Consider the following 115,343-nt stretch of genomic DNA (forward strand, 5'->3'; position numbering starts at 1 on the left):
CGCTGCTGGCCATTGTAGGTTTGCTGCTGGCTGGTGCCGGTGGCGCCGGTTTGTTTGGTCATTCGCCGGCACTCGGCGAACTGAATGCCAGCCCGGGCGGCTCGGCAATTTTGTTGGTGATCGGCCTGTTGGTGCTCTGGCTGGGCGTCTGGTTATGGCGTCGCAGCCGTCGGCGGATGCGCCAGCCGTTGTCGCTGAACATCGCCTCACACCTGATGAAAAAGCACGACTGATGGCGCTTGGATAGCGTTTCCTGCGCCCCGGCCGCCGCGATTTAGGTAAACTGCCCGCCCTTCGCGGAGGCTGACATGCAAGACGACGATTTTTCCCTGTTCAAAAACGAGCTGCGCGGCGTCAAGCCGATCAAGCACGACCGCGCCGACACCGGCAAACCCAAGACCGACCGGGCGCAGATCGCCACGCTGCGCCAGGCCGCGACCGTGCGCACCGATGCCACCACCGTGGATGGCCTGTCGGACCAGTTCGTAATCGACGTAGGCCCCGAAGACGAGTTGATGTGGGCCCGCGACGGCGTGCAGGAAAGCCAGATGCGCAAGCTCAAGATCGGCCAGATCCCGTTCGAGGGCAGCCTTGACCTGCACGGCATGAACGTCGAAAAAGCCCGCGAAACCCTCTGGGCCTTCCTGGCCGAAGCGACCAAATTCGAAATCCGCTGCGTGCGCGTCACCCACGGCAAGGCCGTGCGGTTGGATGGCAAGCGGCCGATGATCAAGAGCCACGTCAACACGTGGCTGCGCCAGCATGCCCAAGTGCTCGGTTTTACCTCTTGCCAGGCCCGCCACGGCGGCGCGGGCGCGGTGTATGTGATGCTCAAGCGCACCATGATGGAGGGGCGCGACGAGTAACAAGTGCCATCGTCAGGCTTGCAGCGATGTGTCCGCCACCGTAACCTTGCGCTTTGCGAAAATCCCACAGGTAGTTTCATGTCCCTGGAACAGAATTACACCGCGATCCTCGGCCAACTCGGCGAGGACGTTTCCCGCGAGGGCCTGCTCGACACGCCAAAGCGTGCCGCCAAGGCGATGCAGTACCTTTGCCGCGGCTATGAACAGACACTCGAAGAAGTCACCAACGGTGCCTTGTTCAGCTCCGACAACAGCGAAATGGTGCTGGTCAAGGACATCGAGCTGTACTCGCTGTGCGAACACCACCTGCTGCCGTTTATCGGTAAGGCTCACGTCGCGTATATCCCGAGCGGCAAAGTGCTGGGCCTGTCGAAAGTGGCGCGGATTGTCGACATGTATGCGCGCCGCCTGCAGATCCAGGAAAACCTCAGCCGCCAGATCGCCGATGCCGTGATGCAAGTCACCGGCGCGCTGGGCGTGGCCGTGGTGATCGAAGCCAAGCACATGTGCATGATGATGCGCGGTGTAGAGAAACAGAATTCTTCGATGATCACCTCGGTGATGCTGGGTGAGTTCCGCGAAAACGCGGCCACGCGCAGCGAGTTTCTCAGCCTGATCAAGTAACAGGCTGTGCAGGAAAAAACCGGCGTTCATCGCCGGTTTTTTTTCGCCTGCAAATTTCAGGTAAGCTGCGGCCCCTTCTTCATGGGCAAGAGGTTTTCAGCCATGTTCGTCAAAGCACTTCGAGTGGGCCTCGGCCACGTCATCATCGCGGGCGACTTCATTACCCGCCCACGCAAAAAGCAGCGCCCCGCCGAACAACAGGCGCAGGTGAACGCTGCGGCCAAGGACCTGAGCCTGTATCAGTTCCACGCCTGCCCGTTCTGCGTGAAGACCCGTCGTACGTTGCACCGTCTGAATGTGCCGGTGGCGTTGAAGGACGCCAAGAACAATGCGCAAGATCGCCAGACCCTGCTGGAGCAAGGCGGCAAGATCAAAGTGCCGTGCCTGCGCATTGAAGAAAATGGCCAGACCACTTGGATGTATGACTCCAAGGTGATCATTGATTACCTCGACAAGCGGTTCGCCGCAGTCTGATGAACACCGCGATCAGTGTGGGAGCTGGCTTGCCTGCGATGCAGACACCTCGATTTATCAGTGACACCGAGGTGACGCTATCGCAGGCAAGCCAGCTCCCACATTAGTTCGGCGTTGCCAATTCGATATCCAACAAGGCCGAGCCCAGGCAGTTGCCGGAGTCGGCGGCGGCATGGGTTTGAGCCCGGCGGCGCAGCGCTGTTTTGAATTGCTGAAGGATCAACTGTCTGCCACAACAGACAGCTAAAGGTGGGAGCGGGCTTGCTCGCGAAAGCGGTGGATCAGTCGAATCATCAGTGACTGCGCACCCTTGGCGAGCAAGCCCGCTCCCACGTTTGGACCTGTGTTCAGTCCAGCATCGCCACATGTTTGGGGTGGCTGGCCACACGTTTGAGCCACGCCTGCACCGCCGGGTACGGCGTCAGGTCAAAACCCCCTTCATGGGCCACGTGGGTGTAGGCATACAGCGCGATATCGGCAATCGAATATTGCTCGCCTACCAGGTAGGGCGTGGCTTGCAACTGACGCTCCATCACCCTCAAGGCCTTGTAGCCGCCCTTATGGGTGTTTTTGTACTCCTCCAGTCGGTCTTGCGGCATGTTCAGGTAGAACTGGATAAACCGCGCCACTGCGATATACGGCTCATGGCTGTATTGCTCGAAAAACTGCCATTGCAGCACTTGGGTACGCAGGCGTGGCTCAGCCGGCAGAAACTCGCTGCCGTCCGCCAGGAAGTTCAGGATCGCGTTGGACTCCCACAGGCAGGTGCCATCTTCCAGTTCCAGCACCGGGATCTTGCCGTTGGGGTTCTTGGCCAGGAATTCGGCGGTCTGGGTGTCGCCCTTGAGAATATCGACATCGATCCATTGGTACTCGATGCCCAACAGATTGAGCATCAATTTGACCTTGTAGCAGTTGCCCGACTTGTAATCGCCATAAACCTTGTACATGGGGCTCCCCTTATGCCGCTTGCGCGTGCTGTGCTTGACGGACCACCGCGGCCAGGCGCTTGAGACCTTCGTCCAGACGGGCCGGGTCGATATGGCTGAAATTGAGGCGCAACGAGCCGAGGTGTTGATCGGGCTCGGAAAAGAACGGTTCACCGGGCATGAACGCGACGTCCTGATCCAATGCTTGCGCCAACAAGGTGCGGGTGTCGAGCGGTTGTTTCAAGGTCAGCCAGAAGAATAATCCGCCCTCAGGCGTCTGCCAGTCAGCCAGATCGCCAAAATGACGCTCCAGCGCGGCCTGAAATGCATCGCGACGCTCGCGGTAAAAGCGGCGCAGTTGCGCCAGGTGCTGCTGGTATTTCTGGGTGCCGATCCACTGCATGGCCTGCCACTGGCCGACGCGGTTGGTGTGCAGGTCCGCCGATTGCTTGAGCTTGAGCAAATGCGGGAACAGATCCGGGCTGGCGATCAGGTAGCCGATGCGCAGGCCCGGTAGCAGGGTCTTGGAGACGGTGCCGGTGTAGATCCAGCTGGCTTTTTTCAGGCGGCCGGCGATGGGCTGCGCACTGGCGCCGTCGAAGCTCAGTTCGCGGTAGGGTTCGTCTTCGATCAGGGTGATGCCGAACTCATCGAGCAAAGCGGCGACGGCCGCGCGCTTGGCCTCGCTGTAGCGTACGGCCGAAGGGTTCTGGAACGTCGGGATCAGGTAGATGAACGCCGGACGATGGTGTTCAAGGAGGCTGCGCAAGGTGGCGAGGTTCGGACCGTCGGCCTCCAGTTGCACGGTCAGGCAATCGGCGCCGAACAGTTGGAAGATCTGCAACGCCGCCAGGTAAGTCGGGCCTTCCAGCAGAACCTTGGTGCCCTTGTCGATATGCAGTTTGGCGGCCAGGTCCAGGGTTTGCTGGGACCCGCTGACCACCAGCACCTGGCTCGCCTGGCACGGTATGCCCAACGCGCGGGCCTGGGCGGCGAGCAGTTCGCGCAACTGCGGTTCGCCTTCGCTCATGCCATATTGGCCGAGGGTGAGCGGCATGCCGTCCCAGTTCAGTGCCGGCAGCATGGCTTCGGCCGGCAGGCCGCCGGCGAACGACATCACTTCCGGGCGCTGGGCCGCGGCAAGGATTTCACGGATCAAGGAGCTTTTGAGGCGCGTAACACGTTCAGAGAAGGCCATAAGGTCACCGGTGGCAAAGCGCATGGAAAATACGTCAAACTGCTTGACCGAAATTACGCCGACTTGAGTAGATACGTCAATATGCTTGACCTTAAAACCCAGAGCAGCCAGCAACAAGCCATGGAAGCGTTCTTTTTCGGCTACCAGGCCTTTACCGCCAAGGCCGACGAGATGCTCGAACGCCGAGGCCTGAGCCGTGTGCACCAGCGCATCGTGTTTTTTATCGCGCGCTACCCCGCCTTGAGCGTAAAGCAACTGCTGGAGTTGCTCGGCGTGAGCAAGCAGGCGTTGAACATACCGTTGCGACAGCTGCAGGAAATGCACTTGGTAAACAGCGTGGCGTCCGAAACCGACAAGCGTAAACGCCTGTTGGAATTGAGCGACGAGGGCCAGCGTTTCGAGCAGTCCCTGCGCCGCGAACAGGTGAAGCTGCTGCAGCGCGCCTTCAGCGAAGCCGGCGAAGACGCGGTGGCGGGATGGCTGGCGGTGAATCAGGCGCTGAGTGCCGTGAATTAGCCTTTCATCTTGTTTCGAACACATAATCGAAAACATTATTTGCTTTATTTGTATACAAAAGCATAATTCGCTTCGTGCGAGTTCCTGACCTATTGGTCAACAAAAACCCGCCAGTACCTCAAAGCGCTGTTGCCCACACCTGTGACCGGCGCTGGAAATAACAATAAAACTCTTGAGGAGTACTCGCTGTGGAAAGCCGCAAATCCGAAGCCCCAACGCTGGACCTCTCCGCGCCGCAAGGCGGTTGGCTGGAACGCCTGTTCAAACTGCGTTTGCATGGCACCACAGTGAAGACCGAACTGATCGCCGGCCTCACCACGTTCATCACCATGGCCTACATCATCTTCGTCAACCCGAACATCATGGCCGATGCCGGCATCGACCACGGTGCGGCGTTTGTCGCCACGTGCATCGCCGCTGCGCTCGGTTGCCTGCTGATGGGCCTTTACGCCAACTGGCCCGTGGGCCTGGCGCCCGGCATGGGCCTGAACGCGTTTTTCACCTATACCGTGGTCGGCACCATGGGCTATCACTGGGAAACGGCGCTGGGCGCGGTGTTTGTTTCCGGGGTGTTGTTCATGGGCCTGACCCTGTCCCGCGTACGTGAATGGCTGCTCAACAGTATTCCCGTCAGCCTGCGCCACGCCATGGGCGCCGGTGTCGGCCTGTTTCTGGGGGTGATCGGCCTGAAAACCGCCGGCATCATCGTCGACAGCCCGGCCACGCTGATCAAGCTGGGGTCGCTGCACGAGCCTGCGCCACTGCTGGCGGCGGTGTGCTTTTTGCTGATCGCGATCCTCAGCTACCACCGGGTGTTCGGCGCAATCCTCATCAGCATCATCGCGGTCACCCTGGCCGGTTGGAGCCTGGACCTGGTGCACTACAACGGCATTCTCTCCACCCCACCCAGCCTGGCGCCGACCTGGATGGCCATGGACGTGAAGGGTGTATTCAATGTCAGCATGATCAGCGTTGTATTTGCGTTTCTTTTTGTACACATGTTCGACACTGCCGGTACACTGATGGGCGTTGCGCAACGCGCCGGGCTGGTGGGCGCCGATGGCAAGATTCATAACCTGTCCCGCGCGCTGAAAGCCGACAGTGCCTCCAGCGTGTTTGGCGCCATGGTCGGTGTGCCGCCGGTGACCAGTTATGTAGAAAGTGCCGCCGGTGTCGCCGCGGGCGGTCGCACCGGGTTGACCGCCGTGACCGTGGGCGTGCTGTTTGTGGCAGCAATGTTTTTCGCGCCCTTGGCGGGCATGATTCCTGCCTATGCCACCGCCGGTGCGCTGATTTACGTAGCGATGCTGATGATGGCGAGCATGGCCCATATCAATTGGGATGAAGCCACCGACAGCATCCCGGCCATCGTGACCGCGATCATGATGCCGCTGACGTTCTCGGTTGCCGACGGTATCGCCCTGGGCTTCATCACATATGTGGCGCTCAAGGCCGGCACCGGCAAGTACCGCGAGATTTCCATCAGCCTGTGGGTGCTGTGCGCGATTTTCATCGCGAAGTTCATCTTCCTGTAGTTCGCAGGAAACGGCCGAAAACCGCCTCACCTTCGGGTGGGGCTTTTGTACGAATGGAGGACTGTAAATGACCCTGGAAACCTGGCTGCTGTTCAGTGGCGCTGCATTGATCGTGATCCTGATCCCCGGCCCGCTGTCGCTGTTGATGATCAGCAACAGCCTGAACTACGGCCTGCGCCGTTCCTACCCGGCGTTTCTGGGCGGCGTGTTCGCCTCGATCTGCCTGTTGAGTGCCTCGGCATTGGGGCTGGGTGCATTGCTGCTGGCCTCGGAGCAGTTGTTCAGCGCCCTGAAGGTCGTCGGTGCGCTGTACCTGTTTTACCTCGCCTGGCAGAGCTGGCAGCAATCGCGCCAACCGGCCCAGGGTGCCGTGGTGCCCCAGGCCGTGGCCACACCGCGTTTTCGCGCCTTGTTCGGTCGCGCGTTTGTGCTGGGCGCCAGCAACCCCAAGGACATCCTGTTCTTTGCCGCCTTCTTGCCGCAGTTTCTCAGCAGCGAGCACGCGTTCCTGCCGCAATTGCTGATCATGATTGCTACTTGGACCGTACTCGACTTGCTGTGCAAGCTGGCCTACGGCCTGGGTGCCCATGGGGCTGCGCGCTACCTGCGCAGCGGCAGTGGCCAGAGCTGGTTCAATCGCGTCAGCGCCGCACTGTTCGGCGCCGCGGGCATGGTGTCGCTGATCAAGGCGAGGACGGGCTCACTTTGACAAAGTAGACGCTCGGGCGGGCCGCCTGCGTCGTAGGCCATTGAATGCCGGCAACGATCCGAGCCAGGCGATTTTCGTTGATGGCGCTCTTGACGCCCATCAACGCAACCGACCGCGGATGCGTATTGATTGCGGCGTCAAACCACCGGTCCGTCAGCCGGGTTTCCAGCCTCACCGTGCCTCTCTCGATCCAATGGATGGACACGTAGTACAGCGTGTTTGAAGGGGAAGAAGGATGGGTCGCGATCAACTCATGCGTGGGCTTGCGTCCGTGCCTGAGCTGCAGTTCCTGCACGTTGAACCCTTGCTGCTCCAGCGCGCGCTTGACTGCGGCGCGCAGCGCGATGATCCGCTGAGGCTTGACCTCACCACCGCCGGATTGCAACGCAGGGTCTAACCCGACGGCCCGGAAGTCGACACGCGTGAAGCCGGGGGCCTTGCCCTCGTAACCGATGTGCAGCGCCCTGCCCGCCCTTTGAATGGGCCGTAACATTCTCAGCAAATCATCCGTCTGACCCGGCCCGTTGGGAGTCGACATCAGCCAGTTGTCCAGCGTCGAACGAATATTGAGCAGGTGCGTGGCCGTCGCCGAGCGCGAAGAATCGGCCAGTTCAATCAGCCTTGCGGCTGCCAATGCCTGGCTGCGGCGGGTCATGCTGGGGAACGCCTGCCCCACGGACTGCTCCAGCGGCCGGTCAAACAACGGGGCATGCACCTGCCACTCACCCGACACGCCGCGTGATATCGCAATGGGCTGTTCACCCATCGCAGTGCTCGTCCAACGTTCAATATCAACACGGGCAAGCGAGACCAGCGGCTCATTGCGGGTGATAAACGCGATGCCATTCCAGGGCGCATTGTCGCCCTGATGAAGCACTCTGTAATAACCTGCCCCCGAAGCGGCGAGGCTGTCATACCGGGGCCCGATGTAGACGGCATCGTAGGGAAATCCCGGCGGCTCCATGTGCACATGAAACGTGCCGAACGCCGAGAGGCCGGACACCTGCCCCGTCGCATCCGGAACACGCCATTCGAACCAATAGGGGTCCGGCGCCGGTGACCGATAGATGCGGTTGTGCGTGGCGGCGCGCACCGTCGGTGGCTGCCAGTCCGGGGGTGCCTGCACTGGCGCACGCCACGGGCTGAGCAGCGTCGAACTCGTCCCCGCCACCGGCTGAGGCGCATCCGCGCCCAGTAACCATTCCCCGGGCTGGTGCACGTTCACTATCAGTTCGTCTTGCCCAGGCGCCTGCCGGTTTTTCAGGCGCAACGCGTGTTCGTTGCCGCGCCGATAAAGCGGGTAATGGTGTGAGTCATCCGCCACGAACAGCTCGCCATCTTTGACATACACGCCTTTTTCACCAACACCTTTCAACGCCACAGCCCCTTGAGGCACCCCCTTGATTCTGAAACGCTCCAGGTCCTTGAGTTGAGCCACCGGTGGCGGCGCGAGGCGGTCAAGCCCGCTGGCCCTCATGCGCAGACGATGGATACGCCCCAGCACAGCCCGCGCGGCGGGCCGCGCCATACGAGCCGCCGCAACCGGCACCCTGGCGGGGCCGGGAATAAAGTTAAGTAACAAATCGATTGCCAGAAACGCGCTCATAAAGCCCACATCGACCGCCGTGTGAGCGTCGCCAAAGCGGTGATAACGCCGCGCCATAAGCAGCAGTTCACGGAATTGATTAAAAATCCCGTACATCGGGCAGAAAAACCCCACCAGCGCCCGCGTACGTGTCTCGCTTTGCTCACCAAGGCGGCGCGCGCGGTAGGCCTGCAGCGCCTTGCCAGAATGGCTGGCGGCTTGAGTGCGGCGCTGCAGCTCAAGCACGCTGGCGTGGTAGAGCAATGCCCTGGCGTCGCTGTGAGAGGTGGCGACAATTGCCAGCCAGCCCTGCGGATCACTGGCAATCTGCTCAAGGGTGTGGGCCTGGATCTCATCCAGCAACGCCGTCGGCTCCAGGTGCTTGATGTTAAAGGAGCGAATAAAGCCAAGCCCCCGCCAAATCCCCTTCACCATAAAAAATGCAGGCGGCAGATCAAGCGTGCTGAACAGGTGACCTGGGCTATCGGCGCGGTCCGGATGGTGGGTAATTGCCTCAAATGCCCAGCCAGGTGCGACCTGTCGCGCGAGCGCTCTGGCGTTATCGGCCGATGCGCCGATACGGTTCAATGCAGCAAGGGCCTGTTGCAGGTCGCTGTACTCGGTGAGAACCCAGGCTTGCGGGGCATCGGGCCAGTAGACCACGCAACACCCGGAGCGCTTGTCGTGCACCACCACAATGCCTGCGACATAGCGGTCGTGCTGCATCGTATGGCCCACCAGGTGCACCACGTGCAGTTGCAACTCGTGCTGGTTGTTCAGCAAGTCTGGCGGCATGCGGGCCGCCATGGCGGTGCTAAACACACTTTGCGCGTTCGCCGACAGCCCGCTTTGCCGCGCCAGGAACAGGTGGTGGTCAACGCCTGCGTGCAACGCGCGATTCAATAAGGGCGGGATGCGTCCTTCGCTGAGGGCGCGATCGGTGCCGGCAGGCGGATAAAAAGCGCGGTTGATCAATGCTTCGTACTGCCCGCCGATATCCAACGAAGCGACCATCTGGATCAAATACCCGGCATTGAGCCGGTGTCGCCATTCAGGTTGTAGAAAGCGGGCGCGGTTCAATCGCCATTGCGTCCAGGGCGCCAGCGGGTCGAGGTTGTGCAGCGCCAGTTGCAGCAGACTGAAGGAGGTACGCGTAGCGGTCGGGGTGAGGACGATGGTGCGATCACCGACAGTGCAGCCGCTCGCCCACCCACAAAACTGGCCATGAACATCATCAGGCATTTCAATAAAGGGCTGGTCGATCAGCCACGACGCAGGGACGCCGTCCTGCTGCAAACGGGCCGTCAAGGCACGGCGGGCAAACGTGTCCAAATCGGGCAGGTGCTGCTCAAGCCGCGCCTGGAAGGCGAAGGCGCTGCTGAGGTAAAAACGCTGCGAACGTTTGAAGCGTTTACGCTGGGCACGCGTGGCGCCCACCCAGCCCGCCGGCAATTTTTGCGCTTCAGACGCGGCCTTGCGCAGTAACTCGATGTTCGCCTGAGCCTGGCTCAGGGCACTATTGGCCGGAACCTTGAGCTGTTGCGCCAGCCCCGCCAGCAACAACGCGCGACTGAGCCCGACCTGCGTCACTTCGCTGAATATACGCGTGATGTCTTCAGTGCTTTTGTGCAGGCGATCGTAGCAACCGAGCAATTTTTTCAACGCGGCCAATGCAGGCTTGCCGTCGATGGGGACGTAGCGCACGGCCAAGGTTTCACGCAGCGCATGTGCGCGCAAATCGCTGCGCTTGTCATGCTCGATACCGCCCCACAGCACCGAGCCGTCCCGGCTGCCGAGGCTCGCCTTGACGCTTCGGGTCAAGGCATCCAGCCCGGCAAAACCCAGCACCCCGCCCTCTTCCCCAAAGGCGTAGAGCACCACCGGAAGCTGGCGGGCCGGCACCCTCAGCGCGGCCGCGGTGGTCACCAGCCACACATTATGCAGGGGATAAAAAGCATCGGGCTCACTGCCCACGGCGATTGAAAGCACCTGGGTTTGGCTGCCCGGGCGTGCCGCGGGCGAAGGCGGGTCCAGCACGTCGATAATCAGGTCGCGGTGGGCCGTGCCCAGCAGTTTGAGACGATGTTGCAGCTGAACCTCGCAGCGCAGTGCCTCGGCTTGGGCATGCATGAACAACGAAGTACGCCTGGGCGTTTGCGCGCCACCGGGGCGCTCGGTCCAGAATTTCAGATCGAGCAGCCGGTGCTCTGCACCCTGCAGCAACGAACTCAGCGCCTGGGCATGGGCCGCGAGCTGCGCCTTCAGCGCTATGAATTGCTGATAAGCGAGGGTCTCGATGCCGGGCTCATACGGATCCAGCAAGGCCAGCAGACCTTTTTCGTAACGCTTGACCTGCTGCTGCGCAGTGCGCAAGGCCAAGCCGGGTGAGGTACTGGCAAAGATTATTTCTGCGCTGCGTCGTTGCTGGTCCCATTTGAGTAACGGGTCAGCAAGAGCGCCAAGCCGAGCGCTGCCGACCCACTGCTTTCGCGCCCCTTCCACCTGCGCGAGTAACGCGGCGACAGCCACCGGCCGAGGCGGTTGTGCAGCAACAAAGGGAGGATCGACCCTCACGGCACACGCCAATTCGGTGTTCCATTGCCCGCGCAACAACGCTTGCGCGCTCAGCGCCAACGCGTCGTCGAGCACCTCCAGGCCGCGCACAAAACCGCCCGCCGCAGACAACTGCGCGGGCTGGCATAACCCAGTGCGACGACTTGCCACCAACCCCTGCCAGAGCATGTCCAGCTGCGCTCGGTCCAGCGGCAGCAGGCCTTCCTGCAGGGCGGCAAAAGACGGGTACTCGTAGAACGTGCGGGCCACACCCGGCACGTACACCACCTGCGGCGCCTGCGCGGGATCACCCTCACGATAAAAGTGCAATACGCCTGGCATCGCCACCGCGGGTGTTCCGGGCCACATCAGCAGGCCCACCCGTACGCTGGCCCAATCCCCGCCTGCACGTTGGCGTGCCGTCGCGGTCGGGGCATCGATCACGGCCTGCACCAGGCTCATGCCCGCCGGTGATAGCTCATCCAGTTGCCGTGCCATGCAGGCCCGGTCAGCGAACAGTTCAGTGTGCAGCTCGACCCAGCGCTCGCGGCGTGTGAGCCATGAGCCCCGCGCCAAGGTGTCCCAATAGTGGTCTGCCGCCTGCACCAGCCGCTCAAAAAGTCGCATCGCAATGACGCGCTGCAAGGCTTGCAAAGGGGTATAGGGCAACCGACGGCTTGGCTGCCCTTTTATGCTGAGCGTGGTGAATTGATTGACATTGATAGGCACCGAGGGCCGTGCCAGCAGCGACAGGGCCCGCTCGGTCAAGCTGTTGATGATCTGCGGTGCGCCTGGGCGCTTGGTCTCGGTAAACAGCAGAGTGTCCGGTTCCATCTCAAATGCTTTGCGCAGTTGAGCACGGATCACTCGCAGGATTTTGGGCGAGCGCCCTATCAGCTGTGCCAGTGCGCGTACCGATTCGCCGCAGCGCCAATCGGCAAGAGCGAGCTGATTGATCAGGCGGCTGGGATGGGTAAACCGGTTGATCCGCCGGGTCAGTTGATCTCGAATGGCCTGCAAATCGGCTTGGGCAGCGACGACAGCATCAACGTCTTCGGGCAGGGAACTGAAAGAGGGCAAAACGCCTGGGTGATCTGGGGACGAGGCCATTGGTGTTTTCTTCTGAGGAAAACACCCAGCCTAGGCATCACCGACACTCAAGAGGTGCTAGATAGTTGAATGCACTACAGGCAAAAAAAAGCCCGCAGTGTGGGCGGGCGAAAAACCAACGAAGAGCTTTGGGGGTGTGAAGCGAGGTGACGCTCAGCTACCGCGATAGGTGGAGTAGCTGTAAGGCGAAATCAGCAGGGGCACATGGTAATGGTCCTGTTCGGCGCTGATGCCAAAACGCAGCACCACCACATCCAGGAAAGCCGGCTCGGGAAGCTGCACACCGCGGGCCCGGTAATAATCGCCGGCACTGAATTGCACCTGGTACACACCGCTGCGGTAATCGTCACCTTGCAGCAACGGCGCGTCGCAACGGCCGTCGCTGTTGGTCACGGCGGTAGCGACCAGCTCCAGTTGCGCGCCTTCGACGCGGTACAGTTCAACCTTGATCGCGCTGCCGGGGCAGCCATGTGCGGCGTCCAAAACGTGTGTGGTCAAGCGTCCCATGGCGTCTTTGCGCCTCCCGTAAACAGTAGAAAAGTGATCCGCACTCTTTCAGGGCAGTGAAAAAGCCGGCGATGGCTGATTAAGACACTTTCTAAAAAAATTGTACACAATAAATTCAACAAATATCCCGCACCTCGCAGCCACCGGTTCGCCGACCACCGCGGTGCCCCTGATAAAACCCACTGAGGCGATCGCCGGCCAGCCAGCGCCTACCGCTGGACATCCGCGAAAAACTTTTTAGCGTTTAGCTGACCAGTCAGGCAGGTTTCTTGCAGTAGCTTGAGTGCGCGCCGTTGAGAAAAAATGCAGAAATGCGGGCTTACAAAGTCGGCGATAAGTTGTATACAATCACTCATCGCTACTACGACGAACAAGAAGGAAGACTGCAGTGAGCGCTGACTACCCACGCGACCTGATCGGTTACGGCAGTAACCCTCCTCACCCCCACTGGCCGGGCAAGGCACGCATCGCGCTGTCTTTCGTACTCAACTACGAAGAAGGCGGCGAGCGCAACATATTGCACGGCGACAAAGAGTCCGAGGCATTCCTTTCGGAGATGGTCTCGGCCCAGCCGCTGCAAGGCGAGCGCAACATGAGCATGGAGTCGCTGTATGAATACGGCAGCCGTGCCGGCGTGTGGCGCATCCTCAAATTGTTCAAAGAATTCGATATCCCGCTGACCATCTTCGCCGTGGCGATGGCCGCCCAGCGCCACCCGGATGTGATCCGCGCAATGGTCGCCGCCGGCCATGAGATCTGCAGCCACGGCTATCGCTGGATCGACTACCAGTACATGGACGAGGCCCAGGAGCGCGAGCACATGCTCGAAGCCATTCGCATCCTCACCGAACTGACCGGCGAGCGCCCGTTGGGCTGGTACACCGGTCGCACCGGCCCCAACACCCGGCGGCTGGTGATGGAGGAAGGCGGCTTTCTGTACGACTGCGACACCTATGACGACGACCTGCCCTACTGGGAACCCAACAACCCCACCGGCAAGCCGCACCTGGTGATCCCCTACACCCTGGACACCAACGACATGCGCTTTACCCAGGTGCAGGGTTTCAACAAGGGCGATGACTTTTTCGAGTACCTCAAGGATGCCTTCGACGTGCTGTATGCCGAAGGCGCTGACGCACCGAAGATGCTTTCCATCGGCCTGCATTGCCGCCTGATCGGCCGCCCGGCGCGCCTCGCCGCCCTCAAGCGTTTTATCGAATACGCCAAGGGCCATGAACACGTCTGGTTCACCCGCCGCGTCGACATTGCCCGCCACTGGCACGAAACCCACCCGTACACGGGAGCGGCGAAATGACTGCGTTCCAAACCTTGAAACCGTCGAGCCTGAGCCGCGATGCATTCGTGACAGCCTTCGCCGACATCTACGAACATTCGCCATGGGTGGCCGAAAAGGCCTTCGACCTGGGCCAGGATTCTTCAATCGACCAGATCGAAACCCTGCACCAGCGCATGAGCGACATCCTGTTGAGCGCCGATCATGCCAGCCAGCTGGCCCTGATCAACGCTCACCCGGACCTGGCGGGCAAAGCTGCCGTCCAGGGCCAGTTGACCGAAGCCAGCACGAATGAACAGGCTGGCGCCGGTATTCACCAATGCTCGAGCGAGGAGTTTTCTCGCTTCACCGAGCTGAACGATGCCTACAAGGCCAAGTTCAAGTTTCCCTTCATCATGGCGGTAAAAGGCAGCAACCGGCACCAAATCCTCGCCGCGTTCGAAACGCGTATTCACAATTCGGTGGAAGCCGAGTTCAAATGCGCCCTGGCCGAGATCAACAAAATCGCGTTGTTCCGATTACTGACCCTTTAGCAGACCTGGCCCGAGCGCTCATGACGCCCAGGGCCTGGCGAGCATCCCAAGCCACTTTATTTAAGGCAGACAAGAAGAATGAAAGCTTACGCCGTACCTTTCGAGAAGTTCGTCAACTTGGCCGACGCCCGTCTGGGCACCAAGATCCTTTCGGTGACCGATGACTGGTTCGCTGACGCCAACCGCCTGTTCCAGCCGACCCCGGCCGTGTGGAAGGAGGGCGTTTTCGATGACAACGGCAAGTGGATGGACGGCTGGGAGTCGCGCCGCAAGCGCTTCGAAGGCTACGACAGCGCGGTGATCCGCCTGGGCGTGCCCGGCTCGATCAAAGGCGTGGACATCGACACTTCATTCTTCACCGGCAACTTCCCGCCGTCGGCGTCCCTGGAGGCGTGCTTCCTGGCCTCGGGCGATCCTGATGAAAACACCCAGTGGGTGGAAGTGCTGTCGGCCGTCGAGCTGCAAGGCAACAGCCACCACTACCACGAGATCAGCAACGACCAGGCGTTCAGCCACCTGCGTTTCAACATCTACCCGGATGGCGGCGTAGCCCGTCTGCGCGTGTATGGCGTGCCGTTCCGCGACTGGTCGTCGGTGGGCGACAACGAACAAGTCGACCTGGCCGCCGCCTTGAACGGTGGTCGCGCGCTGGCCTGCTCCGATGAACACTTCGGCCGCATGAGCAACATCCTCAACCCGGGCCGTGGCATCAACATGGGCGACGGCTGGGAAACCGCACGTCGTCGTACGCCAGGCAATGACTGGGTGATCGTCGCGCTGGGTCACCCGGGCGAGATCGAGAAAATCATCGTCGACACCCTGCACTTCAAGGGCAACTACCCGGACACGTGCTCCATCCAGGGCGCGTTCGTGAAGGGCGGCACCGACAGCCAGATCGAAACCCAATCGCTGTTCTGGCGCGAACTGCTGCCGGCGCAGAAGCTGGAAATGCACGCCGAACACACCTTCGCCGAGCAGATCAAGGCGCTGGGCCCGATCACTCACATCCGCCTGAATGTGTTCCCCGATGGTGGCGTGAGCCGCCTGCGGGTCTTGGGCAAAGTAGCTAAATAAGCGGTGAGCCCATCGCAGGCAAGCCAGCTCCCACATTTGAATGTATTCGCAAATCAAAATGTGGGAGCCGGGCTTGCCCGCGATAGCGATAGAACAAACAACACAGACCTCGGATAAGAGACAGCCATGCGCACACTAGTGATCGAACCCCTGACCAAAGAAGCCTTCGCCCCTTTCGGAGACGTTATCGAAACCGACGGCAGCGATCACTTCATGATCAACAACGGGTCGACCATGCGCTTTCACAAGCTGGCAACGGTAGAAACCGCGCAGCCTGAAGACAACGCGATCATCAGCATCTTCCGCGCCGACGCGCAGGACATGCCGCTGACCGTGTGCATGCTGGAGAGACACCCGCTGGGCAGCCAGGCTTTCATACCGCTGCTCGGCAACCCCTTTCTGATCGTGGTCGCGCCACTTGGCGATGCACCTGTATCGGGCTTGGTCCGCGCCTTCGTCACCAACGGCAGGCAGGGCATTAATTACCATCGCGGCGTCTGGCACCACCCGGTGCTGACGATCGAAAAGCGGGATGACTTCCTGGTGGTTGATCGCAGTGGCACCGGCAATAACTGCGATGAGCATTTTTTCAAAGAGGATGAGCGGTTGATCCTCGCCCCCCACCAATAAGAGAAGGTCTGATCACTCGACAACAGAGTGACAGGCGAGAGGTAAAGACTGTGGAAGCACATTTGATGGAATGGCTGAACCTTAGCGTGCGCTGGGTTCACATGATCACCGGCGTCGCCTGGATCGGCGCTTCGTTCTACTTCGTCTGGCTGGAAAACAACCTCAATCGCGTCAACCCCAAGGACGGCCTGGCCGGTGACTTGTGGGCGATTCACGGTGGCGGTATCTACCACCTGGAAAAATACAAACTGGCCCCGCCGACCATGCCGGACAACCTGCACTGGTTCAAATGGGAAGCCTATTTCACCTGGATGTCCGGCATCGCGCTGCTGTGCGTGGTGTTCTACGCCAACCCGACCTTGTACCTGCTGGCCCCGGGCAGCAGCCTCAGTGGTCCGGAAGGTGTCTTGCTGGGCCTCGGTTCGCTGCTGGCGGGCTGGTTCATCTACTCCTTTCTGTGCGACTCGGCCCTGGGCAAACGCCCTGCCCTGCTCGGCCTGATCCTGTTCGTGCTGTTGATTGCTGCCGCTTACGGCTTCAGCAAAGTGTTCAGCGGGCGTGGTGCCTACCTGCACGTGGGTGCGGTGATCGGCACCATCATGGTCGGCAACGTGTTCCGCATCATCATGCCCGCCCAGCGTGCGCTGGTGGCGGCCATTGCCGAGAACCGCACGCCGGACCCGGCGCTGCCCGCCAAAGGCTTGCTGCGCTCACGGCACAACAACTACTTCACCCTGCCGGTGCTGTTCATCATGATCAGCAACCACTTCCCGAGCACCTACGGCAGCCAATACAACTGGCTGATCCTGGCCGGTATTGCGGTGGCAGCCGTGTTGGTACGGCACTACTTCAACACCCGTCATAACAGCCAGAAGTACGCGTGGACCTTGCCGGTTGGCGCACTGGCGATGATTTGCCTGGCGTACGTGACCGGTCCGAAACCGGTGTCGACGGCTCCAGATGTGGCCAAGGCTCCGGCTGCCATCGAGTACCAACCGCTGCCGGAAACGGCACTGGGTGGCGGGCTCAAACCGGCTGCGCCAGCGGCACCCGCACCGGCCCCCGCCGAAGCAGCACCGGCGCAGGCATCGATTGATTTTGACAAGGTGCATGGGGTGATTCAGGAACGCTGCGCCGTGTGCCATTCGGCCAAGCCGACCAGCCCCCTGTTCAGTACCGCGCCGGCGGGCGTGATGTTTGATACGCCGCAGCAGATCCAGCAATTGGCCCCGCGCATTCAGGCGCAAGCCGTGGCCAGCCAGATCATGCCGCTGGGCAACATCACCCAGATGACTCAGCAGGAGCGCGACCTGATCGGCACCTGGATCAACCAAGGAGCCCGCACAAACTGACAGCCTGATACAGATCCAAATGTGGGAGCGGGCTTGCTCGCGAATGCGATCGTTCAGTCACTGATGAGTTGAATGACACACCGCTTTCGCGAGCAAGCCCGCTCCCACAGGGGATTTGCGCCGGTTTACCGATCGCGTTTCAAATGGCAATTGAATGCCAAACAACACAAAAATAAAAAGATTCGAGGTGTTGCATGTCCCAGTTAGAACCGCAGACTCCTGCCGCGCCCGCCATGGTGCGGCTGCCCCTCTTGCAACTGATTCTGGTAGGCCTGCAACACGTCTTGCTGATGTACGGCGGCGCCGTCGCCGTGCCCCTGATCATTGGCCAAGCCGCCGGTTTGAGCCGTGAAGAAATCGCCTTTCTGATCAACGCCGACCTGCTGGTAGCCGGTATCGCCACCATGGTGCAGTCGTTCGGCATCGGCCCGGTGGGCATTCGCATGCCGGTGATGATGGGCGCCAGTTTTGCCGCCGTCGGCAGCATGGTGGCGATGGCCGGCATGCCCGGTATCGGCTTGCAGGGGATCTTCGGCGCAACCATTGCCGCCGGGTTCTTCGGCCTGCTGATCGCGCCGTTCATGTCCAAGGTGGTGCGTTTTTTCCCGCCGTTGGTGACCGGCACCGTGATCACCGCCATCGGCCTGTCGCTGTTTCCGGTGGCCGTGAACTGGGCCGGTGGAGGCAGCGCCGCCGCCACGTTCGGCTCGCCGGTCTACCTGGCGATTGCCGCACTGGTACTGGGCACTATCCTGCTGATTAACCGCTTCATGCGCGGCTTCTGGGTGAACATCTCGGTGCTGATCGGCATGGCGCTCGGCTATGGCCTGTGCGGCATGCTCGGCATGGTTGACCTCAGCGGCCTGGCGCAGGCGCCGTGGGTACAGGTGGTGACGCCGCTGCATTTCGGCATGCCCAGGTTCGAGTTGGCGCCGATCCTGTCGATGTGCCTGGTGGTGGTCATCATCTTTGTCGAGTCCACAGGCATGTTCCTCGCCCTGGGCAAAATCACCGGCCAGGATGTCACCCCAAAAATGCTGCGCCGTGGCCTGCTGTGTGATGCCGGCGCATCGTTTTTTGCCGGCTTCTTCAATACGTTTACCCATTCCTCGTTCGCGCAGAACATTGGCCTGGTGCAGATGACGGGCGTGCGTTGCCGCTCGGTGACGATCATGGCCGGCGCGTTTTTGATTGTGCTCAGCCTGTTGCCCAAAGCCGCCTTTCTGGTGGCCTCGATTCCACCGGCGGTACTCGGCGGCGCGGCAATTGCCATGTTCGGCATGGTCGCGGCGACCGGGATCAAGATCCTGCAGGAAGCCGATATCGCCGACCGGCGTAACCAGTTGCTGGTGGCGGTGAGCATCGGCATGGGCCTGATCCCGGTGGTGCGTCCGGAGTTCTTCGCGCAATTGCCCTTATGGATGAGCCCGATTACCCACAGCGGAATTGCCATGGCCACCCTCAGCGCGTTGTCGCTGAATGTACTGTTCAACATTCTGGGAGGTGCTGAACGCCCCGTTGTCGCCCACACGCATTGATTCCACCTGTTTTTAAAAACAACAAAAATAATAAACAACAGGAAACACGCACATGCACGCCATCCACCTAGGGCCGGCCACCCGCCGCGCCCTATTCTTGCCCCTCGCGCTCTCTAACAGCGCACTTGAGCCAAGGCCTGGGAGCCAGTATTCTCCGCGCCCGCTCGAATCGACTCAAAAAAAAACAGCGAATGTAAAAGCTGACTGCAGGGCCAACTTATCCCGGCCCCGCAGTGGCTGCCAAAGTGCGCAAAAGCCCCCTGAATTCGACTGCAGTTTGTGCAGCCGACGGGGATTTTTTGGCTTTTTGAACACCTTGGCGCAGCTCTTGCTAAAAGCATTAAAGCTGACCATACAGACGATTTTTTCAGCGAACCAAAAGGCGCCACACCAGAGCGCCTGCGTAGAAAAACAACCATAAAACTTTGACTCGGGAGCAACCGAATGAAACCTATGTTGAAAGGCCTGATGCTGGCAGGATCCCTGCTGGCCGGTGGCCAAGCCGTGGCGGGCGATCTGTTGCAGTGGCAAAACAACAGCCTGACGTATCTATGGGGCAAGAACTTCACCGTCAACCCGCAGATTCAGCAGACCGTCACGTTTGAACATGCCGATGCCTGGAAGTACGGCGACAACTTCTTTTTCGTCGACCGCATCTTTTACAACGGCAAGGAAGACGGCAACGTCGGCCCAAGTACCTACTACGGCGAGTTCAGCCCGCGTTTGTCGTTCGGCAAGATTTTCGACAAAGACTTGTCATTCGGCCCGATCAAAGATGTATTGCTGGCCTTCACTTACGAGTTCGGCGAAGGCGATAACGAGTCGTACCTGTTGGGCCCGGGTTTTGACTTGAACATCCCGGGTTTCGACTACTTCCAGCTGAACTTCTATCAGCGCCAGACCGAAGGCAATCGGCCGGGTGACGGCGTATGGCAAATCACCCCGGTCTGGTCTTACACCATCCCCGTGGGCAACTCCAACGTGTTGATCGACGGTTTCATGGACTGGGTCGTGGACAACGACAAGAACGCCCGTGGCACTTACCACGCCAACCTGCACTTCAACCCGCAGGTTAAATATGACCTGGGCAAGGCGCTGCACTGGGGCGAGAAGCAGCTGTATGTAGGTTTTGAATACGACTACTGGAAGAACAAGTACGGGATTGAAGATTCCGGCGCGTTCAAGACCAACCAGGACACGGCGAGCTTCCTGGTCAAGTACCATTTCTAAATAACACTGCAAAACAAATGTGGGAGCGGGCTTGCTCGCGAAGGCGGTGTGTCAGTCACTGAATCTGCTGACTGATCCACCGCCTTCGCGAGCAAGCCCGCTCCCACATTTAGTTAACCGTCAGCCCAAGGAATTTGGACAATTCCTCGCGCTTGGCCAACGCATCCTTCCTGCCCAGTTCAATCAACTCGCTGCAATACCCCGCCTCGAACAGCAAGTAACTCAGCACCCCTGCCCCGCTGGTTTTGGTCGCGCCCGGCCCGCGCAAGAATAGGCGTAACGCCGCCGGCAACTCCTGGCGATGCCGCGCGGCGATTTCATCAATCGGCTGGCTCGGCGCGATCACCAACACCTCCACCGGGGCCAGGCCCTGGATCGCCGCATCCGCCGGCAACACGTGGCTGAACTGGTTCAGACGCTCGAGCAATTCGATATCGCTCTCCAGGCTGTCGATGAACGTGCTGTTGAGCATGTGCCCGCCGATCTGCGCCAGGGTGGGTTTCTGGCCGGTGTAGGTGCGTTGTGTGGAAGGCTCATTGCCGCGCGGATTGCCACTCACGCCCACCACCAGCACCCGACTGGCGCCCAGGTGCAAGGCCGGGCTGATCGGCGCGGATTGGCGCACCGCGCCATCGCCGAAATACTCCTGGCCAAGTTTGACCGGAGCAAACAGCAAGGGGATCGCCGAACTGGCCAGCAAGTGTTCAACCGTCAGTTGGGTGGGCATGCCAATACGCCGATGGCGCAGCCACGCATCGATAGTGCCGCCGCCCTGATAAAACGTCACTGCCTGCCCGGACTCATAGCCGAAAGCCGTGACCGCGACCGCGTGCAGGTGGTTGTTACGGATGGCCGCATCGATGCCGTCCAGGTGCAGCTTGTCTTTGAGCAATGCGCGCAACGGTGTGCTGTCGAGCAACGCGACCGGCACCTGAGCCCCCAGGCCGAGCAAGCTGTGGATCAAGAAACGACTGGCCTGGCGGATAACTCCAGGCCAGTCGCTGCGCAGCACCCGATGGCTGCGAAAGCCCTGCCAGAACGCCGTGAGGCGCTCGATGGCAGCAGTGAAATCAGTCGCGCCGCTGGCAAGACTCACCGCATTGATCGCCCCTGCTGACGTGCCGACGATCACCGGAAAGGGATTGGGCGCCCCTGGCGGCAGCAATTCGGCAATCGCTGCCAAGACCCCCACCTGATACGCCGCTCGCGCCCCGCCGCCGGAAAGAATCAAGCCTGTGACCGGTTCAGTTGGGCGCATTGCATCACTCCATGTGGGGCAGAAAGCGTTATCGACGGCGTTTTTCGTACAGCTTGGGCTCACCCGGTGGCCGGCTCTTGAAACGCCGATGGGTCCACAGGTATTGCTCCGGGCATTCGCGAACCGACGCCTCGACCCACTGGTTGATGCGCAGGCAGTCGATCTCATCGGTTTCGCCCGGGAAGTCGGTCAACGGCGGGTGGATCACCAGGCGGTAACCACTGCCATCGGCCAGGCGTTCCTGGGTGAACGGCACCACCAGCGCCTTGCCCAGGCGGGCAAATTTGCTGGTGGCGGTGACGGTGGCGGCCTGAATGCCGAACAGCGGCACAAAGATACTTTGCTTGGCGCCGTAGTCCTGGTCCGGTGCGTACCAGATGGCGCGGCCGGCGCGCAGCAACTTGAGCATGCCGCGCACGTCTTCGCGCTCTACCGCCAGGGAATCGAGGTTATGCCGCTCGCGGCCACGGCGCTGAACGAAGTCGAACAGCGGGTTGCCGTGCTCGCGGTACATGCCATCGATGGTGTGTTTCTGGCCGAGCAGCGCCGCGCCGATTTCCAACGTGGTGAAGTGCAGGGCCATAAGAATCACACCCTTGCCATCGAGCTGCGCCTGCTTGAGGTGCTCCAGCCCTTCGACATGGGCCAGGCGTGCTAGGCGCTGACGCGACCACCACCAGCTCATGGCCATCTCGAAAAACGCGATGCCGGTGGAAGCGAAATTTTCCTTGAGCAGCTTCTTGCGCTCTTTGGCGGATTTTTCCGGGAAGCACAGTTCCAGGTTGCGCGCGGCGATGCGGCGGCGCTCGCCAGCCACGCGGTACATGCCCGCGCCTAATAAACGACCAATGGTCAACAACGCGCGGTATGGCAACTGGGTGATCAGCCACAGCAGGCCGAGTCCCAGCCATAGCAGCCAAAAACGCGGGTGAAAAAATACAGCTCGAAAACGCGGGCGATCCATTACAGATTCCGGTAAAGACAGGGCCGCGCATTCTACAACGTTCGACTCGGCTTGCGGCCCGTGGATGTTCTCGTTATAAGTCTCGACACTTTTCGTGACAAGCCGCTTTTGCCGACCATGAGCCAAACCGAACCGCTAGACCAAGATCCCGTGTTCCAGCTGAAAGGCAGCATGCTCGCCATCACCGTGCTGGAACTGGCCCGCAATGACCTCGATGCCCTGGACCGCCAACTGGCCGCCAAGGTCGCCCTGGCGCCGAACTTCTTCAACAATGCCCCGCTGGTGTTGGCCCTGGACAAACTCCCGGCCGGCCAGGGCGCGATTGATTTGCCCGGGCTGATGCGCGTTTGCCGCTCGCATGGTTTGCGCACTCTGGCGATTCGCGCCAGCCGTATTGAAGACATCGCTGCGGCAATCGCTATTGAACTGCCAGTACTGCCGCCGTCGGGTGCCCGCGAGCGACCGCTGGACCCGAGCGAAGGTGAAGTGAAGAAAAAACCGGAGAAACCGCCGGAGCCCACCGTCAAGCCTACAAAGATCATCACCTCTCCCGTACGCGGCGGGCAGCAGATTTACGCCCAGGGCGGCGACCTGGTGGTGATCGCTCCCGTCAGTCCGGGTGCGGAACTTCTTGCCGATGGCAACATCCATGTATACGGCCCGATGCGCGGACGTGCCCTCGCCGGCATCAAGGGTGATACCAAGGCCCGTATTTTTTGCCAGCAGTTGACCGCTGAGCTAGTGTCCATCGCAGGCCAGTACAAGGTTTCAGAAGATTTGCGCCGTGATCCGCTGTGGGGGGCCGGGGTACAAGTCAGCCTGTCGGGCGATGTGTTGAACATCATCCGTCTTTAACGGATACTGCCGCATTTTCCAAGCATCTCTAGACTCTGATAGCACAGCGAAACCGGCAAGATTTGCGTAGGAATATTCGAAGTTGGCGTTTCCCTTGGGAAACCACATCTTTTCCTACAAAGGCTGTCCGCCTGCAGCGAGTTCCAAGAGATGTTTTTCAGGGGCTGAAAAGTCCTTTTTCCTTAGGGGTGAAACACCTTGGCCAAGATTCTCGTGGTTACATCCGGCAAGGGTGGTGTGGGTAAGACCACCACCAGCGCCGCTATCGGTACCGGCCTCGCTTTGCGCGGCCACAAGACAGTCATCGTCGACTTCGACGTCGGTTTGCGTAACCTCGACCTGATCATGGGCTGCGAGCGCCGCGTGGTGTACGACTTCGTCAACGTGGTGAACGGCGAAGCCAACCTGCAGCAGGCCCTGATCAAGGACAAGCGCCTTGAGAACCTGTACGTACTGGCCGCCAGCCAGACCCGCGACAAAGACGCGCTGACCAAAGAAGGCGTAGGCAAAGTCCTCGCCGAACTGAAAGAAACCTTCGAATACGTGGTGTGTGACTCGCCGGCCGGTATCGAAACCGGTGCTCACCTGGCAATGTACTTCGCCGATGAAGCCATCGTGGTGACCAACCCGGAAGTCTCCTCGGTACGTGACTCGGACCGCATGCTGGGCCTGTTGGCCAGCAAGTCCAAGCGCGCCGAAGAAGGCCAGGACCCGATCAAGGAGCACTTGCTGCTCACCCGCTACAACCCTGAGCGCGTCAGTAACGGCGAAATGCTTGGCGTTGAAGACGTGAAGGAAATCCTCGCAGTGACCCTGCTGGGCGTGATCCCGGAATCCCAGGCCGTCCTGAAGGCTTCCAACCAGGGCGTACCAGTGATTCTTGACGACCAGAGCGACGCCGGCCAGGCGTACAGCGATGCCGTTGATCGCTTGCTGGGCAAGACCGTGGAACATCGCTTCCTCGATGTTAAGAAGAAGGGATTCTTCGAGCGTATCTTTGGAGGCAACTAAACAATGAAATTTCTCGACTTCTTTCGCGCCAACAAAAAGCCAAGTACCGCGTCGGTAGCGAAAGAGCGTCTACAGATCATCGTGGCGCACGAACGCGGCCAACGCAGTACCCCGGACTACCTGCCAGCCTTGCAGAAGGAACTGGTCGAGGTGATCCGCAAGTACGTCAATATCGGCAACGATGACGTGCATGTCGCCCTGGAAAACGACGGCAGCTGCTCGATTCTGGAACTCAATATCACCCTGCCTGATCGTTAATCGAAAAGGCGGCCGCCACGGCGGCTCGGTCACCTTGATCCCTGTTGGGGAACCGGGTGGGCGAGCCGCCGTTGGCGTTTGTTACGAGGCTGTTTAATGCCGCTGTCCACTATCCATATCCTGCACCAGGACGACGCTGTCCTGGTGGTGAACAAGCCGACCCTGCTGCTCTCGGTGCCCGGCCGCGCCGATGACAACAAGGACTGCCTGATCACCCGCCTGCAGGAAAACGGCTACCCCGAAGCCCGCATTGTCCATCGCCTGGACTGGGAAACCTCAGGGATCATCCTGCTTGCGCGGGACGCCGATAGCCACCGCGAGCTGTCGCGCCAGTTTCACGACCGCGAAACCGAAAAAGCCTACACCGCCCTGGCGTGGGGCCAGCCGGCACTGGACAGCGGCAGCATCGACCTGCCCCTGCGCTACGACCCGCCGACCAAGCCACGCCACGTGGTCGACCACGAGTTCGGCAAACACGCGCTGACCTTCTGGAAGGTATTGGAGCGTTGCGGCGACTGGTGTCGCGTCGAGCTGACGCCGATCACCGGGCGTTCGCATCAGTTGCGCGTGCACATGCTGTCGATCGGGCATCCACTGTTGGGTGACGGCCTGTACGCCCATGAACAAGCCCTGGCCGCCTGGCCACGCCTGTGCCTGCACGCGAGCATGCTGAGCTTCACCCACCCGCAAAGCGGCGAGCGGCTGCGCTTCGAGTGCCCTGCGCCGTTCTGAGTGGGCAATGAGGTCAAAAATGTGGGAGCGGGCTTGCTCGCGAATGCGGTGTGCCAGTCATAGATAGGCTGGCTGATCCACCGCATTCGCGAGCAAGCCCGCTCCCACATTTGTTCTGTGCACTTCTTGCCGTCGAACGGTAAACTCCGCGCATTGCTGTCTGGAGCTATTTATGCGCGAAGCGTTGAATCAAGGCCTGATCGACTTCCTCAAGGCCTCCCCTACTCCTTTTCATGCCACTGCCGCCCTCGCCCAGCGCCTGGAAGCGGCCGGTTACCAGCGTCTCGACGAGCGCGAAACCTGGACCACCGAGGCCAACGGTCGTTACTACGTGACCCGTAACGATTCGTCGATCATCGCCTTCAAGCTCGGTCGCCACTCGCCGCTGCAAGGCGGGATTCGCCTGGTCGGCGCCCACACCGACAGCCCGTGCCTGCGCGTCAAGCCCCAGCCGGAGCTGCAACGCCAGGGCTTCTGGCAGTTGGGCGTGGAAGTCTACGGCGGCGCGCTGCTGGCGCCGTGGTTCGACCGCGACCTGTCGCTGGCCGGCCGCGTGACCTTCCGCCGTGACGGCAAAGTCGAAAGCCAACTGATCGACTTCAAGCTGCCCATCGCGATCATCCCCAACCTGGCCATTCACCTGAACCGTGAAGCCAACCAGGGCTGGGCGATCAATGCGCAGACCGAGCTGCCGCCGATCCTCGCGCAATTTGCCGGTGACGAACGCGTGGACTTTCGCGCCGTGCTCACCGAGCAACTGGCGCGCGAACATGGTTTGAACGCCGACGTGGTGCTCGACTACGAGCTGAGCTTCTACGACACCCAAAGCGCCGCGGTGATTGGCCTCAATGGTGACTTCATCGCCGGTGCGCGCCTGGACAACCTGCTGTCGTGCTACGCCGGCCTGCAAGCCTTGCTCACCAGCGAAACCGACGAAACCTGTGTGCTGGTGTGCAACGACCACGAAGAAGTCGGCTCCTGCTCGGCGTGCGGCGCCGATGGCCCGATGCTGGAACAGACATTGCGCCGCCTGTTGCCTGAGGGTGATGAATTCGTACGCACCATTCAGAAATCACTCTTGGTGTCGGCGGACAATGCTCACGGCGTGCACCCCAACTATGCCGAGAAACACGACGCCAACCACGGCCCGAAACTCAACGCGGGCCCGGTGATCAAGGTCAACAGCAACCAGCGCTACGCCACCAACAGCGAAACCGCCGGCTTCTTCCGCCACCTGTGCATGGCCCAGGAAGTGCCGGTGCAGAGCTTCGTGGTGCGCAGCGACATGGGCTGCGGCTCGACCATCGGCCCGATCACCGCCAGCCACCTGGGCGTGCGCACGGTGGACATCGGCCTGCCGACGTTTGCCATGCACTCGATCCGTGAGCTGTGCGGCAGCCATGACCTGGCGCACCTGGTGAAGGTACTCGGTGCGTTTTACGCGAGCCACGATCTGCCCTGATGTCAGGGCGCGACCATCGCAGGCAACCCGCGCCCCCACTTGATCTGTAAATACAGTCAAATGTGGGAGCGGGCTTGCCCGCGAAGGCGGTCCATCAGTGGGCAGATTCAGTCCCTGACACCGCATATTCGGGGGCAAGCCCCCTCCCACAGTCAGTTGTGGGTACACATGACCTGCATCATCTGCACTTTCCATAATCCGACCTAGACTTGTCAGTATTCCCACTCTGACAAGGCCGTCGCCCCATGATCTCCATGTCCTCCTTCCACGCCATGCTCATCCCGATCCTCATCGGCATGATCCTGCTGGCCGTCGGCTTCAACTTTCGCGACAAGCCGGTCAGCGTGTTTGGCATGTGGATTGGTATGCTGCTGATCCTCGGCACCGTGGTTTACAAGATCCTCGCCAAACTGGCGGAATGACAAATGCACTCGCATTGGGCATAACGGCCTCGTACACTCGGTCAATTCGTCGTTTTCAAGGTTGACCGCCTCGTGCTCTCGCGTCTTTTTGCTCTGCCCTGCTACTGCCTGATTGCCCTGCTGATGTTGCTGCCGATAGCGCCTGCCCAAGCCGTGAGCTTGCCCGGCCTGCTCGGCAGCGCCAACAAGACTCAACCCCAGGCCGATGTGCCGCTGGGGCAGTCGCTGGACGAGGTGATCAAGACCCTCGAAAACGACCAGCAGCGCACCCAGCTGTTGAGCGACCTGAAGAAACTGCGCGAAGCCACGCAAAAAGCCCAACCCGCCGCTGAACAAGGCGTGCTCGGGTTGATCGGCAGCACGCTGTCCGACCTCGAACAGCAGTTCTCCGGCGCCGACAGCCCGGTGCAACGCTGGTCCAACGAGGTCGAACTGGCCAAGGATGAACTGGGCGCCCTGATGCTGCCCGCCAGTGAATGGCTGCCGATCATCTTCGGTTTTGCCGTGATCCTGGCCGTGTGGAGCCTGCTGGCCGCCGCGCTGATCTGGCTCAGCCACCGTCTACGCGAACGCTTCGGGCTGCCCGAAGAACTGCCGCAACACCCGCGCACCTGGGACATGCTGCGCTTCGCCCTGCGCAAGTTGGGGCCGTGGCTGATCGCCTTGGTGATCACCGTTTACCTGAGCTACGCCCTGCCTTCGTCCCTGGGTAAATCCCTGGCGATGGTGCTGGCTTACGCGCTGGTGGTCGGCACCTGTTTCTCGGCGATCTGCGTGATTGCCTTCTCCGTACTCGACGGCCCGCACCGCCACCGGGCGCTGTATATCCTGCGTCACCAAGCCTTCCGTCCATTGTGGTGGATCGGCAGTTTCGCCGCCTTTGGCGAAGCCCTGAGCGACCCACGGCTGGTAACGGCCCTGGGCCAGCATCTGGCCCACACGGCGGCGACGGTCGCCAATGTGATGGCGGCGCTGTCCACCGGCGTGTTTATCCTGCGTTTTCGCCGGCCGATCGCGCACCTGATCCGCAACCAGCCGCTGTCGCGGCGCCTTACGCGCCGTGCCCTCACCGATACCCTGTCGATCATCGGCACCTTCTGGTACTTGCCGGCATTGTTGCTGGTGGGCATTTCATTGTTCGCCACCTTCCTGTCCGCCGGCGACACCAGCACCGCCTTGCGCCAGTCATTGTTGTGCACGGTGTTGCTGGTGTTGTGCATGGTCATCAACGGCCTGGTGCGCCGCCATGCGCTCAAGCCACAACGCGGGCACAAGCGCCACGCGCTGTACTCCGATCGCCTGAAAAGCTTCGTGTATACCCTGGCTCACTTAGTGGTGTGGCTGGTGTTTATCGAACTCGGCCTGCGCGTATGGGGCCTGTCGATGATTCGCTTTACCGAAGGCGACGGCCATGAAATCAGCGTCAAGCTGTTTGGCCTTGGCGGCACGCTGTTGTTTGCCTGGCTGATCTGGATCCTCAGCGACACCGCCATCCACCACGCCCTGACCCGCTCGCGCAAAGGCCTCGCGAACGCGCGTGCGCAGACGATGATGCCGTTGATCCGCAACGTGCTGTTTGTGACCATTTTCATCATCGCCGCCATCGTGGCGCTGGCGAACATGGGCATGAACGTTACGCCGCTGCTGGCCGGTGCCGGTGTGATCGGTATTGCCATCGGTTTTGGTGCACAGTCGCTGGTGGCGGACTTGATCACCGGCCTGTTCATCATCATCGAAGACTCGCTGGCCATCGACGACTACGTGGATGTCGGCGGCCACCTTGGCACCGTCGAAGGCCTGACCATCCGTACGGTGCGCCTGCGCGACATCGACGGCATCGTGCACACCATTCCGTTCAGCGAAATCAAGAGCATCAAAAACTACTCGCGGGAATTTGGCTACGCGATCTTCCGCGTGGCGATCCCCTACAACATGGAAATCGATGACGCGATCAAACTGATGCGCGATGTCGGCCAGAAAATGCGCAACGACCCACTGCAACGCCGCAACATCTGGTCGCCGCTGGAGATTCAGGGCGTGGAAAGCTTTGAGTCCGGCAGTGCGATCCTGCGGGCGCGGTTCAAGACCGCGCCGATCAAGCAGTGGGAAGTGTCGCGGGCGTTCAACCTGGCGCTCAAGCGTCAGCTGGATGAAGCCGGGCTCGACCTGGCGACGCCGCGCTTGAGTGTGCAGGTGGTCACTGCCGGCACCGTGCAGGAGAAAGAACCACAACAATAAAGAGGGAGAGGTACTTATGCGTTTGAACGGTCTGACACACCCATGGGTTTTCGGAATGCTCTGCGGGCTAACCAGCAGTGCAGTGATTGCCGCCAGCAGCGGCCAGGAGAGCGCCCGGGAGGAAATCGCCGCGCAGGCAAAAATCCTTGAACCGGCGTTACTGGAAACCCGCCGCGATATCCACGCCCACCCCGAACTGGGCAACACCGAAACGCGTACGGCCCAATTGGTTGCCAGGCAACTGCGCGACTTGGGCCTTGAGGTGAAAACCGGCGTGGCCCGCACCGGCGTCGTCGCCGTCCTCAAAGGTGCACTGCCCGGCCCAACCGTGGCCCTGCGCGCGGACATGGACGCGCTGCCGGTCAAGGAAGTCGCCGACCTGCCCTTCGCCTCCAAAGCCAAGGGCACCTACCTGGGCAAGGAAGTCGACGTGATGCACGCCTGCGGCCACGACGCCCACACCGCGATCCTGCTGAGCACGGCGAAGATTCTCACCGGCATGCGCGACCGTCTGCCAGGCACGGTGGTGTTTTACTTCCAGCCGGCCGAAGAAGGCCCAAGCGACTTTATCCCCGATGGCAAAAACACCTGGGGCGCGAAGATGATGGTGCAGGAAGGCGTGATGCAAGCGCCCAAGCCCGACGCCGTATTCGGCCTGCATGTGTGGGCCGGCGTGCCTGCCGGGCAAATCGCCTACCGCCCGGGCCCGACCCTGGCCAGCTCCGATGACCTGCGCATCAAGATCCTTGGCAAACAGACCCACGCCGGCCGCCCTTGGGACGGTATCGACCCGATCACCGTCGGCGCGCAGACCATTGTCGGCCTGCAAACCGTGGTCAGCCGTCGCACCGACATCTCGTCATTTCCATCGGTGGTGAGCATTGGCACCATCAACGGCGGCACGCGCTACAACATCATTCCCGAGTCGGTGGACATGAGCGGCACCATTCGCTCCTACGACTACGGCATTCGTCAGAAGCTGCACGCCGACGTGCGCCAGACGGTAGAGAAAATCGCCGAGAGTGGCGGCGCCAAGGCCGAAGTCACGATCATCGAGAAGTACGACCCGACCATCAATAACCCGGCGCTGACCGAGAGCATGCTGCCAAGCCTGCGCTGGGCGGCCAAGGATGATGTGGTGCAGGCCCCATTGGTGGGCGGCGCGGAGGACTTTTCGTTCTATGCCAAGCAAGCGCCGGGGCTGTTTGTGTTTCTGGGGGTGACGCCAAGGGATCAGGACATGAGCAAAGCGGCGCCGAATCATAATCCGGGCTTCTTTGTGGATGAGTCGGCGCTGGTGGTGGGGGTACGGACGTTGGCTTCGTTGGCGACGGATTACCTGTACACCAACCCACCGCAATAACGCTTTATGTGGGAGCGGGCTTGCTCGCGAGTGCGGTATGCCAGTCACTGAATGGGCTAGCTGATACACCGCATTCGCGAGCAAGCCCGCTCCCACATTGGATTGCAGCGTGTCAGCCCGCCAGCGCAGCGCCATCCATCTTCTGGCGCAGGCTCAGCGGGCGCATGTCGGTCCAGACTTCCTCGATGTAAGCCAGGCACTCTTTTTTCATGCCGCTCTTGCCCACGGTGCGCCAGCCTTCCGGCACGGCCTTGTAGTCGGGCCAGATGGAATACTGCTCTTCGTGGTTGACCACTACCTGAAACAGGATGTCGTCGCGGTCAAATACTGAGGTCATTGCTGTTCTCCATCGCTCATAGAACTGGCTGCGCACCACGCGCAGCGCCGATATCTGTAGAAACGTACCAAGCGTGCGAAAAATTAGAGGTTGGCGACCGCTGCCGCCAGGGCGCGGCCAAAGATCTCGGCAACGCGGTCGATTTCGGCGGCGGTGATCACCAGCGGCGGCAGGAAGCGCACCACACTGCCGTGCCGGCCGCCCAGCTCCAGAATCAGCCCACGCTTGAGGCATTCGCGCTGCACCAGCGGCGCCAGTTGGCGATGCACAGGCGGATGGCCCTGGATATCGACTGCGCCGCTCGGGTCGACCAGTTCCACGCCGAGCATCAGCCCACGTCCACGAATATCCCCCAACTGCGGGAAGTCGCGCTGCAGAATGCGCAGGTGCTCGCCAAGGCGTTCGCCCATGGCGGCGGCGTGGCCGGCCAGGTCGTGTTGCTTGAGGTAGCGCATCACCGCCGAGCCCGCCGCCATCGCCATCTGGTTGCCACGGAATGTTCCGGCATGTGCGCCCGGCAACCAAGTGTCGAGCCAGTCGCGATACACCACCACCGCCAGCGGCAAGCTGCCGCCGATGGCTTTGGACATCACCACCACGTCCGGGATGATGCCGGCGTGCTCGAAGGCAAACATCTTGCCGGTGCGCCCGAAGCCGCTCTGGATCTCATCGACGATCAGCGCCACACCGGCTTGCTCGGTGATGCGGCGCAGGCCGCGCAGCCAGTCGAGATCGGCCGGGATCACGCCACCTTCGCCCTGCACCACTTCGACAATCACTGCCGCCGGCAACAACACGCCGGCTTCCGGGTCATTGAGCAGGTTTTCCAGGTAATGCAGGTTGACCCGCACGCCTTCGGCGCCGCCCAGGCCGAAGGGGCAACGGTAGTCGTAAGGGTAAGGCAGAAATTGCACGCCATTGCCGAGCAAAGCGCCCAAGGGCTTTTTCGGCCCCAGGCTGCCCATCAGGCTCAGCGCGCCTTGGCTCATGCCATGATAACCGCCCTGGAAAGACAACACGGTGCTGCGCCCGGTGGCGGTGCGCACCAGCTTCAGTGCGGCTTCGACGGCATCGGTGCCGGTGGGGCCGCAGAACTGAATTTTCGCTTCACGTGCCAGGTCGGTCGGCAGCAGGCCGAACAGGTCCTGCACGAACTGGTCTTTCACCGGAGTGGTCAGGTCGAGGGTGTGCAGCGGCAGTTCGTCGCTCAGAACCTGCTGAATGGCTTCGATCACCACCGGGTGGTTGTGGCCCAACGCCAGGGTGCCAGCGCCGGCCAGGCAGTCGATGAAACGACGGCCTTCAACGTCTTCCACATAGATGCCCTTGGCACGCTTGAGCGCCAGGGGGATACGCCGAGGGTAGCTGCGGGCGTTGGACTCCTGCTGGCGTTGGCGGGCCAGTATCGGGGTTTCTTCGAATTGGTAGAGTGTTTCTGCGCACGCCGGGCTGGCGTGCACCGGGGCGTCTCCGATACGGCTGGTAGCGACTGACATCTCTCGATCCCTCAATACGCGGGTGGGGTGACCAAACTGGCGATCCGCGCGCGCGCGGATTTCATGTTCTGGAGACGCACCAGGCGGTGGGGGATTTAGGCTTGTTGTGGTTTTTTGAGGTGGGGCATATCCGGTTTTTTGGTGATGGCGGGCGGGGGTTTCGCCCGTACGGCGGCCTAGTGGTTAGATCAAAAGCGAAAGCGAGGCGGCCTGACAGTTGACCTGATTCTTGAAGGCAGAACTCAATTCAATGTGGGAGCTGGCTTGCCTGCGATGGCATCAACCCGGTGTACCTGATGGACCGAGGTGCCTGCATCGCAGGCAAGCCAGCTCCCACAGAAAAGCAAAGCAGTGCGGTGCTGGCGGTCTGTACTCGGTCGACTTGTGGGAGCGGGCTTGCTCGCGAAGGTGGTGGGTCAGTTACACATGAGCTGACTGACCCACCGCATTCGCGGGCAAGCCCGCTCCCACATTTGGATCTCTGTGCATCAGATAGAGGTGTGTTGCTGTGCTTTTGCTTCTACCACTCAGGTCGGCTTTCGGGCCGCCGTGCTTTTGATCTTGCTTGTGATCTGACAGGCCCCGTCAACCACGCTGGCCGAACGCAGGCTTGAATCCGTGGGTAACCCGGCAGGACGCCGGGTTAGCCGTGTTGGGCCATGGATGGCCCGTCGCGGCGGCCCACGGATTCAAGCCTGCGTTCGGGCATGCCGAGCCTAAGCGAGGCACCGAGTGGTGGGGCAAAGACCTTTTGGTTACTTTTGGCTGGGCCGGCATTCCGGGCGTTTGCCAAAAGTGACCCGCTGTAAGAGCGGAACCGCCAGCCGCCGTTACCGCAGCAACGGATATGCCCCCCAAATAAAGCGCTCAAATCCCCCGATACCGATCATTCAACGCATACAAAATCGCACACGTCTCCCCATCCAAAACCCCACCATAATCCCGACTCCGAAAGTGCATCTGAAACGCCCGCGTCCGCAGCTCAAACGCCCGGCGATTCTGGGCCGGCTTATACCCATACCGCTGAAACGCCCGCTCTACCTCAACCTCCGGCGGCAACCCAAGACAAAACCGCCGCTGATACATGCCCCGCGTCGTCTCATCAAACCAGGCCCCGACCCCAGCCTCGAACAAGCACCGCCAAGGCAACCGAGGCCCCGGATCGCTCTTGCGCCAATAGGCAACATCCGAATGCCCAAGCACATCGGCAGGCCCAATCTGCGGATAGCGCCCAAGCACATCGCGAACCAACGCAATCAACACATCAACCTGTTCTTCGCCATACGCTGGAAACGTAAACACGCCCCCCTCATCCCGCGCCAAATTAACAATCTCGACACCAATCGACCGGCTATTGAGATCATCCCGCCCACCCCAATAACTGACCCCGGCATGCCACGCACGCTTATCCTCGTCCACCAGCCGAAACACGCGCAATTCGTCATGGCCGGTGGCGCGGTAGCCAGGGTCATCCGGATCGGGCAGCAAGTAGTGAGCGCTGACACCCTCTTGTGTGAGCGTACGCAGGGATGAAGCAAAAGGCGCCGCGGTGTAATGCAAAACCACCTGCTGCACGGGCTCAGCGTTACGCTCATTGAAACCCCTGGCGGGGAAACTGCTATCGACCACCAACATAAGAACCGTCCTTTTCAGTACAGGCCGAGTCATTCAGCCCGCTCAAGCGCAAAAAAATTACCGCCATCCTGAAGGGAAGAATGTCAGGCGGGCGGTAACTATTTGGTGCTTGAAGAAAAGTGCTCAGCGCCGCAACGGCATCCCCAGATCGACCCGTAAACCATCTGCCTGACTGTCGAATTTCAGCGAGCAGGAGCAGCGCTGCACGATCGCCTGCACGATCGCCAGACCCAGCCCACAGCCCTCGCTGCTGCCATTGCGCCAGAAACGTTGGGTCAGGTATTGCAGGTCCTCACTGGAAATCTGCTTGCCATGATCACGCACGCGGAACACCACCGTGTCGGCAGTGGTGAACACACTCAGCTCCACCCGGGTATCACCCGGCGTATGGCGCAGCGCGTTATCCAGCAGGTTGCGCAAGGCCGCGACCGCCAGGGCCACTGGCATTTCCACCGGGGTATCGGTGAGGTTGGCCGACAGGATCAGGTCGATACGCCGGTTGTCGCCGGCGTTGGCATCCTGGATCGCCAGCCGCGCGACCTGTTCGGCGCTCGATTGCAGGCCGTCATCGAACGACAGGCTGCCTTCCACCCGCGCCAGCAGCAGCAATTGCTCAAGGGTGCGATGCAGGCGGTCAGCGCCCTCCTCGGCGTGGGCCAGGGACTGATCACGCGCCGCGCCGTCGGTCATGCGCGCCACTTGCAGGTGGGTCTTGATCGCCGTCAGCGGGCTGCGCAACTCATGCGCGGCATCACCGGTGAGGCGGCGCTCACGCTCGATGGTCTTGGCGATGCGTTGCAACAGTTGGTTCTGGGTGTCGAGCAGCGGTTTTAGCTCGCTGGGCAGAGGGTGAATCTGCAAGGGTTCGAGCGAATCGGCGCTGCGGCGCATCAACGCGTCACGCATGCGGTTGAGCGGCAGCAGGCTCTGGCCGATGCCCAGCCACAGCAGGCACAGGCAACCCAGCAAGGCCACGCCGACCGGCACCGAAGCCGCCAGCAGGATCGACAGGTTCAGCGCCTCGCGCTCCACCTGACGGTCGGCCGTGGTGATCAACAAGTCACCCCGGGACAGGGTGAAACTGCGCCAGCCGACGCCGTCGATGACTTGATCGCGAAAGCCACTCTTGCGCGACTCCAGGCCTTCATCCGGGGTCATGTGGCTGCGCGCCAGAATTTCCCCACGCAGGGAGCTGACCTGGCAAGCCATGCCACCCGGCACATTCAGTTGCTCGGTGCGCAGGTGCGTACCGCCGCTCACACTGGCCAGGCCCGGCATCTGCTCGGTCAGCCCCGCGACCATGCGCGCGGACGCCACCAGACGCTGGTCGAGGGAGAACATCATCTGGTTGCGCAGATCGTTGAGCATCCAGGCCGCCGCCAGCAGCCAGATCAGCACGAAAGCAGCGCCCAGCTTGAATGTCAGGCGCAGGCGCAGGCTCATCACGAGGCGTGTTCTCCATCATCGGCCACGCCACCATCGGCCGTGCCCAGGCGATAACCGAGGCCGCGTACGGTCTCGACGATGCCGTTGCCCAATTTGCGCCGCAGGTGATGGATATGCACGTTGAGGGCGTTACTTTCCAGTTCGTCGTTAAAACCGTAGACGCTGTCCTTGAGCTGTTCGCTGGACAGCACCCGGCCTTTGTTATGCAACAAGGCCTGCAACAACGCTTGTTCGCGACGGGAAAGATCCACCGGCTCGCCGCCCAGGAAGGTTTCGCGGCTGCTGGGGTCGTAGGCGAGGCGGCCGTGTTCGATCAGGTTGACCCGGCGCCCCGCCACCCGCCGCAGCAGGGTTTGCAGGCGGGCGGCAAGCTCGCGCAGGTCGAAGGGCTTGAGCAGGTAATCGTCGGCACCGGCTTGCAGGCCGTCGACACGGTTGGTCACAGAATCGCGCGCCGTCAGAATCAGCACCGGAATCTCCAGCCCCTGGCTGCGCTGTTGTTGCAGCAGCTTGAGGCCGTCTTCGTCGGGCAAACCGAGGTCGAGCACCATGATGTCGAACGTGGCCGCCTTGAGCATCGCCCGTACAGCCGCGGCCGTGGCCACGCGTTCGACGGTAAAGCCCTGAGCGCCGAGGCCGGCCACGATGCCGCTGGCGATCAGTTCGTCGTCTTCACAGACCAGTACGTGCATGGTGAACCCTTCATGAAAGATGGGGAGAATTAAAGGTGCAACGGATTAAGCGCCGATTATGCCGTGAAAAGAGGCGCGCTCAGACACGCCCTTCACTTTAGAATAGCCCCCGGTTAATCATCGGTTAATCAACGCCACACATTGTGTCCCTAACTTGCACCAAACTAAGGCTTGACCATGCGGCATCTGTTTACCTTTCTACTGGTAATGTTCGCGGGATTCGCCCAGGCCGCGCCGGGCAACCCTTTTGAAAGCAAACCCGATTTCCTCCCGGTGGGCAAAGCCTTCACCTTTACCTCCGAACGCCTGGAGTCTGGCGAGACCCAGCTGTATTGGCAGATTGCCGACGGTTACTACCTGTACCAGCAACGCATGAAGTTCGACGGCCTGGCCGACAAACCGGCGTTACCGCAGGGCGAAGCCCACAGCGATGAGTTCTTCGGTGAGCAGCAAGTGTATCGCCAGGGCCTGGAAGTGAAGATTCCGGCCGGCGCCACCGGCCAGGTCAAGCTCGGCTGGCAGGGCTGTGCCGATGCGGGCCTGTGCTACCCGCCGCAGTCGATCACCGTGGACCTGGGCGGCAACCCCGCCGTCGCCGCCACCGCACAAGCCCAGGACCAGAGCCTGGCCAGCGGCCTGCAACAGCGCAGCCTGGGCTGGAGCCTGCTGGTGTTCTTTGGTCTGGGCCTGCTGCTGGCATTTGCCCCGTGTTCGCTGCCGATGCTGCCGATTCTCGCAGGCCTGGTGGTCGGCAGTGGCGCGAGCCCGCGTCGTGGTTTTGCCCTGGCCAGCAGCTACGTGATATGCATGGCGCTGGTATATGCAGCGCTGGGCGTACTGGCCGCGCTGCTCGGCGGCAACCTCGCTGCATGGCTGCAAACGCCGTGGATTCTTGGCAGTTTCGCCGCGCTGTTTGTGATCCTCGCGCTGCCAATGTTTGGTTTCTTTGAACTGCAATTGCCGGCCTTCCTGCGTGATCGCCTGGACAACGTCAGCCGTCAGCAAAGCGGCGGCAGCCTGGTAGGCGCCGGCGTGCTCGGTGCGCTCTCCGGCTTGCTGGTGGGGCCGTGCATGACTGCGCCACTGGCCGGCGCGCTGCTGTATATCGCCCAGAGCGGCAATGCGCTGCACGGTGGCCTGATTCTCTTCGCCATGGGCATCGGCATCGGCATCCCGCTGTTGCTGCTGGTGACGGTGGGCAACCGCTTCCTGCCGAAACCGGGCACTTGGATGAACGTGCTCAAGGGCGTCTTCGGCTTCCTGTTCCTGGGCACCGCAGTGCTGATGATTCGCCCGGTGGTCGGCGAAAGCCTGTGGCTCGGCCTGTGGGGCGTATTGGCCCTGGTGATGGCTTACTGCGGCTGGGGCCTGGCGCGCGAATACGGGCTGGCGGCCAAAGTGTTTGGCGCAGGCTCCCTGGTGCTGGGCCTGTGGGGCGCAGTGCTGGTGGTGGGCGCGGCCGGTGGCAGCGACGACCTCTGGCAACCGCTGAAAGTCTACGGTGGCTCGCGGGTTGCCGCCGCACCGAGCGCCCATGACGCGTTCATGACCATCAATGACCCGGCCGTGCTGCAAACCCAGCTCGACAGTGCCAAGGCCCAGGGCCAATGGGTGCTGGTGGATTACTATGCCGACTGGTGCGTGTCGTGCAAGATCATGGAAAAACAGGTATTCGGCAAACCGGAGGTGATGGACGCCCTTAAAGATGTGCGCCTGCTGCGCCTCGACGTCACCGCCGACAACGCTGCCAGCCGTGAGCTGCTGGGTCGCTACAAGGTGCCGGGGCCACCGAGCTTTGTGTGGATCGGCCCCAACGGTGAAGAACGTCGCGCCCAACGCATCACCGGCGAAGTGGATGCCGCCGCCTTCCTGCAACGCTGGACGCAAACCCGAGACGCACGCTGATGCTGACCCTGACCATCGGCACCTTTGCCATCGCCCTGAATCACATCCTGCTGATCAGCGCGTTGATTCTCGCCACCCTGGTGGGCTGGCGGGTGGCCAAGCGTGGCGGCGAAAACCCCGAATCGGTGCTGTTCACCCTGTTCCTGCTGGGCATGCTGGCCGCGCGCGTCAGCTTTGTCGTGATGTACTGGAGCGATTACAGCCGCGATCCTCTGCAGATGGTCGACCTGCGCGACGGCGGTTTCCTCGCCTGGCCCGGCGTGATTGCACTGGTACTCGGCGCACTGTTGTACGGCTGGCGCCGCCCTGCCCTGCGCAAACCGTTGAGCGCCGGGGTGGTCACGGGCTTGGTGTTCTGGGGCCTGACCAGTTTATCGCTGAGCCTGTACGACAAAGGCGCGCAACTGCCGGACATCACCTTGCGCAACGCCAATGGCGACGTGGTGCAACTGGCCGACTACAAAGGCGGCCCGCTGGTGATCAACCTCTGGGCCACCTGGTGCCCACCGTGCCGCCGGGAAATGCCGGTACTGGAGCGCGCCCAGCACCAGCGCCCCGACGTGACCTTCCTGTTCGTCAACCAGGCCGAAAGCATGCAAAGCGTCAGCACCTTCCTCGCGACCCAAGGCCTGACCCTCGATAACGTATTGTTTGACGCCAGCGGCCGACTCGGCCAGGCCGTGGGCTCCATGGCCTTGCCGACCACGCTGTTCTACCAAGCCGATGGGCGCCTGATCAACAGCCACCTCGGTGAGCTGTCCCAAGCCAGCCTGGCCCGTGCCATGGAACCCTTCGACACCGCCCCTGAAAGGAAACCGACATGCCAAGCCTCCGCCACCTGCTGACCCTGCTGCCGCTGACGCTCGCGGCCACCCTGGCCCAGGCCGAAGACTGGCCGGCACCGATCAAACAGATCGAAGCCAAAGGCGCCAAGATCCTCGGCAAGTTCGATGCGCCCAGCGGCCTCACCGGCTACGCCGCGCAGTACCAGAACCGTGGCATGGCGCTGTACCTGACCGCCGACGGCAAAAGTGTGATTGCCGGCAACCTGTACGACGCCGAAGGTAAAGACCTGAGCAGCGCGCCCCTGGAAAAACTGGTGTATGCGCCGATGGCCAAGGAAGTCTGGGCCAAGATGGAACACAGCAACTGGATTCAGGACGGCGATAAAAACGCGCCACGTATCGTCTACCTGTTCAGCGACCCCAACTGCCCTTACTGCAACATGTTCTGGGAACAGGCACGGCCGTGGGTAAAAGCCGGCAAGGTGCAGTTGCGCCATATCATGGTGGGCATTATCCGCGAGGACAGCCCAGGCAAGTCGGCTGCGCTGTTCGCCGCCAAAGACCCGCAAAAAGCCCTGGAAGAACACGAAGCCGCCGGCAAAGGCAGCAAATTGCAGGCGTTGGACAAGATCCCGGCGGACATCGAAGCCAAGCTCGATGCCAACATGAAGTTGATGGAAGAGCTGGAATTGTCGGCGACGCCGGCGATTTTCTATCTGGATGACAAGGGCGGGTTGCAGCAACAGCAAGGCGCGCCGTCGCCGGACAAGCTGGCGAAGATTCTGGGACCCAAGTAATCGACGTTTCCCTAAGACTGTTTCGGGCTTGCGCAACAGAAAACGAGCAAAGCAAGTTCATAAAAACCGGATGAAAACTTGAGCCTGACGCAGAAAATCCGATGCCCAAAGAGGGCATCGGATTCTATTTGATAAAGCCAACGATCAGCTCATAAACATAGCTGTTTGAGATCAGGCACGTCTGCCCGATGTCTCTTTGCGCTACTGCCGATTGGCGACTTCGAGATCCGCCTCATCCTCACCGAGGCCAGACAGATGAGTGCCTGTGATCAACGGCCCATAACGGCGGCTGAATTCCCAGTTGTAGGGCACGTGGTCTTTGCTGATCCCGTTGTCCCAATTCACCGACCATGTCATCAGGCCCTTGATCGACAGCCCTTTGGCGTCCAAACGCTTGAATGCATTGGTCACGGCTGCGGGGTTGATCACATAACCGGTGGCGGCTGCGTCGACGTTGGCCGGCAGACCAATGACGAACTTGTCCGCCGGGATTTTGGTAAACCCTCGCGTTCCGCTCACCAGACTTTCGGTCAGGTAAAACAGGAAATCCTCTTTCATCGCGTCGTTGTTCTGGGCAATCCAGGCACCGTTGCCGTTGTTGGCCTCCTGCACCCAGATCCCGTCGCCCCCCTGGTTGTAATACTGCGGGGCAATGAAGTCGTAATAGCCTTCCAGCGCCTGGATGTAACCGACGTATTTGCCGGCGGTGGTCAGGTAAGGAAACTCCGGCGCCATGCTGATAATGAAGTGTTTGCCTTCACCGGCGTAATGGTCCTTGACCAGTTTCAACGCGGCGGGCAGGACAGTCTTGTTGTCGGCGAAATCAATCGCGCTCTGCTCAAGATCGATGTCCAGGCCATCAAAGCCATAGGTTTCCACCAGGCGGATAATCTCGTTGGCCAGTGGCTGTTCGTTGCCTTTATGCAGCTCGATGTGCGCATCGGCGCCGCCAAGGGAAATCAGCACCGCCCTGCCCTGGCTGTTTAGCACGCCCACCTGACGGCGGAACTCGGCGTCGGAAAGGTTGTACGGCTTGAACGTTGGGATACCGTTGCCTTTCATGAAGGCCACGGCCACCACGTTGTAATCCTTCGGCACGTCCGCCAGGTTCATATTGGCGAATTGGCCACGCTGGTAACCGTCGCTCGCGCCGGCAGGCCAGTTGTGCCAGAAGCCCATGAGGATCTTTTTGCCGGCAATGCTCGGCATCAGCGAAGCGACATCGTTCAGCGGCGATTTCAGTGAGGTGAAGTCAATATTTGTCATGTTCTAATCCTTCAGAACGTATGGGTTTAACGGCGCGGGCTTATTTGAAGTCCACGTCGAAGGCTTGATAGAAGGCGTTGCCGGTGTTGGCGACGATCCACATCAATACGATCACATGCTTGCCCTTTTTGTTGGCCGGCAGTTTCACTTCGTGATTGACCTTGGCCTTCAGTTCACCTGCATGGCTGAAGTACGGCACCTGGGTATAGAAGTCTTCGGCGAACGGCTGGGTTTCCAGTTGTGCACGGGTGATGCGCTGTTTCGGATCCCAGCCATCCTTGGTGATCAGCCAACGATAGCCACGGGTGGTGTGCGGCGCGGTGTATTCCCAGGTGACCTTGAAGGTCTGACCCGGGTCGACATTGAGCAGCGGCCAGGTGAAAGCACGGTTGAGTTTCTTGGCCATTTCCTCGTTGGTGAAGTTGATGCAGTCACGGGCATCGGTCTTGCCGCCGCTGAGGATGAAGCCGTCGGCGGGTGGGGTGACGCTGTCACTGTCGGTTTGATAAGGCGCCGGGAACGGGCCGGCAATCAGTGCCGGAAAGTTCTTGCCGCCTTCCATTTCATTGACCTGCCAGGTAGCCAGCAAGCCGAGATCCACGGCGACTGCGCCACGGCTGGAAGGGGACGTGACACGACCATGGCGAAGAGGTGTCTGGGTTTGTGGTTTATTCATGTGTGACTCCATTGATAGTGATTAAGAACTCTCCCTTCCTGAAGGAGAGAACCTCAACCTAACGGAGTTGCCTTTTTTTGCCACAGGCCCGATTTTCGCTCATTTTCTTCTCATGAGCCGACGGCCCCAAAAACACTGTATATAAAAACAGTATTATGGAAATCACCTACGCCACCAGCGGTCAATCTCCTACAGCTCAAGGCGTAAATAGACACCGGTTCTCTCGTAAGTCGCCTTATCCCGTCCGTCAGTGATGAGGCATTGGCCTGGCGGCGGAACAATCTGTCCCCGCGCCAGGGCACTCTCACCGATACCACGATGTCGTTTCGACCAACAGCACGCTCACCGCCAGTTGTTAGAGGTTGCCTTAAAGCCCCTCCAACTCCGCCATCAAATCACTCAACCGATCCACCTTCTCGGCGCTGATCTCATTCGCCGCCAAGCCCTCGATATACTCAGCCAACTCCGCCACCGTGCTGCACTCAAACATCGCCCGCAGCGGTACATCGCGTTGCAGGGTTTTCTGCACGCGGGAGGCAATCTGCGTGGCCAGCAACGAGTGCCCGCCGAGCTCGAAGAAGTTGTCCTGCACACCCACCTTGTCGACTTTCAGCACCTCGGCCCAGATGGCAGCCAAGGTGGTTTCCAGCTCGTTGCGCGGCGCCAAGTAATCCTGGCTGTGCAACTGGCCGATCTCCAACGCCGGCAGGGCCTTGCGGTCGAGTTTGCCGTTGGCGTTCAGCGGCAGGCGCTCAAGCCATAACCAGTGCAGTGGCACCATGTATTCCGGCAGCTCTGCGCGCAGGCGTTGCTTGATGCGGTCCAGGCGCTCGCTCGGGTTGAGGCTTTCATCCGCCGCCACCAGGTAACCCACCAAGTGCTTGCCGTTGACGCCCTCTTGTACACCCACCGCGGCGTCACGCACCTCCAACTGTTCATGCAGGCGCGCTTCGATTTCACCCAGTTCGATGCGGTAGCCGCGAATCTTCACCTGGTGGTCGATACGCCCCACATATTCCAACACGCCATCGCTGCGCCGACGTGCCAGGTCGCCGGTGCGGTAGAGACGCTCGCCGGGTGCGCCAAACGGGTTGGGCACGAACACCTGCGCCGTGCGCAACGGATCGCTGACGTAACCACGGCCCACACCAGTCCCCGCCACACACAGCTCGCCAACCGCGCCCTGGGGCACCAACGCCAGTGCGCCATCGAGCACGTACAACCGGTTGTTGTCAGTCGGGGTGCCAATCGGCAAATAAGTGCTTTGGGTTGACGCCAGATCGACGCGGAAGAACGCCACGTCATCCGAACATTCCGCCGGGCCATAAGCGTTGACCAGGCCAATGTCTGGATAACGCAGCAGCCATTGGTGCGCCAGCTCCGGCGGCATCGCTTCGCCCGTCGGCAGCATCCAGCGCAGGCCGTCCAGGCTCATGCGTTCCTGGGCGAGCATGCCCTGGATCAGCGACGGCACGCTTTCCAGCACAGTAATGCCCTGGGCCTGCACATGGGCCAGCAAGCCTTGCGGGTCATGGGCAAGGGTGTTCGGCACAATATCCACCCGCGCGCCAAACAGCGGCGCAGCGAGGAATTGCCACACGGAAATATCGAAACTTTGCGACGCAGTTTGGGCGATTACATCCGCCGGGCTCAGGTCCAGATAAGGCACCTTGCTCAACTGGTTATTCAGCATGCCGCGCTGTTCGACCATCACGCCTTTGGGCAGGCCGGTGGAGCCCGAGGTGTAGATCACGTAGGCGAGGTTGTCCGGGCCGCTGTAGACACCTGGATTTTCCCCACGGCCCGGCACTTCCTCCCACACCAACAGTTGGCAGTCGGTACCTTCCAGCAGCTCAATTGCCTGCTCGCGACACGCCTCGGTGCACACCAGCAACGGCGTACGGCTCAAGTCGATAATCCGGCTCAGGCGCTGGCTTGGCAGGCCTGGGTCCAGCGGCAGATAACCGGCGCCGGCCTTGAAGCTGCCGATGATCATGCCCAGCAAGTCGAGGTTGCGCTCGGCCAGCAGTGCCACCGGCTGGTCCAGGCCAACGCCTGCTGCGATCAGCGCGTGACCCAAACCGTTGCTGCGCCGATTCAATTCGTCGTAACTCCACTGTTGGTCGAGGCAGCTGGCGGCGATGCGCTGTGGATGCTCGGCCACCTGCGCCTCGAACAGCTCGACATAGCTGCGCTCCAATGGGTAGACGTGCTCACTCTGGTTGCAGCCGTCGAGCAGGAATTCACGTTCCTGCGCGCCAATCAACGGCAGGTCGGCCATGTCGCCATGGAAGCCTTGCACCAGCGCCAGCAGCAGGCGTTTGAACTCGCCGAGCATGCCCTGCACGGTGCTTTCGTCGAAGTAACGCTGGTCGTAGGACAGGTGCAAACCTAGGTCATCGCCCGGGTAGCACACCGCGGTCAGCGGGAAGTTGGTGTGGGTGCGGCCGGAATCCGAGGTGGCATTCAGGCTTTGCGCGCGGTCCAGCACCGAGACCTCCACCGGCGCGTTCTCGAACACGAACAGGCTGTCGAACAACGGTTGGCCCTTGGGCAATTCGCTGTGTTCCTGAATGGTCACCAGCGGCAGGTACTCGTACTCGCGCAGCTGCATGTTGCTGTCAAGCAAGCCGCTCAACCACTGGCGCACGCTGCAGCGCTGACCGTCTTCAGGCAGTTTCACCCGCAGCGCGATGCTGTTGATGAACAGGCCGACAGTGCGTTGCATCTCGGGCATGTCCACCGGGCGCCCGGCCACGGTAACGCCGAACAACACGTCACGCTCGCCGCTCAAGCGACGCAGCACCAACGCCCATGCCGCCTGGGCGAAGGTGTTGACGGTCAGTTGATGGGCCTGCGCCAGTTCACGCAGTTGCGCACCGTCGCGTGCCTCCAGGCGGGTGTAGCAGTCGCCCACCACCATACCGCCGCTATGGCCCGCATGTTCACGCAGGAACGGCCGGTCGCTCGGGATCGGTGTGGTGCGCTCGAAACCTTGCAGGTTGTGCTGCCACCACTGGCGTGCTTCAGCGAGGTTCTGGCGTTGCAGCCAGGCAATGTAATCGCGGTAGCGCGGCGGGGTGGCCAACTGTGCTTCGCGGCCTTCGCCCAGGGCCATGTAGATCTCAAAGAAGTCATTCATCAACAGCGAACGGCACCAGGCATCGATGAGGATGTGGTGGTTGCTCATCATGAACCAGTAGCGCGCTTCACCGACGCGGATCAGGCGCAGGTGAAACGGCGCCTGGTTAAGCAGATCGAAACCGGCTTCCCGCTCGGCCTTGAGCAAGGCTTGCAGACGGGGTTCCTGTTCACTTTCCGGATCGGCGCTCCAGTCCAGGTACTCGATCGGCGTGCTGCCCGGCTTGTGAATCACTTGCAGCATGTCTTCGCCGACGTTCCAGCAGAACGACGCGCGCAAGGCTTCGTGACGCGCGATCACCGCCTGCCAGGCTTGGGCAAACCGCTGCGGGTCGAGCGCGCTGTTGATGCGGTAGCGGTCCTGCATGTAGTAGAGGCCCGTGCCCGGTTCCAGCAAAGTGTGCAGCAGCAGGCCTTCCTGCATCGGCGTCAGCGGGTACACGTCTTCGATAGCGCTGGCCGGCACCGGCAGGCTGTCGAGTTGTGGCTGGGTTAGGTGCGCCAGCGGGAAGTCCGACGGCGTGAGGCCGCCGGCAGCGTCGCTCAGGCAATGCGCGATCAGGCTTTGCAGTTCGCCCAGGTAGGCCTCGGCCAGTTCGCGAATGGTCTGTTGATCGTGGCGCTCGCGGCTGAAGGTCCAGCGCAGCACCAGTTCGCCGCCGTACACCTGGCTGTCGACGCTCAACTCATTAGGCAACGGCGCCTGCGGGTCATGCGCCAGGCCGGCTGGCTCATCCAGCGGGTGGAACAGCGCATCGGCGCCAAAGCTCTGGTCGAACTGGCCGAGGTAGTTGAAGGTGATGTCGGCGCTTGGCAGTGCGGCCATGGTCTGCTTGCACAGATCGTCCGCCAGGTAACGCAGCACGCCATAGCCCAAACCTTTGTGCGGCACGCCGCGCAGTTGCTCCTTGATCGCCTTGATCGATGCGCCCTGCTCTGCTTGCGGGGTCAGGCGCAATGGGTAAGCACTGGTAAACCAGCCGACGCTGCGGGTCAGGTCGATGTCATCAAACAAGGTTTCACGGCCATGGCCTTCCAGCTGGATCAACGCTGAATCGTGACCACTCCAGCGGCACAGCACACGGGCCAACGCCGTCAGCAGCAGGTCGTTGACCTGAGTGCGATAGGCGCTTGGCGCCTGTTGCAGCAACTGGCGGGTGTGTTGCGCGTCCAGGCGCACGCTGACCGTGTCGGCATCCCGAGTGAGCAGCGAACCGTGTGGGCGATCCACCGGCAATACCGCCGCAGGACCGGCCAACCGGTCTTGCCAAAGGCTCAACTCTTCACGCAGGGATTCACTGCTCGCATAGGCCTGCAAACGCGCAGCCCAATCGCGCAAGGCGCTGGTCTTGGCCGGCAGGCTGACCGATTGGCCGTCGCTCAGTTGGCGGTAGACGGTTTGCAGGTCTTCAAGCAATACGCGCCACGACACGCCATCCACCACCAAGTGATGAATCGCGATCAGCAGGCGTTGCTGACCCTGCGGGCCATCCACCAGCAAGGCGCGCAGCAGCGGACCGTGTTCGAGGTCGAGGCTGCGTTGGGTGTCGGTGAACAGCGCGGTGCACTGCGCCATATCGCGCACTTGCGCCTGCATCAGCACGCCGCCGCGCGGCACGGCCAAGTGCTCGGCGTGCCATTGGGCATCGCGCGGCGTAAAGCTCAGGCGCAGGGCGTCGTGGTGTTCCAGCACCGCCAACAGCGCTTGCTCCAGGCGATGAGGGTCGAGCAGTTGCAGCGGTTTGAGCAGCAACGCCTGGTTCCAGTGCTGACGATTCGGAATCGCCGTATCGAAGAACCAATGCTGGATCGGCGTCAGGCCCGAGCTGCCCGTCAGCACCCCTTGTTCGGCGCTGACCCGCTCGGACCGCGTGGCCACGGCTGCGAGGGTTTGCACGGTCTGGTGCTGGAACAGGTCGCGCGGGCTGAAGTGAATCCCGGCCTGCCGCGCACGGCTGACCACCTGGATCGACAGGATCGAGTCGCCGCCCAGTTCAAAGAAATTATCGTCCATGCCGACCTGCTGCACGTTCAACACGGCGCACCAGATCGCGGCCAGGGTGTGCTCCAGTTCGTTGCGTGGCGCCACGTAGTCTTGGCGGTTCGCCTCCGGGTCCGGTTGCGGCAAGGCGCGGCGGTCGAGCTTGCCGTTGGCGGTCAGCGGCATGCTGTCCAGCACGATCAGGTGCGCAGGCACCATGTAGTCCGGCAGTTGCGTCTTCAGGTGTGCCTTGAGCGCGTCGCGCAGTGTGCCGTGGTCGGCGTCGCTGACCAGGTAAGCCACCAGCTGTTTGCCGCTCGGCGAATCCAGCGCCAGCACCACCGCTTCGCGCACCGCGTGGTGTTCCAGCAGGCGGGTTTCGATTTCGCCCAGTTCAATGCGGAAACCGCGAATTTTCACCTGATGGTCGATACGGCCCAGGTACTCCACCAGGCCATCGGCGCGTTGGCGCACCAGGTCGCCGGTGCGGTACAAACGCCCGCCATTGGTAGCAAACGGGTCGGCGACAAAACGCTCTGCGGTCATGCCCGGGCGTTGGTGGTAACCCTGGGCCAGACCGGCCCCGCCGACATACAACTCGCCGGTCGCACCTTGCGGCACCAGCGCCAGGTCGGCGTCGAGAATGTAGGCCACGCGGTCGCCAATGATGCTGCCGATCGGCACGCTGCCAGCGCCCTCCTCCACGTGCTCGGGCGCCAGACTGGCCAGCGGCATGACCACGGTTTCAGTCGGGCCGTAGGCGTTGAAAAACACCTCGGGCTGAAACGCTGCGCGGATACGCTGCAAGTGTTCGCCGGTCAGCGCCTCACCGCCGGTGATGCACATGCGCACCGGCAAGGTTTGCTGCTGAGTCGCCAGCCACTGCGCCAACTGGCTGCCATAGCTTGGGGTGAAGCCGAGGATATTGATGCGATGGGTGCGAATCAGCGCGCAGATTTCTTCGGCATCCCACTGGCCCTGGGCGCGCAACACCACCTGCGCGCCGCTGAGCAGCGGCACCAGCAAACGCTCGGTGGCGGCGTCGAAATTGATCGAATAAAAGTGCAGTTCGCAATCGTCCGCACGCATGCCAAAGCGCTTGATCACCGCCTGGCAATGCATGGCGATTTCACCGTGGGACACCACCACGCCTTTGGGCTTGCCGGTGGAACCTGAGGTGTAGATCAAGTACGCCTGATGTTGCGGCAAGCTGATAAAGGGCAGCTCGTCGGCCGAGTAATTGGCGAGCACCGGCAGGTCATCTTCCAGGCACCAGCACGCCACCGTCGCCGGCAGTTCACCAAGGGCTTCGAACAGTGCCGCGTCACTGAGCAGCAGGCCGATGCCGCTGTCTTCGATCATGTAGTGCAAGCGGTCCAGCGGGTATTCCGGGTCGAGCGGCACATAGGCGCCACCGGCCTTGAGAATCGCCAACAAGCCAATCACCATTTCCAGGGAACGCGGCAACGCCAGGCCGACGCGCACCTGTGGGCCGACGCCGCGCTCGCGCAGCATCCACGCCAGGCGATTGGCGCGGGCGTCCAGTTCGCGGTAGGTAAGGGTTTCACCGGCAAAGGTCAGTGCCGGCGCATCGGCACGCTTGCTCGCCTGCTGACTGAACAACTGGTGAATGCACTGATCGAGGCGATGCTCGCCCGCTTCCATACCGAGGCTGTCCTGCAACGCGCGCTGCTCGGCGGCGGTCAGCAACGGCAATTCGCTGAGGCGCTGCTGCGGGTTGGCGATCAGTGCCTCCAGCAAGTTGCGCCAATGCTCGGCCATGCGCGCAATGCGCGGTTCGTCGAACAGGTCGGTGCTGTAGGTCAGGCAGCAACCCAGGCGATGGTCGAGGTCGGTGACTTCCAGGTTGAGGTCAAACTTGGTCGCGCGCGCATCGTTGGCCAGGTACTCGACGGTCATGCCGGCCAGTTGGCGGCTCTGCTGGAATTCCCAGCGCTGCACGTTGCACATCACTTGGAACAGCGGGTTGTAGGCCGCGCTGCGTGGGGGTTGCAGGGCTTCCACCAAATGATCGAACGGCAGGTCCTGATGGGACTGGCCTTCAATCACGGTGTGGCGCACCTGCTCGAACAACTCGCCCACCTTCATCTGCCCATTGAGCTGGCAACGCAGCACCTGGGTGTTGAGGAATGCGCCGATCAGGCCCTCGCTTTCCGGACGAATGCGGTTGGCCACCGGCGCGCCGATGCGCAGGTCGGTCTGGCCGCTGTAGCGGTAGAGCAACACGGCCAGGGTGGCGGTCATGGTCATGAACAGGGTCAGGCCGCGTTCGGCATTGAAGGCGCGCACACGGGCGGCCAGTTCATCGCTCAGGTCAAAGCGGTACAGCTCGCCCTGGTGGCTTTGCACCGGCGGACGCGGGCGGTCGCCGGGCAGTTCGAGCAGTGGATGCTCATGCCCAAGCTGCCCGATCCAGTAGTCGAGTTGGCGCTGACGCTCGCCGGACTCCAGCCATTGGCGCTGCCACACGCTGTAGTCGAGGTACTGCACCGGCAACGGCGCCAGCGGCGAATCGCGCTCGTCGATAAAGGCCTCGTACAGCGCGCTGAGTTCACGCGCGAAGATGTCCATCGCCCAGCCTTCGGTGACGATGTGGTGCAGGGTCAGCACCAGGTAGTGTTCCTGCTCGCCGGCCTTGACCAGGCACGCGCGCAGCAATGGCCCGGTTTCCAGGTTGAAAGGCGTATGGGCTTCGTGGTCGGCCAGTTGTTGCAGGCGCAGCTGACGCTCGGCTTCAGTGAGCGCCGAGAAATCCTGCCAGTCCATGCGCAGGCCGGTTTGCGGCGCGACCTTTTGCTGGGCCACGCCGTCGAGGCTCGGGAAGGTGGTGCGCAGGGTTTCGTGACGCATGATCAAGGCTTGCAACGCCGCCTCGAAACGCCCCACGTCCAGCACGCCACGCAGGCGCGCCATGCCACCGACGTTGTAGGCCGGGCTGTCCGGCTCCATCTGCCAGAGGAACCACATGCGCTGTTGGGAATAGGACAGCGGCACCGGCGCGCTGCGGTCGACCTTGGCGATAGCGGTTTGCTGGTTGCGCTGGCCCGAAGCCTGGATCAGCCCGACTTGCTCGGCAAACGCGCCCAGCTCGCTGGCTTCGAACAAGGTGCGCAGCGGCAGCTCGACGTCGCAGGCTTGGCGGGTGCGCGAGATGATTTGCGTGGCCAGCAACGAGTGACCACCGAGGGCGAAGAAGTCGTCGCCCAGGCCAATGCGAGGCAGGCCGAGGACTTCGCGCCAGATCGCCGCAATCTGCTGCTGCAACGGGGTTTGGGGTTCGATGTGTTCACGGGTTTGCCACAACGGCGCCGGCAAGGCACGGCGGTCCAGTTTGCCGCTGGGGCTCAGCGGCATCGCCTCCAGACGCAGCAGTTGCGCGGGCACCATGTATTCCGGCAACTCGGCGGCCAGGGCAGTTCTTACCTGTTGAGCGTCCAGCGCGGTGCTGGCGGTGTAGTAGCCGATCAGTTGCTGGTCACGCACCAGCACCACGGCTTGGGCGATGCCGTCCATGGCCAACAGGCGTGCTTCGATTTCTTCCGGTTCCACGCGAAAGCCACGCAGTTTGACCTGCTGATCGAGCCGGCCGAGGTAGTCGAGTACGCCGTCAGCGCTCCAGCGCACGCGGTCACCGGTGCGGTACAGGCGTGTGCCCGCCTCGCCCAAGGGGTCGGCGACGAAACGTTCTGCGGTCAGCCCGGCGCGGCCGAGGTAACCGCGCGCCAGGCCGATGCCGCCGATGCACAATTCGCCCGGCACACCGGCCGGCAATGGGTTGAGGTGTTCGTCCAGCACGCGACAGATCACATTGCCCAGCGGCCGGCCAATCGGCGAGCGCTCGCCGTCTTCGGCCTGGCACTGCCAGTGGGTGACGTTGATCGCGGTTTCCGTCGGGCCATAACGGTTGTGCAATTGCACCGCCGGCAACTGTGCCAAGACGCGGTTGCGCAGTTCGGCGGGCAAGGCTTCACCGCCGGAGAACAGGCGGCGCAGGCTGGTGCATTCGGCCACCCGCGGCTCATCGATAAACAGCTGCAACAGCGGCGGCACAAAGTGCAGGGTGGTTACGCCGTGTTCCTGCACCAACTGCGCAATGCGGTGCGGGTCGCGATGCTCGCCGGGACCGGCCAGCACCAGGCGGCAACCGGTGATCAATGGCCAGAAGCACTCCCACACCGACACGTCGAAACTGATCGGTGCTTTTTGCATCAGCACATCGGTGTCGTTGAGTTGATACGTGGCTTGCATCCACTGCAAACGCTCGGCCAGCGCCGCATGGGTATTGCCCACGCCCTTGGGCTGGCCGGTGGAGCCGGAGGTGTAAATCACGTAGGCGAGGTTGTCGCCATGCAGGTGCAAACCCGGTGCCTGGGTCGACCAGCTGTCGAGGTGCAGGCTGTCCATGGCGATCACGCACACGCCTTCGGGTGCCGGTAACAGCTCGAGCAGTGAGGTTTGGGTCAACAGCAGGTGCACGCCGCTGTCCTGGAGCATGTAGGCCAGGCGATCGGCGGGGTAATCCGGGTCGAGCGGCACATAGGCGCCACCGGCCTTGATGATCGCCAGCAAGCCGATCAACAGTTGCGGCGAGCGTTCGGCGGCGATGGCCACGCACACATCCGGGCCAACGCCCTTGTCACGCAGGTAATGGGCCAGGCGGTTGGCCTGGGTGTGCAGTTGGGCGAAGGTCAGGTTGCCGTCTTGCCAGACCAACGCGGTGTTGTCCGCGGTGTGTTGGCTGAGCAGTTCTGGCAGCCACTGCTGCGCCGGCGTGCACGGCGCTTCACTCCACGGCTGTTGTTCGTCGGCGTGCATCAACGGCAAGTCGCCGATGGCCTGTTGCGGTTGCTCGCACACGGCGTGTAGCAAGTTGATGAAGTGCTCGGCGAGACGCTGAATGGTTGCGCTGTCGAACAGCTCATCGGCGTAGTCGAACGACAGGCTCAGGCGCCCGTTGCGGTCTTCTTCGCTGTGCAGTTGCAGGTCGAACTTGGCCTCGCGGCTGTGCCAGGGCAACTCATCGGCGAGCATGCCCGGCAGGCGGCGCAAGGCACTCAGGTCGCGTTGCTGGTGGTTGAACATGACCTGGAACAGGCCCTGTTCGCGGGCGTGCGGGAAGGCTTCCAGCAGTTGCTCGAACGGCAGGTCCTGATGCGCCTGGGCGCCCAACGCAGCCTGACGGGTGGCCGCCAACAATTGATCGAACGGCAGACGGCCATCCAGCTCGGCGCGCAGCACCAGGGTGTTGATGAAGAAGCCGATCAGGCCTTGGGTTTCCTGGCGCGGGCGGTTGGCATTCGGCACGCCGATGCGGATATCGCGCTGGCCGCTGTAGCGGTAGAGCAGGCTTTGGAACGCCGCCAGCAGCAGCATGAACGGGGTGGCTTGGTTGTCTTGGGCGGTCTGGCGAATCGCTACACTGAGGCCGGCCTCCAGGCGCACGCTATGGCGCGACGCGCTGTGGCGTTGTTGCGACGAGCGCGGATGGTCGGTGGCCAGGCTCAGGCTCGGATGTTCCTCGCCCAACTGGGTTTTCCAGTACGCCAGTTGCCGCTGGCCTTCGCCTTCGGCCAGCCATTGGCGCTGCCAGCTGCCATAGTCGGCGTATTGCAGGGCCAGTGGCGGTAACGCCAGGGGCTGGCCTTGCGTTGCGGCGGCATACAGGCGCGAGAATTCGTCGATGAGGATATTCAGCGACCAACCGTCGGCAATGATGTGGTGCAGCGTCACCAGCAATTGGTGATCTTCATCGTCCAGGCGCACCAGGGTCACCCATAGCAGCGGGCCCTTTTCCAGGTCGAACTGGGTGCGCGCTTCGTCTTCGCGGATCTGCTGCGCGCGTGCCTCACGCTCGGCGCCCGGCAGGTCGCTGAGGTCGATAATTTGCAGGTCGAATTCGGCGCTTGCCTGCACACGCTGGAAGGCCTGGCCGTCGCGCTCGTAGAAGCGCGTACGCAGGGCTTCGTGACGCTCGATCAGGTGCTGGAAGCTGGCGCGCACGGCGTCTTCGTCCAACTCGCCGCGCAAACGCAAGGCGCCGGGGATGGTGTAGGCGCTGCTCTGCGGGTCAAGTTGCCAGGTGATCCACAGGCGGTTTTGCGCCAGCGATTGCGGCAGGTCGTCCTGGCGCGACAAGGCATGAATCGCGCCTTGAGCAACGCCGCCGTCCTGCTGCAATTGCGCAACGCTTGCGGCAAAGCTCGCCAGGGTCGGCGCTTCGAACAGCATGCGCAGGTTCAGCTCCAGCCCCAGGGTTTCGCGCAGGCGGGCGACCACTTGGGTGGCGGTGATGGAGTTACCGCCGAGCAGGAAAAAGTGGTCATCGGCCGCAACGGTTGCGACCTGCAACTGCTCGCACCAGATGGCGGCGATCTGGTTTTGCAGATCGGATTCCAACGCCGCATCGCTCGCTTGCGCTTGCAGGTCGGGGAACTGCGCGTAGCTGTCGAGGCTGCCATCGGCGTGGCGAAGGGCACAGGCCGAGCGCTGCACTTTGCCGCTGGAGGTCTTCGGCAAGGCGCCGGGGTTGAGCAGCACCACCACGCTCGGGGCTTCTTGATACGCCTCGGCCACGGCCTGGCGGATGGCTTTGATCAGCGCCTCGGGCGGCAGGATTTTCTGCACGCTGCGGCTGATTTCGGCGGCGATGCCGATGCCTTCCAGGCCTTGGTCATTCACTGCAAAAGCGGCAACGCGGCCCTTGCGCACCACTTCCACTTCGCGCTCGATGGTTTGTTCGATGTCCTGGGGATACAGGTTATGACCGCGCACGATCAGCAGGTCTTTCAGGCGTCCGGTGATGTACACCTGGCCCTCGCGGATAAAACCCAGGTCGCCGGTGCGCAGCCAGGTGCGGCCGGCGTGCTGTACAAACGTCTTGGCCGACGCTTGCGGATTGCGCCAGTAGCCGTGGGCGATGCTCGGGCCGCTGGCCCACAGTTCGCCGACGTGGTTATCTGGCAGTTCGCTCAGCGTGTGCGGGTCGGCGATCAACACCGCGTGCTCCGGCTGGCTGGTGCCGCAACTCATGATCGCGTTGCCCTGCCCCGGTTCGGCGCGGTTGGCGGCCAACGCCTGTTCATCCAGGCGCAAGGCCGGGATGCCGTGGCCGCGGGTGCCGCCAGCGACGAACAGGGTCGCCTCGGCCAGGCCGTAGGAGGCGAAGAAATTGTTCGGGGTGAAGCCACACGTCGCGAACTTCTCGGCGAAGCGCTCCAGGGTGTCGAGGCGGATCGGTTCAGAGCCCGAATAGGCCACGCGCCAGGTGCTCAAGTCGAGGCGCTCCAGGGCTAATTCGCTGACCCGCTCGCTGCACAGGCGGTAGGCGAAGTCCGGGCCACCGCTGATGGTGCCGCGGTATTCACTGATCGCCTCCAGCCAACGCAGCGGCCGGCCAAGGAAGTACGCCGGCGACATCAACACGCACGGCACGCCACTGAAGATCGGTTGCAGCAGGCCGCCGATCAGGCCCATGTCGTGGTACAGCGGCAGCCAGCTGACGATCACGTCATCCGGGTTGAGGTCGATGCCAAAACCACGGCGGATCAGCACTTCGTTGGCCACCAGATTGCCGTGGCTGACTTGCACGCCTTTGGGCAATGCGGTGGAGCCGGAGGTATATTGCAGAAAGGCGATGTCGTCGGCGTGCAGTTCGGGTTCGACCCAGCGCTCGGCGAGCTGTGCATCCAGGGTGTCGACGCTCAGCACCGGCGGCGCGTTGTCGATTTGCGCCAGGCCGTCGCCGAGGCTGGCAATGGTCAGCAGCACGCGCGGTTCAGCGTCACTGATGATCGACAGCAGGCGCTCCTGATGATGCCGGCGCGTGGACTCTGGCGGATACGCCGGCACTGCGATGACCCCGGCGTACAGGCAGCCAAAGAACGCCGCGACGTAGTCCGGGCCGCTGGGGAACAACAGCACCGCACGCTCGCCCAACGCCACATTGGCCTGCAAGGCGGCGGCGATGGCGCGGGCGCGCCGGTCCAGGTCACGGTAGCTGAGCACAACGTTTTGCTCGGCAGAGTCGGCGAGGAAGCGCAGGGCCACCTGGTCCGGGGTCTGTGCGGCGCGACGTTGAAGGGACTGGACCAGAGTGCGGGGAAGTTCGAAGGCGTCCATCATGGGGTTCCTGCCTGAAATCGGCTTACGGGAAAATCGAGAAATAGAGAGCGTTCAGACGGCGGCCAGCTGCCGCGCCGCGTCACTGCGCCAGCGTGCGAGGTGCTCGTCGGCGTAGCGCCGCAGGCAACGCAGCACGGCGCTTTCGTGCTGCACGAGAAAGAAGTGGTGGCCGTCGAACATGTCCAGGGAAAAGCCGCTGGCGGCGTCGGCCTGCCAGTCAAGCAACTGGTCGGCGCGCACGCTGTCTTGCTTGCCGCCAAACACGTGGATCGGCATGCCCAGCGGTTCGCGCTGGCCGTAGGTGAAGCTGCCGCAGAGCAGGAAGTCGGCGCGCAGGATCGGCAGCATCAACTGCATCAATTCGGGGTTGGCCAGGGCCTCTTCGGCGGTGCCCTGCAATTCGCGCAGGCGGGCGATCAGTTGTTGGTCAGTCTTTTCAATGGCGTAGTCGCTCACATCACGGCGCGCCGGGCCGGCGGTGCCAGAGGCAAACAACGCCAGCGGCTCAGGCGCACCGCGCTCGCGCAGGGCGTGGGCCAATTCGAAGGCGAGCAGGCCGCCGAGGCTGTGGCCGAACAGGGCATACGGGCCGTTCAGGTCGCGGCTGATTTCATCCGCCAACTGCGCTGCCAAGGCCTTGATGTCGCGCTGCAACGGCTCATCCATGCGCATGCCGCGCCCCGGCAACTCCAGTGGGCACACTTGCAACCAATCCGGCAGAGCCCGACGCCAACGCGCATAGACCATGGCGCTGGCCCCCGAATAGGGCAGGCAAAACAGGCGCAGTCGCGTGGCGGCACTCATCGGCTGAGCGCTCTCATCAGGCTGAGGGCGCCCGATAGGCTAAAGGCTCCAAACTGAAACACGCTGTATGCACCGTACAAACCCATGTCGTCCTCCTGCGGGCGCTGATCCTTGGCCGTTTGTTAACGGACCTGTCACCCATGAGAACGGACGGTGCCGGCAAATAATTAGTCTGCGGGCAAGCGCGAGACCTGGTTCACACCTTTCAGGAAGGCATAAGATTAGTTCGTCTTCTCATTTGACAATCATTATCATTAAGCATAATTTGTTGCCCGATGTGTAGGAGGCCTCAGCACGGACGCCCTCCCCTAACCTCTTTTGCGACAAGGTGATTTCCATGACGGAACAAGTATTCACAGGCAGGTGCGACTCACCGCTTCTCCAGGCATTCGTCGACAATCGTTTGATTCTGGTGAAGATCGCGGCACGCATTACCGGCTGCCGCTCGCGCGCCGAAGACGTGGTGCAGGACGCCTACTTCCGGCTGCAATCGGCGCCGACGATCACCTCATCGTTCAAGGCCCAACTGAGTTATCTGTTCCAGATCGTGCGCAACCTGGCGATCGATCACTACCGCAAGCAGGCCCTGGAACTCAAATACTCCGGGACCGAAGAGGAAGGCTTGAATGTGGTCATTCACGGCGCTTCACCGGAAACCTCGCACATCAACTTCAACACCCTGGAAAACATCGCCGACGCCCTGACGCAATTGCCTCAACGCACCCGTTACGCGTTCGAGATGTATCGCCTGCACGGCGTGCCGCAAAAGGACATCGCCAAGGAACTCGGCGTCTCGCCGACCCTGGTGAATTTCATGATTCGTGATGCGCTGGTGCATTGCCGCAAGGTGTCGGGCAGCCACAGCGATACGTTTGCACGGCGAGTCTGAGTGTGGGGAAAGGGCTTGTTGTGCTGAGCAGGCTTGTTGTGGCGAGCGGGCTTGCCCCGCGTCGGGCTGCGCAGCAGCCCTGAAAACAGACACTGCGGTCTGACTGAAAACCTGCGGTGGCTTTATTGGGGCCGCTTCGCAGCCCAACGCAGGGCAAGCCTGCTCGCCACAGCAAGCCTGCCCACCACAGCAAGCCTGATCCGCGCTCAGTGCACCGCTGTCACATCAATGCGATACGGCTCGAAGATCTTCAACAGCTGCCCGTTATCGCGCAGGCGCTTGAGCATCTCGGCAAACGCCGCCCCGGTAATCGGTGCCTTTGGCCGCAGCAACGCGTAGTGGTGGTACACCTGGTCAATCCGCTCCGAGACCAGGAACTGCCCGGCCATGTCCGCGTTGCGCACCATGAAATCACTCAAGTACGAACGCGTGACCAGTGCGATGTCCGCACGCCCGCGCGCCACCATCAGCAAGTTGCTGTCATGGGAATAGGTCAACGTGGCGTTGAAATGCTCGGTCATGTACTTGGGGTCGGGGTTGAAGTTGGCAAAGGCGTAGTGATAACCGCTGAACACGGCCAGACGCTTGCCGTTGAGGTCGGCGAAATAGCGCTGATCGCGACCGGGCTCACGTTGGGCGACGAAAATTTCCGCGTCCTCAAGCCCCATGTCCACGGCAGTGTGGTCAATGTTCTGCCAGCCCCAGTCGGGGTTTTCGAAGATCGCCATGTCGACCCGGCCTTGCTCGAAATCGCGAAAACGCCGTGGGATAGACGTCGGCACCAGTACAAACTGGTAGTCGGTTTGCGAGGCGTTCAGCGCCTCGACCAGTTGCGGCAGTAAACCGGTGTCGGCGCCTTGCTCGGGGCGTACGGTGTAGGGCGGAAAATGCGCGGCGCCGATCCTCACCAATTGCGCAGCCGAAGCCGGCATCCACCCCGCGGTGCCCAGTGCCCATAAAGTTAGTCCTGCAGCCAGCCGCCATGGCGAAAACATTGAGGCACACACCGTTTAATACTCTGATGGCGATAAGCTAGGCGTTTTTGTCAGGTGAGACAACTTTCCATCGGCAAATTAATGGCTTGCGCCTCAATCGGCCTTCAGCACCATCAGCAGGGCTTCTTCGGCCAATTGCTCCAGGGTCATGCTGCCTTGGGCGCGGAACCACGTGGTGGTCCAGGACAACGCGCCGGTGAGGAAACGCCGGGTGATAAATACATCGCCCCTGATGTAACCGGCGGCCTTGGCCTCGCCCAGCACCTGCAACCAGATGTCTTCGTACACATCCCGCAGCGCCAGCACTTGGGCCTGGCCATCGGCCGACAGCGAACGCCATTCGTAGACCAGCACCGCCATGGCTTCGCCGCTGCCGCCCATGATCGACTGCAACTCACAGCGAATCAGCGCCAACACGCGTTCACGCACGCTGTTCGCTTCCTCGAGTGAGGCGCGCATCATCGCGGTGTTGTAGTGGATGGTTTCCTCCATCACCGCGCGCAGGATCTCGTCCTTGCTCTTGAAGTGATGAAAGATGCTGCCGGACTGAATGCCCACCGCGCTGGCCAAGTCACGCACGGTGGTGCGCTCAAAGCCCTTGTTGCGAAACAGGTGAGCTGCGGTTTGCAGCAATTTGCCCCGGGCACTGTCGGGGTCGGTCAATTGGCCGGCATCGACCATGGTGCGCATCACCCTCAGGGCTTTTTGCTCATCCATGCCTCTCTCCTTCACGTGTGCTGACGTCGTGGGCGGCAATTTAGGCCGTGGCCGCCACCCAAGCAAGCGCTTGGGCAAAACTTGTGTACAGAGTTTACAAACCAAGCGCTTGCTTGGTAGTCTCGACGCCAGCCATTCGAGGACGGATTTCTCATGAGCAAGACGGTACGTATCGGCTGCGCCAGCGCCTTCTGGGGAGACACCTGCACCGCCGCCGCCCAGTTGGTACACGGCGGCGCGCTGGATTACCTGGTGTTCGACTATTTGGCGGAAGTCACCCTGTCGATCCTTGCCGGCGCACGGATGAAAGACCCTCAGGCCGGCTACGCCACGGATTTCGTCGAAGTGCTCACGCCGCTGCTGGGCGACATCCAGCGCCAGGGCATCCGCGTGATCAGCAATGCCGGCGGCATCAACCCGCAAGCGTGCGCCGCCGCCCTGCAAGCGGCCTGCGACAAGGCGCAAATCCCGCTGAAAATCGCCGTGCTGCTGGGCGATGACCTGCAACCGCAGCTCAAGCACCTGCACGGCGTCAGCGATATGTTCAACGGCGCGCCGCTGCCGCCGATGTGCGTGTCGGCCAACGCCTACCTCGGCGCGCCGGGCATTGCCCAGGCACTTGCGCTGGGCGCCGACATCGTGATCACCGGCCGCGTGGTCGACAGCGCCGTGGTCAGCGCCGCATTGGTGCACGAATTCAACTGGTCATGGCAGGACTATGACCGCCTCGCCCAAGCTGCCCTCGCCGGGCACATCATCGAATGCGGCGCGCAATGCACGGGCGGCAACTTCACCGATTGGCGTGACGTGCCGGACTACGAGCACATTGGTTTTCCCATCGTCGAGGTCAGCGCCGACGGCCAGTTCACCGTCAATAAAGTCGACGGTACGGGCGGGCTGATCAGCGAACTCAGCGTGGCCGAACAGCTGCTGTATGAAATCGGCGACCCGCGCGCCTACCTGCTGCCCGATGTGATCTGCGATTTCAGCCAGGTCAAACTGCAGCAGCAAGGCAAAAACCAAGTGCGCCTGCACGGCGCCAAAGGTTTGCCGCCCACCGATCAGTACAAAGTCAGCGCCACCTACCCGGACGGTTTTCGTTGCACCGCCAGCTGCCTGATCGCCGGGATCGACGCGGTGGCCAAGGCCGAGCGTGTCAGCCAGGCGCTCATCAACAAGACTTCGGAACTGTTCAGCCAGCGTGGCTGGGCGCCTTACACCGAGGTCAACATCGAACTGCTCGGCAGCGAAGCCACCTACGGCGCCCACGCCCAGCGTCAGGATTGCCGCGAAGTGGTGGTGAAACTGGCGGTGCGGCACCCGAGCAAACAGGCGCTGGTGCTGTTCGCCCGCGAGATCGCCCAGGCAGCCACCGGTATGGCGCCGGGGTTAACCGGAATTGTTGGCGGCCGCCCGACGGTGTACCCATTGATTCGGCTGTTTTCGTTCCTGATCGATAAATCATCCTGTGAGCTGGTGATCGACTTCCAAGGCCTGCGCCACACCATTGAACTGCCCGCCTCTGCGCCACTGGTCACCCCGGCTGAGCCGATTGACCCGCCCAAGCCCCAGGGCCGCGCCGACGCCAGCGTGCCCCTGGTAAAGCTGGCCGTCGCGCGCTCCGGCGACAAAGGCAACCACAGCAATATCGGCGTGATCGCCCGCCATCCCGACTACTTGCCGTGGATCGCCGAAGTGCTGACCCCGCAAGTGATCGTCGACTGGATGAGCCACGTGCTCGACCCCTTCCACGGCCGCGTCGAACGCTGGTACTTGCCCGGCAGCCACAGCCTGAATTTCCTGCTGGAAAACGCCTTGGGCGGCGGCGGTATCGCCAGCCTGCGCATCGACCCGCAGGGCAAAGCCTTCGCCCAGCAACTGCTGGAAATTCCCATCGCCGTGCCGCAACACATCGCCGATCAACTCAAATAAAAGGAGCGTTGCCGTGGCCTTCGACTCAATCTTCAAAGCCGACCTGTTCCACGGGCAAACCGTGATCGTCACCGGTGGCGGCAGTGGCATTGGCCGCTGCACCGCGCATGAACTCGCGGCCCTCGGCGCTCAAGTGATTCTGGTGGGGCGCAAACCGGAAAAACTGCAAACGGTGGCCGCGGAAATTGCCGAAGACGGCGGCACGGCCCATTGGCAGGCTTGCGATATTCGCGATGAAGACGCGGTGAAGGCGCTGGTTACGCAGATTATCCACGCACACGGCCCGATTCACGGGCTGGTGAATAACGCCGGCGGCCAATACCCGTCGCCCCTGGCCTCGATCAATCAAAAGGGCTTTGAAACCGTGCTGCGCACCAACCTGGTCGGCGGCTTCCTGATGGCGCGGGAAGTGTTCAATCAATCCATGAGCAAGCACGGCGGCGCCGTCGTCAACATGCTCGCCGACATGTGGGGCGGCATGCCCGGCATGGGCCACTCGGGCGCAGCCAGGTCGGGCATGGACAACTTCACCAAAACCGCTGCGTTCGAATGGGGCTACGCCGGGGTGCGCGTCAACGCCGTGGCGCCGGGCTGGATTGCCTCCAGCGGCATGGACACCTACGAAGGCGCCTTCAAGGCGGTGATCCCGACCCTGCGCGAGCACGTGCCGCTCAAGCGGATCGGCACCGAATCGGAGGTCAGCGCGGCCATCGTGTTCCTGCTCAGCCCCGCCGCCGCGTTCATCAGCGGCAGCACCTTGCGCATCGACGGCGCCGCCAGCCTGGGCAGCCGCGCCTGGCCGCTGCCCAAGGCGCAACCGCCGAGCGAGCCGTTCAATGGTTTCCACCGTGCCTACCTGCCCGATGTGCTCAAGGCGGAGCACTAAACCATGCCGGTGATTGAAAGCTTGATCGACGCCCACAGCCCGCAGTTCGCGCAAAACCGCGAGGCGATGCTGGCCGCCATCGCGCAGCTGCGCCAGCTGGAGCACGCCCTGCTCAGCAAGGCACAGGAAGCCAAAGCCAAGTTCGACACGCGCGGCCAACTGCTGCCCCGCGAGCGCCTCAACCTGCTGCTGGACCCCGGCGCGCCGTTCCTGGAACTGGCCAGCCTGGCCGGCTACAAACTCCACGACGACAAAGACGGCAGCGCAGCCGGCGGCGGTTTGATCGCCGGCATCGGCTACGTCAGTGGCGTGCGCATGTTGGTGGTGGCCAACAACAGCGCGATCAAGGGCGGCACCATTTCCCCCACGGGGCTGAAAAAATCCCTGCGCCTGCAACAGATCGCCATGGAAAACAAACTGCCGGTGGTGACGCTCGCCGAAAGCGGTGGTGCCAACCTCAACTACGCTGCCGAGATTTTCGTCGAGGGTGCCCGCAGCTTTGCCAACCAGGCGCGCATGTCGGCCATGGGCCTGCCGCAGATCACCGTGGTGCACGGCTCGGCCACGGCCGGCGGTGCGTATCAGCCGGGGCTGTCGGATTACGTGGTGGTGGTGCGCGGCAAGGCCAAGCTGTTTCTCGCCGGACCGCCGCTGCTCAAGGCCGCCACCGGCGAAGTGGCCACCGATGAGGAACTGGGCGGCGCCCAGATGCACGCGCAAACCGCCGGCACCGCCGAATACCTGGCCGAAAACGATGCCGACGGCGTGCGCATCGTGCGCGAGATCGTCAGCCTGTTGCCTTGGGATGAGCACCTGCCGCGTGCGCCGACACGCAGTTACACAGAACCGCTGTACCCCATCGAAGAGCTGCTGGGGCTGATCCCCGACGACCCGAAAAAACCCTACGACGTGCGCGAAATTCTCGCGCGCCTGGCCGACGGTTCCAACTTCCTCGAATTCAAGGGCGAGTTCGACGCCCACACCGTCTGCGGCCATTTGCACATCCAAGGCCGCGCCGTCGGCGCGATCGGCAATAACGGCCCGATCACGCCCAAAGGCGCGAGCAAGGCCGCGCAATTTATCCAGTTGTGCGACCAGAGCCGCACGCCGCTGCTGTTCCTGCACAACACCACAGGTTTCATGGTGGGCACCGAGTCAGAGCAACACGGCGTGATCAAGCACGGCGCGAAGATGATTCAGGCAGTGGCCAATGCGCGGGTGCCTAAACTCACGGTGGTGGTCGGCGGCTCCTACGGCGCCGGCAACTACGCCATGTGCGGCCGCGGCCTGGACCCGCGCTTTATCTTCGCCTGGCCCAACAGCCGCACGGCGGTGATGGGCGGCGCGCAGGCGGGCAAAGTGCTGCGCATCGTCACCGAGGCCAAGCAATTGAAGGAGGGTTTGGTGCCCGACCCCAAGGTGCTGGACATGCTCGAACAGGTCACCGCGCAGAAGCTCGACAGCCAGTCCACCGCGCTCTATGGCAGCGCGAATCTGTGGGACGACGGGCTGATCGACCCACGCGATACCCGCACGCTGCTGGGTTACCTGCTGGATATTTGCCATGAGGCCCAGAGGCGGCAGTTGCAGCCCAACAGTTTCGGTGTGGCGCGTTTCTAAAGGAGAACAACAACAATGATTTTTACCCAGGAACATCAGGAACTGCGCCGCACCGTGCGCGCCTTCGTCGATCACGAGATCAACCCGCATGTGGACGAATGGGAAAAAGCCGGGCGCTTCCCCATTCACGAGATCTTTCGCAAGGCCGGTGACCTCGGCCTGCTGGGCATTTCCAAGCCGGAGTCATTCGGCGGCATGGGCCTGGATTACAGTTATTCCATTGTTGCGGCCGAAGAATTCGGCACCATCCGCTGCGGCGGCATCCCCATGTCCATCGGCGTGCAGACCGACATGTGCACCCCCGCCCTCGCCCGCTTCGGCAGCGATGAACTGCGCGACGAGTTCCTGCGCCCGGCCATCAGCGGCGAGCAGGTCGGCTGCATCGGCGTCTCGGAAACCGGCGCCGGCTCCGACGTCGCCGGGCTGAAAACCCATGCACGCAAAGACGGCGACGACTACGTGATCAACGGCAGCAAAATGTGGATCACCAACTCGCCCAGCGCCGACTTCATTTGCCTGCTGGCCAACACCTCCGACGACAAGCCGCACATCAACAAGTCGCTGATCATGGTGCCGATGAACACGCCGGGCATCAGCGTCAGCCCACCGCTGGAAAAACTCGGCATGCACAGCTCCGAGACTGCCCAGGTGTTCTTCGACGGTGTGCGCGTGCCGCAACGCAATCGCATCGGCCACGAAGGGGCGGGCTTCATGATGCAAATGCTGCAGTTCCAGGAAGAACGCCTGTTTGGCGCGGCCAACATGATCAAGGGCCTGGAATACTGCATCGACAGCACCATTGAGTACTGCAAAGAACGCCAGACCTTCGGCAAAGCGCTGATCGACAACCAGGTCATTCACTTTCGCCTGGCCGAACTGGCCACTGAAATCGAATGCCTGCGCGCGCTGGTCTACCAGGCCACCGAGCAATACATCAAAGGCCAGGACGTGACCCGCCTGGCGTCCATGGCCAAGCTCAAGGCCGGGCGCCTGGGCCGTGAGGTCAGCGACAGCTGCCTGCAATACTGGGGCGGCATGGGTTTTATGTGGGACAACCCGGTGGCCCGCGCCTACCGCGACGTGCGGCTGGTGTCGATTGGCGGCGGCGCCGACGAAATCATGCTGGGCATCATCTGCAAATTGATGGGCACGCTGCCTGGGAAAAAATCATGAATACCCTGCTGCTCGAACCGCATAACGGCGTGCTGCACATCACCCTCAATCGCCCGGCGCATCGCAATGCCATGAGCCTGGAGATGGTCAACGAACTGCGGGCGGTGTTGGCGCAGCTCGACAGCCAGGTGCGCGCGCTGGTGATCAGCGGCGCGGGCGGGCATTTCTGCGCGGGGGCGGATGTGAAAGACATGGTCACCGCCGGCGGCACGGCGCGGTTGCAGGCGCTGAACCGCGCGTTTGGCACCTTGCTGCAAGAAGTTGAGGCGGTGCCGCAAGTGGTGATCGTGGTGCTGCAAGGCGCCGTGCTGGGGGGCGGGTTTGGGCTGGCGTGTGTGAGTGACATTGCGATCGCCGATCACCAGGCGCGATTCGGCTTGCCGGAAACCAGCTTAGGCTTGTTGCCAGCGCAGATTGCGCCGTTTGTGGTCAAGCGGATTGGCCTGACCCAGGCGCGCCGGCTGGCGCTGACGGCGGCGCGGTTTGATGGGCTTGAGGCGCAGCGCTTGGGCGTGGTGCATTTTGCCGAGAGCGATGCGCAGGCATTGGCGCAGCGCCTGGATGAAGTGTTGGGACACGTGCTGCAGTGTGCGCCGGGCGCGAATGCGCGGACTAAAGCGCTGTTGCTGGCCAGTGCCGACGAGCCGCTTGAGGCGGTGCTGGATCGCGGGGCGCAGTGGTTTGCCGAGGCGGTGACGGGCGTGGAAGGAATAGAGGGGACGCAGGCTTTTGTGCAGAAGCGTAAGCCAGGTTGGTGCAAATGACGCCATCGCAGGCAAGCCAGCTCCCACCGTTGAAACGCCTTTCAAGGTGGGAGCTGGCTTGCCTGCGATGGGGCCAGAACAAACACCCGATTACCCAGGGATAAACCAATGCCCCCATTCAGCAAAATCCTGATCGCCAACCGCGGCGAAATTGCCTGTCGCATCCAGCGCACCGCCCAGGCTCTGGGCTACCGCACTGTGGCCGTCTACAGCGATGCCGACGCCCAGGCCCTGCACGTGCAGATGGCCGACGAAGCCGTCAACATCGGCCCGGCGCCCGTCCAGCAGTCGTACCTCAACATCGCCGCCATTCTCAACGCAGCCAACATCACTGGCGCCGACGCCATCCACCCCGGCTATGGCTTTCTCTCCGAAAACGCCGACTTCGCCCGCGCCTGCCAACACGCGAACATCACCTTCATCGGCCCAAGCGTTGAGGCCATCGAACTGATGGGCAGCAAGCGCCTGTCCAAGCTGGCCATGCTCGAGGCTGGCGTGCCGTGCATACCCGGTTACCAAGGCAACCGCCAAGACGACGCCAGCCTGCAAGAGCAAGCCAAGTGCATTGGCTACCCCCTGATGATCAAGGCCAGCGCCGGCGGCGGCGGACGCGGCATGCGCCTGGTGCACGACGCCAGCCAACTGCTCGACGCACTGCGCACCGCCCGCTCGGAAGCGATGAACGCCTTTGGCAGCGACGAACTGATCCTCGAGCGCGCGCTGATCGACCCGCGCCATGTCGAAATTCAACTGTTCGGCGACAGCCACGGCCAGCTCATCTACCTGGGCGAACGCGATTGCTCGATCCAGCGCCGCCACCAGAAAGTCATCGAGGAAGCCCCTGCCCCGTGATGACCCCGCAACTGCGCCACGCCATGGGCGAAGCTGCCCTGAAGGCCGGGCGGGCGGTCAGTTACGTGGGCGCCGGCACCGTGGAATTCCTGCTCGACCGCGACGGCCAATTCTATTTCCTGGAAATGAACACGCGCCTGCAAGTGGAGCACCCGGTCACCGAGCTGATCACCGGCCTCGACCTGGTGGCCTGGCAACTGCAAATCGCCGCCGGTGAACCGCTGCCACTCACACAGGCCGACGTGACCCTCAGCGGTCACGCCCTGGAAGTGCGCCTGTACGCCGAAGACCCGGCCCAGGGCTTTGTGCCGCAAACCGGTGACGTGCTGCGTTGGGAGCCTGCCGTCGGCGTGCGGATCGACCACGGCGTGCTCGAAGGCCAGCGCATCAGCCCGTTCTACGACGCCATGCTCGGCAAGATCATCGCGCACGGCGCCACCCGTGAAGAAGCCCGGCGCAAACTGCTGCGAGCAGTCCAAGACACGGTATTGCTGGGCGTAACGACCAACCAGCGATTGCTCGCCGATCTGCTTGAACACCCGGACTTTATTGCCGGCGATTTCAGCACCGGATTCATCGCCGCGCACTTCAGTGACATTCCCCGCCAGGCAGCCACGGATGAACAGATCGCCCTGGCCGCCGCGCTGTTTTATCAACACAGCGCCGGTACCCACCCCCGAGGTTTAACGGGCTGGCGCAACAACGCCAGCGTGCCTTGGACTTATCGGCTGGATATTAACGACGCACCCCACGCGGTCGCCGTGAGCGTTTTGCACGCCAACCACCTGCAGGCCAACGGCATCGACATTCGCAACCTCAGTACCGATGGCCGTCGGGCCACGCTGGAGATCAACGGCGTGCGCCGCCGCGTCGCCTATCACCTCGACGATACCCAGCTCTGGCTGCCCGGCGTGCGGGTGATCAACCTTACCCAGCAGGTCGCCAGCCGCCAGGCCGATGCCGGCAGCGGCACCGTCAAGGCGCCGATGGACGGTGCCATTGTCGATATTCGGGTCAGCGCCGGTCAGCGTGTCAGCCAGGGCCAGCTGCTGCTGGTGCTCGAAGCGATGAAGATGGAGCATCCGCTGACGGCCGGCATCGACGGCGTGATCAAAAGCGTGCAGGTGATTGCAGGCGCTCAGGTGCGCAACCGCCAGGTTTTGCTGGAGATCGAAAAGCCCTAGGCGGAACTACAAGGCCCGGCTACGCTCTATCCCCATCAGGAAGGGACGAGTACGGGAACCTGCGCGATGCCTCATTGGCTGATTATTGACCTTGAAGCCACAACGGATGAAGGCGGCTGGCCCGTGACGGAGATGGAAGTCATCGAGATCGGCGCGAGCCTGGTGAACCGCCAAGGCCGTGAACTGGATCACTTCCAGCGCTTTGTGCGGCCGCTGCGTCGGCCGTTGCTGACGCCGTTCTGCCGACAGCTCACCCACATCACCCAGGCCAACATCGACGCCGCGGCACCGATGACCGATGTGTGGCCACTCTTCGAACGCTGGCTGGGCCAACATCACACGCGCCTGGAAGGCTGGGCCAGCTGGGGCGACTACGATCGCAAGCAGCTTGAACTCGAATGGCAACGCCATGGCCTGGCCAGCGCGCTCGCACAAACGCCGCATGTGAACCTCAAGCAGCGCTTTGCCAAGGCCCGGCGCCTGGATAAGCCGCTGGGTCTCAACGGCGCGCTGCAATTGGCGGGGATGCAGTTTCAGGGTCAGCAACACCGGGCGCTGGAAGATGCACGCAACACCGCGCGCCTGCTGCCATTGATTTTGCCGGTCTAGGCAGCGCGCAAAGGCTTGGGCATACTGGCCGGCCTTTTCCAATATCCTGCTGTTCTGTAGGAGCCGGCGTGCCGGTGATGGCGTGCGCCTGAGCGAAGCCAGGCACGTCCATACAGAGCAGCAAGCCTTAATCCACTTTTCGAGGATTCACCCATGTTTAAAGTCAACGAATACTTCGACGGCACCGTCAAGTCGATCGCTTTCGGCACCGCAGAAGGTCCGGCGACCATCGGCGTAATGGCACCGGGTGAATACGAATTCGGCACCGCCCAGCGTGAAATCATGCACGTGGTGTCCGGCGCCCTGACCGTGAAACTGCCCGACGCCGACTGGGAAACCTTCGCCGCCGGCAGCCAGTTCAACGTACCGGCCAACAGCAAGTTCCAGCTGAAGGTCGCGGTAGACACTGCTTACCTGTGCGAATACCGCGGCTAAGGGTTGCACCGGTCAAAAAAATGCCCGTCTCGCAGGAGACGGGCATTTTTTATGCGCGAACGTGTTACTCGATGATGGTCACCGGCATGCCCACTTCCAGACGGCCGAGGTCATCGTTGACCAGGTTCTGGCCGAACAGGGCGCCGTGTTCCGTCTTGCGATAGGCATCGAGCGTGGCGAAGGGTTCGCGATCGGCACTGCGTTCGCCGGTCGCCGGGTCGATCGTGGTGAGGATGCAACGTGCGCAGGGCTTGACCACTCGGAACTCAACGTCGCCGATACGCAGGCGCTTCCAGCCGTCTTCGGCGTACGCTTGACTGCCTTCGATCACCAGATTGGGACGAAAACGCAGCATTTCCATGGGCCGGCCGACCTGCCGGGAAAGGTCGTCCACGGACGCCTGACCGATCAACAACAGCGGGTAGCCGTCGGCAAACGCCACCTGGTCGTTATCTTTGCCGAAACCGGCCTCGGTGCTGCGTGCACGGGCCAGTGGCATCTGCACCAGCCGCGTGGCTTTGCCGATAAAGTCACTGACCCAGGCCGCCGCCGCATCGCCGGCATCCGGCACACGCAGGGTATCGCGCCAGATCGTCACCCCGCGCAGTTCGGCGTCGCTGCCAGGCAAGGCCACCTCCAGCGGCGCCATGCCAGGCGTGCTCAGGGTCAGGCCACCGGCGCTGTTCCACAACGCCGACAACTGGCTCATCTTCGCCACCGCCCGCTGCGTCAGAAATCGCCCGCTGGCTGCGTCCACCAACATCCAGCGTCGATCCCCGTCCAGCCCGAGTTGATCCAGACCGACCTGCTTCAAGGCTTCGGCCTTGCCGGACTTCAAGGGATAACGGTACAACGCGCTGAGACGAAGCATGAGCCTGCGTTCCTGAGGGGACAAAGCGCCACCCTATAGCAGGCAGCCCCCGGAATCAAAGGACGACGCCCCCACAGCCAACAAGCAGGTGCAACGCGCAGACTCAGCGTGGCAGCAGAAGTATTACGGCGAGCGGGCTTACTGTGGCGAGCGGGCTTGCCCCGCGTTGGGCTGCGAAGCAGCCCCACAACCAGACACCGCAGTTCTACTGAGACACCGCAGCGTCCTCATGGGGCCGCTGCGCAGCCCAACGCAGGGCAAGCCTGCTCGCCACAAAGAGCCAACTCACCCAACTACAGCTTCCCCTTAAAGAGAATCAGGCCGGCACTTCATCCAGCATCAGGCGTTGGCGCACCACATCCACCAGCTTGTCGGGCTGGAATTTGGACAGGAAGTTATCGCAACCGACCTTTTTCACCATCGAGTCGTTGAAACTGCCCGACAGCGAGGTGTGCAGCACCACGTAAAGCCCGCGCAGGCGCGGATCGTTGCGGATTTCGGTGGTCAGGCGGTAGCCGTCCATCTCCGGCATTTCGGCGTCGGTAAAGATCATCAGCAGTTTGTCGGTCATCACCTGGCCGCTGTCGGCCCAGGCCTTGAGCATGTTCAGCGCCTTGAGGCCATCACTGGCGATGTGCATTTTCACCCCAAGCTGGCCAAGGGTGTCGCGCAATTGCGACAGGGCCACATTGGAGTCGTCCACCAGCAGCACTTCGCGGCCACGGGCGCGCTCCAGCACCGGGTCTTCGAGTTTCTCGCGGGAGACCTTGGCGTTGTACGGCACGATTTCGGCGAGAACTTTTTCCACGTCGATGATTTCCACCAACTGGTCATCGACCTTGCTGATGGCGGTGAGGTAATGCTGGCGACCGGCGCTGGCCGGTGGCGGCAGGATGGCTTCCCAGTTCATGTTGACGATGCGGTCCACACCGCCCACCAAGAACGCCTGCACTGAGCGGTTGTACTCGGTGACGATAATCGTGCTGTTGGGCCCCGGCACCAGCGGACGCATGCCAATCGCCTGCGACAGGTCGATCACCGGCAGGGTCTGGCCGCGCAGGTTGACCACGCCACACACAAACGGATGACGCTGGGGCATCAGGGTCAGCTTGGGCAACTGCAGGACTTCCTGCACCTTGAACACATTGATCGCGAACAGCTGCCGCCCGGCCAGGCGAAACATGAGAATCTCCAGGCGATTCTCACCCACCAGTTGCGTGCGTTGATCTACCGTGTCGAGAATGCCGGCCATTAAAAGCTCCTGATGTGGTGTGTGTGCGGCTGGTTCAGCGGGTCGGGTATCGCGACCCTGCCGACCAACGCGCCGTCTTTGAATTCTTCGCGAGCATGCTTGCGTCTATGCTCGTTATCGGCGGCGATCGCCAGAGCTTGACCCCGGTAAAATGCCACGTAAATTCATTGATGTCACACTGACATCATGGTTTACTGCAACGGCCTCTTCAAACGGCACTGCAGCAACGTCGCGCGACCTTCAAATCGACGTGAGGTTCCGCTGCGTAAGGGAATCCCCTATACACAATCAGGCCCAACCTGATATTCGCGATATCTAATAGCCATTAATGTGACGCCATTCTCATTGCATGAATGGAGTCAGGCTTTTGTTTGCCATCCCAAGCCCTCGGCCCACGGGTCTTTCAGAGATTGCCGTGGCGGCATCCAAAGTTGTGCAAGCGACCCGAATGACCAGGGCCACTCTCGGCTACCGTGATCATTCTAATAACGGTCCTACTCGAATTTCGGAAGCGGGCTACAGATTTCAGTCATATTTCAGCGGTAGGTTTACGCCATTCACCCGGTGCGGCATCTCATCACCCGAGCTTATGTTGCGGAGACATGCATGATGAATAACGCAAACGAATGGCAAACTGCACTTCCCGAATTCCTGCTTGAGGCCGAGATGCTCCTGGCCAAGTCGCAAGAGTGCTTGAACCACTTGCACCTGATTCGCAACGACAGCGATGCCATCGACTGCATGAAAATCAGTTTGAGCAAGCTGGCTGAAAAGGCCGAAGGCCTGGCCCTGCAGGCGATCAGCGAATTCTCTCGGCATATTCAAAACCTGATTGCCAATGCCGCCTGCCCCATGGAACTGCATGACCAGGCGCTGAAGGCCTTGCATGACTGCCTGACATTACTGGCCTGGCAACTGGAGTTGATCGACACCCGCACCGGCGAACTGGCTCTGGATGAAAGCGAGCAAACTAAATTGATTGCGACAGTCACCTTGCAGATCCCGCAAAAAAACTTCGGTTATAAACCGCAGCAACGCTTACATCACACCTCATGAAGGGGTGAGAGGTCGTATTTAATCAGTGAGTTATCTAATAACGACAGCAACATATCAATTAGCCATCAGCGCTATAACTCTGCACACCCACTTCATTAATACAACGGCCTGCTGTTTCAACTCCGGGACCCTCTAACGCGCAGACTAGGGCCCTGAGTATTTATGCGTGGTTGTTAACCCCTCAGGCGAGTCGCCAGGCGACCAACGGTAATAGTGGTGGTACTATGCCCCGCTCGAAGTGAATCAACTTCATGATGTATAAAAGATGTTTCGGCACCGCATATCAAACAAAGCCCCGTCAGCCGCCGTGACCGGTCTTCCCGCAGCGAACCTTCATTGGCTCCATCCGCTATGTACGCCAGCTTAAAGTCACTCATCGCAAGATCCGTGTCCCGCAGCAATGCCCGCCGCATCGTTCTCGCCCTGTGCCTTTGCTCATTGCTGGTCAGCCTGTGGGCCTATACCCGTTCCGCGCCGTTGCCGTTATTGATCCCTTTGCTCAACCTGGCCACGTTGCTGGTGGTGGGCGTGCAACAGTGGCGCTCGCGCAAATCGATAAAATTCCAGCCGCAGGAATTGGCCGATCGCTTGCTGCAAGTACAGGAAAACGAACGGCATCGCCTCAGCCGCGAATTGCATGACGACATCGGCCAGTTGCTCACTGCCGCCAAGCTGCAAAGCGAATGGCTCAAGCGCCGCTTGCCGCCAGACCTGCAAAGCCAGTGCACGGTGCTGTGCAACACCTTGAATGAAACCCTGGCCAAAGTGCGCGACGTCTCGGCCATTCTCAACCCCAGGCAGCTGGCCAGCCTGGGCTTGGAAGCCAGCCTGCGCGCGCACCTGCTCAAGACCCTGGAAAACACCCCGGTGCACTGGAGCCTGGAATGCCAGCAACGGCTGACCGGTATTCCCGAAGAGATGGCCGTGGCGGCCTTTCGGATCACCCAGGAAGCGGTGACCAACATGCTTCGCCATGCCCAGGCGCACAACTTGCTGGTGCGCCTGCAACGCCTGCCCGAAGGCCTGTCGCTGATGATCTGCGATGACGGCCAGGGCTTCTCGCCTGCCATCAACCCCGGCCTGGAAGGCCAACGGGGCATGGCCGGCATGTCCGAGCGGATAGATCAGTTAGGGGGCACTTTGTCCGTCAACAGCCAGCCTGGCAAAGGGACCCGGATCGACGCACTTTTCCCCTGGGCGCCGCGCGCCCTCGAACGGGCCAGTTCCCCTAAGGTTCTCGAGTGACCTGCAATTTACTTCTGGTGGATGACCACGCACTGATTCGGGCCGGCGTACGCGCGCTGATCCAGGATATTCCCGGCTACACCGTGATCGGTGAAGCCAATGATGGTGCGCAGTTACTGGAAAAATTCAGTGCACTGCAGCCGGATATCGTGCTGCTGGACCTGTCGATGAAGCACGTCGGCGGCCTGGACGCATTGCAGCAACTCAAGGCGGCCTACCCCAAAAGCAAAGTGCTGATCCTGTCGATGCACACCGACCCGGAGCTGATCATGCGGGCGCTGGAGTCCGGCGCCCATGGCTACCTGCTCAAGGACACCACCGCCAACGAGCTGGAACACGCCCTGCTCGCCTTGAGCAACAACGAACGCTACCTGAGCCCGGCGATTGCCCACACCGTGATCAATCAGGCGCTGATCCGCAGCCAGGGTCCCACTTCCCCCGTCGCCCACAGCCACAACCTCACGGCGCGCCAGCTGGAAATCCTGCGCCTGATCGTGCGCGGCAAATCCACCCGGGAGATCGCTCACGGCCTGGGCCTGAGCATCAAGACCGTGGAGGCGCATCGCTCGCAAATCATGAAGCGCCTGCAGATATTCGACGTGGCGGGCCTGGTGCTATTCGCCGTTCGCGAGCAGATCATCAGCCTGGACGATTAGCGGCGAATTCAGCGGCAGGTGCACACGCAAGGCCTTGGGCAGTGCAGAGAACCGCAGGTCATCGCCTTTTAACGGTTCACCGTCCAGGTTGATGTACAGCCCTTCGGCCACCTTGATCTCGACCCACGGCAGGCGCGCGCGCACAAACATGTTGTCCAGGCCCCAGCCGTCGCTCATCAGGGTCATCAGCGTGCCAACCACCTCCTGAGGTGCCGGCAGAATGCTGATATCCAGCAAGCCGTCGTCGGCCAACGCGCCAGGGCACAGCACATGCCCGCCGCCCGCTTGGCGACCGTTGCCGATCCCCAGCGCGAGCAGGTCGCCCTTCCAATGGAAGCCCGGCCCTTCCAGCTCGCCATAGGCGGCCTTCAGTTCACTGAAACGCGTCAACCCGGTGAACAGGTAGGCCGCGCCGCCGAGGACTTTTTTCAGGTCTTCGGAGGTATTGGCCGTGACCTGGCTGCCAAACCCGCCGGTGGCCATATTGAGGAACATTTGCCCGCCGGCCTGGCCGAGGTCGATGGCCCTGGGCGGTACGTCCAGCAGCGCCAGCGCGTGCGCAGGCTGCAGCGGAACGCCGGCGGCGCGGGCAAAATCATTGGCGGTGCCCAACGGCATCAGCACCAGGCTGGCGTCGGTCTTGGCCAGCGCCATGGCTTCGGCCACATCGCGCAAGGTGCCGTCGCCACCGCCGGCGATCAGGTGGGTATAGCCGTCGGCCAGGGCCTCATTGACGATGCGCTGGGCGTCGCCGCCCTCCCAAGTGACCCGCACCGCCAGCTCCCAGCCCTGCTCACGACGGGCCTGCACGGCGGCGCGCACATCCTCGTTGAGGGCTTGCTTGCCGTGCAGGATCAACAGTGCCTTGGGGGTGGTCATGCGGGGATTCTCCTGGGTTCAAAGGTGCTTGAAGGATGTGGACATTGGCCGGAGAGAAAAAAGCCATCGGGGACGCAAATTTATTGGCCGCCTGGAAGTTATCCATCGCCTTGCACATCGATACCTTGCCGTTGGGCACAGGATCTACGACATCCCATCGCTTGCCGTCGGCAGACAGCTCATGCAGCTGGATTGAACAGTCGGCGTAAATGCTCGCCTGCACCCTGTAATCCGTCCCAGGCCGCGGCGCAAATGTCAGGCGGCACCTATCGAGTGCGCCTGGTGTACCGAGGTGTCCGCATCGCAGGCAAGCCAGCTCCTACAGGAAAGCCAGCCCGCAACGTCGGACAGGTGCAGCAACCTACGTCAGCTTTTGTGCAACTTACTCATCAATTGCGCTTCAGCCTGGGTCAAGCCACACGACTGCGTCAGCTCATCCACGGTCGCGCCCATGCCCACCAGCTTCGCCGCCTGGGCGAACGACAGGCTCGAAGGGTCGCGTTGTTCGATCTGCGCCAGCTTGTCCGGCAGCGGCCCGAGAATCGCGCGCAGTTCATGCAACTCGTCCCCGACCTTTACCGCAGTCTGCTGGAAGTGATCCACGCGCTTGACCAGGTCAAGAATGCGCCGGTCACGCACGGCATCGCGCTCGGCCTGTTGCTGGGCCAATTCGCGTTGCTGGCGCATATAGCGCAGCAGGAACGCCACGGTCCCGGCCCACAACAGGGCCAGGACAATCACCGCCGCTTCAAAAAACAATCAGATGTTCTCCAGGTCCTGCCATTCTTCTTCGCTCATCATCTTGTCCAGCTCAACCAGAATCAGCAGTTCGCCGTTCTTGTTGCACACGCCCTGGATGAACTTGGCCGATTCTTCGTTGCCCACGTTCGGCGCGGTTTCCACTTCCGATTGGCGCAGGTAAACCACTTCGGCCACGCTGTCGACCATGATCCCGACCACCTGCTTGTCGGCTTCGATGATGACGATACGCGTGTTGTCGTTAACCTCGGTCGGCACCAGGCCAAAACGCTGGCGGGTATCGATCACGGTCACCACGTTGCCGCGCAGGTTGATGATGCCCAGCACGTAGCTCGGCGCACCCGGTACCGGCGCGATCTCGGTGTAGCGCAACACTTCCTGCACGCGCATCACGTTGATGCCGTAGGACTCGTTGTCCAGTTTGAAGGTTACCCATTGCAGGATTGGATCATCGACCAAACCTTGTGCGGATGCTGACTTGTTCATTCCTCGGACCCCTTCAAATACCGTTTTCACGGCGTATGTACTTCGCTGACCGCACTTGCATGCGGGCCTTATTGTTCAATCAACTGCGTTTGTTCTGTGGCATCGCTTTTACCGCGCCGCTGGCGATCAACTCAGCCAGCTCGGCGACATCGAGCAACGCGCACATGTGTTCAATCACGGTGCCGGCCAACCACGGCCGTTGGCCCCGGTGGCTGCGCCATTTGATTTCATTGGGGTCCAGGCGCAACGAGCGGCTGACTTGATGCACCGCCAGCCCCCACTCGTAGCCCTGCACCGAAATCACGTACTGCAAACCCTGGCGGAAGTCATCGCGGTAACGGTCGGGCATGACCCAGCGTGCGGTGTCCAGCACCTTGAGGTTACCGGCCTGGCTTGGCAGGATGCCGAGAAACCACTCCGGTTGCCCGAACAGCGGCGTCAGCTCCTGACCTTCCAGCGAATAGATCGAGCCCAGGCACACCAGCGGCACCGCCAGGGTCAACCCGGCGACGTCGAACAACAGGCATTCGAACGGCTCGGCGGCCCACGCCGGGCGACCATCCGCGGTGACTGGCGGCGGCGTGATGCTCGGCGGCAGGTGGACTTCCACCACCGGCTCGACCACCACGGGCGCCACGACCGCCGGCGCAATCGGCGCTATCGGCTCAACCACAGGCACGAGGTATGCATCGCGGGCTTGTTCTTCGAGCACTGCCAACTGGAACTCATCCAGCGTGCCTTCGGCCTCTACAACCGGTTCAAGCACCAGAATCGGTTCCGGCAGTTCCTCTTCGGTCGCGTCCTGCAGCAGGGCATCCAGGTAGGATTCCAGCGCCAGTTGCGGCCGGGTCTTGAATTCAACGGGACGGTTCATCACGCCACCTGCGCCACAAGCTGTTGCGACAGCAAATGCTTGAGCAACGCGCGGTACGCCAGCACGCCACGGCTTTTGCCATCGAACTGCGAAGGCGTCAGGCCTGCGCGGCTGGCGTCACGCAGGCGCGTGTCGACCGGGATGTAGCCATTCCAGATGGTGTCCGGGTAGGCATCGCGCAATACCCGCAAGGTGCCAAGGGACGCCTGGGTACGACGGTCGAACAACGTCGGCACGATGCTGAACGGCAGCGCCTGCTTGCGCGAACGGTTAATCATCGCCAGCGTGCTGACCATGCGCTCCAGGCCTTTGACCGCCAGGTGCTCGGTCTGCACCGGGATCACCAACTGCTGGCTGGCCGCCAAGGCGTTGACCATCAGCACGCCCAGCAGCGGCGGGCTGTCGATGATCGCGTAGTCGAAGTCCTGCCACAGCTGCGCCAGGGTCTTGGCGATCACCAGGCCCAAACCGCTCTGCCCCGGCGACTGACGCTCCAGGGTCGCCAGCGCAGTGCTGGACGGCAGCAGGGAAATGCTTTCGTTACTGGTGGGCAGCAGCAATTGCCCCGGCAAGTCGGCCGGCACGCTGCCTTTGTGCAGGAACAGGTCGTAGCAGCTGTGTTCCAGCGCATCCGGGTCGTAGCCGAAATAGCTGGTCATCGAGCCATGCGGGTCGAGGTCGACCACGACCACACGCTTGCCCGCCTCGGCCAGCAAGCCGGCTAAAGCGATGGAGGTGGTGGTCTTGCCGACTCCACCCTTTTGATTGGCAACTGCCCAGACTCTCATTCGGTTGGTTCCTCCCGGCAGGCGATGGCGCGACCGAGACATTGCATAAGTTATTGAGCCGGTGACGGAGAATTGACGGCGCTCTGACGAACCGACGGCTTAACGGTTGGCGTAGCAGTTTGTGTGCCAGCCCGCTTCAGTGCCGCATCCGGTGTTGCATTGGCCGTGCCGGTGCCGGTCAGGCTGCGGCGTACATCCAGGTTGCGCGACACCACCAGCACCACGCGACGGTTGCGCGCGCGGCCTTCGGCGGTGGCGTTATTGGCCACCGGCTGGAATTCGCCGTAGCCCACCGACGCCAGCCGACCAGGATTCACGCCCTGCATCGCGAGCATGCGCACGATGCTTGCGGCGCGCGCCGACGACAGTTCCCAGTTGGTCGGGTACTGCGCAGTCGCAATCGGGAAATTGTCGGTAAAGCCTTCCACGTGGATCGGGTTTTCAAACGGTTTGAGGATCGCCGCCACCTTGTCGATGATGGTGAACGCCTGGTCGCTCGGCATCGCATCGGCGCTGGCGAACAGCAGGCTGGAGTTCAGTTCGATTTCCACCCACAACTCGTTGCCGCGCACAGTCATCTGGTTGGATTTGATCAGGTCGCCAAACGCAGCGCTGATGTCATCGGCAATGCTTTTGAGCGGGTCGCTGGTGCCACCGATGCCGGCGGCGGTTTCGTCGCTGTCGTTGACCAGCGGCTTGGCCGGGGTCACGGTCTTGGGCCGCTCTTCGCCAATGGGGATCGGCTTGAGGGCACGGTCGGCGTCGTTGAACACGCCGATCAGCGCCTGGGAAATGACTTTGTACTTGCCTTCGTTGATCGACGAGATGGAGTACATCACCACAAAAAACGCGAACAGCAAGGTAATGAAGTCGGCGTAGGACACCAGCCAGCGTTCATGGTTGACGTGCTCTTCAGGCTCGCGGCGGCGACGGCTCACAAACTCCCTCCTACACAAAGCATGCCCATCAATCCATGAAGCCCTGAAGCTTCAATTCGATGGAGCGCGGGTTTTCACCCTCGGCAATCGACAAGAGGCCTTCCAGCAACATTTCGCGGTAACGCGACTGGCGCATGGCAATCGACTTGAGCTTGCTCGCCACCGGCAGCAACACCAGGTTGGCACTCGCCACGCCGTAGATGGTGGCGACAAACGCCACGGCAATGCCGCTGCCCAACTGCGACGGGTCGGCCAGGTTACCCATCACGTGGATCAAGCCCATCACCGCACCAATGATGCCGATGGTCGGCGCGTAGCCGCCCATGCTTTCAAAGACTTTGGCGGCGTTGATGTCGCGGCTTTCCTGGGTGTAGAAATCCACCTCGAGGATGCTGCGGATCGCCTCCGGTTCCGCGCCATCAACTAGCAATTGCAGGCCTTTGCGCGCGTAGCTGTCGGGCTCGGCATCGGCCACGCCTTCCAGGCCCAGCAGGCCTTCCTTGCGGGCGGTGAGGCTCCAGTTGACCACGCGGTCGATGCCGCCTGGCAGGTCGACGCGTGGCGGGAAAATGATCCACACCAGAATCTGCATGGCGCGCTTGAACGAACTCAGGGGCGATTGCAGCAACGCGGCGCCCACTGTGCCGCCGATCACGATCAGTGCCGCCGGGCCGTTGGCCAAGGCGCCAAGGTGGCCGCCTTCAAGGTAGTTGCCGCCGATAATCGCGACAAACGCCATGGTGATGCCAATCAGGCTCAAGACATCCATCAGAGGCAGGCCTCCACCAGATGCTTGCCGATGTCGTCCAGGCTGTAGACGGCGTCGGCCAGGTCAGCCTTGACGATGGCCATGGGCATGCCATAGATCACGCAGCTGGCTTCGTCCTGGGCCCAAATGGCGCTGCCGCCCTGCTTGAGCAGGCGCGCGCCTTCACGGCCGTCGGCGCCCATGCCGGTAAGCACCACCGCCAGAACTTTGTCGCCGTAGGATTTCGCCGCAGATCCGAAGGTGATGTCCACGCACGGCTTGTAGTTGAGGCGCTCATCGCCCGGCAGGATTTTGATCGCGCCACGACCATCGACCATCATCTGCTTGCCGCCCGGAGCCAGCAGCGCCAGGCCAGGACGCAGGATGTCGCCATCCTCGGCTTCCTTGACGCTGATGCGGCACAGCTTGTCCAGGCGCTCGGCGAACGCTTTGGTAAAGGCCGCGGGCATGTGCTGGATCAGCACGATCGGCGCAGGGAAGTTGGCCGGCAGTTGGGTCAATACCCGCTGCAAGGCCACCGGGCCGCCGGTAGAGGTGCCGATAGCGACAAGCTTGTAGGCTTTGCGCTTGGGCGCAGGCGAATGCGCGCTCGGTGCAGCGGCGCGCACCGGCGGCGCCGCAGGGCGTGCCACGGGCGCAGGTGCCGGGCGCGCAAACGACGACGTCGGCGCAGCAGGCGCTGCCACCGGGGCCGGCGCCGGCGCACTGGACAGGCTGCGACGGTTACTGCGCGAAATGCTGTGCACCTTCTCGCACAGCATCTGCTTGACCTTCTCGGGGTTGCGCGAGATGTCTTCGAAATTCTTCGGCAGGAAGTCCACGGCACCCGCGTCCAGCGCATCCAGGGTGACCCGGGCGCCTTCGTGCGTGAGCGAGGAGAACATCAACACCGGAGTCGGGCAGCGCTGCATGATGTGCCGAACAGCCGTGATGCCATCCATCATCGGCATCTCGTAGTCCATGGTGATCACGTCCGGCTTCAACGCAATGGCTTGATCAATCGCTTCTTTGCCGTTGGTGGCCGTGCCGACCACCTGGATCGTTGGATCGGCGGAAAGAATTTCCGAGACGCGGCGGCGGAAGAAACCCGAATCGTCCACCACCAGGACCTTGACTGCCATAAACACTCCGTTAGGCGGGGCGGGCATTACCGCCCAAGCCCCACCAGAATCAAATACGCCGTGCGGCGTAACGCTTGAGCATGCTCGGAACATCGAGAATCAGCGCGATCCGACCGTCACCGGTGATGGTCGCACCCGACATGCCCGGGGTTCCCTGCAGCATTTTGCCCAACGGCTTGATGACCACTTCTTCCTGGCCGACCAGTTGATCGACCACAAAGCCGATGCGCTGGGTGCCCACGGACAAGATCACCACATGGCCTTCGCGCTGCTCTTCATGCTTGGCCGAAGCCACCAGCCAGCGCTTGAGGTAGAACAGCGGCAACGCCTTGTCGCGCACGATCACCACTTCCTGGCCGTCCACCACGTTGGTGCGCGACAGGTCGAGGTGGAAGATCTCGTTGACGTTGACCAGCGGAAAGGCGAACGCCTGGTTGCCCAGCATCACCATCAGGGTCGGCATGATCGCCAGGGTCAACGGCACCTTGATGACGATCTTCGAGCCTTGGCCCTTGGTCGAGTAAATGTTGATCGAGCCATTGAGCTGGCTGATCTTGGTCTTCACCACGTCCATGCCCACGCCACGGCCAGACACGTCGGAAATCTCGGTCTTGGTCGAGAAGCCCGGGGCGAAGATCAGGTTGTAGCACTCGGTGTCGGTCAGGCGGTCGGCGGCGTCCTTGTCCATCACGCCACGCTTGACCGCGATATTGCGCAGAATCGTCGGGTCCATGCCTTTGCCGTCATCGGTGATCGACAGCAGGATATGGTCGCCTTCTTGCTCGGCCGCCAGAATCACCTTGCCGTTGCGGGACTTGCCCGAGGCTTCGCGTTCTTCCGGGGTTTCGACGCCGTGGTCGACGGCGTTGCGCACCAAGTGGACCAGCGGATCGGCCAGGGCCTCGACCAGGTTTTTGTCGAGGTCGGTTTCTTCACCCACCAGTTCCAGGTTGATTTCTTTCTTGAGCTGGCGCGCCAGGTCGCGAACCAGGCGCGGGAAGCGGCCGAAGACTTTCTTGATCGGCTGCATCCGCGTTTTCATCACGGCGGTCTGCAAGTCAGCGGTGACCACGTCGAGGTTCGACACGGCCTTTTGCATGGCTTCATCACCGCTGTTCAGGCCCAGGCGCACCAGACGGTTACGCACCAGCACCAGTTCGCCGACCATGTTCATGATGTCGTCCAGGCGTGCGGTATCAACCCGTACGGTGGTTTCAGCTTCACTGGCAGGCTTCTCGGCCACCGGCGCCGCACCAGCCCGTGCAGGCGCCGGGGCGGCTGGAGCGGGTTTGGCGGCGGCCGGTGCGGCGGCTTTGGCTGGCGCGGGTTTCGCCGCTACCGGGGTGGCGGTCGCCGCGGCGGCCGGGGCCACTTCGGTGAACTTGCCTTTGCCGTGCAATTCATCCAGCAAGGCTTCGAATTCGTGATCGGAGATCAGCCCGTCGCCAGCCGGCTCTGCCGGTTCTGCCGTGGCGGCAGGCGCGGCGGCGGTGGCGGCGGTGGCGGCGACTTCCGGCAAGGCTTCGGCCGCAAAGGTGCCTTTGCCATGCAACTGGTCGAGCAACGCTTCGAATTCGTCGTCGGTAATGTCGGTGTTGGCAGACGCCGCCGGTGCTTGCGGCGCAGCGGCAGGTGCCACGGCGTCGGCGGCGAACTGGCCTTTGCCATGCAATTGGTCGAGCAGCGATTCGAACTCGGCGTCGGTAATGTCTTCGCTGGTCGGCGCTGCAGGCGCAGTGGGCGCTTGCGGTGCTTCAGCTTCGGCCTTCACCGCACTGAGGGAGTTGAGCAACTGCTCGAACTCGCTGTCGGTCACATCCGGCTCAGCCTCGACAACCGGCTCAGGCGCCGCTGCCACAGGTGCCGCCGACGTGGCCGGTTCTGCCAGGCGTGCCAGGGCGGCCAGCAGTTCGGGCGTGGCCGCAGTGATCGGTGCACGTTCGCGCACTTCGCTGAACATGCCGTTGACCGCATCCAGTGCTTCGAGAATCACGTCCATCAGTTCCGAGTCGACGTGCCGCTCACCCTTGCGCAGGATGTCGAACACGTTCTCGGCGATGTGACAGCACTCCACCAGCTCATGGAGCTGGAGGAAGCCGGCGCCCCCTTTTACAGTGTGAAAACCGCGAAAAATTGCATTGAGCAGGTTCGCATCATCCGGTCGGCTTTCCAGCTCGACCAGTTGCTCGGACAGTTGCTCTAAAATTTCGCCGGCCTCTACAAGGAAATCCTGAAGGATTTCTTCATCGGCGCCGAAGCTCATGTGGGTGCTCCTTAGAAGCCTAAACTGGATAACAGGTCATCTACGTCATCCTGACCTGACATAACGTCTTCACGTTTATCGGCATGAATCTGCGGACCTTCACCCTTGGCGAGATGTTTTTTTGGATCTTTTTCCGAGAGGATCGCTTCGCGGTCATGTTCGATACCGGCAAAACGGTCTACCTGGCCGGCCATGAGCACCAGTTTGAGCAGGTTGCTTTCCACTTCGGTGACCAATTGGGTCACGCGCTTGATCACCTGACCGGTGAGGTCCTGGTAATCCTGGGCCAGCAGAATGTCATTGAGGTTGCTGGAAACCGTGCGGTTTTCCTGCTCGCTGCGTGACAGAAAAGCGTCAACCCGACGCGCCAATTCACGAAACTCTTCAGCCCCCACTTCACGACGCATGAAGCGGCCCCAGTCAACGCTGAGCGCCTGAGCGTCGGTGGCCATGCCATTGACCAGCGGCGTGGCGTTTTCCACCAGGTCCATGGTGCGGTTGGCAGCCGCCTCAGTCAGCCTGACCACATAGGACAGGCGTTCGGTGGCATCGGTGATTTGCGAAATTTCTTCGGCCTGGGGCATGTGCGGGTCAATCTGAAAATTGACGATCGCACTGTGCAGCTCGCGCGTGAGCTTGCCCACTTCCTGATACAGGCCGCGGTCACGGGTCTGGTTAAGCTCATGGATCAACTGCACCGCGTCGCCGAAGTGGCCTTTTTCAAGGCTTTCGACCAACTGGTGAGCATGCTTTTTCAGGGTCGACTCAAAGTCTCCCTGCGACGTTTCTTTATGCTCCATAGCGCCCCCGTGGCAGCATCAATGACCGATGCGTTCGAAGATTTTTTCAATCTTCTCTTTCAAGGCCAGTGCAGTGAATGGCTTGACCACGTAGCCGTTTACCCCGGCTTGGGCGGCTTCGATGATCTGTTCACGCTTGGCTTCGGCGGTCACCATCAACACAGGCAGGCTGCGCAGTTTTTCATCGGCGCGCACGTGACGCAGCAGGTCGATACCGGTCATGCCCGGCATGTTCCAGTCGGTTACCAGAAAGTCGATGCTCCCGCTGTTGAGGATCGGAATCGCCGTAATGCCGTCATCCGCCTCGACCGTGTTGGTGAACCCAAGGTCACGCAACAGGTTTTTTATGATCCGCCGCATCGTTGAGAAGTCATCAACGATGAGGATTTTCATGTTCTTGTCCAATTCGACCTCCAAGCAGTCTTAAACGCGCCCAGCACCTGGACGCGCCATTTCAATCAACAGGCGTTACACAAAAAGGACTGCCCAGGGCACCACGGTACGAACCCGCGAAGGCATGAAGCCTTCGCGGTAGCGTCTGCAGTGTCCCCACACTGCCTGTCAGCGCGCGCGCCACTCTCCCAATCGCCCCCGCAAGCGGGCTGCGCACTGGCTGTGCAACTGGCTGACACGCGATTCGCTGACCCCCAGGACCTCACCGATTTCCTTGAGGTTCAGCTCTTCGTCGTAGTACAGCGCCAACACCAGTCGCTCACGCTCCGGCAAATTGGCAATCGCTTCCGCCAGCGCGCCCTGGAAACGTTCGTCCTCCAGGTCGCGTGACGGTTCGAGATGAGCACTCGCGCCGTCCTCGTGCAGCCCTTCGTGTTCGCCGTCCTGCAACAGGTCGTCGAAACTGAACAGGCGGCTGCCCAAGGTATCGTTCAAAATCCCGTAGTAATCGTCGAGACTCAATTGGAGTTCGGCCGCAACTTCATGATCTTTAGCGTCACGACCGGTTTTTGCTTCAATTGCGCGAATTGCGTCACTGACCATTCGCGTGTTGCGGTGTACCGAGCGCGGCGCCCAATCCCCTTTACGCACCTCATCGAGCATCGCGCCACGGATACGGATACCCGCATACGTCTCGAAACTCGCGCCTTTGCTCGCGTCGTATTTGGTCGACACTTCGAGCAGACCGATCATGCCGGCCTGGATCAGGTCTTCGACCTGTACGCTGGCCGGCAGGCGTGCCAGCAAGTGATAGGCAATGCGCTTGACCAGGGGCGCATAGCGCTCGATCAATTCGCCCTGGCTGTCACGCGCCGACTTTTTGTAAAGGTTGTAGCCGCTGGATGTCATAGCACAGGTCCCGCGCTCGTCTGATGCACCAATCGCTCGACGAAAAACTCCAGATGCCCCCGAGGGTTGGCGGGCAACGGCCAAGTATCGACCTTCTGGGCAATAGCCTTGAACGCCAGCGCGCACTTCGAACGAGGGAACGCTTCGTAGACCGCACGCTGCTTTTGCACAGCCTTGCGTACACACTCGTCATAGGGAACTGCGCCTACATATTGTAAGGCGACATCCAGGAAGCGATCCGTGACCTTGGTCAACTTGGCGAACAGGTTGCGTCCTTCCTGCGGGCTTTGGGCCATGTTGGCCAGCACGCGGAAGCGGTTCATGCCGTAGTCACGGTTAAGCAGTTTGATCAGGGCGTAGGCGTCGGTGATCGAGGTGGGTTCGTCGCAGACCACCAGCAGCACTTCCTGGGCGGCGCGCACGAAGCTGACCACGGACTCGCCGATGCCGGCGGCGGTGTCGATCACCAGCACGTCGAGGTTGTCGCCGATATCGCTGAACGCCTGGATCAGGCCGGCGTGCTGCGCCGGGCTCAGGTGCACCATGCTCTGGGTGCCCGAGGCGGCCGGCACGATGCGAATGCCACCGGGGCCTTGCAGCAGCACATCGCGCAGCTCGCAGCGGCCCTCGATCACATCGGCAAGGGTGTGTTTGGGTGTCAGCCCCAGCAGAACGTCGACGTTCGCCAGGCCCAGGTCAGCATCCAGCAGCATGACGCGACGGCCAAGCTCTGCCAGGGCCAGGGACAAATTCACTGACACGTTAGTTTTCCCGACGCCACCTTTGCCGCCGGTCACCGCGATCACCTGTACGGGATGCATGCTGCCCATTTTATTTCTTTACCTTGTCTTGCTTAGACGCAGGCTACATGGCTTGGCCGCGTGAATCGCTTGCAGACCATCGATGTAGATACATTTCATGGTGTTCATCCTGGCCTTAACCGACCCGCTTGGCGGGGTTGTGGTAAAGGTCGGCGAACATATCGGCCATCGCTTCCTCGCTAGGCTCTTCTTGCATTTGCACGCTGACGGCACGGCTGACCAACTGATGACGGCGCGGCAGATGGAGATCATCCGGGATCCGCGGCCCGTCGGTCAGGTAGGCGACCGGTAATTCATGACTGATGGCCAGGCTCAGCACTTCACCCAGGCTCGCGGTTTCATCGAGCTTGGTGAGGATGCAACCGGCCAGGCCGCAACGCTTGTAGCTGTGATATGCAGCGGTAAGAACCTGTTTCTGGCTGGTGGTTGCAAGCACCAGGTAATTTTTTGACTTGATGCCACGCCCGGCCAGGCTTTCGAGCTGCATGCGCAGCGCCGGGTCACTGGCTTGCAGGCCGGCGGTGTCGATCAGCACCACGCGCTTGCGCAGCAGCGGGTCGAGGGCGTTGGCCAGCGACTGGCCCGGGTCAACGTGGGTCACCGTCACATTGAGGATGCGGCCCAGGGTCTTGAGCTGCTCCTGGGCGCCAATGCGGTAGCTGTCCATGCTCACCAGCGCGATATTCTGCGCGCCGTACTTGAGCACATAACGCGCTGCCAGCTTGGCCAGGGTGGTGGTCTTGCCCATGCCGGCCGGGCCGACCATGGCAATCACACCGCCCTCTTCCAGGGGTTCGATTTCCGGCGTCACGATCATGCGTGCCAAGTGCGCCAGCAACATGCGCCAGGCTTGGCGTGGTTCTTCAACTTCGGCGGTCAGCGCCAGCAGGTCGCGGGACAACGGGCCAGACAGGCCGATGCGTTGCAGGCGACGCCACAGGTTGGCTTGTTGCGGTTTGCTGCCTTGCAACTGGTTCCACGCCAGCGAGCCCAGCTGCACTTCGAGCAGCTCACGCAGGCCGTTGAGCTCAAAGCGCATCGAGTCGAACACGCGCTGGTCAACTGCGGCAGCCGGGGCCGGCGCTGCAGGACGTGGCGGTTCTTTGAATGTCGGTTCAACCAGCGGCTCGGCAGCGGTCAGCGGCAGGCCGGCGAACAACTGGCGGTTGGTGCTGGCATCGCTGTCGCCACGCATGCTCAATTCAGCCTGGGCCGAGACAATCCGCGAGGCCGTCTTGCGCAGCTCGTCTTCGAGCTCCATGTTCGGCACACGCGGCGCCAGCGCCGAGGGGGTGTAATCCAGGGCAGCCGTCAGCTCGACACCGCCGGCAATACGACGGTTTCCGATAATCGCGGCATCGGCGCCCAGCTCATCACGTACCAGTTTCATGGCCTGACGCATATCGGCGGCGAAAAAACGCTTAACTTGCATAACCCACTACCTCAGCCGTTGGGCCCTACTGTCGCGACAATAGTCACTTGCTTGTTGTCAGGAATTTCCTGATAAGCCAAAACGTGCAAATTCGGCACTGCCAGACGTCCAAACCGCGACAACATCGCGCGGACCGGGCCCGCCACCAGCAGAATCACCGGGTGACCCGCCATTTCCTGGCGCTGCGCGGCTTCAATCAAAGAACGCTGCAGTTTTTCCGCCATGCTTGGCTCCAGCAGAACGCCCTCTTCCTGGCCTTGTCCCGCCTTCTGAATACTATTGAGCAATATTTGTTCCAACCTTGGCTCCAAGGTGATCACAGGCAGCTCAGACTCAATCCCTACAATGCTTTGCACGATTGCACGGGACAATCCGACCCGTACCGCCGCCACCAGCGCGGCGGTATCTTGACTCTTGGCGGCATTGTTCGCGATGGCCTCGGCGATGCTACGAATGTCGCGCACCGGCACCTGTTCGGCGAGCAAGGCCTGCAACACCTTGAGCAATTGCGACAGCGAGAGCACGCCCGGCACCAGTTCTTCGGCCAGTTTTGGCGAGGCCTTGGCCAGCAAACCCATCAATTGCTGGACTTCCTCGTGGCCGATCAGCTCGTGGGAATGCTTGTACAGGATCTGATTGAGGTGCGTGGCGACCACCGTGCTGGCGTCTACCACGGTGTAACCCAGCGATTGCGCCTGGCTGCGCTGGCTGACTTCGATCCATACCGCTTCCAGGCCAAAAGCCGGATCTTTGGCGGTTATGCCGTTGAGCGTGCCGAACACCTGGCCGGGGTTGATCGCCAGTTCGCGGTCGGGGTAAATCTCGGCTTCGGCAAGGATCACGCCCATCAAGGTCAGGCGGTAGGCGCTGGGGGCCAGGTCGAGGTTGTCACGGATGTGCACGGTCGGCATCAGGAAGCCCAGGTCCTGGGACAGCTTCTTGCGCACGCCCTTGATCCGCGCCAGCAATTGGCCGCCCTGGTTGCGGTCCACCAGCGGAATCAGGCGGTAGCCGACTTCCAGGCCGATCATGTCGATCGGGGTCACGTCATCCCAGCCAAGCTCTTTGGTTTCCTGGGCGCGGGCCGGCGACGGCAGCAGGTCCTGCTGGCGGGCGATTTCCTGCTGGGCCAGGACCTTGACCTGGTTTTGCTTGCGCCAGAACAGGTACGCACCGCCGGCGGCCATGGCCGCCATGCTCAGGAACGAGATGTGCGGCATGCCCGGCACGATGCCCATGATCGCCATGATGCCGGCAGCCACGGCCAGCGCCTTGGGCGAGGCAAACATCTGGCGGCTGATCTGCTTGCCCATGTCTTCGGAGCCCGAAGCACGGGTCACCATGATCGCGGCGGCTGTGGATAACAACAGTGATGGCAATTGCGCCACTAAACCGTCACCGATGGTCAGCAAGGCGTAGACCTTGCCCGCATCGCCGAAGGTCATGCCGTGCTGGAAGATACCAACCGCCATGCCGCCGATCAGGTTGATGAACAGAATCAACAGGCCGGCGATGGCGTCACCGCGCACGAACTTGCTCGCACCGTCCATGGAACCGTAGAACTCGGCTTCCTGGGCCACTTCCAGACGGCGGGCCTTGGCCTGGCCCTGGTCGATCAGGCCGGCGTTGAGGTCGGCGTCGATCGCCATTTGTTTGCCGGGCATCGCGTCGAGGGTAAAGCGCGCGCTCACCTCGGAAATCCGCCCGGCGCCCTTGGTCACCACCACGAAGTTGATGATCATCAGGATCGCGAACACCACGATACCGACCACGTAGTTACCGCCGATCACCACTTCACCGAACGCCTGGATCACCTTACCGGCGGCGGCGTGGCCGTCCTGGCCGTGGAGCATCACCACCCGCGTGGACGCCACGTTCAGCGCCAGGCGCAGCAGGGTCGCGATCAGCAGGATGGTGGGGAATACCGCGAAATCCAGCGGCCGCAGGGCGTACACGCAGACCAGCAGCACGACGACGGACAGGGCAATGTTGAAGGTAAAAAACACGTCGAGCAGGAACGGCGGCATCGGCAACATCATCATTGCCAGCATCACCAGCAACAACAACGGCACACCCAGGTTGCCCCGCGACAGATCAGTCAGGGTGCCACGGGCCGTGTTGAGCATTTGAGAGCGATCTACCACCGGTATTCCTCGTGTTCCTTGAAGCAAAGTTTTGACGCTGAAGCGCGTCCTGGAGGCGGTATTGCAAGAAGCCTTCCAACTTTTGCATTGAGGCTCAGATCACCGAACAAACGACCGCGCCTACCGGGTGTAAATCGGTTCAACTGTGGGAGCGGGCTTGCTCGCGAAGGCGGTGTGTCAGTCAGCGATAGTCCAGCTGAACCACCGCTTTCGCGAGCAAGCCCGCTCCCACAGTTGGATCTGTGTGCCTCTGCTGCTAACGAGGCAATTCCGACAATATTTGGGGTTGCCCCTGCGATTTCGCTCTTGGTCTGGAAGGGTCACAACGAGAAGGCGCGCCGGGTATTGCGCAGTTTATTGAGGTCGGAAGGTTAAGGGCCGAGCGCGTGCTGGACTGCACTGCTCGCCCCTGCGCTCTTGCGCAGGCGCGAGCAATAAACGGCCTAGAGAACTTCGACCTTTTCGGCCTGTGGCCCTTTCGCCCCCTGAGCGACGTCGAACTTTACTTTTTTACCTTCTTCAAGGGTCTTGAACCCTTCACTGACGATGGCTGAAAAGTGAACGAACACGTCAGACCCGCCCCCATCCTGAGTAATGAAACCAAACCCCTTCTCCGCGTTAAACCACTTCACTGTGCCTGTTGCCATTGCCGCTCTCCTTACATCGGGTTCCATGACCCGCACGGGTCGCTAGATAATCTTGATATGCGACGCGAAGATGCCCTTGGGCCGATGGATCCTCGCGAATTGCACGCGCAGGCCCGTTTTCAACCAAACCCCGCACGAACTTTTGAGATCCACCTGCACCGGCTCATCGCCGCCATCCAGTGCAATCAAGCCTTCCCCGGTTTTCCGGCTATAGGATTTGATCGTGCCCGTTACCGCTTCCATTACCGCTCCCTCTGCATCTCTACGACGACCTGTGTGCAGTGTGCTGCCATGGAACCGCGAGCAGGCGGCGCTGGCTACTGTCAGAGTTGACAGGTAGACGGGGGTTAACGACGAGTGGTAGCGGAAGGCGCGACGAACGTACCGTGGCGAGCAGGCGTTTTTGTGGCGAGCGGGCTTGCCCCGCGCTGGGCTGCGAAGCGGCCCTAAAACCGAACGCTGCGGTGTGTCAGAGGGAACGCGGTGGGCCTATTGGGGCTGCTGCGCAGCCCAACGCGGGGCAAGCCCGCTCGCCACGAGAAGCAGCTCGCGACCAATTCAGGATCAGGAATCGCGGCGCAAATCCGGCGGAATCGGCAGATCCTTGAGCGGCTCGGGCCGCTTGCCCTTGCCCGCGCGGTATTGGCGGATCTGATAGACATAGGCCAACACCTGCGCCACGGCCAGGTACAAGCCCGCCGGGATTTCCTGGTCGAGGTCGGTGGAGTAAAAGATCGACCGCGCCAACTCCGGCGACTCCAGCAACAGAATGTCGTTGGCCACGGCGATTTCGCGGATTTTCAGCGCGGTAAAGTCGCTGCCCTTGGCCAACAGCATCGGCGCGCCGCCCTTCTCCGGGTCGTACTTGAGGGCCACGGCGTAGTGAGTCGGGTTGGTGATGACCACGTCGGCATCCGGCACCGCCGCCATCATCTTGCGCTGGGACATTTCGCGCTGCAGCTGGCGAATGCGCTGCTTGACCTCGGGCCGACCTTCCTGGTCCTTGTGCTCGTCGCGCACTTCCTGCTTGGTCATCAGCAGTTTCTTGTGGCTTTCCCACAGCTGGATCGGCGCATCCACGGCGGCGATGATGATCAACCCGCAGGCCATCCACAGCGCGCTCCAGCCCACCACCTGCACGCTGTGGATGATCGCCGACTCCAGCGGCTCATGGGCGATGCGCAGTAAGTCGTCGATGTCGGACGACAACACCGTCAGCGCCACAAACAGGATCAGGATGAACTTCGCCAACGCCTTGAGCAGTTCCACCAGCGCCTTGCTGGAAAACATGCGCTTGAGCCCAGCCGCGGGGTTCATCCGGCTGAACTTGGGCGCCATGCTGCCAGCGGCAAACAGCCAGCCTCCCAGGGACACCGGGCCGATCAAAGCGGCCAGCAACAAGGTGATGAGCACCGGCTGCACCGCCAGGATCGCGATTTTGCCCGAGTGCAGCAGGTATTGGCCCATGGCGCCGGGGCTGAGCAGCACTTCACGCGGCAACGAGAAGTTGAGTTTCATCAACTCCATCATGTCCAGCGCCAGACCGCCGCCGTAAATCAGCAGGCCACCGGCGCCGGCCAGCATGACGGCGAGGGTATTGAGTTCTTTGGAGCGGGCAATCTCACCCTTTTCCCTGGAGTCCTTTTTGCGTTTGTCCGTGGGGTCTTCTGTTTTGTCCTGACCACTCTCGCTCTCGGCCATGGCTCAACGCGCCCGTGCCAGATCACGTAAGAACTGCAAGGCGTCGGTCGCCAGCGGTTGATACTGATTGAGAATGTCGGCCATGCCGATCCAGAAAATCCCCATGCCCAACACCAGGGTCAGCGGGAAACCAATCGAGAAAATGTTCAGTTGCGGCGCCGCGCGCGTCATTACGCCGAACGCGATGTTGACCACCAGCAGCGCGGTGATCGCCGGCAACACCAGCAACAGCGACGCGCCCAACACCCAGCTCAGGCGCCCCACCAGTTCCCAGAAGTGACTGACCACCAACCCCGAGCCCACCGGCAAGGTGGTGAAGCTTTCGGTCATGACCTCAAACACCACCAGGTGGCCGTTCATGGCCAGAAACAGCAAGGTCACCAGCATGGTCAGGAATTGCCCGATCACCGCCACCGACACGCCGTTGGTGGGGTCGACCATGGACGCAAAGCCCATGCCCATCTGGATCGAGATGATTTGCCCGGCGATCACAAACGCCTGGAAGAACAATGTCAGCGAAAAGCCCAGCAGCGCGCCAATCAATATTTGCTCGGCGATCAGCAGCAAGGCACTCAGGTCCAGCGCGTTCACCGGCGGCATCGGCGGCAGGCCGGGCACGATCACAACGGTGATGGCAAAGGCGAAATACAGGCGGATACGCCGCGGAACCAGGGTGGTGCCGAACACCGGCATGGTCATCAGCACCGCCGTGACGCGGAACATCGGCAAGATGAAAGACGCCACCCAGGTGCTGATCTGGGTGTCGGTCAGTGCCAGCACAGATTGCATGGGGTCAGCCGATCAACTGCGGAATACTGCCGTACAGCTGCAGGATGTATTCCATGAAAGTTTGCACCAGCCACGGGCCGGCGACGATCAAGGTGATCAGCATCACCAGCAACCGCGGGAGGAAGCTCAAGGTCTGTTCGTTGATCTGCGTGGCCGCCTGGAACATCGCCACCAGCAGGCCGACCAACAGGCTCGGCACCACCAGCACGGCGACCATCATGGTGGTCAGCCACAGCGCTTCACGGAACAGGTCGACCGCTACTTCTGGGGTCATGGCGCTACACTCCGCCGAAACTGCTGGCCAGCGTGCCGATAATCAGCGCCCAGCCGTCCACCAGCACAAACAGCATGATTTTGAACGGCAACGAAATAATCAGTGGCGAGAGCATCATCATACCCATGGCCATCAGCACGCTCGCCACCACCAGGTCGATGATCAGGAACGGGATGAAGATCATGAAGCCGATCTGGAACGCGGTCTTCAATTCGGAGGTGACGAAGGCTGGTACCAGGATGGTCAGCGGCGCCTGATCCGGCGTGGCGATGTCGGTGCGCTTGGACAAGCGCATGAACAGCTCAAGGTCGCTGGAGCGGGTTTGCGACAGCATGAAGTCCTTGATCGGGCCCTGGGCCTTGTCGATCGCATCCTGGGCGCTGAGTTTTTCCGCCAGGTAGGGTTGCAGGGCTTGCTGGTTCACCTTGTCGAACACCGGCGCCATGATGAACAGCGTCAAGAACAGCGCCATGCCGGTGAGGATCTGGTTCGACGGCGTCTGCTGCAGGCCAAGGGCCTGACGCAAAATCGAAAAGACGATGATGATCCGCGTAAAGCTGGTCATCAGCATGACAAACGCCGGGATAAAACTCAGCGCGGTCATGATCAGCAGGATCTGCAGGCTGACCGAGTATTCCTGGGCGCCGGCGGCGTTGGTGCCCAGCGTGATCGCCGGGATCGACAACGGGTCGGCCGCAAACGCCAGCGGCGCGGCCAGCAACAGCATGAGCGTCAATAAAACGCGCATTACTTCTTATCCTTCTGATCCTTGCCCAGCAACTCCATCAGGCGCTGGGCGAATTCTGGCGTGGCGGCCTCGGCCTTGGCCACTTCCACCGGCGACTTGAGCACATGCAGCGGGGTGATACGGCCGGGCGTGATGCCGAGCAGAATCTGCTCTTCGCCGACTTGCACCAGCACCAGACGATCACGCGGGCCGAGGGCGCGCGAGCCGATCATCTCGATGACCTGGCCATTGCCCGGGCCGATGCGCTGCACGCGGCGCATCAACCAGGCCAGCACGAAAATCAGACCGACCACCAGCAACAGGCCCAGCACCAGCTGGGTCAATTGCCCGCCGATGCCGCTGCTGACCACGGGCGCCGCAGCCGCCGCTTGCGCAACCGGCTCAGCCGCCAGGGCGCTCAATGGCAGCGCCAGAAACAGTCCCGCCATCGAATACTTCATATCAGCGCAACTTCTTGATGCGTTCGCTTGGGCTGATCACATCCGTCAGGCGGATGCCGAACTTCTCGTTGACCACCACCACCTCGCCATGGGCGATCAGGGTGCCGTTGACCAGCACGTCCAGCGGCTCGCCGGCCAGGCGGTCGAGTTCGATCACCGAACCCTGGTTGAGCTGCAACAGGTTGCGGATGTTGATTTCGGTGCTGCCCACTTCCATGGAAATCGACACCGGGATGTCGAGGATCACATCCAGGTTCGGGCCGTCGAGGGTCACCGGGTCGTTGTTCTTCGGCACGCTGCCGAATTCTTCCATTGGCAGGCGTTTGCCGGCCGGCGCGGTGGCGGCGTCGGCGGCCAGCAGCGCGTCGATGTCGTCCTGGCCAACATCGCCGGTTTCTTCCAGCGCTGCAGCCCACTCGTCAGCCAGGGCCTGGTCTTCGGCGGAAGTGTTTTCGTGTTCGGTAGCCATTACATGTCCTCGGCGAAGCAAAAATAATTGTTGATCAGCGGCGGTTGATCGGTTCGATCACTTGCAACGCCAGGTTGCCTTTGTGCGAACCCAGCTTGACCTTGAACGACGGCACGCCGTTGGCACGCATGATCAGTTCTTCCGGCAATTCCACGGGAATTACGTCCCCCGGCTGCATGTGCAAAATATCGCGCAGACGCAGCTGGCGACGGGCCACGGTGGCGCTCAGCGGTACGTCGACGTCCAGCAGGTCTTCGCGCAGGGCCTTGACCCAGCGCTCGTCCTGGTCGTCCAGGTCGGACTGGAAACCGGCGTCGAGCATTTCGCGCACTGGCTCGATCATCGAGTACGGCATGGTCACGTGCAGGTCGCCGCCACCGCCATCGAGTTCGATGTGGAAGGTGGAGACCACAATGGCTTCGCTGGGGCCGACGATGTTGGCCATGGCCGGGTTCACTTCCGAGTTGATGTACTCGAAGTTGACTTCCATGATCGCCTGCCAGGCTTCCTTCAAGTCGATGAAGGCTTGCTCCAGCACCATGCGCACCACGCGCAGTTCGGTCGGGGTGAATTCACGGCCTTCGATCTTGGCGTGACGGCCGTCGCCGCCGAAGAAGTTGTCCACCAGCTTGAACACCAGCTTGGCGTCGAGGATGAACAGCGCGGTACCGCGCAATGGCTTGATCTTGACCAGGTTGAGGCTGGTGGGCACGTACAGCGAGTGCACGTACTCGCCGAACTTCATCACCTGCACGCCGCCCACCGCCACGTCCGCCGAACGGCGCAGCATGTTGAACATGCTGATACGGGTGTAGCGGGCGAAACGTTCGTTGATCATTTCCAGCGTCGGCATGCGTCCACGGACGATGCGATCTTGGCTGGTGAGGTCATAACTTTTGACGCTGCCGGGTTCGGCAGCCATTTCGGTCTGTACCAGACCATCGTCGACGCCATGCAACAGCGCGTCGATTTCATCCTGGGACAGCAGGTCTTGCACGGCCATGTCGTGATCCTACTGCAATACGAAGTTAGTGAAGAGCGCCTGCTCGACCACGACTTTGCCAAGCTCTTTCTGGGCCACTTCCTGCACGCTGGCAGTGACCTTCTGGCGCAGCATTTCCTGGCCTACCGGCGTGGCCAGGCTGTCGAAGCTCTGCCCGGAGAACAGCATCACCAGGTTGTTGCGGATCACCGGCATGTGCACTTTGAGCGCATCCAGGTCCGCCTGGTTACGCGCCAGCAAGGTGATGCTCACCTGCAGGTAGCGTTGACGGCCGTTCTGATTGAAGTTGGCCACAAAGGCCGGCAGCATCGGTTCGAAGATTGCCGGTTGCTTGACGTTACTGGCGGTTTCGGCGGCGGGTGCCGGTTTGCTTGCACTGCTGTGCATGATGAACCAGGTGCCGCCAATCGAGGCGCCGATGGCCAGGAGCAGGCCCAGCACGATCAGCAGGATAAGCTTGAGCTTGCCTTTGCCTGCGGGTGGAGTTGCTGCGTCGTCGCTCTTCGCCATGCCAATAATCCGTCACTATTCTGGAATTCATAGATCTACGGAAAGGCAAGAGCAAGTGTTATGCCAGAGTTGTCTGGTAACCCGGTAAGCGCGAACACCACATATCAAATGTGGGAGCTGGCTTGCCTGCGATGGCGGTAGCTCAGCTCACATCTGTGTGACTGATACACCGCCATCGCAGGCAAGCCAGCTCCCACATCGATCGGGTTTCAACAGGAGTCAGGCGTAGTAATCAACGGCGCTGGAGCCGATCACTGTTTGGGTCACGGGCGCGACGGCGGCTGCCACTTCGGCGTGATCACCGGCGTCCCCGCCATCACCTCGCCCGCCGCTGCCACTCACACCGCGCGCCTGGTTCTGCTGCTGTTGATCCTGGCCCTGGCCCTGCCACCCACGCGACTGGTCGGAGACGTTGACGTCGACCTGCCCCATGCCTTGCTGGGCAAACATCTCGCGCAGACGGCCGGACTGGGTTTCCAGTGCTTCACGCACCACGGCGTGACCGCTCATGAACGTGACTTGGGCCTGCTGGTCCGCGGTCATGTTGACCTTGATGTCCAGGCGCCCCAACTCTGCCGGCTGCAATTGAATTTCTGCCGACTTGAGGTTGGCACTGGACAGGTACATCACGCGGTTGACCACTTCCTCGGTCCAGCCGCTCTGGTGCATGGCCAGCGGCGCATTCGCAACCGGTGGCAAGGCATTCGCGGTTTTCGGCGTGGCGGCCTGGGTCAATGCGGCGAGGCGGTTGGCGAAATCATCCACGCGGGTGTCGCTGCTGGCGTCTTTCAAATCCTTGAGGCCACCTTCGATCAGCCCGCTGAAGGCTTTGTCGCCGCCCTGGTCGGTGCTGTCCTTGGTGGCTTGCTGATCGACCATAGTCGCCAGGCCCGCAGCAAAGCTTTGCGCAGCGGTCGGCTGATCCTGCGTAGTGGTCGGTGCGGCTTTCTGCGGCGTCTGGCTACTGGCCGAAACGTGACCGCCCTGCTCCATCGCCAGGCGCACGGCGGGCATAGAGTCCAGCGGATCCGCCTCCGGGTCGAACGCCGGCTGCTTGGCGTCATCGGTGGCAGCCACAGCGGGCGCGACGACTGGCTGGGCCTTGTCGTCTTTGGCGGCTACAGGTGCCGGCGTTTCTACCGGGACGGGCACGGGGACCGGTGTGACCGCGGCAACCACTGCCGGGTCAACCACGGGATCAACCGGAGGCTGCTGCGCCACCGCCGGGTCGGCGGTTTTGTCGTCGTCATTGCTGGCGCTGTCGTCGGATTTGGCCGGCGGCTTGGCAGGCAAGGGATTGCCGCTATCGGCAACGGCCGGCTTGCTGGCGGCAGGCTTATCGTCGCCTGCAGCCGGCTTGGAGGGGGTGTCCGAGGGCTTGTCACGCGTGACTTTGGCCGGGGCGTCGTCGCTCTTGAGCGTCGGTTTCGGGCTTTGGTTTGCAAACACTTGCGCGAAGCCAGGGCCCTTGCCTCGTGGGTCCGCAGCCGCTACCGAGGGGGTGGCGGCCGGCGCTTGAGGCTTGGCCGCAGCGGCAGCCTGAAGAAGCGAATTGGGGGCGACTGGCATAGGTAAGGGTCTCCACTGCACTGGGATCGGGGATGCAGTATCCAGAGGTAGAGCAAGAGTTGGGCCAGGTTTACCTCGAGCCCTCAATCACAGCTGAAAACGCTGACGCTCGTGTTCGTACAACGGCCGAACCAGCGCGAATTCCTGGTCGATTTCGTCGACCAGTTCATCCAGGTCCACGCGTGTCAGTTGCGCAGAGCCGTCTTCGAGCCGGCGGCAAAGTTCTGCCAACCGCACCGCCCCCAGGTTACCGCTGCTGCCCTTGAAGCTATGCGCGATGCGTCCCAGCGCCTTGGCATCGTCGCGAGCCTTGCGCAACGCTTCGACGCGCTTCTGCGAATCGTCAAGGAAGGTATCCAGCAGTTTCGGGTACTCGCCTTCCATCACTTCCTGCAAACCCGACAACACATCGGGGTCCAGATGAATCTCAGCCACTTGTTCGCTCCTTGATCAAGAATCGGCGGATTATGCCAGAGCCCCCCAGCAAAACTCCACGCACACACTGCGCCCGCCATCGGACCAGCGTACATCGCTGCTCAACTGGCGCACCAGGCTCAGGCCGCGGCCAGACAGACGGTCGACATCCATCGGCCGCGCCAGCACCTGCTCCACGTCAAACCCCGGGCCGCTGTCCTCAATGCGCAGCGTCATTTTGCCGCCCGTGGCGGTCGGCACCACCTGCACATGCACCCGCACGTAACCGCTGTTCAACTGCCCCAGCCGCTCATTGCGCTGGCGGTAATAGTCGGCGAACCCCTGGGCATCACGCTTGAGGCGCGAATCCAACCCCAGCACACCATGCTCCAGCGCGTTGGAATACAACTCGGCCATCACACTGTAAAGTGCCCCGCTCTGCCCCCGCAGACCCTGAATCTCCAGCAGCAACTGCAGCAGATACGGTAACGGGTTGTAGCTTTTGAGGGTCTGCGCACGGAATTCGAAACTCACCGACCAATCCAGCGGGCACGACTGCCCGCTGTCGGCGTAAACGGGCTCGGCCGCGCGCAACGGCTGGCCGGCCTGCAAGGTGATTTCCACCATGCTGACGTCATCGCGCGCCTGGCCACGAAACGCCGCCAGCGCCCGCTCGATGTCTTCGAATAATCGGTCGGGCTCGCGGTTGGCCGCGAACACCTGCTGCAAGCGCTCGGCGCCGAACAGCTGGTCATTGGCGTCAGCCGTGTCAAGCACGCCGTCGGAGAGCAAAAACACCCGGTCGCCCAACGCCATGGGCCAGACCTCGGTGCCGTCATCGAACGCCTGCGCCGACAACACACCCAGCGGCAGGTGCCGCGACACCAATGGCGTGCGCTTGCCCGTGGCGACTTCATGCACATAGCCCTCGGGCATCCCGCCGTTCCACACCTCCACCACGCGCCGCTGAGCGCTCAGGCACATCAGCGTGGCGCAGCAGAACATGTCCACCGGCAGGATGCGTTTGAGCTTGGCGTTCATCTCGCGCAGGGTCTGCGCCAGGCCGTAGCCCTTGGCGGTCATGCCGTAGAACACTTCCGCCAGGGGCATGGCCCCCACGGCGGCCGGCAGGCCATGGCCGGTGAAGTCGCCGAGCAAAACATGCATGTCGCCGGAGGGTGTGTACGCCGCCAGCAGCAGGTCGCCATTGAACAGGGCATAGGGCGATTGCAGGTAACGAATGTTCGGCGCCGCATTGATACAGCCCGAATGCGCCACCTTATCGAACACCGCCTTGGCCGCGCGCTGCTCGTGCAGCAGGTAGTCGTGGTGCCTGGCGATCAGGTCACGCTGCTGCAAGACCGTTGCCTGCAGCCGGCGCAGGCGGTCCATGGCGTTGATTTTCGCTGCCAGGATCAACTGGTTGTAGGGCTTGGGCAGGAAGTCATCGCCGCCCGCGTCCAGGCACTGGGCCAGCGCCTCGCTTTCGCGCAGCGAGGTCAGGAAGATGATCGGAACCAGCGCCTCACCGGCGAGCTGCTTGATGCGCCGCGCGGCTTCAAAGCCGTCCATCACCGGCATCAGCGCGTCCATCAACACCAGTTGCGGGCGCTCGCGGGTAAACACCTCAACCGCTTGCGCGCCGTTGGTGGCGGTGAGTACTTGGTGCCCCTGACGCCGAATGATGGTCGACAGCAACAGCAAATCGGCGGCGCTGTCTTCGGCGATCAGGATCGTCAGCGGTTCAAGGACCGGGGCCAGGCTGCTCAACTGAGATCGAACAGTTTGTCAAAGTTGGAAATGGCGAGGATCTTGCGCACATCGGAGTTGCTGTTGATCACCTGGACTTCGGCATTGTCGCCACCGGCATGGTCACGCAACAACAGCAACATGCCCAGGGCCGAGCTGTCCATGTAGGTGGTGTCTTTGAGGTCCACCACGTAGACCTCGGGCACCTTGTAGAACCGCTCGTAGGCGTCACGAAAGGCTTGATGGCTACCGAAATCGAATCGCCCTTTGACGGTAATCGTCAATTTTTTCCCATCCAGGGATACTTCTGACACGACTGACATGCGACTGCTTCCTTGTCATTGGCAATGTGCAACAAGGTTTAGCAGGTGATCGAGGTATGGGCAACACAGCAAATCAAATGTGGGGGGCTGGCTTGCCCGCGATAGCATGACCCACCTCGGTACCTGCATCGCGGGCAAGCCCTGCTCCCACAGTGGGCCGGTGGCGGCCGTTAGTACTGTGATTGGCGGGGAAGTCGCTGTGACAGCTCGTCGAGCAGCTTCTGCTCGCGCTTGTCTTCAAGCGCCCGCGCTTCGTCGATGTAGCGCTGCACCAGTTTGCGCAAACCTTCGACCCGAGCGAACGCCGCCTGCCATGCCTCGCGGGCTTTATCGAGGTTGTTCTGGTGCCAGGCCAGGCTCTGGCGCTGTTGGCCTACGGCGGTTTCCAGCTGATTGAGGAAGCCCTGGTAGCCCATCAGCCATTGGCCGGAAACCCCCTTGCTGCCGCGCTCGATCCATTGCTGCTGGTATTCGCCGCGAAAGCGCTCCAGGTCGCCGAGCTTGCTTTCCGCCAGGCGCACCTGCCCCTGAAAGTAGCCCAGGCGTTGCGCGGCGGTTTTTTCGGCCTTCTCCGCCATGTCTACCACTGGGGCCAGGCGCGAGGAACGGGTGCTGGCCATGGCTTAACCGCCTGGCGCCGGGGCGAAGATCGAACCCAGATGCGCTTCGCTTTCGCCCATGCTGATCTTGTCGTTGAGGCCCTGGCGCAGGTAGGTCACCAACTGCGGTTGCAGGGCAATCGCCAGGTCGGTTTCGCGATCACCGCCGGCCACGTAGGCACCCACGCTGATCAAGTCGCGGCTCTGCTGATAGCGCGACCACAGTTGCTTGAAATGCTGGGCGCGGGCCATGTGCTCCGGCGTGACCACCGCCGGCATCACCCGGCTGATCGACGCTTCGATATCGATGGCCGGGTAGTGCCCTTCTTCGGCCAAACGCCGCGACAGCACGATGTGGCCGTCGAGCACGCCACGCGCCGAGTCGGCAATCGGGTCTTGCTGGTCATCGCCTTCGGACAGCACGGTGTAGAACGCCGTGATCGAACCGCCGCCGGCCTCGGCATTACCGGCACGCTCAACCAGCTTGGGCAGCTTGGCGAACACTGAAGGCGGGTAGCCTTTGGTGGCCGGCGGTTCGCCGATGGCCAGGGCGATTTCCCGCTGGGCCTGGGCGAAACGCGTGAGCGAGTCCATCAGCAACAGGACGTTCTTGCCCTTGTCGCGAAAATATTCGGCGATGCGCGTGCAGTACATGGCCGCGCGCAAACGCATCAGCGGCGCATCATCGGCCGGGGATGCGACGACCACCGAACGCTTGAGGCCTTCTTCACCGAGGCTGTGCTCGATGAATTCCTTTACTTCACGGCCCCGCTCACCGATCAGCCCGACCACGATGATGTCGGCCTCGGTAAAGCGCGTCATCATGCCGAGCAACACCGACTTACCCACGCCGGTACCGGCAAACAGGCCCAGACGCTGGCCGCGGCCGACCGTCAATAAACCGTTGATGCTGCGAATGCCCACGTCCAGCGGCACGCTGATCGGGTTGCGGTTGAGCGGGTTAATGGTCGGGCCGTCCATCGGCACCCAGTCTTCGGCCTTCATGCCGCCCTTGCCGTCCAACGCGCGACCGGCGCCGTCGAGCACGCGGCCGAGCATGCTCATGCCCATCGGCAGGCGGCCGGTATCGGCCAGTGGCACCACGCGCGCACCGGGGGCGATGCCCGCCAGGCTGCCGACCGGCATCAGGAAAATCTTGCTGCCGGAAAAGCCCATCACTTCGGCTTCGACCTGCACCGGGTGGTAGCTGTCGTCGTTGATCACCAGGCAGCGGCTGCCCATGGCGGCACGCAGGCCTTCGGCTTCGAGGGTCAGGCCGACCATGCGCAGCAGGCGCCCTTCGAGGATCGGCTGGCCGGGCAACTCAGTGGCCTCGGCGTAGCCGCTCAGGCGCTTGGCGAAGCTGGTGCGTTCAAGGCGCATCGGCGGCGTCCAGGTCCACGCTCATATCAGGCTCGGCCGGGTGCAGGGACTGTTCATGCAATTGATCGAACATTTTCGCCATGATCTGGCTGATGCGGGTTTCCACCGTGGCATCGATGCGGCTGTGCTCGGTTTCGACGCGGCAGCCACCGGGCAGCAGCGCCGCGTCCTCGACGATGCGCCAGGTTTCTTCATGGCGCTCGCGCAGGGCTTTGACCTGTTCGAAATCCTGCGGGTTGATGTACAGCCGCACATTGCCGACGCCCAATGGCAGCAGCTTGAGGGCTTCGCGCATCACGCTTTCGATGTGGCTGGAATCGAGCACCAGCTCGCGCTGGATCACTTGGCGCGCGATGTGCTCGACCAGCCCGACCATGGATTTTTCCAGCTGCGAATCCTGTTCGGCGATCGGGTCGAACAGGTTGCCCATCAAGCGCTCAAGGCTGGCCAGCTTGACGCTCAGCGCCTCCTCGGCCTCTTGGCGAACTTTGAGGGTGGTGCTGCGAAAACCGTCTTTTTCACCCGCCGCGAAACCCTCGTTGTAGGCCTCCTGGCGGATGGCTTCCAATTCTTCAAGGGTCAGTGGCTGGACTTCATCGAGCGGCACTTCTTCCATTTCGGCCGGCGTTTCAATCACCGGCTCCGGTTCAGGTTCCGGCACATGCGGATCGAAACTGGGCAACGACCAGATATCGAACCCGCCGACATCCCGCGCGCGAATCAGATCGCTGGGCGTCTCATCTTTGTTCGACATGGGCAGCGCCTTAGATCATTTCTTCGCCGCCCTTCCCGCCGAGAACGATTTCTCCGGCTTCGGCCATACGGCGGGCAATGGTGAGGATTTCCTTCTGGGCGGTTTCCACGTCGCTGACACGCACCGGACCTTTGGCTTCCAGGTCGTCACGCAACAGCTCGGAGGCACGCTTGGACATGTTCTTGAAGATCTTCTCTTTGACGTTTTCGTCCGAGCCCTTGAGGGCCAGCACCAGCACGTCCGAAGACACTTCGCGCAGCAACGCCTGGATGCCACGGTCATCGACATCGGAGAGGTTGTTGAACACGAACATGAGGTCTTCGATCTGGCCGGACAGGGTGTCGTCGATCTCGCGGATCGAGTCCATCAACTGACCTTCGACCGAGCTGTCGAGGAAGTTCATGATATCGGCCGCGCGCTTGATGCCACCCAGGGTGGTACGCGAGGCATTCGAGTTGCCCGAGAACTGCTTCTCGAGAATCGTGTTGAGTTCTTTCAATGCCGCTGGCTGCACGGTGTTCAGCGACGACACGCGCAGGATGATGTCCAGGCGCACTTTATGGTCGAAGTGGCCAAGCACTTCACCGGCCTGGTCCGGGTCCAGGTAGGCGACGACGATGGCCTGGATCTGCGGGTGCTCGTAGCGGATCACGTCGGCAACGGCGCGCGGCTCCATCCATTTCAGGCTGTCCAGGCCACTGGTGTTGCCGCCCAGCAGGATGCGGTCGATCAGGCCGTTGGCCTTGTCTTCGCCCAGCGCCGAGGTGAGCATCTTGCGGATGTAGCTGTCGGAGCCGACGCCCAGGCTGGTCTGGTCGCCGACGATCTCGACGAACTCGCTCATCACCTGCTCGACTTGCTCACGGTGCACATTGCGCATTTGCGCCATGGCCACGCCTACGCGCTGAACCTCTTTGGGGCCCATGTGGCGCAGCACTTGTGCGGCGTCGGTTTCACCCAAAGACAGCAGCAACACGGCGGCTTTGTCGACTTTGGTGAGCTTGGCAACAGCGGCTCGATCATTCATCTGCGTTAATCCACTCTTTCACGACCTGAGCCACACGGCCCGGGTCTTCTGCTACCAGACTCTTGATTGCGTTCAACTGAGCGTCATAGCCTTCGCTCGGGCTTGGCAACAGGATGCTTTGCGGGCCACCGAGGCTGACGCGGTCGTTGGCCAGTTCGCCGTCCAGGCCGCCCATGCCACCCAACTCGACGTCACTGCCAGCCAATGCCAGCTGCTTCTTGCCATGGCCGGTGATGTTGTTGAGCACGGGGCGCAGCACGCCGAACACCAGCACCAGGATGAACAACACACCCAGCACTTGCTTGACGATGTCCCAGAACCACGGCTGCGTGTAGAACGCCGGGTCGGCGATCACTTCGCCGCGCTCGGCGGAGAACGGCATATTGATCACGCTGACGCTGTCGCCACGGCTGGCGTCGAAACCGACGGCGTCCTGCACCAGACGGGTGAAGCGCGCCAATTCGTCGGCGCTCCAAGGCGCACGGGTGACGGCGCCGTCAGCGGCATTGACCTTGACCTGATCATCGACCACCACCGACACCGACAGGCGATTGATTTTGCCCTGCTGCTGCTTGGTGTGGCTGATGGAACGGTCGAGCTCGAAGTTCTTGGTGGACTGGTTACGCTTGTCCGCCGGGTACGGTGCGAGCATCGGCTGGCCGGTGGCCGGGTCCATGATCTGCTGGCCGTTGGCGTCCAACAGTGGCTGACCAGGCTGAATCGCACCCGCCGTCGCGGCAGCGCCACCGGTGGTTTGCGGTGCAGTGGCCGGGGCCGGTGGCTGGTTGCTCAGGGCACCCGGCACACCTTGCGGGCCATTGCTGGCGGTGCGTTGTTCGCTGGTCGATTGCTCGCTGCGCAGCGCCGGCTGGTCCGGGTTGAACTGCTCGGAGGTCGATTCGACCGCACTGAAGTCCACGTCGGCAGACACTTCAGCTTTATAGCGGTCGTTGCCCAGCACCGGCTGCAGAATGTTGTGCACACGCTGAGTGAGCATGCTTTCCATGCGACGGCTGTAGTCGAACTGCTTGCCGGCCTGGGTCAGCGCGGAGTTCTCGGCCTGGTCGGACAGCAGGTTGCCCTTCTGGTCCACCACGGTGATTTGCGACTTGCTCAATTCAGGAACGCTGGTGGCCACCAGGTTGATGATCGCCAGGACCTGGCCAGGCTCCAGGGAGCGGCCGGAAAACAGTTCGACCAATACCGAGGCGCTTGGCTTGCGCTCGTCGCGCACGAACACCGAGCTTTTCGGAATCGCCAGGTGCACGCGGGCGCCCTTGACGTTATTCAAGCTTGAGATGGTGCGTGCCAGTTCGCCTTCCAGGCCACGGCGGTAGCGTGTGGCCTCCATGAACTGGCTGGTGCCCAGGCCCTGGTCCTTGTCGAGAATTTCAAAACCGATATTGCTGTCGGACGGCGTGACGCCGGCGGCCGCCAGCTTAATGCGCGCACGCGCCACGTCATCGGCCTTGACCAGCAAGGCCCCGGAATTGGGCTCCACGGTGTAGGCGATGTCGGCGGCGGCCAGGGTTTCCATGATCTGCTTGGAATCCATCCCGGCCAGGCTGCCGTACAGCGGGCGGTAATCAGGTTGCTGCGACCACAGCACCACGGCAAAACCAATCGCCACGCTGGCAGCCAGGCCGACCATCAGGCCCACCTGACGCAACATGGTCATTTCGGAAAGGTTTTCCAGGAACGACAGGCCAAACAGCGGCGGCTTGCCGTCTGCCTTGGCGGGTACGTTGTCCACGACTGCTTCTGCCATGACTTAAATCTCGTCCTTAAACCGGCATCTGCATGATGTCTTGATAAGCCTGAACCAACTTGTTACGCACTTGGGTCAAGGCCTGAAAGGAAACGCTGGCCTTTTGCGAAGCGACCATCACATCGGTGAGGTCCACGCCGCTTTTGCCGATCTCGAAGGCGGTAGCCAACTGATTAGAGGCTTGCTGGGTATCACTGACTTTGTTGATTGCCTGACCGAGCATGTCGGCAAAACTGCTTTGGCCCAATTCCGGCGCAGGCGCGACGGATTTCGGTTGAGCCATGGCATCCATTTGCATGGAGCGCATATCCAACATCAACCGATTGAACTCAATACCCTGGCTCATGACCTTCTCTCTCCGACGACCCGCAATTTTTTGACACTACGCAGCGGTTACTAGGGGTGGTAGCAACAAGGGTGCCAGCTCCGTGGCTATTCGTAAGAAAAGGCGACAAACCCTGTCAGCCTGAGTATTTCCAAGACGGCGATTTGTCAGGTCGCGAACAGGTAGGCTTCGACATCCATCCCCGCGTCGCGCATCTGCGCCAGCTTGTAGCGCAAGGTGCGCGGGCTGATGCCCAGGCGCTCGGCGGCTTCCTTGCGGCGGCCGCGCTCGGCACGCAGGGTGTCGATGATCATCTGGAATTCGCGGCGACGCAGGTCGTCGCCCAAGGCGCCGCCAGACTCGGCGTCGGCCACGACCACCGGTGCCGGCGCCAGGCTCGGCAACGGCGCCGCGCCACTACCCATGGCCAGGCAGAAGTCCTGCGGCTGGATCAACCCGCCCTGCTGCAAAATCAGCGCGCGCTGGATGGCATTGTCCAGTTCCCGCACATTGCCGGGCCATGGGTAGCTGATCAGGCAGGCCTGGGCCTCGGCCGACAGCCGCGCCTGGGCATGCTTCATTTTTTTGACGTGGTTGTTCAACAGGCGCTCGGCCAGCGGAATGATGTCCGCCGGGCGCTCACGCAGCGGGCGCCAGGCCAGCGGGAACACCGAGAGCCGGTAGAACAAGTCTTCACGAAAGCGCCCCGCCGCCACTTCGCCCGCCAGGTCGCGGTTGGTGGTGGCGACCACGCGGATGTCCAGCTGGATGGGCTTGCGCGCACCGACACGCTCCACTTCGCGCTCCTGCAGCACCCGCAGCAGCTTGGCTTGCAGGCCCAGGGGCATTTCCGAAATTTCGTCGAGCAGGATGGTGCCGCCGTCGGCCTGTTCAAACTTACCAGCCTGCGCGGCAATGGCGCCGGTGAACGAGCCCTTTTCATGGCCGAACAGCGTGGCTTCGAGCATGTTGTCGGGAATCGCCGCGCAGTTGATCGCAATAAACGGTTGTTTGGCGCGGCCCGACTGCTGGTGAATGTAACGCGCCAACACCTCTTTACCGGTGCCGGACTCGCCAGAGATCAACACGGTTGAATCGCTGCGCGCCACCCGGGCTGCCAGTTCCAGCAACTGCGCGCTGGCCGGCTCGAAGGCAATCGGGCCTTCACCCTCGGCATTCGACACCACGCCCAGCGCATGCCGGGCGACCAGTTCGATCAGTGCCTTGGGCTCGAAGGGTTTGACCAGGTAATCCGCCGCCCCCTGGCGCATCGCGTCCACCGCCCGCTCGACGGCGCCATGGGCTGTCATCAGCAACACCGGCAGTTGCGGCTGGCACGCGCGCAACAGGCCGAGCAACTGGTGGCCGTCCATGCCAGGCATGTTTACGTCACTGACCACCAGGCTGAAGGACTCTTGCTCAACGGCCTCCAAGGCATCCTCGGCAGAACCGACCGCCCGGTAGTCATGGCCCGCCAACAGCAGCGTGTCAGCCAATGCTTCACGCAGGGCGCGATCGTCTTCGACCAATAAAACCTTGATAGCCATAGTCCTTTTACTCCGCGCTTGCCGCGCTGGAAAACAGCGGCAAGGTCATCAATGCACAGGTGCCACGCCCCAACCGGGAGTGCAGCTGCAATTCTCCCTGATGTGCACGCGCCACTGCCTTGACCACGGTCAGGCCCAGGCCCGTGCCGTTGGTCTTGGTGGTAAAAAACGGTTCGCCCAGGCGTTGCAGCACGACCGGGTCGATGCCGCTGCCGCTGTCGCTGATGCACAGGCGCAGGGTTTGGTCGCGGGTGTAGAGGTGCACTTTGAGCCGCGCACCCGGGCCGCTGGCCTGGGTGGCGTTTTCGATCAGGTTGAGCAAGGCGCCGACCAGGGTGTCACGGTTGCACAGCAACTCGCCCAAGTGGCTGTCGCACTGCCAGCGCACATTGACGTCCCGGATATGCGTGGCGGCTGCCGCTTGCAGCGACTGCATCAGCGCGGATGGCGTGACGCGGTCGGTCAGCGGCAATTCGCCGCGGGCAAACACCAGCATGTCGCGCACCTGGTGCTCCAATTCATGCAGGCGTTCCTTGAGGCGACCGGCAAATCGCTGGTGGGTGGCGGCCGGCAATTGCTCATCAGTCAAATGACTGGCGTAGATCAACGCGGCCGACAACGGCGTGCGGATCTGATGCGCCAACGAAGCGACCATCCGCCCCAGCGACGACAAACGCTCATGGCGCGCCAACTGGTCTTGCAAGTGACGGGTTTCAGTCAGGTCGTTAAGCAGCACCAGCTGGCCGGGCTCGGCGTCCAGGGAACGGGTGGCGATGGACAGACGCCGACCGTCTTTGAGGGAGATTTCATGGCCATCGTCTTCGCGCGGCGCAAAGCAGCGTGTAATCACCTGGCGCCACAGCTCGCCTTCCAGCGGCTCGCCCAGCAAGTCACGCGCGGCCGGGTTGGCTTCGCGGACACGGCCCATTTCATCGATGACGATTACGCCGCCAGGCAACAGGTCGAGGAGGTTTTGCAGACGGTTGGCCAGACGCTCTTTCTCGGCCAACTCCTGCATGCGCTGGGCGCTGACCACTGCCAGTTCGCCTTTAAGCTCGGAAACCCGCGCTTCCAGCAGACTGTAGGAGTCGGTCAGTTGGCTCGACATCTGGTTGAACTGCGAGAACGCCTGTTCAAGACCCTGCCGGGTCAGCGGCTCTGCGCACGGAACCAGCCCAGGAATAGCAGGGGCTGAAGAAAGTTTGGCGGCGTGGGGCATCATGCTCTCTCGCTGGCTGACCGTCAGTTAAACGGAACGTTGCGAGGGCTGTAGCAATACCCGTGCCGAAAAAAATAGACCTATCTATCAGTCAGTTAAAAAACAGGCGTCAATCATCCGCCTGTTCGTCACCTTCGCGACGGCTCATGCCGTACTTGCGCATCTTCTCCACCAAGGTGGTGCGACGGATGCGCAGGCGCTCGGCCGCGCGCGCGACAATGCCATTGGCATCGTCCAGCGCCTGCTGGATCAGGCCTTGTTCGAGGCTACCGAGGTAGTCCTTCAAGTCCAGGCCTTCGGGCGGCAGCATGGCGGTGGAACCGAAGTCCGGCGTATGGCCGTTGATGGCCACGCGCTCTTCCAGGTCACTGCGCAGGCTGTCTACCAGCTGCTCGTCTTCGTCGTCGACGTAGCGGAATTTCTTCGGCAGCTCGACCACGCCGATCACACCGTACGGGTGCATGATGGCCATGCGCTCGACCAGGTTGGCCAGCTCACGGACGTTGCCCGGCCAGCCGTGACGGCACAGCGACATGATCGCGGCGGAGTTGAAGCGAATCGAGCCGCGCTTTTCGTGTTCCATGCGCGAGATCAGTTCGTTCATCAGCAGCGGGATGTCTTCCACGCGCTCACGCAGCGGGGCCATCTCGATAGGGAATACGTTGAGGCGGTAGTAGAGGTCTTCGCGGAAGCTGCCGACCTCGATCATGCTTTCGAGGTTTTTGTGCGTGGCCGCGATGATGCGCACATCGACGCTCTGGGTCTTGTTGCTGCCCACGCGCTCGAAGGTGCGCTCCTGCAACACGCGCAACAGCTTGACCTGCATCGGCAGCGGCATGTCGCCGATTTCGTCCAGAAACAGGGTGCCGCCATTGGCCAGTTCGAAACGCCCGGCACGGCTAGTGATCGCCCCGGTAAAGGCGCCCTTTTCGTGGCCGAACAGTTCGCTTTCGAGCAACTCTGCCGGGATCGCCCCGCAGTTGACCGGCACGAACGGCCCGTCGCGGCGCTTGGAGTGATAGTGCAGGTTGCGTGCGACCACTTCCTTGCCGGTACCGGACTCGCCGAGGATCAATACGCTGGCGTCGGTATCGGCCACTTGCTGCATCATCTGGCGCACGTGCTGGATCGCACGGCTGGTGCCGACGAGGCTGCGAAACAGGTTGGGTTCGCGATGACGACCGCGCTCGCGGGCCTGGTCATACATCTCGCGGTAGACCTGGGCACGGTGCAGGGAGTCGAGCAATTTGCTGTAGCTGGGCGGCATTTCCAGGGTGGAAAGCACGCGGCGGCGCTGGTCTTCCGGAAGGTCCACGGAAGAAATATCGCCCATCAGCAACACCGGAAGGAACTCATCCCAGGTAGACAGTGTCTTTAACAAGCCCAGAACTGCGCCAGGAGCGTTGACCGTCCCGATCAACACACAGATGACTTCACGGCTCGACGACAAAGAGCTGACCGCCTGCTGCCAGTCATGGCTACCGCAGGGCAAATTTTCTTCACCAAGAAAATTCAAAATTACCGCTAAATCGCGGCGGCGGACGCTATCGTCATCAATCAGCAGAATTTTGGTTTCACGCCACATGCAATAGCAACTTCCCTAGTAAAACGCTCTGCCCCAGAGTGAGGGCAATCTAGACGTTTGTAAGATTTCTTACCCTACTAGACGTCTGAAATCTGAAAACAGCACTAGTTAAGTCAAAAATGCTGGCACAGTCAAATATATGACGCGCCGTTCGGATTAACTGAGCCCATTCAGCCGAACAGATGGTAAACCTTTGACGCGCTTTCCGCTCGGTTGATCTGCGACATCTCTTCGAAAATCGCCTGGCGTTCGCCAGTCGTCACTTCAAGCAACTGCTGATACACCGCCAGCAAGCTTTGCAGCTTTTCCCGCAGGGCATCCTCGTCCACCGGCGCATTGTTGAGTGCCTCATCGATCACCGCACGACACCCCATATCCAGTTCGCCGATAGCGTCCCAGTTACGGTGGGCCAATGCGTCAACCAAAGCTTCGCGGGTCTCGTCAATCCGTTGCAGGGCGTGGCTCATGACATCATCCTCAGGCCAACAGGCCTACAGTGTTGCAATACCGTCCCAGCCTTCCTTGAGCGTAATCATCAGGCCGGCTACTTCGTCGATCATGGCGACATCGCTCTTGCTGTTGGCTTCCAGCAGGCGCGTGGTCATGTAGGCATACAGATTGTCCAACTGCTGCAACGCGGCCGGATCATCGGTTTTTTCCGGATTAAGGCCATCACGCAAGCCGATCAGGATGTCGATCGCCTTGCCCAGCAGCAAACCTTTTTGCGCGATATCACCACGAGCCATGGCGCCTTTGGCCTGAGCCATGCGATCCAACGCGCCTTCCATCAGCATCTGGACCAGACGGTGCGGGCTGGCTTCGGAGATCTGGGCATGGGAATTGACCTTCTGGTATTGGCGAAGGGCTCTCATGGGATTCATGTTTCTACCTCGTGACAGGCAACAGCTAAATAGGATGGGCTCTGACTAATATGTCGACTGGGTCGCAAAAAACTTTAACCGCAAGTCGGCTGAAGGCGGCGCCCGATGGCGGTAATCACCAGCGGGCGGCTTCATCGGGATCAACTGTCCGAAGACGTCTTGTTCAGCGCGTTGAGCGTGCTCATGACACTGGAACGCTGGCTGGTGAGCTGGGCCACCAGGTTGTTCATCGTCGTGTACTTGGCGGTCAGGCTGGTCTTCAGGGCGGCCATACGCGCGGTTAGGGTGTCCTGCTGGTTCTGCAGGTCCTTGAGATCGTCCGACAGCGTCGACGAACGCGTGGCCAGCACGCCGGTGTTGCTCAGTGCATAGCTGTCGGTCGCGCTTTTCATGCGCGCCAGCAAGCCATTGTCACCGTTGAAAATGCCGCCGATGTCGGTGGGGTTGGTGGCAATCGCTGCACCGAACACCTTATCGTCGATACTCAACTTGCCGGTGCCGGAGTCCGTGTTCACGCCAAATTGCGCCAAGGACTTCAACGTGCCCGTGCCCGTCATTGCGTTCAGCTCGCTACGCAACGCGGTCTGCAGGGAGCGCATGGTGGCATCGCCTGTCAGCGCAGCGCGCGTGGTGGAACCGTCCGCGTTGGTGGTGACCGCGGTCTCGGTGTTCATGGCCGTCATCAACGCGTTGTAGGTGTCGACAAAACCCTTCACCGAACTTTTGAGGGTGTCGTTGCTGCGGGTGACCGTGATGGTCGATGACACGCGCGTAACGCCGTCAGGGAGCGTCCCTGTAACCCCGGCAGGCAGAGGCGACACCGCCGTCAACTTGATGCTCACACCACTGATCGCCTCGGTCAGGGTATTGCTCTTGGATTCCTGAGCCGTGCCGTCAATGGTGTATTTAGCGTTTTGCGGTGGATCACCCACAACCGACGAACCCGCTTCCAGGCCGGAGTTACCCCCCAGGGTAATGTCCGTGCCGGCGCCGGTATTGGTCGAGGTCATGACCAGGCGAGAACCGGTGGCGTCAGTCAGGATGTTGGCACTCAGGCCAACACTGCTGTATTGCGCGTTGATCGAGTCACGCACTTGTTGCAGCGTCGCGCCTGGCGGAACACTGACCCCGTAACTCTGACCAGACTGGGAAATTTCCAGGGTCGTCGCGGTGGTGCCGGTATTGACGACGGTTTTCGCGCCGGTTGAATAATTCTGAGTAGCAACCTTCGAGGCGGTCGCCAACTGGTTGACGATCAGCTGATAACTGCCCGCAGACGCACCGGCACCCAAGGTCACGGTGGACACGTTGGCATCCGACGTCGTCGCCGTCAGGCCGCCGATACTGGCGTCCTTGGTCATGTTGTCCATGGCACCACGGAAGGCATCCAGCGCGGCTTGAATCTTGCCGATCGAGGACAGCTGGGCAGTCGACGTTTGCGTCTGCTTGTTGATCTGCGATTGCTTCGGCGCCTGTTCCGCGTTCACCAATGCCGTCACGATCTGCTGGGTATCAATGCCCGTAACGGGGCCGCTAACTGATATATCACCCATGATTCTTCTCCTGATCCGGGGCTGGCGCTTTATTGACGGACGACGCCTAAAGCAGCTACAGCAACAAAATTCATGCCAGCTCAGACTTTGGCGTCAAACAATACGCTGCTGGCGTCATGAAGGCTTTGTGCGAGTTTCAATGCCGTTTCCGATGGGATCTGACGAATGACCTCGCCGCTTTCGGTCGCTATGACCTTGACGACTACTTGATGGGTGGAGTCATCAATGGAAAAGTCCAGGTTGCGCTGGGCAGCCTGGACGAATTTGCGAATATCCGTGACCGCCTGTTCAAGGTCGGACGGCTTCGAGTCCTGCTTGGGTTGGACCGTCGCAGCCAAAGGATCAACCTTGGTTTTCTGCGGGTCGTTGTTCACGGGAGCAGGAGCGCTCTGTGGCGCCACTGCCGGATAAGACAGGTTCAACTTCACGCTCATGTCCATGCCCAATCTCCTCATCACGCAAAAGACAAAAGGGCACGTAAACGCGCCCTTCCGTCATTCATCTACCGATGGCTATTACTGAAGCAGCTTCAGCACAGCGGAAGGCAGTTGGTTGGCCTGGGACAGGATCGCAGTGGAAGCCTGTTGCAGGGTTTGTTGCTTGGTCAGCTGAGCAGTTTCTGCAGCGTAGTCAACGTCCTGAATCTGACCGCGAGCGGCGCTGGAGTTGTCCGAGATGCTCTGCAGGTTGGCAACGGTGTTGTCGAAACGGTTTTGTACAGCACCGAGACCGGCACGCTGGGAGTCGATGTCCGAGATCGCCTGGGTGATCACGTCGATCGAGTTCTGTGCGTTGGCAGCAGTGGTGATGTCAGTGTTGTTGACGGTGGTTTTGGTGGAGTTGGCAGCAGTACCAGTAGCTGCGAACAGACCGGTCACACCGGCGCCGCTCAGCGAGTAGCTGCTGGAGGAGTTCAGCGACACTGCGCCAGTAGCGACGATCGGGCCAGCGTCCAGTGCAACGGCTGTGCCGAATGCACCGCTGCCGTCCTGAGTAGCGACCTTGACACCTGCAACAGCACCGGCATCGCCAGCGTTGAAGGTCAGGTTCTCACCGGTATCGGACTTGACCGACAGAGCGTTGGTGGTCGAATCGTAGTTAACGGTGATGCCCAGTTTGGCAGCGTTGGACTTCAGCTGGTCAGCCAGGTCCGAAGTGCTGGTCACGCCAGTGAACTGGACAGCGGTACCGCTGCCGACTTTCAGGGTGAAGTTGGCGCTGGCAGGGCTGGCAGCAGCAATGGCAGTGGAGTCAACGGAGAACTGGGCAACAGTGCTGGCAGTAGCAGCCAGGCCGCCGACAGCGCCGTTCATTTGAGCAGCGATCTGCTTGGCGGAAGCGCCGGCAGCGATGGTCAGGTTGGTCGACTGGCCGCCACCGGTAACGGTGATTGCGCCGCCGGCAACGCCGGTTGCACTTGGCGCTACGCCTTGAGTTTTCAGCTGCTGCGAACCAATGTTGTTGGCTGCAACGTTACCGATGCTCATGTCGATGGTCTGGTTGGCGTTGGCGCCGACCTGGAACGAAGTAGTACCGAAAGAACCGTCCAGCAGGTTCTTGCCACCGAAAGTAGTGGTGGTAGCGATACGGGTCAATTCAGCAGTCAGCGCTGCGTATTGAGCCTGGTTCGACTTACGGTCTTCAGCGCTTGGCGAGCCGTTGGCGGATTGCAGAGCCAGGGTACGCATGCTTTGCAGGATGTTGGTGGACTGCTGCATTGCGCCTTCAGCGGTCTGAGCAATCGAGCTACCGTCGTTGGCGTTTTTGATTGCAACGCCCAGGCCGTTGATCTGGCTGGTCAGACGGTTGGAGATTTGCAGGCCGGCCGCGTCGTCTTTGGCGCTGTTGATACGCAGGCCGGAGGACAGACGCTGCATGGAAGTTTGCAGGGCGCCGGAAGCCTTGTTCAGGTTGTTCTGAACGTTCAACGAAGCAAGGTTAGTGTTTACTGTTAAAGCCATGACGAAATCCTCGTGGGTGGTGTACTGCGGCTTCCGGCCCTGGCAACCGCCGGGTGTGGCCTAGAGAACCTTCGTAATAGTTATCGTCGTGAATGCAGGTTGCTTGAGGACTTTTTTGATTTTTTTTACTAGCAACGGGCCATCCTTTGTAATTCAAGCATTTACGACAGCCCAAACGCCCGCAAATGCTGGGTTTTCTGGCGCCAAATAAAAAACGCCCAGGCTTTTACAAGCCTGGGCGTTTTTGTGTGCAGCTCTATCAGGGCATCACGGACGATAGAGAATCGCCGAACCCCACGACAAGCCAACCCCAAATCCGCTGATCGCGACACGCTTCCAGTCGCCGTCCATCATGTGCTTTTCAAGCAGCAGCGGAATGCTGGAAGACACGGTATTGCCGGTCTCGACCATGTCCTTGATGAATTTCTCCACCGGGGCGTCTTCAAAACGCCGGGCCACGGCGTCGACAATCGCCGCACTGCCCTGGTGAATGCAGAAGGCATCGATTTCGTCAGCCTTGAGCTGCGATTCGTTGAGCAGCTCATGCAGATGCGCCGGCACTTTGAGCAGGGCAAAGTTGAACACCTGGCGGCCATTCATGAAAAACACGCCATCGCTGACCTTCAGATGCGGCGCACCGGAACCGTCAGTACCGAACTTCGACTTGCCGAGCAACCACGGCGCATCTTCACCCATCCAGGTGGCAGTGGCGGCATCGCCGAAGAGCATGGTGGTGTTGCGGTCTTCCGGGTCAACGATCTTCGAATACGGGTCGGCGGTGATCAGCAGGCCGTTTTTCAGGCCGGTGGCTTCCATGAAGCCTTTCATCGCGTAGATGCCGTAGACATAGCCCGAGCAACCCAGCGAGATATCAAACGCCGCCACATGGGTCGGCAGGCCCAGTTTGTCCTGGACGATGGCGGCCGTGTGGGGCAAGCCTTCCTCATCGCCGTTTTGGGTCACGACGATCAGCGCGTCGATGGACTCGCGCTTCAAATCAGGGTTGTTGGCAAACAAGGCGTTGACCGCCTCGACGCACAGGTCGGAGGTTTCCTGCGCAGCATCCTTGCGCGGCAGGAACGCCGAACCGATCTTGCCAATGATGAAGTCCTCATCCTTGGCGAATTTGGCGCCCTGGGCGTAGTTATCGACCCCGTCTGCCGGCACGTAACTGGCGATGCTTTTTATGCCAATCATTGTGGCTTCCCAATACTAAATAGCTGGATAACACCCCTCGGGCTACGCCGGGAGCGCTGACAATAAAGGGGATAACCCCGTAAAAATATCGCTGAAAGCCCCCGCGCAAAGACCCTGCGACGACTTATCCTTTTCACACGATACAGTGAAGATGCGCTTTATGACTCACAGGTCACTCAATTTTGTGCGCTTTGTGCAAAACCCTGCAACATTCTCGGCCCCAGAAACGACAACGGCCCACCCTGTTGCCAGGGTGGGCCGCTTGTACGCTCGCCCGTTACATGCGGCTGAACAGGCTCAACTGGGAGATCTTCACAAACGCCAGCTGCGAAGCCTGCAGCATGGTCTGCTGCAATGTCAGGTCAATGGCCGCCTGGCCCATGTCGACGTTCGCCAGCGATGACATGGTGGAGGTGTTGGCCAGCCCCAGGCTGGTGTTTTCCTGGCTCTGGATATCCAGGGCGTTCTGGCGC

Annotated in this window: 99 protein-coding genes and 2 pseudogenes (2 of these 101 only partly in view); 37 read left to right on the plus strand and 64 right to left on the minus strand. The window is 61.6% G+C overall.

Features of this window, described 5'->3' with window-relative positions:
- The 4 genes from AB5I78_RS20290 to AB5I78_RS20305 all read left to right on the plus strand — a co-directional run.
- Positions 1 to 233 carry the 3' portion of a hypothetical protein gene (locus AB5I78_RS20290; protein WP_053257227.1) on the plus strand. Its footprint begins 88 nt before the window's first position, so the window shows 233 of its 321 coding nt (coding positions 89–321); its start codon lies off the left edge, out of view; it ends in the stop codon at positions 231 to 233.
- A gap of 75 nt (positions 234 to 308) precedes the next feature.
- Complete coding sequence (locus tag AB5I78_RS20295) at positions 309 to 866, plus strand: Smr/MutS family protein (RefSeq protein WP_369301216.1); 558 nt, start codon at positions 309 to 311, stop codon at positions 864 to 866.
- 78 nt (positions 867 to 944) lie between these two features.
- On the plus strand, positions 945 to 1,490 hold the full coding sequence (folE, locus tag AB5I78_RS20300) for a GTP cyclohydrolase I FolE (RefSeq protein WP_003442011.1): 546 nt from the start codon (positions 945 to 947) through the stop codon (positions 1,488 to 1,490).
- 102 nt (positions 1,491 to 1,592) lie between these two features.
- Positions 1,593 to 1,964 carry a glutathione S-transferase N-terminal domain-containing protein gene (locus AB5I78_RS20305; protein ID WP_369301217.1) on the plus strand — a complete coding sequence of 124 codons (372 nt, stop codon included), beginning with the start codon at positions 1,593 to 1,595 and terminating at the stop codon, positions 1,962 to 1,964.
- 347 nt (positions 1,965 to 2,311) lie between these two features.
- On the opposite strand, the gene AB5I78_RS20310 is transcribed toward AB5I78_RS20305, so the two are convergent.
- Together AB5I78_RS20310 and AB5I78_RS20315 are read right to left on the minus strand one after the other, a co-directional pair.
- Entirely contained in the window at positions 2,312 to 2,914 is a 603-nt protein-coding gene (locus tag AB5I78_RS20310) for a glutathione S-transferase family protein (protein WP_145158772.1), read from the minus strand.
- Positions 2,915 to 2,924: 10 nt separating this feature from the next.
- Positions 2,925 to 4,091: a PLP-dependent aminotransferase family protein gene (locus AB5I78_RS20315; RefSeq protein WP_369301218.1), complete on the minus strand. Its 1,167-nt coding sequence runs from the start codon at positions 4,089 to 4,091 to the stop codon at positions 2,925 to 2,927.
- Between the two features lie 81 nt (positions 4,092 to 4,172).
- On the opposite strand from AB5I78_RS20315, the gene AB5I78_RS20320 reads away from it, so the two are divergent.
- The 3 genes from AB5I78_RS20320 to AB5I78_RS20330 all read left to right on the plus strand — a co-directional run bounded on the left by AB5I78_RS20320 (position 4,173) and on the right by AB5I78_RS20330 (position 6,851).
- Entirely contained in the window at positions 4,173 to 4,607 is a 435-nt protein-coding gene (locus AB5I78_RS20320) for a MarR family winged helix-turn-helix transcriptional regulator (RefSeq protein WP_145158776.1), read from the plus strand.
- Between the two features lie 188 nt (positions 4,608 to 4,795).
- Positions 4,796 to 6,142 (plus strand): NCS2 family permease, encoded by a 1,347-nt coding sequence (locus AB5I78_RS20325; RefSeq protein ID WP_242195524.1) that lies wholly within the window; start codon positions 4,796 to 4,798, stop codon positions 6,140 to 6,142.
- A gap of 67 nt (positions 6,143 to 6,209) precedes the next feature.
- On the plus strand, positions 6,210 to 6,851 hold the full coding sequence (locus AB5I78_RS20330) for a LysE family translocator (protein ID WP_169367315.1): 642 nt from the start codon (positions 6,210 to 6,212) through the stop codon (positions 6,849 to 6,851).
- On the opposite strand, the gene AB5I78_RS20335 is transcribed toward AB5I78_RS20330, so the two are convergent.
- Together AB5I78_RS20335 and uraH are read right to left on the minus strand one after the other, a co-directional pair.
- On the minus strand, positions 6,826 to 12,099 hold the full coding sequence (locus tag AB5I78_RS20335) for a dermonecrotic toxin domain-containing protein (RefSeq protein ID WP_369301220.1): 5,274 nt from the start codon (positions 12,097 to 12,099) through the stop codon (positions 6,826 to 6,828). The genes AB5I78_RS20330 and AB5I78_RS20335 overlap by 26 nt on opposite strands.
- Before the next feature lie 153 nt (positions 12,100 to 12,252).
- Positions 12,253 to 12,606, minus strand: coding sequence for a hydroxyisourate hydrolase (uraH, locus tag AB5I78_RS20340; protein ID WP_106576519.1), 354 nt, complete (start codon positions 12,604 to 12,606; stop codon positions 12,253 to 12,255).
- Between the two features lie 388 nt (positions 12,607 to 12,994).
- On the opposite strand from uraH, the gene puuE reads away from it, so the two are divergent.
- The 7 genes from puuE to AB5I78_RS20375 all read left to right on the plus strand — a co-directional run bounded on the left by puuE (position 12,995) and on the right by AB5I78_RS20375 (position 20,257).
- On the plus strand, positions 12,995 to 13,921 hold the full coding sequence (puuE, locus tag AB5I78_RS20345) for an allantoinase PuuE (RefSeq protein WP_145158784.1): 927 nt from the start codon (positions 12,995 to 12,997) through the stop codon (positions 13,919 to 13,921).
- Entirely contained in the window at positions 13,918 to 14,433 is a 516-nt protein-coding gene (gene uraD / locus AB5I78_RS20350; protein WP_369301222.1) for a 2-oxo-4-hydroxy-4-carboxy-5-ureidoimidazoline decarboxylase, read from the plus strand. Before puuE ends, uraD begins: the two co-directional genes overlap by 4 nt.
- Positions 14,434 to 14,511: 78 nt before the next feature.
- Positions 14,512 to 15,507 carry an allantoicase gene (gene alc / locus AB5I78_RS20355; RefSeq protein ID WP_242195532.1) on the plus strand — a complete coding sequence of 332 codons (996 nt, stop codon included), beginning with the start codon at positions 14,512 to 14,514 and terminating at the stop codon, positions 15,505 to 15,507.
- Between the two features lie 126 nt (positions 15,508 to 15,633).
- Positions 15,634 to 16,137, plus strand: coding sequence for an ureidoglycolate lyase (locus AB5I78_RS20360; protein WP_106576515.1), 504 nt, complete (start codon positions 15,634 to 15,636; stop codon positions 16,135 to 16,137).
- A 50-nt stretch (positions 16,138 to 16,187) separates the two neighbouring features.
- Positions 16,188 to 17,489 (plus strand): urate hydroxylase PuuD, encoded by a 1,302-nt coding sequence (locus AB5I78_RS20365; RefSeq protein ID WP_242195536.1) that lies wholly within the window; start codon positions 16,188 to 16,190, stop codon positions 17,487 to 17,489.
- 194 nt (positions 17,490 to 17,683) lie between these two features.
- A complete protein-coding gene (locus AB5I78_RS20370) occupies positions 17,684 to 19,027 on the plus strand; it encodes a nucleobase:cation symporter-2 family protein (protein WP_262207080.1) in 1,344 nt (447 codons plus the stop codon).
- Positions 19,028 to 19,471: 444 nt separating this feature from the next.
- Complete coding sequence (locus AB5I78_RS20375; RefSeq protein ID WP_262207082.1) at positions 19,472 to 20,257, plus strand: outer membrane protein OmpK; 786 nt, start codon at positions 19,472 to 19,474, stop codon at positions 20,255 to 20,257.
- Between the two features lie 109 nt (positions 20,258 to 20,366).
- Here AB5I78_RS20375 and AB5I78_RS20380 read toward each other — a convergent pair whose 3' ends face one another.
- Positions 20,367 to 21,515: a patatin-like phospholipase family protein gene (locus tag AB5I78_RS20380; RefSeq protein WP_369301224.1), complete on the minus strand. Its 1,149-nt coding sequence runs from the start codon at positions 21,513 to 21,515 to the stop codon at positions 20,367 to 20,369.
- Positions 21,516 to 21,543: 28 nt separating this feature from the next.
- Positions 21,544 to 22,479 carry a lipid A biosynthesis lauroyl acyltransferase gene (locus AB5I78_RS20385; RefSeq protein ID WP_106576510.1) on the minus strand — a complete coding sequence of 312 codons (936 nt, stop codon included), beginning with the start codon at positions 22,477 to 22,479 and terminating at the stop codon, positions 21,544 to 21,546.
- Between the two features lie 117 nt (positions 22,480 to 22,596).
- Between AB5I78_RS20385 and minC the strand changes: the two genes are divergently transcribed.
- The 8 genes from minC (at position 22,597) to AB5I78_RS20425 (ending at position 30,820) form a co-directional block, all read left to right on the plus strand.
- The gene (minC, locus tag AB5I78_RS20390; RefSeq protein ID WP_106576509.1) at positions 22,597 to 23,334 is read left to right on the plus strand and encodes a septum site-determining protein MinC; all 738 of its coding nucleotides are present in this window, start codon (positions 22,597 to 22,599) and stop codon (positions 23,332 to 23,334) included.
- A 198-nt stretch (positions 23,335 to 23,532) separates the two neighbouring features.
- Positions 23,533 to 24,345 (plus strand): septum site-determining protein MinD, encoded by an 813-nt coding sequence (gene minD, locus AB5I78_RS20395; RefSeq protein ID WP_003175251.1) that lies wholly within the window; start codon positions 23,533 to 23,535, stop codon positions 24,343 to 24,345.
- Positions 24,346 to 24,348: 3 nt separating this feature from the next.
- Complete coding sequence (gene minE, locus AB5I78_RS20400; protein ID WP_003175252.1) at positions 24,349 to 24,603, plus strand: cell division topological specificity factor MinE; 255 nt, start codon at positions 24,349 to 24,351, stop codon at positions 24,601 to 24,603.
- Between the two features lie 96 nt (positions 24,604 to 24,699).
- Complete coding sequence (locus AB5I78_RS20405; RefSeq protein WP_106576508.1) at positions 24,700 to 25,335, plus strand: RluA family pseudouridine synthase; 636 nt, start codon at positions 24,700 to 24,702, stop codon at positions 25,333 to 25,335.
- A 172-nt stretch (positions 25,336 to 25,507) separates the two neighbouring features.
- Positions 25,508 to 26,797, plus strand: coding sequence for a M18 family aminopeptidase (locus AB5I78_RS20410; protein ID WP_145158799.1), 1,290 nt, complete (start codon positions 25,508 to 25,510; stop codon positions 26,795 to 26,797).
- A gap of 245 nt (positions 26,798 to 27,042) precedes the next feature.
- Positions 27,043 to 27,219 (plus strand): hypothetical protein, encoded by a 177-nt coding sequence (locus tag AB5I78_RS20415; RefSeq protein ID WP_369301225.1) that lies wholly within the window; start codon positions 27,043 to 27,045, stop codon positions 27,217 to 27,219.
- Between the two features lie 72 nt (positions 27,220 to 27,291).
- A complete protein-coding gene (locus tag AB5I78_RS20420; protein WP_145158801.1) occupies positions 27,292 to 29,457 on the plus strand; it encodes a mechanosensitive ion channel family protein in 2,166 nt (721 codons plus the stop codon).
- Between the two features lie 16 nt (positions 29,458 to 29,473).
- Positions 29,474 to 30,820 (plus strand): amidohydrolase, encoded by a 1,347-nt coding sequence (locus AB5I78_RS20425; RefSeq protein WP_369301226.1) that lies wholly within the window; start codon positions 29,474 to 29,476, stop codon positions 30,818 to 30,820.
- Positions 30,821 to 30,932: 112 nt separating this feature from the next.
- On the opposite strand, the gene AB5I78_RS20430 is transcribed toward AB5I78_RS20425, so the two are convergent.
- The 5 genes from AB5I78_RS20430 to AB5I78_RS20450 all read right to left on the minus strand — a co-directional run bounded on the left by AB5I78_RS20430 (position 30,933) and on the right by AB5I78_RS20450 (position 36,426).
- Positions 30,933 to 31,157: an MbtH family protein gene (locus AB5I78_RS20430; RefSeq protein WP_028617283.1), complete on the minus strand. Its 225-nt coding sequence runs from the start codon at positions 31,155 to 31,157 to the stop codon at positions 30,933 to 30,935.
- Positions 31,158 to 31,240: 83 nt separating this feature from the next.
- Entirely contained in the window at positions 31,241 to 32,653 is a 1,413-nt protein-coding gene (locus tag AB5I78_RS20435) for an aspartate aminotransferase family protein (RefSeq protein WP_369301227.1), read from the minus strand.
- An 867-nt stretch (positions 32,654 to 33,520) separates the two neighbouring features.
- Entirely contained in the window at positions 33,521 to 34,288 is a 768-nt protein-coding gene (locus tag AB5I78_RS20440) for an N-acetylmuramoyl-L-alanine amidase (protein ID WP_369301228.1), read from the minus strand.
- A 123-nt stretch (positions 34,289 to 34,411) separates the two neighbouring features.
- Positions 34,412 to 35,731 carry an ATP-binding protein gene (locus tag AB5I78_RS20445; protein ID WP_242195561.1) on the minus strand — a complete coding sequence of 440 codons (1,320 nt, stop codon included), beginning with the start codon at positions 35,729 to 35,731 and terminating at the stop codon, positions 34,412 to 34,414.
- A complete protein-coding gene (locus tag AB5I78_RS20450) occupies positions 35,731 to 36,426 on the minus strand; it encodes a response regulator (RefSeq protein ID WP_369301230.1) in 696 nt (231 codons plus the stop codon). Before AB5I78_RS20450 ends, AB5I78_RS20445 begins: the two co-directional genes overlap by 1 nt.
- A gap of 177 nt (positions 36,427 to 36,603) precedes the next feature.
- Between AB5I78_RS20450 and dsbD the strand changes: the two genes are divergently transcribed.
- The 3 genes from dsbD to dsbG are packed head-to-tail and all read left to right on the plus strand — an operon-like array spanning position 36,604 to position 39,913.
- Positions 36,604 to 38,331, plus strand: coding sequence for a protein-disulfide reductase DsbD (dsbD, locus tag AB5I78_RS20455; RefSeq protein ID WP_369301231.1), 1,728 nt, complete (start codon positions 36,604 to 36,606; stop codon positions 38,329 to 38,331).
- Positions 38,331 to 39,176, plus strand: coding sequence for a TlpA disulfide reductase family protein (locus AB5I78_RS20460; RefSeq protein ID WP_106576499.1), 846 nt, complete (start codon positions 38,331 to 38,333; stop codon positions 39,174 to 39,176). The genes dsbD and AB5I78_RS20460 overlap by 1 nt, the downstream gene beginning before the upstream one ends.
- Positions 39,152 to 39,913, plus strand: coding sequence for a thiol:disulfide interchange protein DsbG (gene dsbG, locus AB5I78_RS20465; protein ID WP_106576498.1), 762 nt, complete (start codon positions 39,152 to 39,154; stop codon positions 39,911 to 39,913). Before AB5I78_RS20460 ends, dsbG begins: the two co-directional genes overlap by 25 nt.
- A 267-nt stretch (positions 39,914 to 40,180) precedes the next feature.
- Here dsbG and AB5I78_RS20470 read toward each other — a convergent pair.
- The 4 genes and pseudogenes from AB5I78_RS20470 to AB5I78_RS20485 form a co-directional block, all read right to left on the minus strand.
- Positions 40,181 to 41,179 (minus strand): annotated as a pseudogene (locus AB5I78_RS20470) (chitinase); the annotation flags it as partial.
- Between the two features lie 40 nt (positions 41,180 to 41,219).
- Complete coding sequence (locus tag AB5I78_RS20475; protein ID WP_145158819.1) at positions 41,220 to 41,855, minus strand: lytic polysaccharide monooxygenase auxiliary activity family 9 protein; 636 nt, start codon at positions 41,853 to 41,855, stop codon at positions 41,220 to 41,222.
- Positions 41,856 to 42,222: 367 nt separating this feature from the next.
- Positions 42,223 to 55,119: a non-ribosomal peptide synthetase gene (locus AB5I78_RS20480; protein ID WP_369301233.1), complete on the minus strand. Its 12,897-nt coding sequence runs from the start codon at positions 55,117 to 55,119 to the stop codon at positions 42,223 to 42,225.
- 51 nt (positions 55,120 to 55,170) lie between these two features.
- Positions 55,171 to 55,923 carry a thioesterase II family protein gene (locus AB5I78_RS20485; RefSeq protein ID WP_242195571.1) on the minus strand — a complete coding sequence of 251 codons (753 nt, stop codon included), beginning with the start codon at positions 55,921 to 55,923 and terminating at the stop codon, positions 55,171 to 55,173.
- A gap of 337 nt (positions 55,924 to 56,260) precedes the next feature.
- Between AB5I78_RS20485 and AB5I78_RS20490 the strand changes: the two genes are divergently transcribed.
- Positions 56,261 to 56,812 carry an RNA polymerase factor sigma-70 gene (locus AB5I78_RS20490; protein ID WP_145158825.1) on the plus strand — a complete coding sequence of 184 codons (552 nt, stop codon included), beginning with the start codon at positions 56,261 to 56,263 and terminating at the stop codon, positions 56,810 to 56,812.
- A 206-nt stretch (positions 56,813 to 57,018) separates the two neighbouring features.
- Here the strand turns inward: AB5I78_RS20490 and AB5I78_RS20495 are convergent, their stop codons facing one another.
- Together AB5I78_RS20495 and AB5I78_RS20500 are read right to left on the minus strand one after the other, a co-directional pair.
- The gene (locus tag AB5I78_RS20495) at positions 57,019 to 57,807 is read right to left on the minus strand and encodes an ABC transporter substrate-binding protein (protein WP_145158827.1); all 789 of its coding nucleotides are present in this window, start codon (positions 57,805 to 57,807) and stop codon (positions 57,019 to 57,021) included.
- A 93-nt stretch (positions 57,808 to 57,900) separates the two neighbouring features.
- On the minus strand, positions 57,901 to 58,524 hold the full coding sequence (locus AB5I78_RS20500; protein ID WP_145158829.1) for a TetR/AcrR family transcriptional regulator: 624 nt from the start codon (positions 58,522 to 58,524) through the stop codon (positions 57,901 to 57,903).
- Positions 58,525 to 58,677: 153 nt separating this feature from the next.
- On the opposite strand from AB5I78_RS20500, the gene AB5I78_RS20505 reads away from it, so the two are divergent.
- The 8 genes and pseudogenes from AB5I78_RS20505 (at position 58,678) to AB5I78_RS20540 (ending at position 67,979) form a co-directional block, all read left to right on the plus strand.
- Positions 58,678 to 60,456: an acyclic terpene utilization AtuA family protein gene (locus tag AB5I78_RS20505; protein WP_369301235.1), complete on the plus strand. Its 1,779-nt coding sequence runs from the start codon at positions 58,678 to 58,680 to the stop codon at positions 60,454 to 60,456.
- Positions 60,457 to 60,469: 13 nt separating this feature from the next.
- Complete coding sequence (locus AB5I78_RS20510) at positions 60,470 to 61,342, plus strand: SDR family oxidoreductase (protein WP_242195581.1); 873 nt, start codon at positions 60,470 to 60,472, stop codon at positions 61,340 to 61,342.
- A gap of 3 nt (positions 61,343 to 61,345) precedes the next feature.
- Positions 61,346 to 62,962 (plus strand): geranyl-CoA carboxylase subunit beta, encoded by a 1,617-nt coding sequence (atuC, locus tag AB5I78_RS20515; protein ID WP_369301236.1) that lies wholly within the window; start codon positions 61,346 to 61,348, stop codon positions 62,960 to 62,962.
- A 15-nt stretch (positions 62,963 to 62,977) separates the two neighbouring features.
- Positions 62,978 to 64,135 carry a citronellyl-CoA dehydrogenase gene (gene atuD / locus AB5I78_RS20520; RefSeq protein ID WP_369301238.1) on the plus strand — a complete coding sequence of 386 codons (1,158 nt, stop codon included), beginning with the start codon at positions 62,978 to 62,980 and terminating at the stop codon, positions 64,133 to 64,135.
- A complete protein-coding gene (locus AB5I78_RS20525) occupies positions 64,132 to 64,899 on the plus strand; it encodes an enoyl-CoA hydratase/isomerase family protein (RefSeq protein WP_369301239.1) in 768 nt (255 codons plus the stop codon). The genes atuD and AB5I78_RS20525 overlap by 4 nt, the downstream gene beginning before the upstream one ends.
- 108 nt (positions 64,900 to 65,007) lie before the next feature.
- Positions 65,008 to 66,935: pseudogene (locus tag AB5I78_RS20530) on the plus strand (acetyl-CoA carboxylase biotin carboxylase subunit).
- Positions 66,936 to 67,001: 66 nt separating this feature from the next.
- Positions 67,002 to 67,544 carry an exonuclease domain-containing protein gene (locus tag AB5I78_RS20535; protein ID WP_119742324.1) on the plus strand — a complete coding sequence of 181 codons (543 nt, stop codon included), beginning with the start codon at positions 67,002 to 67,004 and terminating at the stop codon, positions 67,542 to 67,544.
- A gap of 153 nt (positions 67,545 to 67,697) precedes the next feature.
- Entirely contained in the window at positions 67,698 to 67,979 is a 282-nt protein-coding gene (locus tag AB5I78_RS20540; protein ID WP_106576484.1) for a pyrimidine/purine nucleoside phosphorylase, read from the plus strand.
- Positions 67,980 to 68,043: 64 nt separating this feature from the next.
- Here the strand turns inward: AB5I78_RS20540 and AB5I78_RS20545 are convergent, their stop codons facing one another.
- Positions 68,044 to 68,850, minus strand: a complete 807-nt coding sequence (locus tag AB5I78_RS20545; protein WP_369301243.1) for an MOSC domain-containing protein — start codon at positions 68,848 to 68,850, stop codon at positions 68,044 to 68,046.
- A 316-nt stretch (positions 68,851 to 69,166) separates the two neighbouring features.
- Positions 69,167 to 70,102: a chemotaxis protein CheV gene (locus AB5I78_RS20550; RefSeq protein ID WP_017134971.1), complete on the minus strand. Its 936-nt coding sequence runs from the start codon at positions 70,100 to 70,102 to the stop codon at positions 69,167 to 69,169.
- 606 nt (positions 70,103 to 70,708) lie between these two features.
- Here AB5I78_RS20550 and AB5I78_RS20555 point away from each other — a divergent pair.
- The 3 genes from AB5I78_RS20555 to AB5I78_RS20565 all read left to right on the plus strand — a co-directional run bounded on the left by AB5I78_RS20555 (position 70,709) and on the right by AB5I78_RS20565 (position 73,059).
- Positions 70,709 to 71,158 (plus strand): hypothetical protein, encoded by a 450-nt coding sequence (locus AB5I78_RS20555; RefSeq protein ID WP_178119654.1) that lies wholly within the window; start codon positions 70,709 to 70,711, stop codon positions 71,156 to 71,158.
- A gap of 351 nt (positions 71,159 to 71,509) precedes the next feature.
- Entirely contained in the window at positions 71,510 to 72,403 is an 894-nt protein-coding gene (locus AB5I78_RS20560) for a sensor histidine kinase (RefSeq protein WP_369301244.1), read from the plus strand.
- Positions 72,400 to 73,059, plus strand: a complete 660-nt coding sequence (locus tag AB5I78_RS20565) for a response regulator (protein WP_369301245.1) — start codon at positions 72,400 to 72,402, stop codon at positions 73,057 to 73,059. The genes AB5I78_RS20560 and AB5I78_RS20565 overlap by 4 nt, the downstream gene beginning before the upstream one ends.
- Here the strand turns inward: AB5I78_RS20565 and yegS are convergent.
- From yegS to AB5I78_RS20790, 45 genes are all read right to left on the minus strand, one after another.
- Positions 73,018 to 73,938, minus strand: coding sequence for a lipid kinase YegS (gene yegS / locus AB5I78_RS20570; RefSeq protein ID WP_106576480.1), 921 nt, complete (start codon positions 73,936 to 73,938; stop codon positions 73,018 to 73,020). The two genes, AB5I78_RS20565 and yegS, sit on opposite strands and share 42 nt — an antisense overlap.
- Before the next feature lie 366 nt (positions 73,939 to 74,304).
- Positions 74,305 to 74,697, minus strand: a complete 393-nt coding sequence (locus tag AB5I78_RS20575; protein WP_369301247.1) for a DUF2802 domain-containing protein — start codon at positions 74,695 to 74,697, stop codon at positions 74,305 to 74,307.
- Positions 74,698 to 75,183 carry a chemotaxis protein CheW gene (locus tag AB5I78_RS20580; protein ID WP_106576477.1) on the minus strand — a complete coding sequence of 162 codons (486 nt, stop codon included), beginning with the start codon at positions 75,181 to 75,183 and terminating at the stop codon, positions 74,698 to 74,700.
- Between the two features lie 79 nt (positions 75,184 to 75,262).
- Positions 75,263 to 76,057 carry a CheW domain-containing protein gene (locus AB5I78_RS20585; RefSeq protein WP_369301249.1) on the minus strand — a complete coding sequence of 265 codons (795 nt, stop codon included), beginning with the start codon at positions 76,055 to 76,057 and terminating at the stop codon, positions 75,263 to 75,265.
- Positions 76,057 to 76,845, minus strand: a complete 789-nt coding sequence (locus AB5I78_RS20590) for a ParA family protein (RefSeq protein WP_014719332.1) — start codon at positions 76,843 to 76,845, stop codon at positions 76,057 to 76,059. The genes AB5I78_RS20585 and AB5I78_RS20590 overlap by 1 nt, the downstream gene beginning before the upstream one ends.
- A 50-nt stretch (positions 76,846 to 76,895) precedes the next feature.
- A complete protein-coding gene (gene motD / locus AB5I78_RS20595; RefSeq protein WP_145158853.1) occupies positions 76,896 to 77,783 on the minus strand; it encodes a flagellar motor protein MotD in 888 nt (295 codons plus the stop codon).
- A 28-nt stretch (positions 77,784 to 77,811) separates the two neighbouring features.
- Entirely contained in the window at positions 77,812 to 78,552 is a 741-nt protein-coding gene (locus AB5I78_RS20600; RefSeq protein WP_145158855.1) for a flagellar motor protein, read from the minus strand.
- The gene (locus tag AB5I78_RS20605) at positions 78,552 to 79,673 is read right to left on the minus strand and encodes a chemotaxis response regulator protein-glutamate methylesterase (protein ID WP_145158858.1); all 1,122 of its coding nucleotides are present in this window, start codon (positions 79,671 to 79,673) and stop codon (positions 78,552 to 78,554) included. The genes AB5I78_RS20600 and AB5I78_RS20605 overlap by 1 nt, the downstream gene beginning before the upstream one ends.
- Before the next feature lie 49 nt (positions 79,674 to 79,722).
- On the minus strand, positions 79,723 to 81,936 hold the full coding sequence (locus tag AB5I78_RS20610) for a chemotaxis protein CheA (RefSeq protein WP_369301251.1): 2,214 nt from the start codon (positions 81,934 to 81,936) through the stop codon (positions 79,723 to 79,725).
- 11 nt (positions 81,937 to 81,947) lie between these two features.
- Positions 81,948 to 82,736 carry a protein phosphatase CheZ gene (locus AB5I78_RS20615; protein WP_145158861.1) on the minus strand — a complete coding sequence of 263 codons (789 nt, stop codon included), beginning with the start codon at positions 82,734 to 82,736 and terminating at the stop codon, positions 81,948 to 81,950.
- A gap of 18 nt (positions 82,737 to 82,754) precedes the next feature.
- Positions 82,755 to 83,129 carry a chemotaxis response regulator CheY gene (locus tag AB5I78_RS20620; protein WP_005790040.1) on the minus strand — a complete coding sequence of 125 codons (375 nt, stop codon included), beginning with the start codon at positions 83,127 to 83,129 and terminating at the stop codon, positions 82,755 to 82,757.
- Between the two features lie 168 nt (positions 83,130 to 83,297).
- Positions 83,298 to 84,038, minus strand: coding sequence for an RNA polymerase sigma factor FliA (gene fliA, locus AB5I78_RS20625; RefSeq protein WP_016973417.1), 741 nt, complete (start codon positions 84,036 to 84,038; stop codon positions 83,298 to 83,300).
- Complete coding sequence (gene fleN / locus AB5I78_RS20630; protein WP_003192912.1) at positions 84,035 to 84,868, minus strand: flagellar synthesis regulator FleN; 834 nt, start codon at positions 84,866 to 84,868, stop codon at positions 84,035 to 84,037. The genes fliA and fleN overlap by 4 nt, the downstream gene beginning before the upstream one ends.
- Positions 84,869 to 84,974: 106 nt before the next feature.
- A complete protein-coding gene (gene flhF / locus AB5I78_RS20635) occupies positions 84,975 to 86,291 on the minus strand; it encodes a flagellar biosynthesis protein FlhF (protein ID WP_106576470.1) in 1,317 nt (438 codons plus the stop codon).
- A gap of 11 nt (positions 86,292 to 86,302) precedes the next feature.
- Positions 86,303 to 88,417 carry a flagellar biosynthesis protein FlhA gene (flhA, locus tag AB5I78_RS20640; protein WP_197629768.1) on the minus strand — a complete coding sequence of 705 codons (2,115 nt, stop codon included), beginning with the start codon at positions 88,415 to 88,417 and terminating at the stop codon, positions 86,303 to 86,305.
- Between the two features lie 461 nt (positions 88,418 to 88,878).
- Positions 88,879 to 89,082, minus strand: coding sequence for a cold-shock protein (locus tag AB5I78_RS20645; RefSeq protein WP_145158863.1), 204 nt, complete (start codon positions 89,080 to 89,082; stop codon positions 88,879 to 88,881).
- Positions 89,083 to 89,124: 42 nt separating this feature from the next.
- Positions 89,125 to 89,325: a cold shock domain-containing protein gene (locus tag AB5I78_RS20650; protein ID WP_145158865.1), complete on the minus strand. Its 201-nt coding sequence runs from the start codon at positions 89,323 to 89,325 to the stop codon at positions 89,125 to 89,127.
- Positions 89,326 to 89,646: 321 nt separating this feature from the next.
- Positions 89,647 to 90,783: a flagellar biosynthesis protein FlhB gene (flhB, locus tag AB5I78_RS20655; protein ID WP_145158867.1), complete on the minus strand. Its 1,137-nt coding sequence runs from the start codon at positions 90,781 to 90,783 to the stop codon at positions 89,647 to 89,649.
- 3 nt (positions 90,784 to 90,786) lie between these two features.
- The gene (gene fliR, locus AB5I78_RS20660; protein WP_064453451.1) at positions 90,787 to 91,572 is read right to left on the minus strand and encodes a flagellar biosynthetic protein FliR; all 786 of its coding nucleotides are present in this window, start codon (positions 91,570 to 91,572) and stop codon (positions 90,787 to 90,789) included.
- Between the two features lie 4 nt (positions 91,573 to 91,576).
- Complete coding sequence (gene fliQ / locus AB5I78_RS20665; protein ID WP_003214552.1) at positions 91,577 to 91,846, minus strand: flagellar biosynthesis protein FliQ; 270 nt, start codon at positions 91,844 to 91,846, stop codon at positions 91,577 to 91,579.
- Between the two features lie 4 nt (positions 91,847 to 91,850).
- A complete protein-coding gene (gene fliP, locus AB5I78_RS20670; RefSeq protein ID WP_106576465.1) occupies positions 91,851 to 92,594 on the minus strand; it encodes a flagellar type III secretion system pore protein FliP in 744 nt (247 codons plus the stop codon).
- Entirely contained in the window at positions 92,594 to 93,034 is a 441-nt protein-coding gene (fliO, locus tag AB5I78_RS20675) for a flagellar biosynthetic protein FliO (protein WP_369301253.1), read from the minus strand. The genes fliP and fliO overlap by 1 nt, the downstream gene beginning before the upstream one ends.
- Position 93,035: 1 nt before the next feature.
- Positions 93,036 to 93,503, minus strand: a complete 468-nt coding sequence (gene fliN, locus AB5I78_RS20680) for a flagellar motor switch protein FliN (protein WP_057700902.1) — start codon at positions 93,501 to 93,503, stop codon at positions 93,036 to 93,038.
- A gap of 34 nt (positions 93,504 to 93,537) precedes the next feature.
- Positions 93,538 to 94,506: a flagellar motor switch protein FliM gene (fliM, locus tag AB5I78_RS20685; RefSeq protein WP_010166091.1), complete on the minus strand. Its 969-nt coding sequence runs from the start codon at positions 94,504 to 94,506 to the stop codon at positions 93,538 to 93,540.
- 9 nt (positions 94,507 to 94,515) lie between these two features.
- The gene (gene fliL / locus AB5I78_RS20690) at positions 94,516 to 95,016 is read right to left on the minus strand and encodes a flagellar basal body-associated protein FliL (protein WP_106576463.1); all 501 of its coding nucleotides are present in this window, start codon (positions 95,014 to 95,016) and stop codon (positions 94,516 to 94,518) included.
- A 219-nt stretch (positions 95,017 to 95,235) separates the two neighbouring features.
- Positions 95,236 to 96,585 carry a flagellar hook-length control protein FliK gene (locus AB5I78_RS20695; protein ID WP_369301255.1) on the minus strand — a complete coding sequence of 450 codons (1,350 nt, stop codon included), beginning with the start codon at positions 96,583 to 96,585 and terminating at the stop codon, positions 95,236 to 95,238.
- An 87-nt stretch (positions 96,586 to 96,672) separates the two neighbouring features.
- Positions 96,673 to 97,020: an Hpt domain-containing protein gene (locus tag AB5I78_RS20700; protein ID WP_106576461.1), complete on the minus strand. Its 348-nt coding sequence runs from the start codon at positions 97,018 to 97,020 to the stop codon at positions 96,673 to 96,675.
- Positions 97,021 to 97,050: 30 nt separating this feature from the next.
- The gene (locus AB5I78_RS20705; RefSeq protein WP_262208266.1) at positions 97,051 to 98,769 is read right to left on the minus strand and encodes a fused response regulator/phosphatase; all 1,719 of its coding nucleotides are present in this window, start codon (positions 98,767 to 98,769) and stop codon (positions 97,051 to 97,053) included.
- On the minus strand, positions 98,766 to 99,071 hold the full coding sequence (locus tag AB5I78_RS20710) for an STAS domain-containing protein (protein ID WP_106576459.1): 306 nt from the start codon (positions 99,069 to 99,071) through the stop codon (positions 98,766 to 98,768). Before AB5I78_RS20710 ends, AB5I78_RS20705 begins: the two co-directional genes overlap by 4 nt.
- 170 nt (positions 99,072 to 99,241) lie before the next feature.
- Positions 99,242 to 99,691, minus strand: a complete 450-nt coding sequence (gene fliJ, locus AB5I78_RS20715) for a flagellar export protein FliJ (RefSeq protein WP_145158877.1) — start codon at positions 99,689 to 99,691, stop codon at positions 99,242 to 99,244.
- Between the two features lie 3 nt (positions 99,692 to 99,694).
- Positions 99,695 to 101,053 carry a flagellar protein export ATPase FliI gene (fliI, locus tag AB5I78_RS20720; RefSeq protein ID WP_145158879.1) on the minus strand — a complete coding sequence of 453 codons (1,359 nt, stop codon included), beginning with the start codon at positions 101,051 to 101,053 and terminating at the stop codon, positions 99,695 to 99,697.
- Positions 101,043 to 101,807, minus strand: coding sequence for a flagellar assembly protein FliH (gene fliH, locus AB5I78_RS20725; RefSeq protein ID WP_106576456.1), 765 nt, complete (start codon positions 101,805 to 101,807; stop codon positions 101,043 to 101,045). Before fliH ends, fliI begins: the two co-directional genes overlap by 11 nt.
- A gap of 10 nt (positions 101,808 to 101,817) precedes the next feature.
- Entirely contained in the window at positions 101,818 to 102,834 is a 1,017-nt protein-coding gene (gene fliG / locus AB5I78_RS20730) for a flagellar motor switch protein FliG (RefSeq protein WP_106576455.1), read from the minus strand.
- Entirely contained in the window at positions 102,827 to 104,602 is a 1,776-nt protein-coding gene (fliF, locus tag AB5I78_RS20735; RefSeq protein WP_369301257.1) for a flagellar basal-body MS-ring/collar protein FliF, read from the minus strand. Before fliF ends, fliG begins: the two co-directional genes overlap by 8 nt.
- A gap of 16 nt (positions 104,603 to 104,618) precedes the next feature.
- The gene (gene fliE, locus AB5I78_RS20740; protein ID WP_016972029.1) at positions 104,619 to 104,948 is read right to left on the minus strand and encodes a flagellar hook-basal body complex protein FliE; all 330 of its coding nucleotides are present in this window, start codon (positions 104,946 to 104,948) and stop codon (positions 104,619 to 104,621) included.
- A 146-nt stretch (positions 104,949 to 105,094) separates the two neighbouring features.
- A complete protein-coding gene (locus AB5I78_RS20745) occupies positions 105,095 to 106,474 on the minus strand; it encodes a sigma-54-dependent transcriptional regulator (protein ID WP_369301259.1) in 1,380 nt (459 codons plus the stop codon).
- Positions 106,475 to 106,481: 7 nt separating this feature from the next.
- Positions 106,482 to 107,693: a PAS domain-containing sensor histidine kinase gene (locus AB5I78_RS20750; protein WP_369301443.1), complete on the minus strand. Its 1,212-nt coding sequence runs from the start codon at positions 107,691 to 107,693 to the stop codon at positions 106,482 to 106,484.
- Between the two features lie 109 nt (positions 107,694 to 107,802).
- The gene (locus tag AB5I78_RS20755; protein WP_071483261.1) at positions 107,803 to 109,278 is read right to left on the minus strand and encodes a sigma-54 dependent transcriptional regulator; all 1,476 of its coding nucleotides are present in this window, start codon (positions 109,276 to 109,278) and stop codon (positions 107,803 to 107,805) included.
- 170 nt (positions 109,279 to 109,448) lie between these two features.
- Positions 109,449 to 109,745 (minus strand): flagellar protein FliT, encoded by a 297-nt coding sequence (locus tag AB5I78_RS20760; protein ID WP_145158887.1) that lies wholly within the window; start codon positions 109,743 to 109,745, stop codon positions 109,449 to 109,451.
- Between the two features lie 24 nt (positions 109,746 to 109,769).
- Entirely contained in the window at positions 109,770 to 110,159 is a 390-nt protein-coding gene (fliS, locus tag AB5I78_RS20765; RefSeq protein WP_106576450.1) for a flagellar export chaperone FliS, read from the minus strand.
- A 140-nt stretch (positions 110,160 to 110,299) separates the two neighbouring features.
- Positions 110,300 to 111,712, minus strand: a complete 1,413-nt coding sequence (fliD, locus tag AB5I78_RS20770; RefSeq protein WP_242195629.1) for a flagellar filament capping protein FliD — start codon at positions 111,710 to 111,712, stop codon at positions 110,300 to 110,302.
- An 80-nt stretch (positions 111,713 to 111,792) separates the two neighbouring features.
- Positions 111,793 to 112,152 carry a flagellar protein FlaG gene (locus AB5I78_RS20775; RefSeq protein WP_145158891.1) on the minus strand — a complete coding sequence of 120 codons (360 nt, stop codon included), beginning with the start codon at positions 112,150 to 112,152 and terminating at the stop codon, positions 111,793 to 111,795.
- Between the two features lie 75 nt (positions 112,153 to 112,227).
- Positions 112,228 to 113,673 (minus strand): flagellin, encoded by a 1,446-nt coding sequence (locus AB5I78_RS20780; protein ID WP_145158893.1) that lies wholly within the window; start codon positions 113,671 to 113,673, stop codon positions 112,228 to 112,230.
- A gap of 267 nt (positions 113,674 to 113,940) precedes the next feature.
- The gene (locus tag AB5I78_RS20785; protein WP_145158895.1) at positions 113,941 to 114,870 is read right to left on the minus strand and encodes a ketoacyl-ACP synthase III; all 930 of its coding nucleotides are present in this window, start codon (positions 114,868 to 114,870) and stop codon (positions 113,941 to 113,943) included.
- A gap of 277 nt (positions 114,871 to 115,147) precedes the next feature.
- Positions 115,148 to 115,343 carry the 3' portion of a flagellar hook-associated protein 3 gene (locus tag AB5I78_RS20790; protein ID WP_145158896.1) on the minus strand. The gene runs 1,388 nt beyond the window's last position, so 196 of the gene's 1,584 nt are visible here — the last part of the coding sequence; its start codon lies off the right edge, out of view; its stop codon occupies positions 115,148 to 115,150.

This window comes from Pseudomonas sp. N2-3-1-14, from assembly GCF_041228395.1.
Classification (GTDB): Bacteria; Pseudomonadota; Gammaproteobacteria; order Pseudomonadales; family Pseudomonadaceae; genus Aquipseudomonas.

Excerpts from the sequence above, each read along its gene's own strand:
- AB5I78_RS20580 (WP_106576477.1), bottom strand. The coding sequence starts at position 75,183 with ATGAACAAGTCAGCATCCGCACAAGGTTTGGTCGATGATCCAATCCTG.
- atuD (WP_369301238.1), top strand. The coding sequence starts at position 62,978 with ATGATTTTTACCCAGGAACATCAGGAACTGCGCCGCACCGTGCGCGCC.
- AB5I78_RS20695 (WP_369301255.1), bottom strand. The coding sequence starts at position 96,585 with ATGCCAGTCGCCCCCAATTCGCTTCTTCAGGCTGCCGCTGCGGCCAAG.
- fliI (WP_145158879.1), bottom strand. The coding sequence starts at position 101,053 with ATGCGCCTTGAACGCACCAGCTTCGCCAAGCGCCTGAGCGGCTACGCC.
- AB5I78_RS20615 (WP_145158861.1), bottom strand. The coding sequence starts at position 82,736 with ATGGAGCATAAAGAAACGTCGCAGGGAGACTTTGAGTCGACCCTGAAA.
- AB5I78_RS20500 (WP_145158829.1), bottom strand. The coding sequence starts at position 58,524 with ATGGATGAGCAAAAAGCCCTGAGGGTGATGCGCACCATGGTCGATGCC.
- AB5I78_RS20550 (WP_017134971.1), bottom strand. The coding sequence starts at position 70,102 with ATGGCCGGCATTCTCGACACGGTAGATCAACGCACGCAACTGGTGGGT.
- AB5I78_RS20540 (WP_106576484.1), top strand. The coding sequence starts at position 67,698 with ATGTTTAAAGTCAACGAATACTTCGACGGCACCGTCAAGTCGATCGCT.
- AB5I78_RS20370 (WP_262207080.1), top strand. The coding sequence starts at position 17,684 with ATGTCCCAGTTAGAACCGCAGACTCCTGCCGCGCCCGCCATGGTGCGG.
- AB5I78_RS20335 (WP_369301220.1), bottom strand. The coding sequence starts at position 12,099 with ATGGCCTCGTCCCCAGATCACCCAGGCGTTTTGCCCTCTTTCAGTTCC.
- fliP (WP_106576465.1), bottom strand. The coding sequence starts at position 92,594 with ATGCGCGTTTTATTGACGCTCATGCTGTTGCTGGCCGCGCCGCTGGCG.
- AB5I78_RS20385 (WP_106576510.1), bottom strand. The coding sequence starts at position 22,479 with ATGGATCGCCCGCGTTTTCGAGCTGTATTTTTTCACCCGCGTTTTTGG.
- fliG (WP_106576455.1), bottom strand. The coding sequence starts at position 102,834 with ATGAATGATCGAGCCGCTGTTGCCAAGCTCACCAAAGTCGACAAAGCC.
- fliN (WP_057700902.1), bottom strand. The coding sequence starts at position 93,503 with ATGGCTACCGAACACGAAAACACTTCCGCCGAAGACCAGGCCCTGGCT.
- AB5I78_RS20525 (WP_369301239.1), top strand. The coding sequence starts at position 64,132 with ATGAATACCCTGCTGCTCGAACCGCATAACGGCGTGCTGCACATCACC.
- AB5I78_RS20745 (WP_369301259.1), bottom strand. The coding sequence starts at position 106,474 with ATGGCTATCAAGGTTTTATTGGTCGAAGACGATCGCGCCCTGCGTGAA.
- AB5I78_RS20445 (WP_242195561.1), bottom strand. The coding sequence starts at position 35,731 with ATGAGCCTGCGCCTGCGCCTGACATTCAAGCTGGGCGCTGCTTTCGTG.
- AB5I78_RS20600 (WP_145158855.1), bottom strand. The coding sequence starts at position 78,552 with ATGGATGTCTTGAGCCTGATTGGCATCACCATGGCGTTTGTCGCGATT.
- fliQ (WP_003214552.1), bottom strand. The coding sequence starts at position 91,846 with ATGACCCCAGAAGTAGCGGTCGACCTGTTCCGTGAAGCGCTGTGGCTG.
- uraH (WP_106576519.1), bottom strand. The coding sequence starts at position 12,606 with ATGGGACGCTTGACCACACACGTTTTGGACGCCGCACATGGCTGCCCC.
- AB5I78_RS20440 (WP_369301228.1), bottom strand. The coding sequence starts at position 34,288 with ATGTTGGTGGTCGATAGCAGTTTCCCCGCCAGGGGTTTCAATGAGCGT.
- AB5I78_RS20485 (WP_242195571.1), bottom strand. The coding sequence starts at position 55,923 with ATGAGTGCCGCCACGCGACTGCGCCTGTTTTGCCTGCCCTATTCGGGG.
- yegS (WP_106576480.1), bottom strand. The coding sequence starts at position 73,938 with ATGACCACCCCCAAGGCACTGTTGATCCTGCACGGCAAGCAAGCCCTC.
- AB5I78_RS20560 (WP_369301244.1), top strand. The coding sequence starts at position 71,510 with ATGTACGCCAGCTTAAAGTCACTCATCGCAAGATCCGTGTCCCGCAGC.
- AB5I78_RS20450 (WP_369301230.1), bottom strand. The coding sequence starts at position 36,426 with ATGCACGTACTGGTCTGTGAAGACGACGAACTGATCGCCAGCGGCATC.
- AB5I78_RS20320 (WP_145158776.1), top strand. The coding sequence starts at position 4,173 with ATGCTTGACCTTAAAACCCAGAGCAGCCAGCAACAAGCCATGGAAGCG.
- AB5I78_RS20650 (WP_145158865.1), bottom strand. The coding sequence starts at position 89,325 with ATGGAAGCGGTAACGGGCACGATCAAATCCTATAGCCGGAAAACCGGG.
- AB5I78_RS20375 (WP_262207082.1), top strand. The coding sequence starts at position 19,472 with ATGAAACCTATGTTGAAAGGCCTGATGCTGGCAGGATCCCTGCTGGCC.
- fliH (WP_106576456.1), bottom strand. The coding sequence starts at position 101,807 with ATGTCGAACAAAGATGAGACGCCCAGCGATCTGATTCGCGCGCGGGAT.
- AB5I78_RS20405 (WP_106576508.1), top strand. The coding sequence starts at position 24,700 with ATGCCGCTGTCCACTATCCATATCCTGCACCAGGACGACGCTGTCCTG.
- AB5I78_RS20315 (WP_369301218.1), bottom strand. The coding sequence starts at position 4,091 with ATGGCCTTCTCTGAACGTGTTACGCGCCTCAAAAGCTCCTTGATCCGT.
- AB5I78_RS20410 (WP_145158799.1), top strand. The coding sequence starts at position 25,508 with ATGCGCGAAGCGTTGAATCAAGGCCTGATCGACTTCCTCAAGGCCTCC.
- AB5I78_RS20425 (WP_369301226.1), top strand. The coding sequence starts at position 29,474 with ATGCGTTTGAACGGTCTGACACACCCATGGGTTTTCGGAATGCTCTGC.
- AB5I78_RS20480 (WP_369301233.1), bottom strand. The coding sequence starts at position 55,119 with ATGATGGACGCCTTCGAACTTCCCCGCACTCTGGTCCAGTCCCTTCAA.
- AB5I78_RS20545 (WP_369301243.1), bottom strand. The coding sequence starts at position 68,850 with ATGCTTCGTCTCAGCGCGTTGTACCGTTATCCCTTGAAGTCCGGCAAG.
- flhF (WP_106576470.1), bottom strand. The coding sequence starts at position 86,291 with ATGCAAGTTAAGCGTTTTTTCGCCGCCGATATGCGTCAGGCCATGAAA.
- fliR (WP_064453451.1), bottom strand. The coding sequence starts at position 91,572 with ATGCAATCTGTGCTGGCACTGACCGACACCCAGATCAGCACCTGGGTG.
- AB5I78_RS20610 (WP_369301251.1), bottom strand. The coding sequence starts at position 81,936 with ATGAGCTTCGGCGCCGATGAAGAAATCCTTCAGGATTTCCTTGTAGAG.
- flhB (WP_145158867.1), bottom strand. The coding sequence starts at position 90,783 with ATGGCCGAGAGCGAGAGTGGTCAGGACAAAACAGAAGACCCCACGGAC.
- fliL (WP_106576463.1), bottom strand. The coding sequence starts at position 95,016 with ATGGCGAAGAGCGACGACGCAGCAACTCCACCCGCAGGCAAAGGCAAG.
- AB5I78_RS20755 (WP_071483261.1), bottom strand. The coding sequence starts at position 109,278 with ATGTGGCGTGAAACCAAAATTCTGCTGATTGATGACGATAGCGTCCGC.
- folE (WP_003442011.1), top strand. The coding sequence starts at position 945 with ATGTCCCTGGAACAGAATTACACCGCGATCCTCGGCCAACTCGGCGAG.
- AB5I78_RS20460 (WP_106576499.1), top strand. The coding sequence starts at position 38,331 with ATGCTGACCCTGACCATCGGCACCTTTGCCATCGCCCTGAATCACATC.
- AB5I78_RS20360 (WP_106576515.1), top strand. The coding sequence starts at position 15,634 with ATGCGCACACTAGTGATCGAACCCCTGACCAAAGAAGCCTTCGCCCCT.
- AB5I78_RS20590 (WP_014719332.1), bottom strand. The coding sequence starts at position 76,845 with ATGAGAGTCTGGGCAGTTGCCAATCAAAAGGGTGGAGTCGGCAAGACC.
- AB5I78_RS20785 (WP_145158895.1), bottom strand. The coding sequence starts at position 114,870 with ATGATTGGCATAAAAAGCATCGCCAGTTACGTGCCGGCAGACGGGGTC.
- AB5I78_RS20535 (WP_119742324.1), top strand. The coding sequence starts at position 67,002 with ATGCCTCATTGGCTGATTATTGACCTTGAAGCCACAACGGATGAAGGC.
- AB5I78_RS20555 (WP_178119654.1), top strand. The coding sequence starts at position 70,709 with ATGATGAATAACGCAAACGAATGGCAAACTGCACTTCCCGAATTCCTG.
- AB5I78_RS20490 (WP_145158825.1), top strand. The coding sequence starts at position 56,261 with ATGACGGAACAAGTATTCACAGGCAGGTGCGACTCACCGCTTCTCCAG.
- AB5I78_RS20750 (WP_369301443.1), bottom strand. The coding sequence starts at position 107,693 with ATGCCCCACGCCGCCAAACTTTCTTCAGCCCCTGCTATTCCTGGGCTG.
- AB5I78_RS20760 (WP_145158887.1), bottom strand. The coding sequence starts at position 109,745 with ATGAGCCACGCCCTGCAACGGATTGACGAGACCCGCGAAGCTTTGGTT.
- AB5I78_RS20495 (WP_145158827.1), bottom strand. The coding sequence starts at position 57,807 with ATGTTTTCGCCATGGCGGCTGGCTGCAGGACTAACTTTATGGGCACTG.
- AB5I78_RS20505 (WP_369301235.1), top strand. The coding sequence starts at position 58,678 with ATGAGCAAGACGGTACGTATCGGCTGCGCCAGCGCCTTCTGGGGAGAC.
- AB5I78_RS20295 (WP_369301216.1), top strand. The coding sequence starts at position 309 with ATGCAAGACGACGATTTTTCCCTGTTCAAAAACGAGCTGCGCGGCGTC.
- dsbG (WP_106576498.1), top strand. The coding sequence starts at position 39,152 with ATGCCAAGCCTCCGCCACCTGCTGACCCTGCTGCCGCTGACGCTCGCG.
- AB5I78_RS20380 (WP_369301224.1), bottom strand. The coding sequence starts at position 21,515 with ATGCGCCCAACTGAACCGGTCACAGGCTTGATTCTTTCCGGCGGCGGG.
- AB5I78_RS20585 (WP_369301249.1), bottom strand. The coding sequence starts at position 76,057 with ATGAACCGTCCCGTTGAATTCAAGACCCGGCCGCAACTGGCGCTGGAA.
- AB5I78_RS20430 (WP_028617283.1), bottom strand. The coding sequence starts at position 31,157 with ATGACCTCAGTATTTGACCGCGACGACATCCTGTTTCAGGTAGTGGTC.
- AB5I78_RS20310 (WP_145158772.1), bottom strand. The coding sequence starts at position 2,914 with ATGTACAAGGTTTATGGCGATTACAAGTCGGGCAACTGCTACAAGGTC.
- AB5I78_RS20780 (WP_145158893.1), bottom strand. The coding sequence starts at position 113,673 with ATGGCTTTAACAGTAAACACTAACCTTGCTTCGTTGAACGTTCAGAAC.
- AB5I78_RS20475 (WP_145158819.1), bottom strand. The coding sequence starts at position 41,855 with ATGAATAAACCACAAACCCAGACACCTCTTCGCCATGGTCGTGTCACG.
- atuC (WP_369301236.1), top strand. The coding sequence starts at position 61,346 with ATGCCGGTGATTGAAAGCTTGATCGACGCCCACAGCCCGCAGTTCGCG.
- fliF (WP_369301257.1), bottom strand. The coding sequence starts at position 104,602 with ATGGCAGAAGCAGTCGTGGACAACGTACCCGCCAAGGCAGACGGCAAG.
- minE (WP_003175252.1), top strand. The coding sequence starts at position 24,349 with ATGAAATTTCTCGACTTCTTTCGCGCCAACAAAAAGCCAAGTACCGCG.
- AB5I78_RS20645 (WP_145158863.1), bottom strand. The coding sequence starts at position 89,082 with ATGGCAACAGGCACAGTGAAGTGGTTTAACGCGGAGAAGGGGTTTGGT.
- flhA (WP_197629768.1), bottom strand. The coding sequence starts at position 88,417 with ATGCTCAACACGGCCCGTGGCACCCTGACTGATCTGTCGCGGGGCAAC.
- fliJ (WP_145158877.1), bottom strand. The coding sequence starts at position 99,691 with ATGGCCAGCACCCGTTCCTCGCGCCTGGCCCCAGTGGTAGACATGGCG.
- AB5I78_RS20620 (WP_005790040.1), bottom strand. The coding sequence starts at position 83,129 with ATGAAAATCCTCATCGTTGATGACTTCTCAACGATGCGGCGGATCATA.
- fliO (WP_369301253.1), bottom strand. The coding sequence starts at position 93,034 with ATGAAGTATTCGATGGCGGGACTGTTTCTGGCGCTGCCATTGAGCGCC.
- AB5I78_RS20605 (WP_145158858.1), bottom strand. The coding sequence starts at position 79,673 with ATGGCAGTCAAGGTCCTGGTGGTGGACGATTCGGGTTTCTTCCGCCGC.
- AB5I78_RS20710 (WP_106576459.1), bottom strand. The coding sequence starts at position 99,071 with ATGTCAGTCGTGTCAGAAGTATCCCTGGATGGGAAAAAATTGACGATT.
- AB5I78_RS20415 (WP_369301225.1), top strand. The coding sequence starts at position 27,043 with ATGATCTCCATGTCCTCCTTCCACGCCATGCTCATCCCGATCCTCATC.
- fleN (WP_003192912.1), bottom strand. The coding sequence starts at position 84,868 with ATGGGCAGCATGCATCCCGTACAGGTGATCGCGGTGACCGGCGGCAAA.
- fliA (WP_016973417.1), bottom strand. The coding sequence starts at position 84,038 with ATGACATCCAGCGGCTACAACCTTTACAAAAAGTCGGCGCGTGACAGC.
- minC (WP_106576509.1), top strand. The coding sequence starts at position 22,597 with ATGAGCCAAACCGAACCGCTAGACCAAGATCCCGTGTTCCAGCTGAAA.
- fliE (WP_016972029.1), bottom strand. The coding sequence starts at position 104,948 with ATGAGCCAGGGTATTGAGTTCAATCGGTTGATGTTGGATATGCGCTCC.
- dsbD (WP_369301231.1), top strand. The coding sequence starts at position 36,604 with ATGCGGCATCTGTTTACCTTTCTACTGGTAATGTTCGCGGGATTCGCC.
- AB5I78_RS20775 (WP_145158891.1), bottom strand. The coding sequence starts at position 112,152 with ATGGACATGAGCGTGAAGTTGAACCTGTCTTATCCGGCAGTGGCGCCA.
- AB5I78_RS20305 (WP_369301217.1), top strand. The coding sequence starts at position 1,593 with ATGTTCGTCAAAGCACTTCGAGTGGGCCTCGGCCACGTCATCATCGCG.
- AB5I78_RS20330 (WP_169367315.1), top strand. The coding sequence starts at position 6,210 with ATGACCCTGGAAACCTGGCTGCTGTTCAGTGGCGCTGCATTGATCGTG.
- fliM (WP_010166091.1), bottom strand. The coding sequence starts at position 94,506 with ATGGCCGTGCAAGACCTGCTGTCCCAGGATGAAATCGACGCGCTGTTG.
- alc (WP_242195532.1), top strand. The coding sequence starts at position 14,512 with ATGAAAGCTTACGCCGTACCTTTCGAGAAGTTCGTCAACTTGGCCGAC.
- fliD (WP_242195629.1), bottom strand. The coding sequence starts at position 111,712 with ATGGGTGATATATCAGTTAGCGGCCCCGTTACGGGCATTGATACCCAG.
- AB5I78_RS20435 (WP_369301227.1), bottom strand. The coding sequence starts at position 32,653 with ATGTCAGTCGCTACCAGCCGTATCGGAGACGCCCCGGTGCACGCCAGC.
- uraD (WP_369301222.1), top strand. The coding sequence starts at position 13,918 with ATGACTGCGTTCCAAACCTTGAAACCGTCGAGCCTGAGCCGCGATGCA.
- fliS (WP_106576450.1), bottom strand. The coding sequence starts at position 110,159 with ATGAATCCCATGAGAGCCCTTCGCCAATACCAGAAGGTCAATTCCCAT.